Annotated in this window: 91 protein-coding genes, 1 tRNA gene, 1 rRNA gene and 1 riboswitch (1 of these 94 running past the window's edge); of the genes, 27 read left to right on the top strand and 66 right to left on the bottom strand. The window is 72.6% G+C overall.

All coding sequences use genetic code 11. The annotated features are described in order from the left end of the window. On the bottom strand, positions 1-253 hold the 5' portion of the coding sequence (locus IE182_RS15800) for a sulfurtransferase (protein WP_190110445.1). Its footprint begins 584 nt before the window's first position; 253 of the gene's 837 nt are visible here — the first part of the coding sequence; it begins with the start codon at positions 251-253; the stop codon falls past the left edge of the window. A 265-nt stretch (positions 254-518) separates the two neighbouring features. On the opposite strand from IE182_RS15800, the gene IE182_RS15795 reads away from it, so the two are divergent. After that, the gene (locus IE182_RS15795; protein WP_190110444.1) at positions 519-1316 is read left to right on the top strand and encodes a VOC family protein; all 798 of its coding nucleotides are present in this window, start codon (positions 519-521) and stop codon (positions 1314-1316) included. Positions 1317-1341: 25 nt separating this feature from the next. Here IE182_RS15795 and IE182_RS15790 read toward each other — a convergent pair whose 3' ends face one another. The 4 genes from IE182_RS15790 to IE182_RS15775 form a co-directional block, all read right to left on the bottom strand. Next, a complete protein-coding gene (locus IE182_RS15790; protein ID WP_190110443.1) occupies positions 1342-2001 on the bottom strand; it encodes a thymidine kinase in 660 nt (219 codons plus the stop codon). Positions 2002-2081: 80 nt separating this feature from the next. Next, a complete protein-coding gene (locus IE182_RS15785; protein WP_190110442.1) occupies positions 2082-3290 on the bottom strand; it encodes an alkaline phosphatase family protein in 1209 nt (402 codons plus the stop codon). Continuing rightward, entirely contained in the window at positions 3290-3877 is a 588-nt protein-coding gene (locus tag IE182_RS15780; protein WP_190110441.1) for a DUF5998 family protein, read from the bottom strand. The genes IE182_RS15785 and IE182_RS15780 overlap by 1 nt, the downstream gene beginning before the upstream one ends. Before the next feature lie 56 nt (positions 3878-3933). After that, on the bottom strand, positions 3934-6711 hold the full coding sequence (locus IE182_RS15775) for a bifunctional acetate--CoA ligase family protein/GNAT family N-acetyltransferase (RefSeq protein ID WP_190110440.1): 2778 nt from the start codon (positions 6709-6711) through the stop codon (positions 3934-3936). A gap of 151 nt (positions 6712-6862) precedes the next feature. On the opposite strand from IE182_RS15775, the gene IE182_RS15770 reads away from it, so the two are divergent. After that, a complete protein-coding gene (locus tag IE182_RS15770) occupies positions 6863-7144 on the top strand; it encodes an HPr family phosphocarrier protein (RefSeq protein WP_190110439.1) in 282 nt (93 codons plus the stop codon). Positions 7145-7319: 175 nt separating this feature from the next. Here IE182_RS15770 and IE182_RS15765 read toward each other — a convergent pair whose 3' ends face one another. From IE182_RS15765 to IE182_RS15750, 4 genes are all read right to left on the bottom strand, one after another. Beyond that, a complete protein-coding gene (locus IE182_RS15765) occupies positions 7320-8039 on the bottom strand; it encodes a GntR family transcriptional regulator (RefSeq protein ID WP_190110438.1) in 720 nt (239 codons plus the stop codon). Positions 8040-8266: 227 nt separating this feature from the next. After that, complete coding sequence (locus IE182_RS15760) at positions 8267-9052, bottom strand: M23 family metallopeptidase (protein WP_190110437.1); 786 nt, start codon at positions 9050-9052, stop codon at positions 8267-8269. 11 nt (positions 9053-9063) lie between these two features. Continuing rightward, a riboswitch (cyclic di-AMP (ydaO/yuaA leader) is annotated at positions 9064-9218 on the bottom strand. Positions 9219-9491: 273 nt separating this feature from the next. Beyond that, positions 9492-10868, bottom strand: a complete 1377-nt coding sequence (locus tag IE182_RS15755) for a M16 family metallopeptidase (RefSeq protein WP_190110563.1) — start codon at positions 10866-10868, stop codon at positions 9492-9494. Between the two features lie 29 nt (positions 10869-10897). Beyond that, the gene (locus IE182_RS15750; RefSeq protein WP_190110562.1) at positions 10898-12247 is read right to left on the bottom strand and encodes a M16 family metallopeptidase; all 1350 of its coding nucleotides are present in this window, start codon (positions 12245-12247) and stop codon (positions 10898-10900) included. Between the two features lie 222 nt (positions 12248-12469). Here IE182_RS15750 and IE182_RS15745 point away from each other — a divergent pair, with 222 nt between their 5' ends. Next, positions 12470-14929: a DNA gyrase/topoisomerase IV subunit A gene (locus tag IE182_RS15745; protein ID WP_190110436.1), complete on the top strand. Its 2460-nt coding sequence runs from the start codon at positions 12470-12472 to the stop codon at positions 14927-14929. Positions 14930-14986: 57 nt separating this feature from the next. On the opposite strand, the gene IE182_RS15740 is transcribed toward IE182_RS15745, so the two are convergent. Then, complete coding sequence (locus IE182_RS15740) at positions 14987-16036, bottom strand: CobW family GTP-binding protein (RefSeq protein ID WP_190110435.1); 1050 nt, start codon at positions 16034-16036, stop codon at positions 14987-14989. 147 nt (positions 16037-16183) lie between these two features. On the opposite strand from IE182_RS15740, the gene IE182_RS15735 reads away from it, so the two are divergent. Next, positions 16184-17089, top strand: a complete 906-nt coding sequence (locus IE182_RS15735) for a ferredoxin family protein (protein WP_190110434.1) — start codon at positions 16184-16186, stop codon at positions 17087-17089. A gap of 23 nt (positions 17090-17112) precedes the next feature. On the opposite strand, the gene IE182_RS15730 is transcribed toward IE182_RS15735, so the two are convergent. The 3 genes from IE182_RS15730 to IE182_RS15720 form a co-directional block, all read right to left on the bottom strand. Continuing rightward, the gene (locus IE182_RS15730) at positions 17113-18165 is read right to left on the bottom strand and encodes an ABC transporter substrate-binding protein (RefSeq protein WP_190110433.1); all 1053 of its coding nucleotides are present in this window, start codon (positions 18163-18165) and stop codon (positions 17113-17115) included. A gap of 67 nt (positions 18166-18232) precedes the next feature. Beyond that, a complete protein-coding gene (locus tag IE182_RS15725; RefSeq protein ID WP_190110432.1) occupies positions 18233-19102 on the bottom strand; it encodes an ABC transporter permease in 870 nt (289 codons plus the stop codon). Next, positions 19092-19946 (bottom strand): ABC transporter ATP-binding protein, encoded by an 855-nt coding sequence (locus IE182_RS15720; protein WP_190110431.1) that lies wholly within the window; start codon positions 19944-19946, stop codon positions 19092-19094. Before IE182_RS15720 ends, IE182_RS15725 begins: the two co-directional genes overlap by 11 nt. 334 nt (positions 19947-20280) lie before the next feature. On the opposite strand from IE182_RS15720, the gene IE182_RS15715 reads away from it, so the two are divergent. Together IE182_RS15715 and IE182_RS15710 are read left to right on the top strand one after the other, a co-directional pair. Then, entirely contained in the window at positions 20281-21915 is a 1635-nt protein-coding gene (locus IE182_RS15715) for a sensor histidine kinase (RefSeq protein WP_190110430.1), read from the top strand. Next, positions 21912-22589, top strand: coding sequence for a response regulator (locus IE182_RS15710; protein ID WP_190110429.1), 678 nt, complete (start codon positions 21912-21914; stop codon positions 22587-22589). Before IE182_RS15715 ends, IE182_RS15710 begins: the two co-directional genes overlap by 4 nt. 19 nt (positions 22590-22608) lie before the next feature. Here IE182_RS15710 and IE182_RS15705 read toward each other — a convergent pair whose 3' ends face one another. From IE182_RS15705 to IE182_RS15680, 6 genes are all read right to left on the bottom strand, one after another. After that, complete coding sequence (locus tag IE182_RS15705) at positions 22609-22881, bottom strand: Kazal-type serine protease inhibitor family protein (protein WP_190110428.1); 273 nt, start codon at positions 22879-22881, stop codon at positions 22609-22611. A gap of 113 nt (positions 22882-22994) precedes the next feature. Beyond that, complete coding sequence (locus IE182_RS15700; RefSeq protein ID WP_190110427.1) at positions 22995-24599, bottom strand: monocarboxylic acid transporter; 1605 nt, start codon at positions 24597-24599, stop codon at positions 22995-22997. Next, on the bottom strand, positions 24596-25063 hold the full coding sequence (locus IE182_RS15695) for a DUF485 domain-containing protein (RefSeq protein WP_229844848.1): 468 nt from the start codon (positions 25061-25063) through the stop codon (positions 24596-24598). The genes IE182_RS15700 and IE182_RS15695 overlap by 4 nt, the downstream gene beginning before the upstream one ends. 95 nt (positions 25064-25158) lie before the next feature. Further along, positions 25159-25881 carry a response regulator gene (locus IE182_RS15690; protein WP_190110426.1) on the bottom strand — a complete coding sequence of 241 codons (723 nt, stop codon included), beginning with the start codon at positions 25879-25881 and terminating at the stop codon, positions 25159-25161. After that, positions 25878-27041 carry a sensor histidine kinase gene (locus tag IE182_RS15685; RefSeq protein WP_229844847.1) on the bottom strand — a complete coding sequence of 388 codons (1164 nt, stop codon included), beginning with the start codon at positions 27039-27041 and terminating at the stop codon, positions 25878-25880. The genes IE182_RS15690 and IE182_RS15685 overlap by 4 nt, the downstream gene beginning before the upstream one ends. A gap of 411 nt (positions 27042-27452) precedes the next feature. Next, on the bottom strand, positions 27453-29573 hold the full coding sequence (locus IE182_RS15680; RefSeq protein WP_190110425.1) for a DNA gyrase/topoisomerase IV subunit B: 2121 nt from the start codon (positions 29571-29573) through the stop codon (positions 27453-27455). Positions 29574-30006: 433 nt separating this feature from the next. Here IE182_RS15680 and IE182_RS15675 point away from each other — a divergent pair, with 433 nt between their 5' ends. Beyond that, positions 30007-30237: a DUF7455 domain-containing protein gene (locus IE182_RS15675; RefSeq protein ID WP_086567216.1), complete on the top strand. Its 231-nt coding sequence runs from the start codon at positions 30007-30009 to the stop codon at positions 30235-30237. A 148-nt stretch (positions 30238-30385) separates the two neighbouring features. Here IE182_RS15675 and IE182_RS15670 read toward each other — a convergent pair whose 3' ends face one another. The 7 genes from IE182_RS15670 to IE182_RS15640 form a co-directional block, all read right to left on the bottom strand. After that, positions 30386-31297 (bottom strand): S1 family peptidase, encoded by a 912-nt coding sequence (locus IE182_RS15670; RefSeq protein WP_190110424.1) that lies wholly within the window; start codon positions 31295-31297, stop codon positions 30386-30388. A gap of 145 nt (positions 31298-31442) precedes the next feature. Beyond that, on the bottom strand, positions 31443-33005 hold the full coding sequence (locus tag IE182_RS15665; RefSeq protein WP_190110423.1) for an RNA polymerase sigma factor: 1563 nt from the start codon (positions 33003-33005) through the stop codon (positions 31443-31445). Positions 33006-33383: 378 nt separating this feature from the next. After that, positions 33384-34322 (bottom strand): FadR/GntR family transcriptional regulator, encoded by a 939-nt coding sequence (locus IE182_RS15660; protein ID WP_308432112.1) that lies wholly within the window; start codon positions 34320-34322, stop codon positions 33384-33386. 175 nt (positions 34323-34497) lie between these two features. After that, positions 34498-36285: an ATP-binding cassette domain-containing protein gene (locus IE182_RS15655; RefSeq protein ID WP_190110421.1), complete on the bottom strand. Its 1788-nt coding sequence runs from the start codon at positions 36283-36285 to the stop codon at positions 34498-34500. A 160-nt stretch (positions 36286-36445) separates the two neighbouring features. After that, positions 36446-37207 (bottom strand): NUDIX hydrolase, encoded by a 762-nt coding sequence (locus IE182_RS15650; RefSeq protein ID WP_190110420.1) that lies wholly within the window; start codon positions 37205-37207, stop codon positions 36446-36448. A gap of 110 nt (positions 37208-37317) precedes the next feature. Beyond that, positions 37318-39270: a glycogen debranching N-terminal domain-containing protein gene (locus tag IE182_RS15645; protein WP_229844846.1), complete on the bottom strand. Its 1953-nt coding sequence runs from the start codon at positions 39268-39270 to the stop codon at positions 37318-37320. A 203-nt stretch (positions 39271-39473) separates the two neighbouring features. After that, positions 39474-40913, bottom strand: coding sequence for a DUF4192 domain-containing protein (locus IE182_RS15640; protein ID WP_229844844.1), 1440 nt, complete (start codon positions 40911-40913; stop codon positions 39474-39476). 156 nt (positions 40914-41069) lie between these two features. On the opposite strand from IE182_RS15640, the gene IE182_RS15635 reads away from it, so the two are divergent. Both IE182_RS15635 and IE182_RS15630 read left to right on the top strand, forming a co-directional pair. Continuing rightward, positions 41070-43235: a RecQ family ATP-dependent DNA helicase gene (locus IE182_RS15635; RefSeq protein WP_190110419.1), complete on the top strand. Its 2166-nt coding sequence runs from the start codon at positions 41070-41072 to the stop codon at positions 43233-43235. A gap of 220 nt (positions 43236-43455) precedes the next feature. Next, a complete protein-coding gene (locus IE182_RS15630) occupies positions 43456-44043 on the top strand; it encodes a hypothetical protein (protein WP_190110418.1) in 588 nt (195 codons plus the stop codon). A 61-nt stretch (positions 44044-44104) separates the two neighbouring features. Here IE182_RS15630 and IE182_RS15625 read toward each other — a convergent pair whose 3' ends face one another. The 5 genes from IE182_RS15625 to abc-f all read right to left on the bottom strand — a co-directional run bounded on the left by IE182_RS15625 (position 44105) and on the right by abc-f (position 48743). Next, positions 44105-44695 (bottom strand): hypothetical protein, encoded by a 591-nt coding sequence (locus IE182_RS15625; RefSeq protein ID WP_190110417.1) that lies wholly within the window; start codon positions 44693-44695, stop codon positions 44105-44107. Between the two features lie 59 nt (positions 44696-44754). After that, positions 44755-45456 (bottom strand): ribonuclease HII, encoded by a 702-nt coding sequence (rnhB, locus tag IE182_RS15620; protein WP_190110416.1) that lies wholly within the window; start codon positions 45454-45456, stop codon positions 44755-44757. A 66-nt stretch (positions 45457-45522) separates the two neighbouring features. Beyond that, complete coding sequence (locus IE182_RS15615) at positions 45523-46416, bottom strand: ADP-ribosylglycohydrolase family protein (RefSeq protein WP_190110415.1); 894 nt, start codon at positions 46414-46416, stop codon at positions 45523-45525. An 11-nt stretch (positions 46417-46427) separates the two neighbouring features. After that, positions 46428-47087, bottom strand: a complete 660-nt coding sequence (locus IE182_RS15610; protein WP_190110414.1) for a histidine phosphatase family protein — start codon at positions 47085-47087, stop codon at positions 46428-46430. A 9-nt stretch (positions 47088-47096) separates the two neighbouring features. Then, on the bottom strand, positions 47097-48743 hold the full coding sequence (gene abc-f / locus IE182_RS15605) for a ribosomal protection-like ABC-F family protein (protein ID WP_190110413.1): 1647 nt from the start codon (positions 48741-48743) through the stop codon (positions 47097-47099). A 101-nt stretch (positions 48744-48844) separates the two neighbouring features. Between abc-f and IE182_RS15600 the strand changes: the two genes are divergently transcribed. Then, the gene (locus IE182_RS15600) at positions 48845-49489 is read left to right on the top strand and encodes a TetR-like C-terminal domain-containing protein (protein WP_190110412.1); all 645 of its coding nucleotides are present in this window, start codon (positions 48845-48847) and stop codon (positions 49487-49489) included. Positions 49490-49545: 56 nt separating this feature from the next. On the opposite strand, the gene IE182_RS15595 is transcribed toward IE182_RS15600, so the two are convergent. The 4 genes from IE182_RS15595 to nrdR form a co-directional block, all read right to left on the bottom strand. Beyond that, a complete protein-coding gene (locus tag IE182_RS15595; protein WP_190110411.1) occupies positions 49546-50151 on the bottom strand; it encodes a YdbC family protein in 606 nt (201 codons plus the stop codon). 33 nt (positions 50152-50184) lie between these two features. Further along, positions 50185-51015 (bottom strand): arylamine N-acetyltransferase family protein, encoded by an 831-nt coding sequence (locus tag IE182_RS15590; RefSeq protein ID WP_190110410.1) that lies wholly within the window; start codon positions 51013-51015, stop codon positions 50185-50187. Positions 51016-51237: 222 nt separating this feature from the next. Then, positions 51238-54117, bottom strand: a complete 2880-nt coding sequence (locus IE182_RS15585) for a vitamin B12-dependent ribonucleotide reductase (RefSeq protein WP_190110409.1) — start codon at positions 54115-54117, stop codon at positions 51238-51240. 111 nt (positions 54118-54228) lie between these two features. Next, entirely contained in the window at positions 54229-54765 is a 537-nt protein-coding gene (gene nrdR / locus IE182_RS15580) for a transcriptional regulator NrdR (RefSeq protein ID WP_229844843.1), read from the bottom strand. 635 nt (positions 54766-55400) lie between these two features. Here nrdR and lexA point away from each other — a divergent pair. Continuing rightward, the gene (lexA, locus tag IE182_RS15575) at positions 55401-56186 is read left to right on the top strand and encodes a transcriptional repressor LexA (protein WP_099202316.1); all 786 of its coding nucleotides are present in this window, start codon (positions 55401-55403) and stop codon (positions 56184-56186) included. Between the two features lie 100 nt (positions 56187-56286). Here the strand turns inward: lexA and IE182_RS15570 are convergent, their stop codons facing one another. The 4 genes from IE182_RS15570 to IE182_RS15555 form a co-directional block, all read right to left on the bottom strand. Then, positions 56287-58266 (bottom strand): ATP-dependent DNA helicase, encoded by a 1980-nt coding sequence (locus IE182_RS15570; RefSeq protein WP_190110408.1) that lies wholly within the window; start codon positions 58264-58266, stop codon positions 56287-56289. A 235-nt stretch (positions 58267-58501) separates the two neighbouring features. Next, positions 58502-59347 (bottom strand): GNAT family N-acetyltransferase, encoded by an 846-nt coding sequence (locus tag IE182_RS15565; RefSeq protein ID WP_190110407.1) that lies wholly within the window; start codon positions 59345-59347, stop codon positions 58502-58504. A gap of 5 nt (positions 59348-59352) precedes the next feature. Next, positions 59353-61275 (bottom strand): IucA/IucC family protein, encoded by a 1923-nt coding sequence (locus IE182_RS15560; RefSeq protein ID WP_229844842.1) that lies wholly within the window; start codon positions 61273-61275, stop codon positions 59353-59355. After that, a complete protein-coding gene (locus tag IE182_RS15555) occupies positions 61272-62918 on the bottom strand; it encodes an aminotransferase class III-fold pyridoxal phosphate-dependent enzyme (protein ID WP_190110405.1) in 1647 nt (548 codons plus the stop codon). Before IE182_RS15555 ends, IE182_RS15560 begins: the two co-directional genes overlap by 4 nt. A 261-nt stretch (positions 62919-63179) precedes the next feature. Here IE182_RS15555 and IE182_RS15550 point away from each other — a divergent pair, with 261 nt between their 5' ends. Continuing rightward, positions 63180-64382 (top strand): trypsin-like serine peptidase, encoded by a 1203-nt coding sequence (locus tag IE182_RS15550; RefSeq protein ID WP_190110404.1) that lies wholly within the window; start codon positions 63180-63182, stop codon positions 64380-64382. Positions 64383-64496: 114 nt separating this feature from the next. Here the strand turns inward: IE182_RS15550 and hflX are convergent, their stop codons facing one another. The 6 genes from hflX to miaA form a co-directional block, all read right to left on the bottom strand. Next, the gene (hflX, locus tag IE182_RS15545) at positions 64497-65999 is read right to left on the bottom strand and encodes a GTPase HflX (RefSeq protein ID WP_190110403.1); all 1503 of its coding nucleotides are present in this window, start codon (positions 65997-65999) and stop codon (positions 64497-64499) included. Between the two features lie 137 nt (positions 66000-66136). Beyond that, complete coding sequence (locus tag IE182_RS15540; RefSeq protein ID WP_190110402.1) at positions 66137-67606, bottom strand: M1 family metallopeptidase; 1470 nt, start codon at positions 67604-67606, stop codon at positions 66137-66139. 156 nt (positions 67607-67762) lie between these two features. After that, positions 67763-69913 (bottom strand): RelA/SpoT family protein, encoded by a 2151-nt coding sequence (locus IE182_RS15535; protein WP_190110401.1) that lies wholly within the window; start codon positions 69911-69913, stop codon positions 67763-67765. Positions 69914-70081: 168 nt separating this feature from the next. After that, a complete protein-coding gene (dapF, locus tag IE182_RS15530; protein WP_190110400.1) occupies positions 70082-70972 on the bottom strand; it encodes a diaminopimelate epimerase in 891 nt (296 codons plus the stop codon). Between the two features lie 64 nt (positions 70973-71036). After that, positions 71037-71522, bottom strand: coding sequence for a hypothetical protein (locus IE182_RS15525; protein WP_190110557.1), 486 nt, complete (start codon positions 71520-71522; stop codon positions 71037-71039). A gap of 106 nt (positions 71523-71628) precedes the next feature. Then, positions 71629-72567 (bottom strand): tRNA (adenosine(37)-N6)-dimethylallyltransferase MiaA, encoded by a 939-nt coding sequence (miaA, locus tag IE182_RS15520; RefSeq protein ID WP_190110399.1) that lies wholly within the window; start codon positions 72565-72567, stop codon positions 71629-71631. A 183-nt stretch (positions 72568-72750) separates the two neighbouring features. Here miaA and IE182_RS15515 point away from each other — a divergent pair, with 183 nt between their 5' ends. Further along, positions 72751-73005, top strand: a complete 255-nt coding sequence (locus tag IE182_RS15515; protein WP_190110398.1) for a hypothetical protein — start codon at positions 72751-72753, stop codon at positions 73003-73005. 31 nt (positions 73006-73036) lie between these two features. Further along, positions 73037-73282: an antitoxin gene (locus IE182_RS15510; protein WP_190110397.1), complete on the top strand. Its 246-nt coding sequence runs from the start codon at positions 73037-73039 to the stop codon at positions 73280-73282. Between the two features lie 117 nt (positions 73283-73399). Here the strand turns inward: IE182_RS15510 and IE182_RS15505 are convergent, their stop codons facing one another. Next, complete coding sequence (locus tag IE182_RS15505; protein WP_190110396.1) at positions 73400-74122, bottom strand: class III extradiol dioxygenase subunit B-like domain-containing protein; 723 nt, start codon at positions 74120-74122, stop codon at positions 73400-73402. A 92-nt stretch (positions 74123-74214) separates the two neighbouring features. Further along, positions 74215-75711: a tRNA (N6-isopentenyl adenosine(37)-C2)-methylthiotransferase MiaB gene (miaB, locus tag IE182_RS15500; RefSeq protein ID WP_190110395.1), complete on the bottom strand. Its 1497-nt coding sequence runs from the start codon at positions 75709-75711 to the stop codon at positions 74215-74217. Between the two features lie 141 nt (positions 75712-75852). On the opposite strand from miaB, the gene IE182_RS15495 reads away from it, so the two are divergent. After that, positions 75853-76851, top strand: coding sequence for a TAXI family TRAP transporter solute-binding subunit (locus IE182_RS15495; protein ID WP_190110394.1), 999 nt, complete (start codon positions 75853-75855; stop codon positions 76849-76851). Positions 76852-76900: 49 nt separating this feature from the next. On the opposite strand, the gene IE182_RS15490 is transcribed toward IE182_RS15495, so the two are convergent. Then, a complete protein-coding gene (locus IE182_RS15490) occupies positions 76901-78319 on the bottom strand; it encodes a HAMP domain-containing sensor histidine kinase (protein ID WP_190110393.1) in 1419 nt (472 codons plus the stop codon). A 15-nt stretch (positions 78320-78334) separates the two neighbouring features. Continuing rightward, complete coding sequence (locus IE182_RS15485; protein ID WP_190110392.1) at positions 78335-79039, bottom strand: response regulator transcription factor; 705 nt, start codon at positions 79037-79039, stop codon at positions 78335-78337. A gap of 255 nt (positions 79040-79294) precedes the next feature. Between IE182_RS15485 and IE182_RS15480 the strand changes: the two genes are divergently transcribed. The 8 genes from IE182_RS15480 (at position 79295) to IE182_RS15450 (ending at position 86033) form a co-directional block, all read left to right on the top strand. Continuing rightward, positions 79295-80071 (top strand): amino acid ABC transporter ATP-binding protein, encoded by a 777-nt coding sequence (locus IE182_RS15480; RefSeq protein WP_190110391.1) that lies wholly within the window; start codon positions 79295-79297, stop codon positions 80069-80071. Between the two features lie 211 nt (positions 80072-80282). After that, complete coding sequence (locus tag IE182_RS15475) at positions 80283-81206, top strand: glutamate ABC transporter substrate-binding protein (RefSeq protein ID WP_190110390.1); 924 nt, start codon at positions 80283-80285, stop codon at positions 81204-81206. Positions 81207-81254: 48 nt separating this feature from the next. Continuing rightward, a complete protein-coding gene (locus tag IE182_RS15470) occupies positions 81255-81905 on the top strand; it encodes an amino acid ABC transporter permease (RefSeq protein ID WP_190110389.1) in 651 nt (216 codons plus the stop codon). Further along, positions 81902-82822, top strand: a complete 921-nt coding sequence (locus IE182_RS15465) for an amino acid ABC transporter permease (protein WP_190110388.1) — start codon at positions 81902-81904, stop codon at positions 82820-82822. The genes IE182_RS15470 and IE182_RS15465 overlap by 4 nt, the downstream gene beginning before the upstream one ends. A 227-nt stretch (positions 82823-83049) precedes the next feature. Then, complete coding sequence (locus IE182_RS15460; protein ID WP_190110387.1) at positions 83050-84897, top strand: FAD-dependent monooxygenase; 1848 nt, start codon at positions 83050-83052, stop codon at positions 84895-84897. Between the two features lie 32 nt (positions 84898-84929). Next, complete coding sequence (locus IE182_RS32780; RefSeq protein ID WP_373303570.1) at positions 84930-85016, top strand: putative leader peptide; 87 nt, start codon at positions 84930-84932, stop codon at positions 85014-85016. Between the two features lie 79 nt (positions 85017-85095). After that, a complete protein-coding gene (locus IE182_RS15455) occupies positions 85096-85641 on the top strand; it encodes a cupin domain-containing protein (RefSeq protein ID WP_190110386.1) in 546 nt (181 codons plus the stop codon). Then, positions 85638-86033, top strand: coding sequence for a rhodanese-like domain-containing protein (locus tag IE182_RS15450; protein ID WP_190110385.1), 396 nt, complete (start codon positions 85638-85640; stop codon positions 86031-86033). Before IE182_RS15455 ends, IE182_RS15450 begins: the two co-directional genes overlap by 4 nt. A gap of 140 nt (positions 86034-86173) precedes the next feature. Here the strand turns inward: IE182_RS15450 and recX are convergent, their stop codons facing one another. The 4 genes from recX to IE182_RS15430 all read right to left on the bottom strand — a co-directional run bounded on the left by recX (position 86174) and on the right by IE182_RS15430 (position 89571). Further along, on the bottom strand, positions 86174-86788 hold the full coding sequence (gene recX, locus IE182_RS15445) for a recombination regulator RecX (protein WP_190110384.1): 615 nt from the start codon (positions 86786-86788) through the stop codon (positions 86174-86176). A gap of 3 nt (positions 86789-86791) precedes the next feature. Further along, on the bottom strand, positions 86792-87889 hold the full coding sequence (gene recA, locus IE182_RS15440) for a recombinase RecA (protein WP_190110383.1): 1098 nt from the start codon (positions 87887-87889) through the stop codon (positions 86792-86794). Between the two features lie 231 nt (positions 87890-88120). Then, entirely contained in the window at positions 88121-89311 is a 1191-nt protein-coding gene (locus tag IE182_RS15435; RefSeq protein ID WP_373303563.1) for an AI-2E family transporter, read from the bottom strand. 65 nt (positions 89312-89376) lie between these two features. After that, a complete protein-coding gene (locus IE182_RS15430) occupies positions 89377-89571 on the bottom strand; it encodes a DUF3046 domain-containing protein (protein ID WP_190110382.1) in 195 nt (64 codons plus the stop codon). An 80-nt stretch (positions 89572-89651) separates the two neighbouring features. Between IE182_RS15430 and IE182_RS15425 the strand changes: the two genes are divergently transcribed. Genes IE182_RS15425 through IE182_RS15415 form a run of 3 tightly spaced genes read left to right on the top strand, consistent with a single transcriptional unit; the run spans position 89652 to position 96281 of the window. Beyond that, a complete protein-coding gene (locus tag IE182_RS15425; protein WP_190110381.1) occupies positions 89652-90590 on the top strand; it encodes a hypothetical protein in 939 nt (312 codons plus the stop codon). Between the two features lie 59 nt (positions 90591-90649). Beyond that, complete coding sequence (locus IE182_RS15420) at positions 90650-95401, top strand: ATP-dependent helicase (protein WP_229844841.1); 4752 nt, start codon at positions 90650-90652, stop codon at positions 95399-95401. Between the two features lie 43 nt (positions 95402-95444). After that, a complete protein-coding gene (locus IE182_RS15415; protein WP_190110380.1) occupies positions 95445-96281 on the top strand; it encodes a DNA-formamidopyrimidine glycosylase family protein in 837 nt (278 codons plus the stop codon). A gap of 580 nt (positions 96282-96861) precedes the next feature. Here IE182_RS15415 and IE182_RS15410 read toward each other — a convergent pair. The 10 genes from IE182_RS15410 to IE182_RS15365 all read right to left on the bottom strand — a co-directional run bounded on the left by IE182_RS15410 (position 96862) and on the right by IE182_RS15365 (position 111409). After that, positions 96862-97074, bottom strand: a complete 213-nt coding sequence (locus tag IE182_RS15410) for a hypothetical protein (protein WP_190110379.1) — start codon at positions 97072-97074, stop codon at positions 96862-96864. Between the two features lie 67 nt (positions 97075-97141). After that, positions 97142-97612: a Dps family protein gene (locus IE182_RS15405; RefSeq protein WP_190110378.1), complete on the bottom strand. Its 471-nt coding sequence runs from the start codon at positions 97610-97612 to the stop codon at positions 97142-97144. A gap of 190 nt (positions 97613-97802) precedes the next feature. Then, positions 97803-98186 carry a helix-turn-helix domain-containing protein gene (locus IE182_RS15400; protein WP_086566431.1) on the bottom strand — a complete coding sequence of 128 codons (384 nt, stop codon included), beginning with the start codon at positions 98184-98186 and terminating at the stop codon, positions 97803-97805. A gap of 94 nt (positions 98187-98280) precedes the next feature. Next, positions 98281-98820: a CinA family protein gene (locus IE182_RS15395; protein WP_190110377.1), complete on the bottom strand. Its 540-nt coding sequence runs from the start codon at positions 98818-98820 to the stop codon at positions 98281-98283. Beyond that, entirely contained in the window at positions 98817-99443 is a 627-nt protein-coding gene (pgsA, locus tag IE182_RS15390) for a CDP-diacylglycerol--glycerol-3-phosphate 3-phosphatidyltransferase (RefSeq protein WP_190110376.1), read from the bottom strand. Before pgsA ends, IE182_RS15395 begins: the two co-directional genes overlap by 4 nt. Further along, positions 99440-100942, bottom strand: coding sequence for a 30S ribosomal protein S12 methylthiotransferase RimO (gene rimO, locus IE182_RS15385; RefSeq protein WP_190110375.1), 1503 nt, complete (start codon positions 100940-100942; stop codon positions 99440-99442). Before rimO ends, pgsA begins: the two co-directional genes overlap by 4 nt. A 126-nt stretch (positions 100943-101068) precedes the next feature. Then, a complete protein-coding gene (locus IE182_RS15380; RefSeq protein WP_190110374.1) occupies positions 101069-101884 on the bottom strand; it encodes a helix-turn-helix domain-containing protein in 816 nt (271 codons plus the stop codon). A gap of 216 nt (positions 101885-102100) precedes the next feature. Continuing rightward, complete coding sequence (locus tag IE182_RS15375) at positions 102101-104857, bottom strand: DNA translocase FtsK (protein ID WP_190110373.1); 2757 nt, start codon at positions 104855-104857, stop codon at positions 102101-102103. A 122-nt stretch (positions 104858-104979) separates the two neighbouring features. Then, positions 104980-105666 (bottom strand): response regulator, encoded by a 687-nt coding sequence (locus tag IE182_RS15370; RefSeq protein WP_190110372.1) that lies wholly within the window; start codon positions 105664-105666, stop codon positions 104980-104982. A gap of 244 nt (positions 105667-105910) precedes the next feature. Continuing rightward, entirely contained in the window at positions 105911-111409 is a 5499-nt protein-coding gene (locus IE182_RS15365; RefSeq protein ID WP_190110371.1) for a HAMP domain-containing protein, read from the bottom strand. A gap of 212 nt (positions 111410-111621) precedes the next feature. On the opposite strand from IE182_RS15365, the gene IE182_RS15360 reads away from it, so the two are divergent. Further along, a complete protein-coding gene (locus IE182_RS15360; RefSeq protein ID WP_229844839.1) occupies positions 111622-114276 on the top strand; it encodes a SpoIIE family protein phosphatase in 2655 nt (884 codons plus the stop codon). A gap of 58 nt (positions 114277-114334) precedes the next feature. Here the strand turns inward: IE182_RS15360 and IE182_RS15355 are convergent. The 3 genes from IE182_RS15355 to rrf form a co-directional block, all read right to left on the bottom strand. Next, a tRNA-Thr gene (locus IE182_RS15355) sits at positions 114335-114410 on the bottom strand. A gap of 47 nt (positions 114411-114457) precedes the next feature. Then, positions 114458-115150 (bottom strand): DegT/DnrJ/EryC1/StrS family aminotransferase, encoded by a 693-nt coding sequence (locus IE182_RS15350; RefSeq protein WP_190110370.1) that lies wholly within the window; start codon positions 115148-115150, stop codon positions 114458-114460. Positions 115151-115268: 118 nt separating this feature from the next. After that, positions 115269-115343 (bottom strand): 5S ribosomal RNA (rrf, locus tag IE182_RS15345); the annotation flags it as partial.

Raw genomic sequence — 115343 nt, 5'->3', positions numbered from 1 at the left:
CCGCACGGACGCCGGCCCGCCGCATCGCCGCCCCGAACTCCCCGACGTCCGGCAGCGGGTGACGCCCCCTCTTCCCCGGCGCGGAGGCCAGCTCCGCATCCATGTCGACGTAGACGGCTCCGGGGAGGTGGCCCGCCGCGTACTCCGGCCGGCCGGGCGGCCCGCCGGGCCGGTAGCGGATGTCCAGGAGCGTCGGCGGCTGCTCGCCCGCCGCCTCGCTCTCCCATTGCGTCGCGGTGATGATGGCAGTCATACCCCCATCCTGGCGTACCGGCATTGCGCCGAACGGCCCCCTGGCCAGACGCCACGATGCTGATCGATACTGGACGCCGACTCGCGGGCGGTGAAGCGGAACGCGAATGCGGGCATTCTCCCGCGGGAACCGGTGAAGTCCGGCGCGGCCGGAGGCGTCCCACGACCGGTGGTGCAAACATCTGGTCGGGCACCGCCCTGTACCACCCCGCGCGCGCCGGAGCGGGACGCGCGGCCACCACGAGGGTCCGAGGAGACGACTGACGATGACCGAGGTATGGGGATCCTCCGGGACCGGCGAGGAGGAGGGCCCGCGGCAGGCATCCGGCACGCCGTGCTGGACCGGTCTCCTGGTGCACGACCTGGAAGCGACCAAGGAGTTCTACGGCGCGCTGTTCGGCTGGTCGTACTACGACCCGGGCCCGCGCCACCTGGGACCGTACGTCCGGGCGACGCTCGACGGCCGCAACGTCGCCGGAATCGGCGAACTGCCGCACGACCGTCAACTCGCGGGCTCCTGGACCACCTATCTGGCGAGCGACGACGCGGACGTGTGCGCGGAGTGGATCCACTGCGCCGGCGGCACAGTCGGCGTGGGCCCGTTGGCGGCGGAGCGGGCGGGGCGGCTGGTGCTGGCGGCCGACCCGGCAGGGGCCTCCTTCGGCGTCTGGCAGGGGCAGCGGCTGCTCGGCTCCCGGCCCGAGCGCACGCCGGGCACCCCGGTCTGGCACGAACTGGTGACCCATGACGCGTCGGTGGTACTGAAGTTCTACCGCGCGCTCTTCGGCTACGAGGCCAAGGCGGCCGGCGACATGGACGGCGAGACGGTCACGCTGCACGTGGACGGGCGGCCGGTGGCCTCGATCCGCAGCGCCGGCCCCGCGCTGCGCCAGCCGCACTGGATGCCGTACTTCGAGGCGGCGGACGTGGACGCGGCCGCCGGGCGGGTCACGGAGCTGGGCGGCCGGGTGGTGAGCGCTCCGCAGGAGACGCCGGCCGGCCGGGTGGCGACGGTGACGGACCCGGAGGGCTCGGCGTTCACCCTGCTGCGGACGGCCCGCTAGCCGGAGCGCGCCTGCTCGCCGCGGGTCACTCGGAGGCGACGGGGTCCACCGGCAGCACGTCGGGCGACAGGGCGGCGGCGTGCGCGGCGGCGGCCGTCAGCCGGCGGCGGTGGTGCCGGCGGCACAGCACCTCGTAACCGACCACGGTCTCGGGCTGGTTGACGTCACCGACGACAATCTGCTCGCCCTCGACGACCATGTGGCCGCCGATCGTACGGGCGTTGTGCGTGGCCCGGGCCCCGCACCAGCACAGCGCTTCGACCTGCAGGACCTCGATGCGGTCCGCGAGCTCGACCAGGCGCTGGGAGCCGGGGAAGAGCTTGGTGCGGAAGTCGGTGGTGATGCCGAAGGCGAAGACGTCCAGGTCGAGGTCGTCGACGATCCTGGCCAGCTGGTCGATCTGGTCCGGGGTGAGGAACTGCGCCTCGTCCGCGATGACGTAGTCGGCACGGCCGCCCGCCGAGAGGTGCCCGACGAGGTGCGCGTAGAAGTCGAAGCCCTCCCCCGCCTCGACGGAGTCGGTGACCAGGCCCAGCCGGGAGGACAGCTTGCCCTCGCCCGCGCGGTCGTTGCGGGTGAAGATCATGCCTTGCAGGCCACGGGTGGAACGGTTGTGCTCGATCTGCAGAGCGAGGGTGCTCTTTCCACAGTCCATGGTTCCGGAGAAGAACACCAGCTCGGGCATGGGAAAGCCAATGCCTTTCGTTTTGTCGGCTCGTTTTGTCGGCGGGGAGGGTGGGATGCGTGGGGCGGGCGGCGCGCCCGTCAGGAGCGCACTTCGAGGAGCGGCACGAGCTGCTCGACGGGCGTCATGGAACCGTGCAGGCCGACCATCGTCGATTCGTTCGGCTCGGTCTCGGTCGCCACGATCGCGATGTCGTCGCGCGCGGCGGCGACGACGTCCCCGATCCGTGCGTGCACCCGGTCGTCGACGCCCTGGCCGGGCGGCCCGAACCAGCCCGCCTCGATCGCCTCGTCCCGTCCGGCGACCCACATCTGCTCGCCGAGCACCTCGCGCCACACGGCCAGCACGTCGGCGGCCGCGCCGGGCACCGCGTAGACGTGCCGGGCCCGGGCCTCGCCGCCCAGGAGCGCCACGCCGGCGCGCAGCTCCCAGTCCTCGTCGAAGTCGATGCGGGACTCCGGGTCGAACGGGATGTCGATCATGCCGTGGTCGGCGGTGACGTACAGCACGGAGCGCGGGGGCAGCTGCTCGGCCAGGCGCTGGGCGAGCAGGTCCACGTACATCAGCTGGCCGCGCCACTCGTCGGAGTCGACGCCGAAGCGGTGGCCCTTGCCGTCCACCTCGCTGTAGTAGGTGTAGACGAGCGAGCGGTCCGCCGCGCCCAGCCGGTCGGCGGCCAGGTCCATCCGCTCCTCGCCGGAGAGGCGGCCGTGGAAGGTGCCGCCGCTCAGCGCGACCTTCGTCAGCGGGGTGTGCTGGAAGTCGGGGGACGACACCTGGCAGGTGGCGACGCCGGCGGCGTCGGCGAGCTGGAAGACGGTGGGGTACGGCTGCCAGGCGTGCGGGTCGGTCCACGGGCGCCAGCGCAGCTGGTTCATCAGCCGGCCGGTGGCCGGGTCGGCGACGGTGTAGCCGGGCAGGCCGTGGGCGCCGGGCGGCAGGCCCGTGCCGACCGAGGCCAGGGACGTGGCGGTGGTCGACGGGAAGCCGGCCGTCATGGGCGCGCCGGTGCCGTTCATCGAGCTCGGCAGCAGCGAGTGCAGGAACGGCGCCTCGTCGGGGTGGGCGCGCAGCAGCTCCCAGCCCAGGCCGTCGATGAGGAAGACGCAGACCCGGTCGGCGGGGGCCAGCTCCATGCCCGTGCCGAGGCCGGGCACGCCCATGCCCGCGGCGACCGTCGGCAGCAGGTCGGCGAGCGAGCCGGTGCCGTAGCGGGGCAGCGGGGCGGTGCGGGGGTCGAGCGGGGCCGGCTCGTGCCAGGCGGAGCCGGCGAAGGCGGGACGTGACATCAGCGGGCGGTCGCCGCGGTGGCCTCGGAGAGCGCCTGGGCGAAGGCGAGGGCCTGGCGGACGGTGTCCGGGCCGTCACCCGCCTCGCTGACCCGCAGGCTCAGGTCGTCGGCGGTGGAGGAGCCGGTGTAGCCGTGATCGGCGTCGCAGTTGGGGTCGCCGCAGGCGGCGGGCTCCAGGTCGATGCGGGAGACGGCGCCCCAGCCGATGGTCAGGACGACCTCGCGGGGCAGGGTGCCCGGGGTGTACGCCTCCGGGTTGGCGACGACGCGGCTGAGCACGACCGAGGAGATGCGGTCGAGCTTGACCGACTCGGTGGACGTGGTGGCGTACGGCGACGGGGAGGTGTTGTCGGCGGCCTGCTCGTCGGTGTGGCTGACGATGAATCGGGTGCCGGTCAGGACGAGGACCGTGACGTGCCGGCGGACCTCGTTGGAATCGAAGGTCGTCTCCTGGTGGACCAGGTACGACACGACCGGCTCCCCGCCCACGGCGGCCTCCACCGCCTCGGCCACGAGAGCCGGGTAGTAGCCGCTGCGCTCGATGGCCGCGCGCAGCCCCTGGGTCGTCGTACCGGTCTTCGCCATATGCCCATCCTACGGGGCGTACGGGGCCTCTCTGCCGCCGATCCCGGGCAGGGCGCTCAGTACGGCGGCAGACTGCGCGGGCCGAGGTCGGTGCGGGCCGGTGGCGGGGCGATGCGCAGGGAGGCGCCGAGGACGTGCACGCCGTGCTGGGCGACGATCACCGGCTCCAGGTCGGCGCCCACGACCTCGGGGTGGTCGTCGACCAGGCGGGACACGCGCAGCAGCAGCTCCTCCAGCGCCGGGGTGTCGACGGGGGTGGAGCCGCGCCAGCCGAAGAGCAGGGGCGCGGTGCGGACGGAGCGGATCAGCTCGGCGGCGTCCCGGTCGGTGGCGGGCACGAGGCGGTGGGCCGTGTCGCCGAGCAGCAGGGAGGGGGCGCCGGCCAGCCCGAAGGAGAGGACGGCTCCGGCGGCGGGGTCGATGGTGGCCCGGACGACGGTGTCGACGCCGCGCGGGGCCATGGACTGCACGACGAGGCGGATCTCCTCCGGGCTGCCGAGGAGCTCGGTCAATTCGGTGTAGGAGCGGCGCAGTTCGGCCTCGCCGCCGAGGTCGAGCCGGACGCCGCCGAGGTCGGCGCGGTGGCGCAGGTGCGGGGCGGTGGGCTTGAGGGCGACGGGGTAGCCCAGGCGCTCCGCGGCGCGGACGGCGCTGTCCGGGTCGGGTGCGGGGAGGGCGGGCAGGACGGCGATGCCGTAGCGGGCGAGCAGCCGCTGGGTGTCGGCGGCGGAGAGCGTCACGGCGCGGGTCGCGCGGTGGGCCGTGAGGAGGACGTCGATGTCGGCGGCGGCGCCGGCCTCGTCGATGTCGTCGTACTCGGGCACGCGCCCGGGGTCCGCCGCCTGCTTGCGCCACTGGGCGTAGCGCACGGCCTCGGCGAGCGCCCGGACGGCGCGCTCGGCGGCGGGGTAGGCGGGTATGCGGACCGCCGGCGGCACGGCGGGCGGGCCGTCGCCGGGCGCCGGCGCCGGCGGGCGGGCCGGTGGGGCGGCGAGGGCCTCGGCGAGGCCGGGGATCTCCAGGTGGACGACGGCCACGGGCTTGCCGGCCGGGGCGGTGGCGACGGCGTCGCGCAGGGCCTCGGCGAGGTCGGCGGCCGAGGTGTCGCCGACCCAGGGGATGGCGGTGACGACGACGGCGTCGCAGGCCCGGTCGGCGAGGGCCTCGGTCAGGGCCGTACGGAAGTCCGCCGGGGCGGCGGCGGTGGTCAGGTCGCGCGGCATCAGGGGGCGCAGCCCGTCGGTGAGGCAGGCGTCGTAGGTGAGCAGGGCGAGGGATTCGGAGTTGCCGAGGATGGCGACGCGGGGGCCGGCGGGCAGGGGCTGGGAGGCGAGGAGCAGGCCCGCGTCGGCGAGCTCGGTGACGGTGTCGACGCGGATGACGCCGGCCTGGCGCAGCAGGCCGGAGACGGTGGCGTCGGGGATGCGGGTGGTGGGGACGGTGTGCCCGGCGGGCGCCGCGGAGCCGTGGCGGGCGCCCTTGACGACGACGAGCGGCTTGCGGGCCGCGGTCCGCCTGGCCAGGCGCGCGAACTTGCGCGGGTTGCCGATGGACTCCAGGTACATCAGGGCGACGTCGGTGTCGGGGTCGTCGTGCCAGTACTGCAGGAAGTCGTTGCCGGAGACGTCGGCGCGGTTGCCGGCGGAGACGAAGGTGGAGATGCCGACCAGGCCGGCCGCGCGCCGGTGCAGGCCGCTGAGCAGGGCGATGCCGATCGCGCCGGACTGGCTGAAGAGGCCGACGCGGCCGGCGGCCGGCAGCTCGGGCGAGAGGGAGGCGTTGAGCCGGACGCCCTCGGCGGTGTTGATCAGGCCGAGGGCGTTGGGGCCGATGACGCGCATGCCGTAGGTGCGGGCCTGCCGGACGAGCTCGCGCTGGCGCTCGCGGCCCTCGGCCCCGCTCTCGGCGTAGCCGGCGGAGAGGACGACCAGGCCCTGGACGCCGTGCTCGCCGCAGTCGGCGACGACGGCGGGGACGTGCTCGGCGGGCACGGCGACGACGGCGAGGTCGACGGGGTCCTCGATGGTGAGGAGGGAGCGGTGGGCGGGGACGCCCTCGGGCTCCAGGACGGAAGGCTCCGCGGGGAAGGCGATGTTGACGGCGTAGGTGCGTCCGGTGAAGCCGCCGGCCAGGACGTTGCGCAGCACCGTGCGGCCGAGGCCGCCCGCCTCGCGGCCGGTGCCGACGACGGCGAGCGAGCGGGGGGCGAGGAGCCGCTGGACCGAGCGGGCCTCCGCGAGCCGTTCACGGGCGCGCTGGACGGCGAGCGAGGCGTCGGTCGGTTCGAGGTCGAACTCCAGGCGGACGATGCCGTCCTCGAAGCTGCGCTTCTGGGTGTATCCGGCGTCGGTGAAGACCTTGATCATCTTCGTGTTGGCGGGCAGCACCTCGGCGGCGAAGCGCCGGATGGAGCGCTCGCGGGCGACGGCCGCGATGTGCTCCAGCAGGGCGGACGCCACGCCCCGGCCCTGGTGGGCGTCCTGCACGAGGAAGGCGACCTCCGCCTCGTCGGCGATGCCGGAGGCCGGCATGCCGTTGCCGTCGATGCGGTCGTAGCGGACGGTGGCGATGAACTCGCCTCCGACGGTCGCGGCGAGGCCCACCCGGTCGACGTAGTCGTGGTGGGTGAAGCGGTGCACGTCCCGGTCGGAGAGACGGGGGTAGGGAGCGAAGAAGCGGTAGTACTTGGACTCGTCCGAGACCTGCTCGTAGAAGCTGACCAGGCGCTCCGCGTCGTCGGGCGTGATGGGGCGGATCCGCGCGGTGCCCCCGTCGCGCAGCACGACATCGGCTTCCCAGTGAGCCGGGTACACATGCTCGGGCGGCGTCTGCATGGGGCCAGCGTAAGGCCGGGCACCGACAAGCGGTGGTGGCGTCCGGCCCCTGGCCACGGGGCCGGACGGCCCCGGGCGGGGGCGCGCGGGGCACCGTGCGCCCCGTGCGACAATGGTCTAGACAACCAATATCGACTTGAAGGGCAACACCATGGTTGAGCGCCGCGTAAACGTCGGCTGGGCCGAGGGCCTGCACGCCCGGCCCGCGTCGATCTTCGTCCGTGCGGCGACCGCCGCCGGCGTCCCCGTGACGATCGCCAAGGCGGACGGCAACCCCGTCAACGCCGCCTCCATGCTCGCCGTGCTGGGCCTGGGCGCCCAGGGTGGCGAGGAGATCGTCCTGGCCACCGAGGCCGAGGGTGCCGAGGTCGCGCTCGACCGTCTGGCCAAGCTCGTCGCCGAGGGTCTTGAGGAGCTCCCGGAGACCGTCTGACGCTCCGGGCGCCCGGACGTCTTTCCTCTGTTTTCCCTTTTCCGCCCGCTCCACGGGAGCGGGCGCGCGGCGGGGCCGCGGCGGCCGGGAAGGCCGCCGCGGCCCCGCTGTTCACATCCGGCCGGGAACCGCCACGAATTCCCCGCCGCTATTCCCCATGAATAGCGGCCGGTTGTTAAGAACGGGCGCTCGCCGTGTTGACGGATTGTTTCGGCGCCGGCGCCGTTTCCGTGCCCGCCGGCCGGCTCAGCCGGAATTGCCCGGGGGAACGGCCGGCCCGGGCGACCGCCAGGGCCCGCGCGCGGTCGGCATCCCCGCGGGCCACGGCGTCCACCAGCGCCGCGCACGCCTCCCAGCTCTCCAGCGCCCGCACCGGCGGCTCCGCCGCGTACACCCAGGCGATCTTGCGGCGCAGCTGGGTGAGGAGCGCCGCGAGGCTGGCGCTGCCCGACGCCTGGGCGAGGGTCTCGTCGAACCAGTCGGCCAGCGGGCGCAGCTCCGCGGTCCGGCCCGCACGGGCCCGCTCCTGGCCGAGCCGGACCAGGCCGCGCAGCACCTTCAGATGGGCCTCCGTGCGCCGCTGGGCGGCCCGGGCGGCGCCCAGCGGCTCCAGCAGGGCGCGGACGTCGAGCAGGTCGGCGGCCTCCCGCTCGGTGGGTTCGGCGACGCAGGCGCCCGCGTGCCGCCGGGTGGTCACGAAGCCCTCGGAGGCCAGGGTGCGCAGCGCTTCGCGCACCGGGACCCGGGAGACGCCGTAACGGCGGGCCAGGAGTTCCTCGATGAGCCGGCTGCCCGGCGGGAAAACGCCGGAGACGATGTCGTCGCGGATCGCCGTGCACACCGCGTGCGCGGAAATGCGTCCGCCGGCGCGGACCGTCTCGCCATTGCCGTTCACGTACGGCCCCGCATGGGTGTACCTCCGACCAATGACTCAACCCCCGTGCAGCACGGCCGATTGACGCCCGTTCAGCGACTCTATGGCAATCGCAGGGGATTTCCGACGGGTCCGCCGTTTCATGGATATTTTTTGGCCAACCGGGAACGGGCCCAACGCGAAGGCCCCGGCCGTGGGGGCCGGGGCCTTTCGTGAGGCTGTCGCCGCTCGCGCGGACGCGGGCGCTGCTACAGGCTGACGCCGTGCGCGCTCATGTAGGCGATCGGGTCGATGTCGGAGCCGTAGGTGGCGCCGGTACGGGCCTCGAAGTGCAGGTGCGGGCCGGTGACGTTGCCGGTGGCGCCGGACAGGCCGATCTGCTGGCCCGGGGTGACCGTCTGGCCGACGGAGACGTCGAGCGAGGAGAGGTGGGCGTACTGGGTGTAGGTGCCGTCGTTGTGCTTGATGACGACGTTGTTGCCGTACGCGCCGCCCCAGCCGGCCTCGACGATGGTGCCGGCGGCGACCGCGTGCACCGAGGTGCCGGTCGCGGCGTGGATGTCGATGCCGGTGTGGCTGCCGGAGGACCACAGGCCGCTGGACGCCTTGTAGGAGGTGGAGACGTAGGAGCCGTCGATCGGGCTCACGTACGTGCCGAGGCGCTTGCGCTCCTCGTCGCGGGCGGCGCGCTCCTTGGCGGCGCGCTCCTCCTCGATCTTGCGCTTGGCCTCTTCGGCGCGCTGCTTGGCCTCGGCGGCCTTCTGCTTGGCGGTGGCCTCGGCCTGGAGGCGGACGGCGGCCTCGTCGGCGGCGCTGCGCTGCGTCTCCGCCTGGGCGTCGACGTTGCCGGCCATGACGTCCCCGATGACGACGGCCTGCGTCAGACCGGTGTCCTCGGGGCGCTGGGTCTCGTCAGATGCGGCGAAGGCCGGGGCGGCGACACCGGCGACCACGCCCGCGGCGGTGAGGGTGGCTATGCCCGCGACGTTGGCGCTGACACGCACGGCTCGGCTCGGACGACGGTGCTTACCCATGGCTGGGCGATCCTTTCCTTCCTTCTCGCCTACCGGGTTAGCTGACGGGTTCGGAGCAGGAAGGTCTCCTACGGCTCCCTCGTGAGAGGGACCCGATTCACCCCAGGGACGTTTGGGTCCCCGGCTCCCCTCGACTGGTGTCTCGGGGACTCGGCGATGGCTGCCCGGGGCCGCGGTTGCGGCTCCGATCTGACGGACTGCCGCCCTGACGCTAATCGGCGTCAGATTCGAACGGCAAACAGAACGGGGGTTTTATGACGTACGCCACACGACCAACATGCAACCACTGCATGAAAGTGGACATAAAGGAGGCGCATGAGCCCCTGAGGGCTCACACGCCTCCTTTGTCCTGCCATGTCCGGCACGGCGGCCGGGAATACGGCGCGCTGAACCTCCGTCAGGCGTGCCCGGCAGGACGCCGGGCACGCCGGGGACGGCGTCAGGCCGGGATGACCGTCACCGGGCCGATGCCCAGCGCCTTGACCGGCTCGGTGATCTCGGCCGCGTCACCGACGAGCACCGTGACCATGCGGTCGACCGGGAACGCGTTCACGGCGGCCGCGGTGGCCTCCACCGTGCCCGTCTCCGCGAGGCGTTCGTACATCCGCGCCTGGAAGTCGTCCGGCAGGAACTGCTCGACCTGGTCGGCGAGGGTGCCGGCGACGGCGGCCGCGGTCTCGTACTTCAGCGGGGCGACGCCGACGAGGTTCTGCACGGCGACGTCGCGCTCGGCCTCGGTCAGGCCCTCGGCCGCCAGGGTGCGCAGCACCGTCCAGAGGTCCTCCAGTGCCGGGCCGGTGTTGGGGGTGTCCACGGAGCCGCTGATGGCGAGCATGCCCGTGCCGGCGCCGGTGGAGGACGGCGGTGCCGAGCGCAGCACCTGGCCGAAGGCGCGGACGCCGTAGGTGTAGCCCTTCTCCTCGCGCAGGACGCGGTCCAGGCGGGAGGTGAGGGTGCCGCCGAGGCAGTACGTGCCGAGCACCTGGGCGGGCCAGACGCGCTCGTGCCGGTCGGGGCCGACACGGCCGATGAGCAGCTGCGTCTGGACGGCGCCGGGGCGGTCCACGATCACGACGCGGCCGGTGTCGTCGGTGCTGACCGCCGGGACGGGGCGGGTCTCGGCGCTCGCGCCCGTCCAGGCGCCGAGGGACGTGCCGAGGACCTCGTCGAGGTCGATGCCGGTGAAGTCGCCGACGACCACGACGGTCGCCGTGGCGGGGCGCACGTGGGCCTCGTAGAAGGCGCGCACGGCGGCGGCGTCGATGCGCGCCACCGTCTCCTCGGTGCCCTGGCGGGGGCGGGAGAGCCGGGAGTCGGCCGGGAAGATCTCGGCGGCCAGCGCCATGGCCGCCCGGCGGGCGGGGTTGGCCAGCTCGTGCGGGATCTCGTCCAGCCGGTTGTTCACGAGGCGCTCGACCTCGTTGTCCGGGAAGGCGGGGGCGCGCAGGGCGTCGGCGAGCAGGCCCAGGGCCTTGTCCAGCCGGGACGCCGGGACCTCCAGGGAGACCCGCACGGCGGGGTGGTCGGCGTGCGCGTCGAGGGTGGCGCCGCAGCGCTCCAGCTCGGCGGTGAAGTCCTCGGCGCTGAGCTTGTCGGTGCCCTCGGAGAAGGCGCGCGCCATGATCGTGGCGACGCCGTCCAGGCCCGTGGGCTCGGCCTCCAGTGGGGCGTCCAGGCTGACCTCGACCGCGATGACCTGCTGGCCGGGGCGGTGGCAGCGCAGGACGGTGAGGCCGTTGTCCAGCCGGCTGCGCTCGGGGGCGGGGAAGGCCCAGGGCGTCGCCCGGCCGGGGCCGGGCTGGGGGTGGAACTCCATCTGCGGGGTGCTCGCGGCCACGGCGTCGCTCACTTGGCCGTCTCCTCTTCCTCGTTCTGGTCGGCGGCGGCGCTGTCCTGCGGGGCGGTCGGCTCGTACACCAGCACGGCGCGGTTGCCGGGGTGCAGGCGGGCCTTGGCGACGGCCTGGACCTCCTCGGGGGTGACCTCCAGGATGCGCTGCACGGCGGTCAGGGCCAGCTGGGGGTCGCCGAACAGTACGGCGAAGCGGCACAGTTCGTCGGCCCGGCCGCTGACGGTGGCGAGCCGGTCGAGCCACTCGCGCTCCAGCTGGGCCTGGGCGCGCTCCATCTCCTGCGGGGTCGGCCCCTCGACGGCGAAGCGGGCCAGCTCCTCGTCGACGGCGGCCTCGATGGCGGGCACCTCGACGCCGCCGGACGCCTTGACGTCCAGCCAGCCCAGCGAGGGGGCGCCGGCCAGGCGCAGCAGGCCGAAGCCGGCGGCGACGGCCGTGCGGTCGTGCCGGACCAGGCGGTTGTGCAGGCGGGAGGACTCGCCGCCGCCGAGGATGGTCAGGGCGAGGTCGGCGGCGTCGGACTCGCGGGTGCCGTCGTGCGGGAGGCGGTAGGCGGCCATCAGGGCGCGGGAGGGCACCTCCTCGCGGACGACCTCGCGCAGCTCCGCGCCGATGGTGTCGGGCAGAGTGCCGTCGCGCGGGGGCTGCTTGCCGTCGTGGGCGGGGATGGAGCCGAAGTACTTCTCGATCCAGGCGAGCGTCTGCTCGGGGTCGATGTCGCCGACGACCGCGAGGACGGCGTTGCCCGGCGCGTAGTACGTGCGGAAGAAGGCGCGCGCGTCCTCCAGGGAGGCGGCGTCCAGGTCGGCCATGGAGCCGATGGGCGTGTGGTGGTACGGGTGGCCCTCGGGATAGGCCATGGCCGTCAGCTTCTCGAAGGCCGTGCCGTAGGGCACGTTGTCGTAGCGCTGGCGACGCTCGTTCTTGACGACGTCGCGCTGGTTCTCCATGGACTCGTCGTCGAGCGCGGTGAGCAGCGAGCCCATGCGGTCGGCTTCCAGCCACAGCGCCAGCTCCACCTGGTGGGCGGGCATGGTCTCGAAGTAGTTGGTGCGCTCGAAGCTGGTGGTGCCGTTGAGGGAACCGCCGGCGCCCTGCACCAGCTCGAAGTGGCCGTTGCCCTTGACCTGCGCCGAGCCCTGGAACATCAGGTGCTCGAAGAGGTGGGCGAGGCCGGTGCGGCCCTTGACCTCGTGGCGCGAGCCGACGTCGTACCAGAGGCAGACGGCCGCGACCGGGGTCAGATGGTCCTCGGAGAGCACGACCCGCAGGCCATTGGCCAGGCGGTGCTCTGTCGCTGTCAGGCCGCCGGAACCGGCCTGTTGCGTGGCCGTGTGACCCATGGGCATGTACGTCCCTTCGATCTCTTGAGATCTCGCGGTGCCTCGCGACGACTCGCGTGATGAACAGTGCTGTCACTGTATGCAAGCGCGCTGACATCTGGCGAAGTTCCCGACCCGCCGTACACGCCCGGGACGGGTCGCGGTCGGGGTTGTCAGTGGGGCGGTCCACAATGGTCGGCGTCAGTACCCGCCTCGGCATCGATCGAAGGAGCAGCAGCCGCGATGGCCCGCCGCAGCACGAAGACCCCGCCGCCGGAAGAGTTCGAGGAGCGGATCCTCGACATCGACGTCGTCGACGAGATGCAGGGCTCCTTCCTCGAGTACGCCTACTCGGTCATCTACTCCCGCGCCCTGCCGGACGCCCGGGACGGCCTCAAGCCGGTCCAGCGCCGCATCCTCTTCCAGATGAACGAGATGGGCCTGCGGCCGGACCGGGGCCACGTGAAGTGCGCCCGCGTCGTCGGCGAGGTGATGGGTAAGCTCCACCCGCACGGCGACGCCTCGATCTACGACGCCCTGGTGCGCATGGCGCAGCCCTTCTCCATGCGGCTTCCCCTGGTCGACGGGCACGGGAACTTCGGCTCCCTCGGCAACGACGACCCGCCCGCGGCCATGCGCTACACCGAGGCCCGGATGGCGTCGCCGACGTCCCTGATGACGGAGTCGATCGACGAGGACACCGTCGATTTCGCGCCGAACTACGACGGCAGTGAGCGGGAGCCGGTGGCCCTGCCGGCCGCCTACCCGAACCTGCTGGTCAACGGCTCGTCCGGGATCGCGGTGGGCATGGCGACGAACATGCCGCCGCACAACCTGGGCGAGGTGATCGCCGCCGCCCGGCACCTGATCCGGCACCCGGGCGCCGACCTCGACACGCTCATGAAGTACATCCCCGGCCCCGACCTGCCCACGGGCGGCCGCGTCGTGGGTCTGAGCGGGATCCGGGACGCCTACGAGACGGGCCGCGGCACCTTCAAGATCCGTGCCACCGTCGCCGTGGAGACCGTGAGCGCCCGCCGCAAGGGCCTGGTGGTCACGGAGCTGCCGTTCACGGTGGGCCCGGAGAAGGTCGTCTCCAAGATCAAGGACCTGGTCGGCTCGAAGAAGCTGCAGGGCATCGCCGACGTCAAGGACCTCACCGACCGCGCCCACGGCCTGCGCCTGGTCATCGAGATCAAGAACGGCTTCAACCCCGAGGCCGTGCTGGAGCAGCTCTACAAGCTGACGCCGATGGAGGAGTCCTTCGGCATCAACAACGTCGCCCTGGTCGACGGCCAGCCCCTGACGCTGGGCCTGAAGGAGCTGCTGGAGGTCTACGTCGACCACCGCTTCGAGGTGGTCCGCCGGCGCAGCGAGTTCCGGCGCGGCAAGCGGCAGGACCGGCTGCACCTGGTCGAGGGTCTGCTGGTGGCGCTCGTCGACATCGACGAGGTCATCCGAATCATTCGATCGAGTGAGAACGCCGCGGAGGCGAAGGCGTCACTCGTGGAGCGCTTCTCGCTCTCGGAGATCCAGACCCAGTACATCCTGGACACCCCGCTCCGCCGCCTGACGAAGTTCGACCGGATCGAGCTGGAGTCGGAGCGCGACCGGCTCACGTCCGAGATCGAGGAGCTCACCCGCATCCTGGAGTCCGACACCGAGCTCCGCAAGCTCGTCTCCTCCGAACTGGCCGACGTGGCCAAGAAGTTCGGCACCGACCGGCGCACGGTCCTGCTGGAGTCGGCGGGCGCCCCGGCGTCGGCGGTGCCGCTGCAGGTGGCGGACGACCCGTGCCGGGTGCTGCTCTCCTCCACCGGCCTGCTGGCCCGTACGGCCGGCGGCGAGCCGTTCCCGCCGGGCACGGGCGAGACCAAGCGCGTGAAGCACGACGTGATCGTCTCGGCCGTCCCGGCCACGGCCCTCGGCGAGGTGGGCGCGGTGACCTCGGCCGGGCGGCTGCTGCGGCTGAGGGTGATCGACCTGCCGCAGCTCCCGGAGACGGCGTCCGCCCCGAACCTGGCCGGCGGCGCTCCGGTGTCGGAGTTCCTGTCCCTGGCGGACGGCGAGCGCCTGGTCTGCCTGACCACGCTGGACGAGTCCTCGCCGGGTCTGGCGATCGGCACCGAGCAGGGCGTCGTCAAGCGCGTGGTCCCCGACTACCCGGCCAACAAGGACGAGCTGGAGGTCATCTCCCTCAAGGACGGTGACAGCATCGTCGGCGCGGTCGAGCTGCGGACGGGTGAGGAGGACCTGGTCTTCATCACGGACGACGCCCAGCTGCTGCGGTACCAGGCCGCGCAGGTCCGGCCGCAGGGGCGGGCCGCGGGCGGCATGGCCGGCATCAAGCTGTCGGCGGGTGCCAAGGTCATCTCGTTCACGGCCGCCGACCCCGCCGAGGACGCGGTGGTCCTCACGGTGGCCGGCGTCCGGGGCGGCCTGCCGGGGACGGTCTCGGAGGCGACGGCCAAGCTGACGCCGTTCGACCAGTACCCGCGCAAGGGCCGGGCGACGGGCGGCGTGCGTTGCCAGCGCTTCCTGAAGGGCGAGGACTGCCTGGTGCTGGCCTGGGCGGGAGCCGCCCCGGCACGCGCCGCGGCCGCGAACGGCACGCCCGTTCCGCTGCCGGAGCCCGACCCGCGCCGCGACGGCTCCGGCACACCCCTGGCGAAGCCGGTGGCCGTGGTCGCCGGGCCGGTGTAGCAGGCCGGCAGGCCGGCCCAGGACCGCGCGGTCCTGGGCCGGCCCGTCACGGCCGGTTCAGGACTGCGCGTACCGCAGGACACCCCACATGCTGTGCTCGTCGGTGTCCTGCGGTGCGGTGTCGCGGCAGGCTTCGAGCCCGGCCCGCAGTGCTGCGGCATCGATCCCGCTGCCGATCATGACGAGCTGGGTGGCACGCCGCTCCGAGCGCGTCCACGCCGAACGGTAGAACCGCAGGAAGTCGCCGACGGCGTGGACGGTGAACTTGTTGCGGTGCCCGGCGACGCCGAAGTGGACGAAGCCCTTGATGCGGTAGAGGCCCTCGGGCCGGCGGTCGAGGAAGTCCATCAGACGGCGCGGGTGCATCGGCTCGTCGGATATGAATTCCACGCTCTCGTAGGCCGCGTGCAGGTGCCCGCCGTGGCCGTGCCCGTCGTGGCCGTCCTCCTCGTCCGCCGCGCACAGGTCCTCGAAGGACAACTGCAGGATCGCCTCGTTGCGCTCCTCGCGGGGCTTGCGGTCGAAGAGCAGCTCCGGGTCGATGCGCCCGTACGACGCCGGGACGACGGGCGTGCCCGGCGCGAGCTCCGCAAGGGTGGCGAGCAGGCCCTCGCGCGCCGCGTCCCCGATCCGGTCGGCCTTGTTGAGGACCACGAGGTCGGCGATGCCCACGTGCCGGTCGAGCTCCGGGTGCCGGGCGCGCGTGCCGGAGAACTCGGCCGCGTCGATCACCTCGACGAGCCCGCCGTAGACGATGTTCTTGTTGTCGCTGGCCAGGATCATCCGGATGAGTTCCTGGGGCTCGGCCAGGCCGCTGGCCTCGATGACGATGACGTCGATGCGGGCCGCGGGCCGCGCCAGCCGGTCCAGGAAGCCGTCGAGCTCGCTGGTGTCCACGGCACAGCACAGACAGCCGTTGCCCAGCGAGACCATGGAGTCGACCTGGCCGGCCACGCTCATCGCATCGATCTCGATGCTGCCGAAGTCGTTGACGACGGCCCCGATCCGGCTGCCGCCGCTGCGGGAGAGCAGGTGGTTGAGCAGGGTCGTCTTGCCGGACCCGAGGAAGCCGGCGAGGACGATGACCGGGATCTGTCGCTTGGCCAAGGGGGCGTCTCCATCATGAGTCGGGCGGGTTCGCTCACCCGCCCCAGGATAGGAGGGGACCGCACGTGCCGGCCGGGGCCAGCGGGGCCACCGGGGCCACCGGGCTCCCTGTGCCGCCCCGGACAGGCTCAGGTTAGGCTTGCCTATGTGAGCACGTGCGCGACCGCCTCCCGCCAGTTGACCGAGCCCCTGGCCGGCACCGCCGCGACCGCGCGGACGTGGCTGCTGATCGAGCAGCCCGGCCCGTGGGGTGCCGACGCGCTCACCGCCAGCCACCTGGACCCCGCCGCCGGCCGTGCCCTGGACGCGGCGGCCGCGGGCACCGGCGTCCGGATCGCACTGATCCGCCGCCCCGGGCGGCACGCCGACTGCCACGAGCCCACGACCCAGCAGGTCTTCGTCGCGCACACCGCGCCGGGCCGCTCCTGGATCCGTACGACCCTGCTCACCGACCCCGCGGAGCTGCTGGAGCTGGACCTGGCGGCGCTGGGGGCCGGCGAGCACGCCGGGCTGTGGGAGGCGTACGACGGTGACCCGCTGGCCCTCGTCTGCACCAACGGCAAGCGCGACCGCTGCTGCGCGCTGCTGGGCCGCCCCCTCGCCGCCGAGCTGACCGCCGCGGGCGGCACCGAGATCTGGGAGGTCACCCACATAGGTGGTCACCGCTTCGCGCCGACGCTGGTCGTCCTGCCCTACGGCTACGCCTACGGGCGGGCCACCGCGCACGCCGTCAAGGAGGCGCTCGAAGCCGCGCGCCACGGCCGCGTCGTGACCCGCAACTGCCGCGGCCGCTCGGCCTGGGACCGCCCCGGCCAGGCCGCCGAGCTGGCGGTGCGGGCGCTGACCGGCGAGGAGGACGCCGACGCCCTGGACGTCACCGCGACCGAGGGCGCGGCGCCCCGCTGGACCGTGACCGTCGCGCACGCCGACGGGCGCGCCTGGACGGTCCTGGTCGAGCAGGGAGCGGCCGAGCCGCCCCGGCCGGAGAGCTGCGGCAAGGCGCTCGGCACGCCGGCCCGCATGGACGTCGTCGCCATCGCCGTGGCGGCCTGAGCACGGCCGCCGGGCGAGCCGCGTCAGCCGACCTTCTCCACGAACTCGGTGGTGTAGGTCTTCTTGAGGTCCACGGAGGCGTTCTTCAGGGTGGGGTTGAAGGACTTGAGGACCTCCAGGACCGTCTTCGGCCCGTCGGCGGGCATCACGCCGTCCTTGGTGAACATGGGCAGGGTGCTCTCGATCGCCTTGGCGTACTGCTCCTTGCCGCCCTTGGCGTAGTCGGCCGGCATCTGGGCGGCGATCTCCTCGGGCGTGTGCTCCGACATCCACTTCAGGGTCTTGACCATGGCGTTGGCGAGCTTCTGCACGGTCTCCTTGTGGGTGTCGACCCAATCGGTGTTCATGTACAGGCTCGACGCGGGGTAGAGCCCGCCGAGCGCCGCCCGGGAGCCCTCCGGGGTGCGCATGTCGACGATCACCTTGCCGAGGTCCTTGGCGAGGACCTGGGCGACGGTCGGGTCGGTGGTCATGCCGCCGTCGATGGCTCCCTTCTCCAGGGCGGAGATGAACGTCTGCCCGGCGCCGACGGCCACCGGGGTGAAGTCGCTGACCTGCACGCCGTTCTTGACCGCCAGGTACTTGGTGAGGAAGTCGGTGGACGAGCCGAGGCCCGTGACGCCGAGCTTCTTGCCCTTGAAGTCCTTCGGGGAGGCCAGGCCGGAGGCGGCCTGCTTGGAGACGATCTCCACCTCCCCGGGCGTCTGGGCGAGCTGGACGACGGACTCGACCTGCTTGCCCTTGGCCTGCAGGTCGAGCGTGTGGTCGTAGAAGCCGACGACGCCCTGGACGTCGCCGGAGACCAGCGAGGTGGTGGCCTGCACACCGGCCGGCTCGCTCAGGAGCTTGACCGCCACGCCCTCCTCCCGGAAGTAGCCCAGGCGCTGGGTGAGCACCGCCGGCAGGTAGATGACCTTGTCCAGGCCGCCGACCATGATCTTGACGGTGTCGCCCTTGAGCGATTCGCTGTCCTGCTTGTTCGCCGAGGAGTCGTCGGCACAACCGGTCAGGGACAGGCACATCACTCCCGCGACGGCCATCGCGGAGACCTTGGCGCTCTTGCCGAACGTACGCATGATCCGTTCCTTACGGTGAAGTCGGGGGGTGGAGAGGGGTGGAGGAAGGTGGGGATCGCCGGGCGGGTCAGCGCTCGCTGCCGGGCCCGCCGGGCTTCCAGCGGAAGAGCCGCTTCTCGGCGAAGGTCAGCAGTCCTTCGGCGAGGAGGGCGACGACGGCGAGGATGACCATCGCCGCGTAGACGCCGGCGGAGTTGAAGGTGCCCTGCGACTGGGAGACGAGCAGACCGATGCCCTTCGCCGCGCCGAGGTACTCGCCGACGATCGCGCCGATGAGGGCGAAGCCGAAGCTGACGTGCAGGCTGGTGAAGATCCACGAGGTGGCGGCGGGGATGACGACCTGCAGCGTCACCCGGCGGTGGCTCGCGCCCAGGATGCGCGCGTTGGCGACGAGGTTGCGGTCGACCTCGCGGGCGCCCTGGAAAGCGTTGAAGAAGACGGGGAAGAAGACCAGCACCACGGCCGAGGCGACCTTGGAGGCGGGCCCGAGGCCGAACCAGATCAGGAAGATCGGCGCGAGGACGATCCGCGGCAGCGCGTTGAGGACCTTGATGTACGGACCGAAGACGTCGGCGAGGAAGGGCACGCGGCCGAGCACGATGCCCAGGACCACGCCGGCCGCCACGCCGATGACCCAGCCGAGCAGAGCCTCGTAGAGCGTGGCCCAGATCTGTTCCCCGAGCGGCCCCTGCGGGGTGCCGTGCAGCGTCCACTGGACGATCTGGTCCCAGATCTCCGACGGCATCGAGAAGTTGAAGGTGTCGATGACCTCGGTGCGCGCCATGACTTCCCAGGCGGTGACCAGGGCGACGAACACCAGGACACGGGCGCCGAGGACCACGAGCCGGCGGTTGCGCGCCGCGCGGGCGCGTGCTTCCGTGCGCCCCGGGGCGCGCTTTTCGGCCACGACGGTGGCGGTGAGGGATTCAGGCGACATGGGAGGCACCCCTCTCGCGGGTGATGCGGACTTCCTCGCCGAGGGAGGACCAGATCTCCCGGTAGATCTCGATGAACTCCGGCTCCAGCCGGACGGATTCGACCTTGCGCGGCCGGGGCAGGTCGATGGGGAAGACCTGCTTGACGGTGGCCGGCCCGGCCGTCATCACCACGACCTTGTCGGCCAGCGCGATGGCCTCTTCCAGGTCATGGGTGACGAAGACGACGGACGCCTTCCTGCCGTCGGCCCGCGAGGCGCTCCACAGCTCCAGCAGCTCGTCCGACATCAGCGCCCGGGTCTGCACGTCGAGCGCCGAGAAGGGCTCGTCCATCAGCAGGATCGCCGGGTCGTTGACGAAGGTCTGCGCGAGCGCCACCCGCTTGCGCTGCCCTCCGGAGAGCTGGTGCGGGTAGCGGTCCTCGAAGGCCGCGAGGCCCACCCGGCCGAGCCAGTCGCGGGCCCGCTCGCGCGCCTCGGCCTTCGCCACCCCGCGGAAGCGCGGCCCGGCCATCACGTTGGACAGCACCGTCCGCCAGGGGAAGACCGCGTCCTGCTGGAAGACGAACCCGACCTCGGGCCGGATGCCGGTCACCGCCTCGCCGCCGACCAATACGTCGCCTTCCGTGGGCTCCTCCAGGCCGCTGACCAGCGTGAGCGTGGTGGACTTGCCGCATCCGGTCGGGCCGACGACGGCGGCGAACTCGCCCTGGGCGACGGTCAGGTCGAGATCGCGGACGGCCGTGTGCGCCGCGCCCGAGGGGGTGCGGAACGTCTTGCCCGCGCCGCGCAGTTCGATCGCCGGGGCGCCGTCGGGCGGGGTGCCGGGTGGGGTGTCGTGGTTCATGCGTCCGCCTCCGCTGCCGGGATGTTCAGGGGCCGGCCTGCCCAGCCGTCCCGTGCGGGGCGGCCGGTGCTGGAGGTTAGGAGTGGCGTGCGCCACATGGGCAGTCTTGTGTGCGCTGTGCGACTTGAGTGCGCGAAGCCTGTTCTGCTCGTTTTGCTCGCGATAGAACAACAAAAGTGACACGGGGGCGACACAAGAGGCCATCGTCCGGCTACGTTCGGTATGCATCGATGACATGCATGTCCACGGCAGTGATCTCGGTCGCGCCGATCACCAGGACATGCCCGCCGGACCGGACGACCGGACGACGGACCGCAGGACGAAAGGGACACGCATGCGCCTCCGGTGGCCCCGCCGCGTCTTCGCGCAGGTCCTCTCGGTCCAGCTCCTGATCACCACGGGCGTCACCGCGCTCACCGCCGGCCTGTTCCTGAGGCCCCTCGGCGCCCAGCTCGACGAGCAGGCCGAGCACCGGGCGCTGGCCATCGCCCAGGCCACCGCCGCGCAACCCGGCATCGCCCACGCCGTGCTCGCCGGCCGCCCCGACCCCGACGGCCCGGTCCAGGCCGCCGCCGAACGCATCCGCCTGGCCACGGAGGCCAGTTACGTCGTGGTGGTCGACACCCGCGGCATCCGCTACTCCCACACCACCCCCGGCCAGATCGGCCGGCACGTCAGCACCGATCCGGGCCCGGCCCTGACCGGACACGAGTGGACGGGCATCGAGAACGGCACCCTCGGCCGCTCGGCCCGCGGCAAGGTGCCGCTGCGCGACACCGAGGGCGCCATCGTCGGCGCCGTCTCCGTCGGCATCGCCTACGACGACGTGCGCGACGTCCTGCTGCACGCCCTGCCCGGCCTCCTGACGTACGCCGGTGCCGCGCTCGGTGCCGGCGCCCTGGCCGCGTTCGCCCTCTCCTGGCGGCTGCGCAAGCGCACCCACGGCATCGAACTCTCCGAGATCTCCGCCCTGCTCGACGAGCGGGAGGCGATCCTGCACGGCATCCGCGAGGGCGTCGTCGCGCTCGACCGGCGCGGCCGGGTGCGCCTGGTCAACGACGAGGCGCAGCGGCTGCTCGGCCTCGGGCCGGACGCCATCGGCCGGCCGCTGGACGCCGTGCTGCCGCCCGGCCGGACCGCCGACGTCCTGACGGGGCGCGTGAGCGGTACGGACCTGCTCACCGTCCGGGACGGGCGGGTGCTCGTCGCCAACCGGATGGGCACCGCCGACGGCGGTGCGGTGGCCACGCTGCGCGACCGTACGGAGCTGGAACAGCTCGGCCGGGAGCTGGACGGCACCCGCGGGCTGACCGAGGCGCTGCGGGCCCAGGACCACGAGCACGCCAACCGGCTGCACACCATCGTCGGACTGCTGGAGCTCGGGCTGTACGAGGAGGCCGTGGACTTCGTGGCCGAGGTGACGGGCGCGCACCGGGCCACCGCCGAGCAGGTGACCGAGCGGGTGCACGAGCCACTGGTCAGCGCCCTGCTGGTGGGCAAGAGCGCGGTCGCGGCGGAGCGCGGGGTGGCGCTGCGCGTGAGCGGCGGGACGCGTCTCCCGGGGCGGGTGGTGGACCCCCGGGACCTGGTCACGGTGCTCGGCAACCTCGTCGACAACGCGCTGGACGCGGCCGGCGGGCACCGGGCGGAGGCGTTCGTGGAGGTCGACGTGCGGGTGACCGGCGCGACGGTCGTGATGAGCGTCGCGGACAACGGGCCGGGCGTGCCCGCCGCGGCCCGCGAGCTGGTCTTCGCCGACGGCTGGTCCACCAAGGAGGCGGCCCCGAACCGGCCCCGGGGCCTGGGCCTCTCGCTCGTGAGGCGGCTCGCCGAACGGTACGGCGGCTCGGCCCGGGTCGGTGAACGCGACGGCGGGGGCGCAGTGTTCACCGTGGAGCTGCCGGAGGCGCTGCATCCGCAGGCCGGGCCGCCGGGTGCGGTGCGATCCCTCGAAGGAGTGAACCGATGATCGAGGTCCTGGTCGTGGACGACGACTTCCGTGTCGCCGAGATCAACGCCGCGTACGTGGCGAAGGTGCCGGGCTTCCGCGTCCGGGCGACGGCCCACAACGCGGCGCAGGCACTGGCCCTGCTGGAGCGCGGCGGCATCGACCTCGTGCTGCTCGACCACTACCTGCCGGACGAGACGGGGCTGTCGCTGGTGCGCCGCATCCGGCAGCTGGGCCACCACACGGACGTCATCATGGTCACCGCTGCCCGGGACATCGCCACGGTCCGCACGGCGATGCGTTACGGCGCCCTGCAGTACCTGGTCAAGCCGTTCTCCTTCGCCGGAATGCGGGCGAAGCTCGACGCCTACGCGCGGCTGCGCCGCACGTTCGAGGGGGCCGAGGAGGCGGAGCAGGACCAGGTGGACCGGATCTTCGGCGCGCTGCGCACCGCCTCGGCCACCGCGCCCCTGCCCAAGGGGCACTCGGCCCCGACCGCGGACCTGATACGGCGGGTCCTCTCGGACGCCGCACGGCCGCTGTCGGCGCACGAGGTGGCGGAGCGCTCGGGGCTGAGCCGCTCGACGGCCCAGCGGTACCTCAAACGCCTGGAGGAGTCGGGAAGGCTCAGCCTGACGCTGCGGTACGGCGAGACGGGCCGCCCCGAGCACCGTTACGCGTGGGCGGGACGGTAGGGCCTGTGCGTCAGCCGCCTCAGGCCGTGCCGGGGACCCGGTGGCAGGACAGGATGGTCAGACCCCGCTGGCAGGCGTGCACGACGGCGAAGCACTGGTTGGTGAATCTTCCGGTGGATCCGTCGGAGAATCTGCAGAAGACGGGGTCGTAGTTGGCGGGACAGAACCTCCCGCACTCCTGGGTGACCGGGACCTGCCCGGCCGCCTGTGCCGCTCCGGCGGGCGCGCTGAACGTGAGTCCTGCGGCTCCTGCCAGCAGGACGGAGGCGAACGGTACGACGAGCTTGCGCATGGAGAGCTCCTTCGCTCGCGGGTCCCCCACGTCTACCACCGGCCCTGCACGGGCAGTAAGGCGGTGGGCGGTCTTCCGCCCCGCCGAACCGGCCAACTGCCGTGCCGTGCCCCTCAGGCCGCGCCGGCGCCGGTGAGGGAGCGCACCTCGGCCTCGGCGTGGCCGGCGGCGTCCGCGGGCTCCGGTGAGGTGACGGTGCCGAGCCAGCCGGCGAGGAAGCCGAGCGGCACGGAGACCAGTCCGGGGTTCTCCAGGGGGAAGAGCCGGAAGTCGAGCCCGGGGAAGAGGGCGTCCGGGGAACCGGAGACGACCGGGGAGAGGACCACGAGCGCGAGGGCCGGGAGCAGCCCGCCGACGACGGACCAGACCGCGCCGCGCGTGGTGAACCGGCCCCAGAAGAGGGAGTAGAGCAGGACGGGGAGGTTGGCCGAGGCGGCGACCGCGAAGGCGAGGCCGACCAGGAAGGCGACGTTGAGGTTCTGGGCGAGCAGCCCGAGGCCGATGGCGACCGCGCCGGTGCCGGCCGCCGCGGCGCGGGCGACGGCGACCTCGCCGCGGGGCCCGCGGCGCGCACGGCCCGTACGCCGGCCGAGCGTCGCGCAGAGGTCGTGGGCGACCGAGGCGGAGGAGGCCAGGGTGACGCCCGCGACGACGGCGAGGATGGTGGCGAAGGCGACGGCCGCGACGACGGCGAAGAGGATCGTTCCTCCCGTGGAGCCGGCGCCGCCGCCCAGGTCGAGGGCGAGGAGGGGCACGGCCGTGTTCCCGGCCGGGCTGGAGGCGCGCACGGCGTCGCTGCCGAGCACCGCCGCGGCGCCGAAGCCGAGCACGATGGTCATCAGGTAGAAGCCGCCGATGAGGGCGATGGCCCAGATGACGGACCGGCGTGCGGCGCGGGCGGTGGGCACGGTGGAGAAGCGGGCGAGGATGTGCGGCAGCCCGGCGGTGCCGAGGACGAGGGCGAGGCCGAGGCTGATGAAGTCCAGCCGGGAGGTGAGGTCGTGGCCGTACCTCAGGCCGGGGGCGAGGAAGGCCCGGCCCTGCCCGCTGCGGTCCGCGGCCGTGGTGAGCAGGGCGGAGACGTCGCCGTGGAAGCGGACGAGCACGAGGACGGTCAGCACGACCGTGCCGCCCATGAGCAGCACGGCCTTGACGATCTGGATCCAGGTGGTGGCCCGCATCCCGCCCAGCGTGACGTAGACGACCATCAGCGCCCCGACGACGACCACCGTCCAGCCACGGGCCCGGTCGCCGGTGCCGCCGAGCAGCAGGGCCACCAGGCTGCCCGCGCCGACCATCTGGGCGACGAGGTAGAGGACGGAGACGGTGAGGGAGGAGAAGCCGGCGGCGATGCGGACCGGACGCTCGCGCAGCCGGGCCGCCAGGACGTCGGCGAGGGTGAACCGGCCGCAGTTGCGGACCAGTTCGGCGACGAGGAACAGCACGACGAGCCAGGCGACGAGGAAGCCTACGGAGTAGAGCATTCCGTCGTAGCCGTAGAGGGCGATGAGGCCGGAGATGCCGAGGAAGGAGGCGGCGGACAGGTAGTCGCCGGCGATGGCGAAACCGTTCTCCAGGGGGGAGAACAGGCGGCCGCCCGCGTAGAACTCCTCGGTGGAGCCACGGCGTTGGCGCCCGGCCCAGGCGGCGATGGCGAGGGCGGTCAGGACGAAGGCGGTGAAGAGGGCCGGCGCCAGGCCCTGGTGGGCCCCGGTCAACGGAGCTCACCCGGCCCCCGCACCGCCCGGGCGTCACGCGCCGGCCCGGCCGTGATCGCGCGCCGCTGCGACCGCGCGTCGCCCTGCAGCGTCTTCACGGCGACCGCCCAGCGCAGCTCCCGGGCGGCGGGGTCGCGGTGCAGCCGGGCGTGGCGGGCATAGGCCCAGGTGAGCAGGAAGGCGGTGGCGAACTGCGCGAGCCCGGCGACCATGGCGACGTTGAGCGCTCCCGCCACGGGACGGGCCATCGTCTCCGGCGCCGCGATCGCCGCCAGCACGTACGCCAGGTACCAGCCGAGGAACGCGACCGTGACGGGGAAGGCGAACCGGCGGTAGCGGCGGCGCACTTCCCGGAAGGCGGGGCTGCGCTGGACCTCGCGGTAGATCCCTGCCGCATCGCGTGCGGGCTCGCCCCCGGCCGTCCGCTGAACCGTTACGGCAACGCGCCCGTCGCTGTCTCTCACAGAACTCTCCTTGGTCGCCGACCCCGTTGGCCGCGTGCCCAAGAATGGACAGACCGGAAAGATCCAGCCCGTCGCACCAGCGGACGTTCACCCCATCAGGTGATGGGCGCCCCGGGAGGCCGGGCGATGCCGTACCGGAAGGCGTACCGCACGGCCTGCGCCCGGTCACGGACCCCCGTCTTGGCGAACAGGTTGTTGATGTGCGTCTTCACCGTCGCCGTGCTCACGTGCAGGCGGCGGGCGATCTCGGCGTTCGTCATGCCCTCGGCCACGAGCGCGAGCACCTCCGCCTCCCGGGCCGTGAGCCCGTCCGGCAGCTCGCCGGGGGCCACGGGCCCGGCGGCCGGGCGCGGATCGCCTTCGGCGGAGAGCCGCTCCAGAAGCCGCAGTTGCACCTTCGGCGACAGCCCGGCCTGCCCGGACATCACATGCTCCACCGCCCGGACGATCTCCTCCCCACCGGCGTCCTTGGTGAGGTAGCCCCGCGCACCGGCCTGCAGGGCGGGGAAGAGGGAGTCGTCGTCGCCGAAGGTGGTGAGCACCACCACCTGGGTGGCCGGATGCTCGGCCCGGATCCGCCGCGTCGCCTCCACCCCGTCGCACCGCGGCATCCGCAGGTCCATCAGCACCACGTCCGGGGCCTTCTCGGCGACCAGGCGCACCGCCTCCAGACCGTCGGCTGCCGCCCCCACGACCTCAATGCCCGGCAACAGCCCCAGCAGCATCACGATGCCCTCGCGCACCACGGTCTGGTCGTCGGCGACGACCACGCGCGCCGCCCTCCGGCCCGCTCCCCCGCCGTCCGTACCGCCCGTCACGCAGGCACCCGCAGACGCACCACGAAACCCTCCTCATCGGGCCCGGCCGGCCCGGCCTCCAGCGTGCCGCCCAGCAGCTCGGCGCGCTCGCGCATCCCCAGCAGACCGTACCCGGCGCCGGAGACCGCCAGCCCTCCGACGGTCCCGTGTGCGCCGCTGTCCCGCACCCACAACTCCACCTCCCCCACCAGATAGGCGAATCCCATCTCCACCCGTGCGCCCGGAGCGTGCTTGCGCACGTTGGTCAGCGCCTCCTGTGCGACCCTCCGCACGGCGAGTCCGGCCTCGGCGGACAGCCGGCGCGGCTCCCCCGTCACCTCCAGCCGCGCCCCCTGCGAGGCCGCCGCTTCCCGCAGGAAGTCCTCCGCGTGCGTCAGCTCCCCGCGCAGCGCGGAGAGCGCCTGCCGGGTCTCGGCCAGGCCCTCGCGGGCCATCCCCCGGGCCGCCGCCACCCGCTCCAGGACCTGCTGCCGCTCCGCACCGCTCTCGATCAGCAGCCGCGCGGCCTCCAGGTGCACCAGCTGGGCGGAGAGGCTGTGCGCGAGCACGTCGTGGATCTCCCGGGCGATGCGCGCCCGCTCGGCGAGCGCCGCCGACTCCGCCTCCGCCTGCCGGGCCGCCCGCTCCTGGGCCAGCAGCCGGAACCCGGCCCCCCGCGCCTCCTCGTCCAGCCTCAGCGCGTACCCGATGAGCAGGACGCCGCCCACCGTCCCGGCCGTCGTCACCGAGCGGTCCACGCCCGCCAGGACGTACGCCCCCATGCAGACAGCGGCGACGGCCAGCCCCGGTCCGAGCGGAAGCCGCTCCACCGCCAGCGCACCCGCCACGCACCACAGCCCCGCGGCCGCCGCATGCACGCCGGCGAGCTCGGCAACGGCCCCCACCGCCGCCAGGACCCCCAGCAGCCCCACCGAGAGCCACAGCCGCTGGTCGAGCGTCGAGGAGTACCAGCGCCGGACCGCGGCCGCACAGAGCAGGAACCCCGCCCCCAGGGCGGCGTACCCCCACCCGTCGAAGGCGCCCTCCCGGAGCACGTTCCACAGGAAGAGCCCGACCAGGACGGTCCGCACCACCCAGGACATCGCCTGCCGGCGCCGGGGCACCCCCACGTTGACGAGCGCTTCGCGGGCAGGCCACTCGGTCCAGGTCTCGAACGGCACGAGCGGTCCTTCCCCCGGCACGTCGGGCTCAGGCACCGGCAGGGACACGGTACGCCGGGCGGATCCCCCGGGCCCGGTGGACCACCACCCCGGCCCGGGCCCACACCGCCCCTGAGGCGTCGGTCCGTATTCGCGTGGTCCATATGCGAGTGGTCCGCGTCATTCGAGTGGTCCACGCCACGGGGGCGCAGACGGCGACGACGACCGCGGCGTCGAGCGGACCGGACAGCAGACCGGAAGGACCGGACATGGGAGTGCCTCCGTAAGAGCGCGGGCGGACCGCGGATGCGCGGGGATGACCAACGCATACGACGCTACGGAGTCGGCTCCCGGCGCGGATCGGAGCACGGGTGGATCCGGGGTGGAGCCCGGGTGGAGATCGTCTCTCCACCCGGGGGTGGACGCCCGCGGTCAGGCGTCGATGCGCGAGCGGTCGAGCGTCGCCGCGGAGTTGGTGATGAACTCCTTGCGCGGCGCGACCTCGTTGCCCATCAGGAGGTCGAAGGCGCGCTCCGCCGCCTCCAGGTCGCTGATGTTGATCCGGCGCAGGGTGCGGTGGCGCGGGTCCATCGTGGTCTCCGCGAGCTGGTCGGCGTCCATCTCACCGAGACCCTTGTAGCGCTGGATGCCCTCCTTGTAGCGGACACCCTTGCGGTCCAGCTCCATCAGCGTCTGACGCAGCTCGCTGTCGGAGTAGGTGTAGATGTACTTGTCCTGCCCCTTCTTGGGGTGGGTCAGCTCCACCCGGTGCAGCGGGGGCACCGCCGAGAAGACCCGGCCCTCCTCCACCATCGGCCGCATGTAGCGCTGGAAGAGCGTCAGCAGCAGGCAGCGGATGTGGGCGCCGTCGACATCGGCGTCGGCGAGGAAGATGACCTTCCCGTAGCGCGCCGCGTCGATGTCGAAGGTCCGGCCGGACCCGGCTCCTATCACCTGGATGATCGCGCCGCACTCGGCGTTCTTGAGCATGTCCGAGACGGACGACTTCTGGACGTTCAGGATCTTGCCGCGGATCGGCAGCAGCGCCTGGAACTCGGAGTTCCGCGCCAGCTTCGCCGTGCCGAGCGCCGAGTCGCCCTCGACGATGAAGAGCTCGCTGCGCTCGACGTCGTCGCTGCGGCAGTCGGCGAGCTTGGCCGGCAGCGAGGAGGACTCCAGCGCCGTCTTCCGCCGCTGCGCCTCCTTGTGCTGGCGGGCCGCGATGCGCGTGCGGGCGGCGGCCACGACCTTCTCCAGCACGGCCCGGGCCTGCTGCTTGGCGTCGCGCTTGGTGGAGGTCAGGAACGCCTTGAGCTCCTTGGCCACCACGTTGGCCACGATCCGGGAGGCGGCCGAGGTGCCCAGCACCTCCTTGGTCTGCCCCTCGAACTGCGGCTCCGCCAGCCGGACGGTCACGACCGCGGTGAGGCCCTCCATGGCGTCGTCCTTGACGACGTCGTCCTCGGCGACGCGCAGCAGCTTGGCCGAGCGCAGGGCCTCGTTGACCGTCTTGGTGATCGAGCGCTCGAATCCGGTCACGTGCGTGCCGCCCTTGGGGGTGGCGATGATGTTGACGAAGGACTTCACCGTGCTGTCGTAGCCGGTGCCCCAGCGCAGCGCGATGTCCACGCCGAGCTCGCGGGTGACCTCGGTCGGGGTCATGTGGCCGCGGTCGTCGAGGACCGGCACGGTCTCCTTGAACGTGCCCTGCCCGCTCAGCCGCAGCACGTCGCAGACGGCCTTGTCCTGCGCGAGGTACTCGCAGAACTCGCTGATGCCGCCGTCGTAGTGGAAGGTCTCCTCGGTGCTCTCCTGGCCGTCCAGGCCGCGCTCGTCGCGGACGACGATCGTCAGGCCCGGCACCAGGAAGGCCGTCTGGCGGGCGCGCCCGTAGAGCGTCTCCAGGGAGAGCTTGGCGTCCTTGAGGAAGATCTGGCGGTCCGCCCAGTAGCGGACGCGGGTGCCGGTGCGGGCCTTGGGAACCTTCTTGCCCTTGAGGAGGCCGTTGGCCGGGTCGAACGGGGCCTCGGGCCCGGACTCGGTGAAGATGCCGGGCACGCCACGGCGGAAGCTGATCGAGTGGGTCCGGCTGTTCCGGTCGACCTCGACGTCCAGTCGCGCGGAGAGCGCGTTGACGACGGAGGCGCCGACGCCGTGGAGACCGCCGGAGGCGGCGTACGAGCCGCCGCCGAACTTGCCGCCCGCGTGCAGCTTGGTCATGACGACCTCGACGCCGGACAGCCCGGTCTTGGGCTCGACGTCCACGGGGATGCCACGGCCGTTGTCGCGCACCTCCACCGAGCCGTCGTCGTGGAGGATCACCTCGATGCGGTCGCAGTACCCGCCCAGGGCCTCGTCGACGGAGTTGTCGATGATCTCCCACAGGCAGTGCATCAGGCCACGGCTGTCGGTGGAGCCGATGTACATGCCGGGCCGCTTGCGGACGGCTTCGAGACCTTCGAGGACGAGCAGGTGCCGCGCGGTGTAGTTGGATCCGTCCCGGTCTGCCCCGGTCAGCAATGCGGTGGACGGCACGGACGTATCGGCGGTCACGCGGTTCGCTCCTCGCTGAATTTCTGTCTGCCCAGAGTTCGGGCACATGAGTGGCTCAGTTGCCGTTCAGAGGGTACCGAGGCCAGGTAGAGCCTTTGTGCCGCCACCCTTGAGAACAACCATCCTAATCGAGAATCGATCAGGCGTTCGATACCCCGTTGGGGTGACGTGCACATCACGTTCCCTTCGAGGCATGAACCATTTAGGCTCCGGGCACGTCCTCAAGAACAACCCGGCAAGCCGGCCGGGGAGGACGACAGCCCCCAGCGATGTGAAACCGTAAGCCCACGCAATACGGCTCATTCGCCGCCAAACGTCAAGATCCGGCTCACTCGGAAGGAAGTTTCGAGGAAAAGCCACGAGCGGGAACGTTTTCGGCCTGGTTGGATGTTGACCCTGGTACGACAGCTCGTCGAGCTAGAGAAGAGGCGACGTGACTACTGTTCTGACCCCCGCGAGCCCGCTGACGGCCGCTGACCGCTGCGACCGGTGCGGCGCTCAGGCATACCTGCGCGTCGTTCTCATGAGCGGCGGTGAACTGCTCTTCTGCGCCCACCACGGTCGTAAGTTCGAGCCAGAACTCAAGAAGATCGCCGCGGAGATACAGGACGAGACGGAGCGGCTGACGGCCGTCCCGGCGTCCGCGTCCGACGAGGACCACTGAGTCCCCACGGAACGCTGACACATCGCACCCCACGACGAGCGAGGTCCCGCCACCCAGGGCTGGACAGCCGCGGGCGGCTCCCCCAGAGCGGGGGACGCCGCCCGCTCTCGTACCCTCGTGCGCCCGCACCCCGCGCCGACCGGCCGGTTCACCGCGGACCCCAGTGCGCCGGACCCTCGGGCTGCGGCCTGGCCAGCGGCGCCGAGGCACCGGGCAGCGCCGCCGCAGGAGCCGCTCCCGACAGACTCTCGGTGCTGTGGGCCCGCACCAGCGCGGCCACCGACGAGATCCGCGTGTACACCCCCGGCCGCCCCGCCTGGGCGCAGCCACTCCCCCACGACACCAGCCCCACCAGCCGCCCCCGCGCCACCAGCGGCCCCCCGCTGTCCCCCTGGCAGGCATCCCGCCCGCCCAGCGGCAGCCCGCCGCAGAGCATCGTCGCCGGGTCGTACGTGCCCTCGGGGCCGCCCGGGTAGGCGTGCCGGCACAGCGTGTCGTCGAGCACGAGCACCCGGGCGCCGCGCAGTCTCACCGAGTACGCACCGGTGCCGTTCACATCGCCCCAGCCGTAGACCCCGGCCGCCGTACCCGGCTCGTACGCCGCGTCCCCGGCCTGCGCCATCCCGATCGAACGGCCGGTCGGTGCGGGCTGCGCGAGCGTGAGCACGGCCACATCGCCGGCATTGGTCTCCGTGTCGAAGTCCGGGTTGACCCAGATGCTCCGCAGCGGCACCTCGGCGCCCGCGGTGCCGCGCAGATCGTCACGGCCGACGATCACCCGCAGGTCCTTGGCGTCGAGGACGTCGACACCGAGGACCTCCTGGCTCAGGCAGTGCGCGGCCGTCACGACCGTCGTGCGCCCCACCAGGGCCCCGCCGCAGAAGTGCCCGGACCGTACACCGCCGAACCGCTCCCGGCTCGCCAGAGCCACCATCCAGGGCGCGTCGGCCACCTTCACGATCTGACCCCCGACGACCCCGCGGTCCTCCGCCCGCACCGGGCAGGGGACCGCCAGCAGCAGCGCGACGGCCACGGCCAGTGGGTACCTCAGGGCTCGCATAGGACTCTCCTGACGGAATGGAGTCTTCAACTTACCCAGAGTCACCCCTGGTGCGCATCCCCGCACCCCGGAACGGCCGCAGGGCCCGGTCCCTTTCGAGGAGGTACCGGGCCCTGCGGCGTGGATGAGTGACGAACCGTCCGGACTAGTCGAGGTAGTCCCGCAGCACCTGCGAACGCGACGGGTGACGCAGCTTCGACATCGTCTTGGACTCGATCTGACGGATCCGCTCGCGGGTGACGCCGTAGACCTTGCCGATCTCGTCGAGGGTCTTCGGCTGACCGTCGGTGAGACCGAAGCGCATGGAGACCACGCCCGCCTCGCGCTCGCTGAGCGTGTCGAGGACGGAGTGCAGCTGCTCCTGCAGGAGCGTGAAGCTGACCGCATCGGCCGGAACGACCGCCTCGGAGTCCTCGATGAGGTCACCGAACTCGCTGTCGCCGTCCTCGCCCAGGGGGGTGTGGAGGGAGATCGGCTCACGGCCGTACTTCTGGACCTCGATGACCTTCTCGGGGGTCATGTCGAGTTCCTTGGCCAGCTCCTCCGGAGTGGGCTCGCGGCCCAGGTCCTGGAGCATCTGACGCTGGACGCGCGCGAGCTTGTTGATGACCTCGACCATGTGCACCGGGATACGGATGGTGCGGGCCTGGTCGGCCATCGCGCGCGTGATCGCCTGACGGATCCACCAGGTCGCGTACGTGGAGAACTTGTAGCCCTTGGTGTAGTCGAACTTCTCCACGGCGCGGATCAGACCGAGGTTGCCCTCCTGGATCAGGTCCAGGAAGAGCATGCCGCGGCCGGTGTAGCGCTTGGCCAGGGAGACCACCAGACGGAGGTTGGCCTCCAGCAGGTGGTTCTTGGCGCGCCGGCCGTCCTCGGCGATGATCTCCAGCTCGCGCTTGAGCTTCGGGGCCAGCTTGTCGGAGTTCGCCAGCTTGTCCTCGGCGAACAGACCGGCCTCGATGCGCTTGGCGAGCTCGACCTCCTGCTCGGCGTTGAGCAGGGGGACCTTGCCGATCTGCTTCAGGTAGTCCTTGACCGGGTCGGCCGTGGCACCGGCGACCGCGACCTGCTGCGCAGGGGCGTCGTCCTCGTCCTCGTCGGACAGGACGAAGCCCTTGGTCTCGCCGCTCTCGTCCTCTTCCTCACCCTTGCCCGGGGTGGGGGTCTCTTCGAGGAGCTCGTCCTCGAGGAGCTCGTCGGCGTCCTTCTTCGCGGCGGTCTTCTTGGCCGTCGTCTTCTTGGCGGTGGCCTTCTTGGCCACCGTCTTCTTGGCGACCGCCTTCTTCGCGGCGGTCTTCTTGGCGGGCGCCACGGCCTCGTCGGCCTCGGCGTCGTACGCGCCCTGGGCGGATGCCGAGGACGCGGCGGACGTCGAAGCGGACGCCTGCCGGGCCGTGACCGTCTTGGAGGAAACGGCCTTGGTGGCGGTGCGCTTCGCCGGGCTCTTCGCTGCGACGCTCTTGCGGGTGCGCTTGGGCGCCTCTGCGGCACTGACCATCAGCGTCACACCCTCCTCGTCGAGGACCTGGTTGAGGCTGCGCAGAACGTTCTTCCACTGGGTTGGCGGAATCTGGTCAGCCTCGAAGGCCCGACGCACGTCGTCGCCGGCGATCTGCCCCTCGGCCTTTCCCTGCTCGATGAGCGCCATCAGAGACTCGGATTCGGCGATCTCCGGCGGGAGCGTACGGGATGTGCTGGCCGACACGAACAACCTCTCGGAACGATGGAAACGGCTTCCGGCACCGGCCCGCCCTGGACGGGCGACCGGTTCCGACGACCGTCGGCAAGGATGAACCGACGGCGCGGGCGATGATGCAGAGCAACACAGCGCCTCGGACGAGACCTGTATTCCCTCCGCGACCACCACCTCTTTAGTCATCGCGCTGCCTCAAGGAGCGTTACGCCCGTTCCTCGTGGCCCGAGTCACACCGCATAACGGGGTGAACAGCCACTGAAGTGGACAGATCGACGACTCGGTCGCCGTCCGCGGCGTGCAGAACGCTCGTCCGGCCCGCGCGCACGGCCGTACGCGCGCGCTGGACGAGCGGTCCCGTACGTACCGCGCTCCGGTGCCCTTCCGCGCTCAGTGCTCGCGCGGCGCGGGCACCACGCGCTCGACCTCCGGGTGCGTGACGAGCAGTTGGCGCATCGCCGCCTCGGCCCCCGCGGCGTCGCCCGCGGCCACGGCGTCGACGATCCGCAGGTGCTGCCCGACGCCCGCCTCGGTGGGGCGGTCGCAACCGCCGGCCGAGGCGCCGGAGACGTGCAGGGCGGCCGAGACGATGCCCGAGAGGTGCTCCAGCATCCGGTTGCCCGCGACCTGCAGCAGCAGTGAATGGAACTCGGCGTCGGCGCGGGCGAAGGTGAGGGAGTCACCCTGGGCGAGGGCGTGGCCCATGATCTCGGCCATGTCGGCGAGCCGCTGCTGGACGTCCTCCCGGCCGTGGCCGGCGGCGAGCCGGGCGGCCAGCGGCTCGATGGTCCAGCGCAGCTCGCAGAGCTCCCGGCGCTGGTCCTCGCGCTGGGGCCCGAAGGCCCGCCACTCGATGATGTCGGGGTCGAGCAGGTTCCAGTCGCTGACGGGGCGGACCCGGGTGCCGACGTTGGGCCGGGCGCTGACCAGGCCCTTGGCCTCCAGGACGCGCAGGGATTCACGGACGACGGTGCGGGAGACCTCGAAGCGCTGGCCGATCTCCTCCGGGACCAGCGGGCGGTCGGCGCCCAGGTCACCGGAGACGATCATCTGGCCCAGCTGCTGTACGAGCTGGCCGTGCAGCCCCCGGCCACGGCTGCCGGCGGCGCGGCGGCCGGCCCGGCTCAGCTCCGCGTCCCCGTCCCAGGCGGACGGGGCGACGCGGTCGACCCCGGGGGCCTCCGCGTAGGAGTAGCGGTCAAGCTCGCCCGGGCCGGCGAGGCCGGAGTCGGCGGGGCGAGCCGCGGTCATCATGGTGTGCGCAAGGGTACTCACGCTTCCTTTGTCGGCGACACCTCTCAGCCCCTTGAGGTCTTTGGTGAAAAGCACACGAAAGGGTGATCGCCCATTACCTCGCAATTGACGTCCAAATGGACAGAATCGGGCACCTTGCACGAGGGGGCGAATGCGGAGCGTAAGGAGGATGGGTCGATTCCTCCGGCCTCTTCCGACCGATTGTCACTCTGCGTTCGCTGCTGCCCAACCCGGCGCAATAGCACAGCCCTCACCTCGGTCGCCCCCTGAAGACCGTGAGGACATAGGCGCCGAGCAGCCCGGCCAGCGCCAGGGCGAGGGCCCAGCCGGTGGGTTGCGACATCAGCCGCAGGGCCGCGGAGACGCCTTGGTCGAGGCCCGCCGGCCACTGCACGACGGCGGCCGAGCGCAGCCGCTCCGGAAGTCCGATCAGCGAACGGGCCGCGGGGCGGGAGAGCAGTCCGCCCAGGACGGGCACCACCACGGTCGGCACCGCCAGCACGGCCACCAGCCCCAGGGCGGTGGACCGGAACAGCCCCGCCGCGAGCAACCCCGCCCAGGCACACCCCAGGACGAGGCCGGCCCAGCCCACGAGGGGCACGCCCCAGCCGTCCGCGAGGAGGACGGCGGACCGGCCGAAGAGCAGGCGCAGGACGGCGGCGTCCAGTCCGGCCGAGGCGACGGCCAGCAGCAGGGCCGCCCCGGCCGTGACGACGAGCTTCGCGCCGAGCAGGCCCAGGCGGCGCGGGACCGTTCCCTGATCCGGGGCGAGCGCCGGGTAGCGGAACTCCTGGCCGAAGGCGAGCGCTCCGAGCAGCCCCGCGGCGAACGCGGCCGGCGGCAGGGGCAGCCAGACCGGCCAGCCCGTGAGCAGCCGCAGCGACGGGGAGGCGTCGGTGCGCGCCAGCAGGACGGAGGCGACCAGCGAGGCGGCGAGCGCGGCCGCGGCCACGTTCCAGCCGGTCCGTACGCCCGTGGCCCGGCGCAGTTCGTACCGCAGGGGCCAGACGGGCCCGGGCGCGGTCAGGCGGCCGCCGGGGCCCTCACCGGCGTCGGCCGCGGGCCGCGGGACCGCCTTCTCCGGTGCGGCGGCCTCGTCCGCCGGGGTGTCGGCGGGGCGGCCGTCGGCGCGCTGCAGAGGGGTCACCGGTCCGGTGTCGCCGACCTCCTCGGCCAGGCGGTGCACGAGGATGCCGTGGCGGAAGGCGGCCTCCCCCACGGCGGCGCAGGTGCTGCCGTAGACCGAGATGCGGCTGCCGCCCTCGTGCACCACTTCGACGGAAGGACCGCCCGTCACCTCGTCGGCCGTGTCGGCCTCGGCGGCGAGGACGTGGGCGAGGCGGTTGGCCAGGGGCGACTGGACGGTCACGCGGGGGCGCAGCCGGCAGCCCGCGAAGGCGGCGGTGTCCTGGTCGGCGATGAGACGGCCCTGGTCGATGGTGACCACCTGGTCCCCGATGCGGCCCGCTTCCTGGGCGTCGCGCGAGGTGACGAGGACGGCGCCGCCCTGGGCGGCGTAGCCGCGCAGGAGCCCGTGGAGCCAGGCGGTCTCGCGGGGGGAGAGCCCGTGGGCGGGGTCGTCGAGGACGAGGGTGTGGGGGTCGCCGAGGAGGGCGGAGGCGAGGCCGAGGCGCCGGTCCATGCCGAGCGAGAAGTCGCCGAGGCGCTGGTCGGCGAGGCCGCTGAGGCCGACGACCTCAAGGACGTCGTCGGCGCGCTCCACGGGGACGCCGGCGGCCGCGCTGAGCATGCGCAGGTGACTGCGGGCGGTGCGGGAGGGGTGGCCCGGGACATCGCCGAGCATCACGCCGATCTCGCGGGTGGGGTGGGGGATGCGGTCCAGGGTGCGACCCCGGAAGAGGGTGACGCCGCGGCCCGGGTCGAGCCGCAGCAGGAGGCGCAGGGCGGCGGTCTTGCCGGCTCCGGGCTCACCGAGCAGGACGGTGACGCGGCCCGGACGGGCTTCGAAGGTGAGGTCGTCGACGACGGGTGGCTGGTGACGGCGGGGGACGCTGGTCAGCCCAATGGCCTGGATCATGGCTTCACTCGCGGGACGGCGGCAGCACGTACCGGAGCACCGTAACCCGATATGTCCTATTTGCGACGCACCGCGAGCATCTTCCAGCACGTGTGTCACACCCGGCGCCGCCGAACCCCCGCTTCCGTCCCCCGGTCGGGCCGGTGCCGGCCCGGCCCGATCAGGCCTCGGGCCGGAGCATCGGCGGGTTGAGGAGCGTGGCCCCGCCCGCCCGGAAGAGTTGCGCCGGTCGGCCGCCCTGGCGCGTCGTCGTGCCGCCCGTGGGGACGAGGAAGCCGGGCGTACCGGTGACCTTGCGGTGGAAGTTGCGCGGGTCCAGGGCGACGCCCCACACCGCCTCGTAGACGCGGCGGAGCTCGCCCACGGTGAACTCCTGCGGGCAGAACGCCGTCGCCAGCGAGGAGTACTCGATCTTGGAGCGGGCGCGCTCGACGCCGTCGGCGAGGATGCGGGCGTGGTCGAAGGCGAGCGGGGCGGCCTGCTCGTCCTCGCGGCCGTAGCCCACCTCCTGGTCCAGCAGGTCCTCCACCGGCGCCCAGCGCACGCTGCGCGCGTCCCCGCCCGGGCGCGGGGCGGGCAGATCGGGCGCGAGGGCGAGGTGCGCGACGCTCACCACTCGCATGCGCGGGTCGCGCTTCGGGTCGCCGTACGTGGCGAGCTGTTCGAGGTGCGCGGCGTTGGCGACCGCGGGCGCCGCCGGGTCGTGGGCGAGCAGCCCCGTCTCCTCGGCGAGCTCGCGAGCGGCCGCGGTCGCCAGGTCCTCATCACCCCGGACGAAGCCGCCGGGCAGCGCCCAGCGTCCTTGGAACGGGGGCTCGCCGCGGCGCACGGCCAGCGCGCACAGCGCGTGCTGTCGCACCGTGAGCACGACCAGGTCCACGGTGACGGCGAAGGGCGGGAAGGCCGACGGGTCGTAGGGCATGACGTGATCATAGTCGTCTGCCTGACGATAAACAGGCTCTTGGTCACGGTGGACAGGCTCTCGACCGCGGTCCGTGAGGAGCCCTTCGGACAACCCCGTACCCATGCCCCTCACGCCCCCAGCTGCAGCCCTTCGGCTGCCTCCTCGACCATGCCCAGCCCGAGTCTGCTGATCCGGACGGCGAACGGCTGCTCGGCCACGCGGAGCCCGGTGAACCGCAGCTCGCCCAGGGGCGCGGTGCGCGGAGGGCGGAGGGCCACCGTGCCGGCCGGCACGTCGGGCCGCACCCCGGCGAGCGTGGCCAGCAAGTGGACCGCGCCCGCCGCCGCGACGGCCGCGGGCCGGCACGCCGCCGGATGCGGCAGCGGCGCGCTGCCGGCGGTGCGCTGCTCCCCCGCGTACATCTCCGGCAGCCGGTACCCGAAGACCTCGGCGGCGTCCAGCGCCCCGCGCAGGAGGCCGCTCGCCTCCTTCTCGTAGCCCGCCGCCACGAGCCCGGCCACGGCCACGGCCGTCTCATGGACCCGCACGGCCCCGCTGCGGTGCCCGAAGGGATTGTGGCCGGGCTCCTTGGAGCCGAGGCTGCGCAGCCCCCAGCCGGAGTCGAGGGCGGGGCTGCCGAGCAGCCGGGCCAGCTGCTCGGTCTGCACCCGGTCCAGCAGCCCCGGGGCATACTCCCCGCCGCCCAGCAGCCCCGTGTCGAGCAGATGCGCGGCGGCGCTCCCCAGGTGAGGTATCCGCCGGCCGTCGGGCGTCCGGGCCGCCACGGGACGCCCGCCGCCCGGGTCGTCGGTCCAGAAGCCCTCACGGAAGCGGCGGCGCAGCTCGGCCGCCCACTCCCGCAGCTCAGCGGCCCCGGGGCGGTCGTACGACTCCAGCAGGTCCGCGCCGAGCAGGGCGGCCCGGTGCGCGTGCGCCTGCACCTCGCAGCGGTACGGGCCGCCCGGGACCGGGTCCGCGAGATAGGCGCCGTCCCCGGCCGCGGTCCGCAGCCAGTCCAGGCAGCGCTCGGCGGCGGGGAGCAGCGCCTGCGTCTCCTGGGCGGGCAGACCCCAGCGCCTGGCCTCCGCGAGCACGACGGGGAACAGGAGCGTGGCCTCGACGCCCGTGCAGCCGGGCGGCAGATGCGCCCCTGTGTGCCGCAGGGCACCGGGCATGCGGCCGCGGTCAGGGCCCGGCCCGGTCTGCTGCGTACGGGCCAGGGTGCGCAGCGTGCCGGCGGCGAGCCGCACGCCCAGGGGCAAGGTCATCCGGGCGGCCCACAGGGCCTCGGCGGGCGCGAGGTGACCGCACCGCCAGGGGATGCCCGCGGCGAGGTGGGCATCGGCCGGGTGTCCCGGATCGCGCACCAGCAGGGCCCGCAGGTCGTCGAGGCCGGCTGCCAGCAGCGCCGCGGCTCGGGCATCGTCCCCGTCGGCCTCGGCGTCGCCCCAGGGCGGCGCCGCTCCGCCGCGGCCGTGGACGGCCGGCTCGGGCGTGCGGGGCCTGCCGGGGAATTCCGGGCGGACCCGCAGCTCGACGGTGCGGCTGCCGCCGGGTGGCAGCTGTATCTCCCAGCAGAGCAGGCCGGCCGAGGCCAGCGCGTCCCCGGGCGGGGGGTCGGCCGTGACGACGGCGTGCAGCCCTGGGGTGGACCAGCGCAGGCCGGAACCGTGCACCGCGGCCGGCACCTCGGGCCCGGCCCGTCCCGCGGCGATCGCGCCCAGCTCGGCCAGGTCGGTGCCCAGGGACACCTCGACGACCAGCCGGAGCTCGTGGACGGCCGCGCTGCGCACGGTGATCCGCTCGATGCCCTCGGCGTCCCGGACCCGTTCCACGGTGACGGCCGGGTCGGGCCCCGCGTCGGCGGGGGTGCGCACCGTACCGACGAAGCGGGCCCGCTCCGCGCCGAGCATGCGCCCCTGGACGGGCACCGGCTCGGCGCCGGCGACCTTGACCCGGCACCGGGCCAGCAGCCGTCGCCCGCTGCGGTAGAAGCCGTCGAGGCCGTGACCGGTGAGCTGCCCATGCTGGGAGGAGATCGCGAGCGCGGGCAGTGCGACGCAGATCAGCGCCTCGTGCACGGGCTGCGGTCCCTGGGGTCGGCCGGCGGGGGCCCGTCTCTGTTCGGGTGGGCGGCGGATCGAGGGACCGTTCGGGGCAATGCCTTGCACGTGTCTGCGCTCCCTGTGGGCATCACGGGCCTGGACGACCGACGACGACTGCGGGCCACTCAGGTGAACGGCGAGGGGCCCGTGGAGGTCACGGGGATGCGCAGTGGCCCCGGTCACTGTCGTCCACGCACCCCTCGCGGCCCCGTACGCCGCGGCCGGGCCTTCCCGGCGGGCCCGCTCGCCCCTGCCGGGCCCGCGGGGCGGCGTGCCCCGCCCGGGCCGGCAGGGCCGCCGGGCCCGCCCGGGCCGGTGGTCCTGCGGCTTCGTCCCTCGGGTGCCGGGGTGTCCGGGGCCGACGGGGCCGTGGCCGCTTCCGTGGGTAGGACCGGGGCGGCGCCCGCGTCCGGCGTCGGGGGGTGCACGGCCCGGCCGGCGCGCTCACGGCGCAGACAGCGGCGCAGGAGCTCGGGGTCCATGCTGTCGTTGCAGGCGCGGTGCAGGAGCTGGGCGAAGAGGTAGTCGGGGTCGGCGCTCAGGGCGCTGCTGAGGGCGACCCGGGCCTCGGGCTGGTCGCCGGTGGACCAGGCGACCCATCCGGCGAGGGTGAGCGGGGCGGCCGCGTGCTCGGTGTAGGGCGGCACGCAGCGCCGGGCGAGGGCGCGCCACACGCGCAGCGCGGCCGGGGCCTGCGGCCCCTCCATCCATTCGGCGGCCCGGTCCCGCGTGGTGCGGTCCTGGAGGCCGAGGACAATGGCCGCCGCCTCGTCGGCGGCCACCAAGGCGTCGTCGCGTTCGTCGGCCGCCGCCCGGCCGGCCACGGGCGGGGCTTCGTGGAAGCGCCCGATGAGCAGACCGGCGAGGGCGAGCGTCTCCTGACGGACGGTCTCGCCGTCCGTACCCCACAGGATGCGCGGAACGAGATCCGCGGCGGCCGCGTCCAGTGCCGTCTCCTGTTCCCCGGCCCGGGGGCCGGTCAGCGGCGCGTAGCGCGCCTCCATCTCGCGGAGCGTTCCGCGGACCTGGATGCCGGCGTAGGCGGCCGCCGCGGCCATCACCGAGGTGCCCGGCAGGGCCAGGGGCACGCCTTCCGACGGGCAGCAGCGCTCGCCGGGGCAGCAGTAGGACCAGAACCGGCCGTCGGAGATGCACAGGGCTTCGTACACGGGGACGTCGAGCCCGCCGCAGGCGAGGCGCAGGCTCTGGGCGAGCGGGTGGAGCCGTTCCCTCACCTGCCGGCCCGTCTCGCCCTCCGCAGGGTCCTGGCACAGGAACAGCACGATGCCGTCGGGGCGGGAGCCGCGCTTGTCGCAGCCGGTGACGAGGGTCTCGGCGAGCTGGTCGCTGACGTCGGGCCATTCGGCCTCATTGCCCGGGATGCCGAGCCTGAGCCGGCCGCCGAAGCGGCCGCGCTCGCCGTGCAGCGCGAGGAGGACGATCGAGTCGGTCGGGTGAAAGCCCATCAGGTACGGCAGCGCGTCCGCGAGTTCGGCAGGGCTGCGCAGGGTGATCTGCGTCTCCGGTCCGCTTCCCCCGGCAGGTGAAGGAACCGCGGACGAGGGGGTCGAGGGGGCGGGCGAGGACGACATGGGAGCTGATTCATCGGGCTGCGTCATGGCCCGAGAGTCCCGCGGGGCCGAGCGGACCCGCCACCCCTGTGGATAACTCCGGAATATTGTCGTACTAACGCTGTGGACAACCTGCCGCCGGGGTTTTCCACAGGCCACGCGGCCCATTCGCGCTTTGTCAGTGCCCTCGTGTTGCATGGGGGCATGACCAACGAAGCCCTCCGCACCTCGGCGGACACCGTCCTCGCCCGTCTCGTCGGAGACACCACGGGCACGGCGAGACTGCGCGAGGACCAGTGGCGCGCGATCGAGGCGCTCGTCGCCCACCGCCGCCGCGCGCTGGTCGTGCAGCGCACGGGGTGGGGCAAGTCGGCGGTGTACTTCGTCGCGACCGCGCTGCTGCGCGAGCGCGGCAGCGGCCCGACGGTGATCGTCTCCCCGCTGCTCGCCCTCATGCGCAACCAGGTGGACGCCGCCGCCCGGGCGGGGATCCACGCCCGCACGATCAACTCCTCCAACACCGAGGAGTGGGAGACCGTGCAGGCCGAGGTCGCCGCGGGCGAGGTCGACGTCCTGCTCGTGAGCCCCGAGCGGCTCAACAACCCCGACTTCCGTGACCAGGTGCTGCCCAAGCTCGCGGCCGCCACCGGTCTGCTGGTCGTCGACGAGGCCCACTGCATCTCCGACTGGGGGCACGACTTCCGGCCGGACTACCGGCGGCTGCGCACGATGCTGGCCGACCTGCCGCCCGGTGTCCCGGTGCTGGCGACCACCGCCACGGCCAACGCCCGCGTGACCGCCGACGTCGCCGAGCAGCTCGGCACGGGCGAGGGCGCGGAGGAGGCGCTGGTCCTGCGCGGCCCGCTGGACCGCGAGAGCCTGAGCCTGAGTGTGCTGACCCTGCCCGACGCCGCGCACCGCCTGGCCTGGCTCGCCGACCACCTGGAGGAGCTGCCGGGCTCCGGCATCATCTACACCCTCACCGTCGCCGCCGCCGAGGAGGTCACGGCTTTCCTGCGGCGCCGCGGGCACGTGGTGGCCTCGTACACGGGCAAGACGGAGAACGCGGACCGCCAGCAGGCGGAGGAGGACCTGCTCGCCAACCGCGTCAAGGCGCTCGTCGCCACGTCCGCCCTCGGCATGGGCTTCGACAAGCCCGACCTCGGCTTCGTCGTCCACCTGGGCTCGCCGTCCTCCCCCATCGCCTACTACCAGCAGGTGGGACGCGCCGGACGCGGCGTGGAGCACGCCGAAGTGCTGCTGCTGCCGGGCCGCGAGGACGAGGCGATCTGGAAGTACTTCGCCTCGCTCGCCTTCCCCCCGGAGGAGCAGGTCCGCCGCACGCTGGCGGTGCTGGCCGCCTCCGAGCGCCCCGTGTCGCTGCCCGCCCTGGAGCCCCAGGTCGAGCTGCGCCGCTCGCGGCTGGAGACCATGCTCAAGGTCCTCGACGTGGACGGGGCGGTCCACCGGGTGCGCGGCGGATGGACGGCGACGGGCGAGCCCTGGGTGTACGACGCGGAGCGCTACGCCTGGGTGGCGCGCCAGCGCGAGGCGGAGCAGCAGGCGATGCGCGACTACGCCACGACGACGCAGTGCCGGATGGAGTTCCTGCGGCGCCAGCTGGACGACGAGGAGGCTGCCCCCTGCGGGCGGTGCGACAACTGCGCGGCTCCCCGGTTCGGCGCCGACGTGTCCGCCGGCTCCCTGGACGCCTCCCGGGGCGAACTGGGCCGCCCGGGGGTGGAGGTGGAACCTCGGCGGATGTGGCCCACGGGCATGCCGGCGGTCGGCGTGGACCTCAAGGGCCGTATCCCGGCGGGCGAGCAGGCCGCCACAGGCCGGGCGCTGGGGCGACTCTCCGACATCGGCTGGGGCAACCGGCTGCGGCCGCTCCTCGCCCCCCACGTCCCGGACGCTGACATTCCGGATGACGTGGCGGACGCGGTGGTCACGGTACTGGCCGACTGGGCGAGGGGAAGCGGTGGTTGGGCGTCCGGGGCGCCGGACGCTCCCGCGCGGCCCGTGGGGGTCGTCACCGTCGCCTCCCGCACCCGGCCGCGGCTGATCCGCTCGCTGGGCGAGCACATCGCGCGGGTCGGCCGCATGCCGCTCCTGGGCACGGTCGAGTACGGACACGCCGAAGCGGACACCCGGGTTCCGCGGACCAACAGCGCGCAGCGCCTGCGGGCCCTGGACGGAGCGCTGACCGTTCCCCCCGCGCTCGCCGAGGCACTGTCGGCGGCCGACGGGCCGGTCCTGCTCGTGGACGACCTGGCCGACACGGGCTGGACCCTTGCCGTCGCGGCTCGGTTGCTGCGACGGTCCGGGGCGGCGGAAGTGTTCCCCCTGGTCCTGGCCGTCCAGGGGTGAACCGGGACGGGCGGGCAAGGCGAAGCGGAATTTAGTCGGCGGATCGTCAGATACCGGTCACTGGCGTCAATTGATCGTTGCCGCACGGCTGATGGGGCCGCGAGAATTGAACCTGCTCCCCACCCCCGCCCGCTCGCGGTCTGCCAAGGCTGCCGTCGCGGCGGGCCGCCCTGCCTGCCCCTCCGCCCGGCTCCGCGGGCGTGCAGACGAAGGGAGAACCGTGGCCTTCGGCTTCGCTCCTGCACCGTCCGCCGACTCCGCTCCCCATCTGGGCAGGCTGCTTGAGCCGGCCGAGTGGGTGGCTTCCGGCATCCCCCTGCTGCGCAATCCGCGCGAGGTCGTCACCGGTCTGTACGCCCGCCACCTGCCGACACCGTCCACGGCCGTCATCGCGGTGTTCGATCCCGACGAACGGCTCGCGGCCAGTGCGTCCTTCGCACGACACACCGGACGGGCGGGCGTCGCCGACGGCTGGGAGCTGCGCAATGCGCTCCTGAGCCGACTGCGCCAGATCATCCCGCACGACCTGCGCAGACGGGTGCCCATACGGACGGCCGTACTCCTCTACTGCCGTGAGGGCGAGGCCCATTGGACCGAGGAGGACGGTGCGTGGATGTGGGGGCTGCGCGACGCATGCAGCCTGCACGGGCTGCGCTGCGGCGCGTACATCACCCTCACCCGAAGCGGCTGGCAGATCCTCGGCGAGGGCCGCAGCGGACGCTGCCCCCGCTCTTCGCCCTACCCGGCCGCACGGATCGGCTTCGGCGGCGGAGCGCCCGAAGCGCACCGCCGCACCGCCGCCCGGTGACCCGGGACGGCACGGTGGCCGACACGCCCCTCACGGGCGGGCCGGCCACCGGACCCGGACGTCAGACGCCTGCGGAGAGAAGGGCGTTGACGCGCTTCGGGTCACCACAGACGATCAGCAGCGCACCGGCGCGGGCCATGGCCGCGGGGAGCGCACGGGCCACCTCGGCGTCCGAACCACCGTTGACGGCGACGACCACGACCGGGCGGGACGCGGCACGCTCGGCATCGGCGGCCGCGTAGAAGACGTCGTCCCCGGCGTCGTGCTGCGCCCAGTAGGACGCCTCGCCGAAGGACAGCTCGTGGGCCGCCCACGGGTGGGGGTCGCCGGTGGTGAGGACCAGGACCTCGCCGGGCGCCCGGCCGGCGTCGAGCAGCAGGTCGACGGCCTCGTCCGCGGCGCCCAGGGCACCCTCCGCGGGGGCGGGGATCAGCTGGACCTGCGCGGTGGCCGCCGGGGCGCCCGCCGCGGGACGCGGAGGACGTGGGCCCGGGACGGGGCCGCTGCGCGGGCCGGGATCGCCGGACCGCGCGGGGGCCGGGCGGGGACCAGGGACAGGGCGGGGGGTCATCGCGGGACGGCCGGCGGCCGGAACTGCGCGGGGACCCGGGACACTCTCGTGAATCTGAGGCTCCTCGGGGATGAGAGGCATGGGGTGATGTCTATCAAACGCCGGTGCGAGTCGCGTCGGCGGGTGGCGTTTCGGGCCACTCAGAAGTCGAAGCCGAGCTGGCCTCCGGCCTCCAATGCCACGTTGTCGGGGCTGATGCGGGCCCGCTTGAGGTGCTGCCACCGGGGCAGCGCGTCCAGATACGACCACGACAGCCGGTGGTGCGGGGTCGGCCCCAGCTCCTCCAGGGCGGCGCGGTGCACCGGCGACGGATATCCGGCGTTGTCGCCGAACCCGAAGTCGGCGTGGACGGCGCCCAGTTCGGCCATCAGCGTGTCGCGCCGCACCTTGGCGATCACGGAAGCCGCGGCGACGGCCACACAGGACTGATCGCCCTTGATGACCGTACGGACCTTCCACGGCTCACCGAGGTAGTCGTGCTTGCCGTCGAGGATCACCGCCTCGGGTCGCACGGGCAGGCCGTCCAGGGCGCGGGTCGCGGCCAGCCGCAGCGCCGCCGTCATGCCCAGCTCGTCGATCTCCTGCGGCGAGGCGTGCCCCAGTGCGTAGGCCGTGACCCACGTCTCCAGGGCCGCGGCGAGCGCCGTGCGCCGCTTGAGGGTCAGCAGCTTGGAGTCCGTCAGCCCTTCGGGCGGACGGCGCAGGCCGGTGACGGCCGCGCACACGGTGACGGGTCCGGCCCAGGCGCCCCGGCCGACCTCGTCCACACCGGCGACGATCTTTGCTCCCGTCGTCGCTCGGAGCGAGCGCTCGACGCTGTGGGTAGGCGGTTGGTAGGGCATGGCGCCTGTAAGGTTACGCCCCCGACGCCGAGCTGTCCCGCCCCGCCCCCACTCCACACCGTCCGGTCAGCGCACGGCCTTAGGGAGCCAGTCGGGCAGGGGTTCGGTGTGCTGCAGCCAGTCCGCCGGCGGAGCGCCTCCTTCCGCTGCGGCGACCACGCCGCCGGCGATGGCGGACGTGGTGTCCACGTCGCCGCCGGCCTGCGCCGTCGTCCAGAACGCCGCCTCGAACGAGTCGAGATGACGGGCAGCGGCCCACAGGGCGAAGGGCACGGTGTCGTGCGCGCTCGTCCGGCGGCCGCAGCCCAGGACGGCGGCGACGGTGGTCGCGTCGCTGTAGTCGAGCATGTCGCGGGCGCGGCGCAGTCCCTGCTGGACGGCGCTGCGCGGCACGAGGGCGACCACGCCGTCGAGCAGGCTCTCGGGGGTGAGGGTGCCGGCCGGGCCGGCCGCCAGGGCCGCGGCGGCGGCCACGGCCATGGCTCCGGCCACAGCCTCGCGGTGCTGGTGGGTGGTGTAGGCCGAGATCTCCGCCTGGTGCGTCGCCTGCTCGGGGTCGTCGGCGTACCAGGCGCCCAGGGGGGCGATGCGCATGGCCGCGCCGTTCCCCCAGGACCCCTGTCCCTTGAAGAGGGCCGCGGCCAGCTCGCGCCAGTCGCCGCCCTCCCTGACCAGGCGCAGCATGCGGTTGACCGCCGGGCCGTAGCCGCGGTCGGCGTCGTGGCGCTCGGCGAAGGAGCGCGCGAGGGCGTCCTGGTCGATGCGGCCGTGCTCGGCGAGGACGGCGAGCACGGAGCAGGCCATCTCGGTGTCGTCGGTCCACCGCCAGGGCGCGGGCGGCAGCTCGCGGCGCTTGAGCGACGGATAGTGGGCGGGGACGAAGAACTGGGAGCCGAGGGCGTCACCCACGGCCAGCCCTCGCAGGCTCGCCAGGGCTCGGTGGAATCGGTCAGTTGTCATCGCAGCGAACTCTAACCGGTGAAGCCATACGATTCGGGGGTGCACCAGCGCTCGAACGGCCGGTCAAGGTGATACCTGCCGTCGGTCCCGAGCAGCAGCATGCGCGTCTCGCCGTTGCCCGGGTTGGACAGGCACTCGAACTCGGCGACGGTCCAGTGCAGCCATCGCATGCAGAACAGCCGCATGGTCAGGCCGTGCGTGACGAGCAGGACGTTCGGCGGGTGCCCGGGGTCGTCGAAGCTGCGCCACAGGCTTTCCAGGAAGGAACCGACCCGGTCGTACACGTCCGCACCCGACTCGCCCTGCGCGAAGCGGTAGAAGAAGTGGCCGTAGGCGTCGCGGTACGCCTTCTGGCGGCGCACGTCCTCCCTCTCCTGCCAGTTCCCCCAGTCCTGCTCGCGCAGGCGCGGCTCCTCCCGGACGCGGACCCGGGCGGGATCGAGGCCGAGGGCCTGGAAGGTCTGGTGGGTGCGGCGGTAGGGCGAGACGTAGGCGGAGACGCGTTCGTCCCCGAAGAGCTCGCGCAGGAGGACGCCGGCCTGCTCGGCCTGCTTGCGGCCGGTCGCCGTCAGCGCCAGGGCGTGGTCGGGCTCCCGTTCGTAGACCGTGTCGTCGACGTTGCCTTCGGATTCTCCGTGCCGGATGAGGACGATGCGCCGGGGCCGTGCCATGCCGCCACCCTAGTTCGCGCAGGCGGCGACTGCCTCGCGCTCTTCCGTGATCTCCGCGCGGCCTGCGCGTATCGCGCACCGGCGGCCCGTGAAGCGCCGGTGGAGCGCCCGGTCGTGGGAGACGATCACCAAGGCGCCCGGCCATGCGGCCAGTGCCTGCTCCAGCTGCTCGATCAGCCCCAGAGCGAGGTGGTTGGCGGGTTCGTCGAGCAGGAGGAGGTCCGCCGGCCGGGCCAGCAGCCGGGCCAGGGCGAGGCGTCGGCGCTGCCCGGCCGAGAGCGATCCGACGGGCACGTGCAGGTCGCGTTCACGGAAGAGGCCGTACGCCAGGAGCTGCGCCCGCTGCTCCTCGTCCGTGCCCGGCAGTCCTCGCCCGTAGGCGTCCAGCAGCCGCTCCGCGGGCCGGTTCACGGGGATCTCCTGGGCGAGGTAGCCGATGCGGCCGTTCCTGCGCACGGTGCCGGCATCGGGCCGGGCGACGCCGGCCATCAGCCGCAGCAGTGTCGACTTCCCGGCGCCGTTGGAGCCGTGCACCAGCATCCGCTCGCCCGCCCGTACGGTGAGGGCGTCGACCGCGAGCCGGTCGCCGACCCGTACGCCGTCGAGCGTGACGAGGGCTCCGCCGGCGGTGCCGAGCGCGGGTCCGGCCGCGAAGCGCAGGGGCTCCGGCGGGCGCGGGACGGGGCTCTCCTGCAGCCTGCGCAGCCGTTCCCGGGCGTTGCGGACGCGGGTGGAGACGGAGGACTGGACGCGGCCCTTGTCACGGTCGTAGGCCATTTTGTTGCCGTCCTTGATGGCGCGCCCCGGCGCCACGCTCCGGGCGGTGGTCGCGGCGGTCTCGGCCAGGGCGGCCGTCTCCGTGCACCACTGGTCGTATTCCTGTTCCCAGCGGCGGCGGGCCGCGGCCCGTTCCGCGACGAAGCCGGCGTAGCCGCCGCCGTAGCGGACGAGCGTCCGCCGGTCGGCGTCGACCTCGATGACGGCGGTGGCGACGCGGTCGAGGAAGACCCGGTCGTGGGAGACGGCGACGACCGTGCCGCGGTGGGCGCGCAGGGTGTCCTCCAGCCAGGTCAGGGCGGCGTCGTCGAGATGGTTGGTGGGTTCGTCCAGCAGCATGACCTCGGGGGCCGCCGCGATGAGGCAGGCCAGGCCGAGCCGGGCCTGTTCACCACCGGAGAGGCTGCCCAGGCGGCGGTCGCGCGCCAGGTGGCCGATACCCAGGCCGTGCAGGGCCTTGTCGACCCGTGCGTCGGCCTCGTAACCGCCCCTGGTCTCGAAGGCGGTGAGGAGCGCACCGTACTCGTCGAGTGCCTGAGGGCCCGCCGCGCCGAGCTCCGCTTCCAGCTCGCGCAGGCGGCTCTCCATGGCGCGCAGGTCGGCGAGGGCTGCGTCGATCGCCTGCGCGACCGTTCTGTCCGGCGGAAGGCCGGGAGTCTGCCGTAGGTATCCGATGCCCCCGTCGGCCGAGGTGACGGCGGTGCCGTCGTCGGGCCGGGCGACGCCGGCCAGGATCTTCAGCAGGGTGGACTTGCCGGCGCCGTTCTCCCCGACGATGCCGACTCGTTCGCCGGCCCGCACGGAGAGGGACACGCCGTCGAGCAGCAGCCTCTCACCCCGGGAGACGGAGACGTTGTGCAGAGAGAGCTGGGTGGGCATGGGCGGACCTCCGGGGGCGAGCAGAGCGCGCGAGCACCGACAGAGACGACAAACGCAACCGCAGTTGCGTTACTCTCAGCATGACAGAGTCCACCCCCTTAATGCAACGGGAGTTGCAGTTGCCTTCGGAAGCCCCCTCCTCCAGCGCCCCCGGTACGGTGCGCCCCGGCGGGCGCACCGCCCGCACGCGCGCCGCCGTACGCGACGCCGTTCTCGCCGGGCTCGTCGAGCACGGCTATCCCGGCCTCACGGTCGGATACGTCGCCGAGCACTCCGGCGTCCACAAGACGACGCTCTACCGCCGCTGGGGAGGCGTCGAAGGGATGGTGGCGGACGCGCTCGACCTGGCGGGCGAGGACAGCTGGAGCCCGCCCGACACGGGCACGCTCCGCGGTGACCTGCTCGCGCTCGCCCACGAGGTCGTCGACACCTTCACCGACCCCGCGGGCGCGGCCGCCCCGACCGCCTTCATCACCGCGGCGTTCCAGTCCGAGCGCGCCGCCCGGGCGCTGGGCGGCTTCTACGCCGAGCGCTTCGGGCGCTGCGCGCCCCTGATCGCCCGGGCCGTCGAGCGCGGCGAGGCGCCACCCGGCACCGATGCGGGGGCCGTCGCGCGGGCGGTGTCCGCCCCGCTGTTCTTCCGGCTGTTCATCACCCGCGAAGACGTCGACGCAGCCGCCGCGGAGCAGGCGACCGACGCCGTGCTCGCGGCGGTCCGCGCCGGGGTCTACGCCCCGCCGGCCTGACCACAGGCCCCCGCGCCGGGCCCCGGGCGGTCAAGCCACCCAGGACCCCCGGACGGTCACACCGTCCACGCCTGCTCTATCTCCACCACGTCGCCGGTGATGGCCGCGACGTCGGCCTCGGTCTGCGCCCGCAGGCCGAGCCGCTCCACCCTCTCCGCGCGGTACTTCCCGTGCTCGGCCTCGGAGTTCCACATCGACAGCACCAGGAACTCCTGGCCGGGCGCCTCGCCGAAGACGCCGCGCAGCATTCCGGGGGAGCCGGCCATCGCCGGGTTCCACACCTTCTCCTGCATGAGGGTGAAGTGCTCGACCCTGTCCTCGCGGACCCTGCAATGGGCGAACCGGACCACGTCCGCATCGGTGAACTGCGGCCGGAAGCCGACCTTCACGTCGAAGCGGTGCTCGAAGAGCCGCACCTGGGGGTTGCGGTACGTGCCGACCTGCGACGCCGCGAGCCGGTCGTGCGAGCGCGCCATGAAGGAGTCGTAGAACGGCCTGCTCTCCCAGAAGCCGAAGAGGTGGACCACGTCGGGGCGCGCCCGGCTCCACCCTCCGCCCTGCCCCCGGAAGCCGGGCTCACCGAGTAATCCCGCCCACTTCCGCTGCCCCCGCTCGAAGCCCCGGCGGTCCACCACGGTGCAGCGAATCCACTTGACCAGCACCGGGCCATCGTACGGGGCGGACAGTGGCGCGGGTCACGTACGCGAGGAGTACACGCGGGCGAGCGTGGCGACTTCCTCCTCGTCCAGCTCGATGCCGAACTCGCTCCGCAGCACCTCGCCCAACTCCCCTGCACCGATTCCCCGTTGCTCCACCGAACCGTCGGCACGCGTGTTCACGAACATCGAACCCACGAGCGTGCGCCGTACGGCGGAGTCCGTCTGCTGGACGATGACCCGGGAGACGAACGGCGAACGGGGATGCGTCGAGGTGTAGTGGTTCATGACGACGTAGTCGACCGGGAACCGGTCCTCCGGACCGAACGCGTACAGGTCGCCCCAGCCCTCCGCCCGGAGCGTCCGCAGGACGTGCACGCCCTTCTCCTCACGCACGAGCCCGAAGATCCACTCCCCCTGCCGGGCCTCGGCCCCCTCCCGGAAGGGCAGCGGCTCCAGCAGCCCCTCGCCGCCGAAGCCCACATCGCACAGCCACTCCTCGCCGTCCGCCCCCACCTTGAGCGTCATGTGCGTGACCGGGCGCATGCCGTCACTGCCCACCCGCACGCGCGCGCCCAGACCGGTGACGGAGAAGCCGATGCGCTCCAGGGCCGCGGCGAACAGCGAGTTCTGTTCGTAGCAGTAGCCGCCGCGCCTGCGCGTCACCATCTTGTCCTGCAGGGCCTTGATGTCCAGCAGGACCGGGCGGCCGAGCTGCACTTCGAGGTTCTCGAAGGGAATCGCCGCCACATGACTCCGGTGCATCGCCCGCAGCGTCTCCAGGTTCGGCTCCAGGGGGCCCTGCAGTCCGATGCGGTCCAGGTAGGCGTCGAGGTCCAGCTCGTCACCGCTCCATTGGGAATTGCTCATTCCGGGTACCCCCGCCTTCGTTTCATCAACTGACCGCTCATCACAACATACGACGTGGCCGGAATATGCCGGTGGGGAGCGGGAAAAGCCCGCTCCCCACCGAACACACGAACGCACGGCCAGCATGCCGAAGGGGACCGGCCGCATGGCCGGTCCCCTTCATGAGCTGCGGGTCAACTACCCGCGATCCCGCTCGCTATCAGCTCTCGCTATCAGCCCTCGTCAGCTGCAGCCGCTGGTCGAGCCGCAGCCCTCGCAGAGGTAGCAGCTGCCGGCGCGGCGCATCTTGGTGCCGCAGGAGAAGCACAGCGGTGCGTCCGCGTTCAGGCCGAGCTGCATCTCCACCAGCTCGGTGGAGTTGTGGGCCTGCTTCGGGGCCGGGGCCACCGCGGCGGGCTGGGCCGGCACCTCGGGCTTCGGCGTCTCGATCTGGCGCGGAGCGGACTGTGCGAGGCCCTCCACGTCGACCTCCTCGTCGGCCGGCTCGTAGGAACCGGTGTCGAGGTGACGCTGGCGTTCCTCGGCGGAGTGGATGCCCAGCGCCGAGCGGGTCTCGAACGGCAGGAAGTCCAGCGCCAGGCGGCGGAAGATGTAGTCGACGATCGACTGCGCCATCCGCACGTCCGGGTCGTCCGTCATGCCGGCCGGCTCGAAGCGCATGTTGGTGAACTTCGAGACGTACGTCTCCAGCGGCACGCCGTACTGCAGGCCGACCGAGACGGCGATCGAGAAGGCGTCCATCATGCCCGCGAGGGTCGAGCCCTGCTTGGACATCTTCAGGAAGACCTCGCCCAGACCGTCGTCGGGGTAGGAGTTGGCGGTCATGTAACCCTCGGCGCCACCCACCGTGAAGGAGGTGGTGATGCCCGGACGGCCCTTGGGCAGGCGCTTGCGGACCGGACGGTACTCGACGACCTTCTCCGCGGCGGCGGGGGCGGGCTCGACGGCCTTGACCTCCTCCTTCTCCTTCTTCTTGGCGGAGAGCGGCTGACCGACCTTGCAGTTGTCGCGGTAGATCGCGAGGGCCTTCAGGCCCATCTTCCAGCCCTCGAAGTAGACCTCCTCGACCTCCTCGACGGTGGCCGACTCGGGCAGGTTCACCGTCTTGGAGATCGCGCCGGAGAGGAACGGCTGCGCGGCCGCCATCATGCGGACGTGGCCCATGGCGGAGATCGCGCGCTCGCCCATGGCGCAGTCGAAGACCTCGTAGTGCTCGGTCTTCAGGCCCGGGGCGTCGATCACGTTGCCGTGCTCGGCGATGTGGGCGACGACCGCCTCGATCTGCTCCGGCTGGTAGCCGAGGCGCTTGAGCGCCTTGGGAACCGTGTTGTTCACGATCTGCATCGAGCCGCCGCCGACGAGCTTCTTGAACTTGACCAGGGCCAGGTCCGGCTCGACGCCCGTGGTGTCGCAGTCCATCATCAGGCCGATGGTGCCGGTAGGCGCCAGCACGGACGCCTGGGCGTTGCGGAAGCCGTTCTTCTCGCCGAGGCGGATGACGTCCTGCCACGCCTCGGTCGCCGCGGCCCAGACCGGGGTGTCCAGGTCGTCCATGCGCAGGGCGGCGCCGTTGGCGTCGGCGTGCTGCTTCATGACGCGCTGGTGGGCGTCGGCGTTGCGGGCGTAGCCGTCGTACGGGCCGACGGCCGCCGCCAGCTCGGCGGAGCGGCGGTAGGAGGTGCCGGTCATCAGCGAGGTGATGGCACCGGCGAGGGCACGGCCGCCGTCGCTGTCGTAGGCGTGGCCGGTGGCCATCAGCAGGGCGCCGAGGTTGGCGTAGCCGATGCCCAGCTGGCGGAAGGCGCGGGTGGTCTCGCCGATCTTCTCGGTCGGGAAGTCGGCGAAGCAGATGGAGATGTCCATCGCCGTGATGACGAGCTCGACGACCTTGGCGAAGCGCTCGGCGTCGAACGACTGGTTGCCCTTGTCGTCGTCGCGGAGGAACTTCATGAGGTTGAGGGAGGCGAGGTTGCACGAGGAGTTGTCCAGGTGCATGTACTCGCTGCACGGGTTGGACGCGGTGATCCGGCCCGTCTCCGGCGAGGTGTGCCAGTGGTTGATCGTGTCGTCGTACTGGATGCCGGGGTCGGCGCAGGCCCAGGCGGCCTCGGCCATCTTGCGGAAGAGGCCCTTGGCGTCGATCTCCTCGATGACCTCGCCGGTCATCCGGGCGCGCAGACCGAACTTCGAGCCGCTCTCGACGGCCTTCATGAACTCGTCGTTGACGCGGACGGAGTTGTTGGCGTTCTGGTACTGGACGGAGGTGATGTCGTCGCCACCCAGGTCCATGTCGAAGCCGGCGTCGCGCAGGGCGCGGACCTTCTCCTCCTCCTTCACCTTGGTCTCGATGAAGGCTTCGACGTCGGGGTGGTCGACGTCGAGGACGACCATCTTGGCGGCACGGCGCGTGGCGCCGCCCGACTTGATCGTTCCGGCGGAGGCGTCGGCGCCGCGCATGAAGGAGACGGGACCGGAGGCGTTGCCGCCGGAGGAGAGGAGCTCCTTGGAGGAGCGGATGCGGGAGAGGTTCAGGCCGGCGCCGGAACCACCCTTGAAGATCATCCCCTCTTCCTTGTACCAGTCGAGGATCGACTCCATGGAGTCGTCGACGGAGAGGATGAAGCAGGCGGAGACCTGCTGCGGCTGCTTGGTGCCGACGTTGAACCAGACCGGCGAGTTGAAGCTGAAGACCTGGTGCAGCAGGGCGTGGGTCAGCTCGTGCTCGAAGATCTCGGCGTCCGCGGGGGAGGCGAAGTAGCCGTGCTCCTCACCGGCCGCGCGGTAGGTCTTCACGACGCGGTCGATGAGCTGGCGGAGGCTGGACTCGCGCTCGGGGGAACCGGTGGCGCCACGGAAGTACTTGCTCGTGACGATGTTGACCGCGTTCACCGACCAGAAGTCGGGGAACTCCACGCCGCGCTGCTCGAAGTTGATCGAGCCGTCGCGCCAGTTGGTCATGACGACGTCACGACGCTCCCAGACCACCTCGTCGTACGGGTGCACGCCGGGAGTGGTGTGGATGCGTTCGATGCGCAGGCCCTTGCCGCCCTTGTTCCCCTTGGAGCGGGAACCTCGTGCCGGGCCGCTCGTCGTCTCGGTCATGCCGCCTCCCTCTACGGGCAAAACGCCCTAATGCGCCCAATTCTTCCGGGGCGCGATGTGTTCTGTCGCCCGGCCGCACACGGCGGCCGGGCAGGTCTGAAGTACGACCGCTCAGTCGACGGCCACGGCGGGCGCCGGGACTTCGGCACCTGCGGCACAGTCGGCCGGGTCTGCCGCCGAGGCGTCCTGGGCCTCGGCGCGGCGGACGCCCTCGCGGAGTTCCGCGACGGCGGCCTCGAAGTCCTCAAGCGAGTCGAACGCCTGGTACACGGACGCGAAGCGCAGGTACGCGACCAGGTCGAGGTCCTTGAGCGGACCGAGTATGGCGAGCCCGACGTCGTGCGTGGAGAGCTCGGCGCTGCCCGTGGCGCGCACCGCCTCCTCGACCCGCTGGCCGAGCTGGGCCAGGGCGTCCTCGGTGACGGGGCGACCCTGGCACGCCTTGCGCACGCCGGAGATCACCTTGTTGCGGCTGAAGGGCTCGGTGACGCCGCTCCGCTTGATCACCATGAGTGACGCGGTCTCGACGGTCGTGAACCGGCGGGAGCAGTCGGGGCACTGACGGCGTCTGCGGATCGAGCAGCCGTCATCGGTGGTCCGGCTGTCGACGACCCGGCTGTCGGGGTGCCTGCAGAAGGGGCAGTGCATGGCTCTCCACCCTCCTTCACCCTCGGGAACCCCAAGAAAAACTGTGCACGATCATCGCCGCGGCGGACCCCGAAGGGCTCACGCCGAGCAGCCCCCAGCATAGGCGATGACGGCGACCCCGATTGACCGGGGAGGGCCGTCGACCACAACTTGTGGGTAGCCTCCGCCATCAAACCACTAGATCTGGTGCCGGACGGCGAACCGAGCCCACCGCGTGTCGGGGCGGCGCCGGCGGACACGGCCCCACGCGGGAGCCCCCGAGGGCGGCCCCGCAGGGGCACGGATGCCACACTGACCCCGCGACGCGGCACCGCCGGACGGATGCCGGCCGGAGCCCCTGCGGCCCGCTACGGTGCGGGACGGACGGGCCGCCGGCACCGGCGGTCACCACGACCCGGAGGCCGGATTCCGACGCACCCCGGATGCGGCTCCGTCCGGCTGCGGCGGGACGGTGACCGGGCTTCGGTCCAGCACCGAAGAGTACCGTAATGGGGCGAATTGATCTCGACCCGTACACCCTGGAACCTGATCACGTCAGCCGATCCCGGATATTTCACTCGAACGTGTGTTTGGCGCAACCTTTCGAAAGCAACTACCGTTGTCCAGCTAGGGAGAACATTTCGAGAGGGGCCGACGTGACCACCACCGCAGACAGCGCCACCATCACCGCCCAGGACCGCTCCCAGAACCGACTCGACCAGGCACACCCGATGAACGACGCAGCCATGAACGCCGAGGGGCAGAAGCCTGCCCGCTCGCTCCCCGGACGGCCGCCGGGCATCCGGGCCGACAGCTCCGGTCTCACCGACCGGCAGCGCCGCGTGATCGAGGTGATCCGGGACTCCGTCCAGCGCCGTGGATACCCACCATCCATGCGCGAGATCGGCCAGGCGGTGGGACTGTCCAGCACGTCGTCCGTGGCCCATCAGCTCATGGCGCTGGAGCGGAAGGGCTTCCTGCGCAGGGACCCGCACCGGCCCCGCGCCTACGAGGTGCGCGGCTCCGACCAGCCCAGCACCCAGCCGACCGACACGACCGGCAAGCCCGCCGCCTCGTACGTGCCCCTCGTGGGCCGGATCGCCGCCGGTGGTCCGATCCTCGCCGAGGAGTCCGTGGAGGACGTCTTCCCCCTCCCCCGCCAGCTGGTGGGTGACGGTGAGCTGTTCGTCCTCAAGGTCGTCGGCGACTCCATGATCGAGGCCGCCATCTGTGACGGCGACTGGGTGACGGTCCGCCGCCAGCCCGTCGCGGAGAACGGCGACATCGTGGCCGCCATGCTGGACGGCGAGGCGACCGTCAAGCGCTTCAAGCGCGAGGACGGCCACGTCTGGCTGCTTCCGCACAACGCCGCCTACCAGCCGATCCCCGGCGACGAGGCCACCATCCTGGGCAAGGTCGTGGCGGTGCTGCGACGCGTGTGACACCCGCACGGAGAGGCCGGGCCCCGGAACCACTGCGCCGGTTCCGGGGCTCTTTCTCTGCCCTCGGCTCGTCCTGAGCCCTCGGTCCTCCTTGCGGGCCCTACTTGCCCTCGGCCCTGGCCGCCGCGTCGATGGCCGCCAGCGAGCGCCGCGCCTGGTTACGGTCCGTGGTGTACCAGAAGTCCGGCAGCGAAGCGCGCAGGAACGACCCGTAGCGGGCCGTGGCCAGCCTCGGGTCGAGCACGGCGACCACACCCCGGTCCCCCGACGCCCGCACGAGCCGGCCCGCACCCTGCGCCATCAGCAGCGCCGCATGCGTCGCCGCCACCGCCATGAAGCCGTTGCCGCCCGCGTCCTCCACCGCCCGCTGCCGGGCGCTCATCAGCGGGTCGTCCGGCCTCGGGAACGGCACCCGGTCCATGATCACCAGCTGGCAGCTGGGCCCGGGCACGTCCACGCCCTGCCACAGCGACAGCGTGCCGAAGAGGCAGGTGCGGGTGTCCCCGGCGAAGGTGCGGATGAGCTCGCCCAGCGTCTCCTCGCCCTGCAGGAGGATCGGCATGTCGAGCCGGCCCCGCAGCGCCTCGGCGGCCGCCTGCGCCGCCCGCATCGAGGAGAACAGACCGAGGGTGCGACCGCCGGCCGCCTCGATGAGCTCCGCCAGCTCGTCCAGCATGTCCGTCCGACTGCCCTCCCGGCCCGGCTGGGCCAGGTGCTTGGCGACGTAGAGGATCCCCTGCTTCGGATAGTCGAACGGCGAGCCGACGTCCACGCCCTTCCACTCCGGGCAGTCCTCCCCCTCGACGCCCTCGGGCGCGAGGCCCAGGGAGGCGCCGACGCCGTTGAAGTCGCCGCCGAGCTTGAGGGTGGCCGAGGTGAGCACCACGGACCGCTCGTTGAAGAGCTTCTCCCGCAGCAGCCCGGACACCGACAGCGGGGCGACCCGCAGCGAGGCCCCGAAGCGGTCGTGGCGCTCGTACCAGACGACGTCGTACTCGGAGCCCTCCACGATGCGCTCGGCCACAGCGTGGATGTTCTCCACGGAGGCCAGCGCCTGCTTGCGGACGGCGTCCTCGTCCTGGACGGACTTGTCGCGGGTGTTGCCCAGGGACGTGACCACCGTGCGCGCCGCGTCGCGCAGCGCCATCAGGCAGTAGCCGAGGTCCTCGGGGATCTCTTCCAGCCGGCCGGGCAGGGCCAGCTCCATCAGGCGCTCGAAGCTCTCGGCCGCCGTCTGCAGGGCATCGGCCGCCTTCTCGTCGACGAGCTTGGCCGCCCGGCGCACAGCCCGGTTGACCTGGCCGGGGGTGAGCTCGCCGGTGGCCACGCCGGTGACGCGCGAGACCAGCTCGTGGGCCTCGTCGACGATCAGCACCTCGTGGCTGGGCAGCACGGGGGCGCCCTCGATGGCGTCGATGGCGAGCAGCGCGTGGTTGGTCACCACGACGTCGGCGAGCTTGGCCCGCTCCCGCGCCGCCTCGGCGAAGCACTCGGCGCCGTAGGCGCACTTGGAGGCTCCCAGACACTCCCGGGAGGTGACGGACACCTGCGACCAGGCCCGGTCGGAGACGCCCGGGGTGAGGTCGTCGCGGTCGCCGGTCTCGGTCTCGTCCGACCAGTCGCGCAGCCGCAGCAGGTCCTTGCCCAGCTTGCTGGTGGGCGTCGCCGCCTCGAAGGGGTCGAAGAGCCCCTCCTCCTCGTCCTGCGGCACACCCTCGTGGAGCCGGTGCAGGCAGAGGTAGTTGGACCTGCCCTTGAGCATGGCGAACTCCGGGCGGCGGCGCAGCTGCGGGTGCAGGGCGTCGACCGTGCGCGGCAGGTCGCGCTCGACGAGCTGGCGCTGGAGCGCGAGCGTGGCCGTCGCGACGACCACCCGCTCGCCGTGGGCGAGGGCCGGCACGAGGTAGCCGAGCGACTTGCCGGTGCCGGTGCCCGCCTGGACGAGCAGGTGGGAGCCGCCGTCGATGGCCGCGGCGACGGCTTCGGCCATGGCGACCTGGCCGGGCCGCTCGGTGCCCCCGACGGCGGTGACGGCGGCGTGCAGCAGGTCGGTGAGGGAAGGCGAGGAGGTGGCAGTCATAGCGTTGCCAGCCTACGGGGCCGCACTGACATCGCGGGCCGGGACGGCCCTCCCGGTACCCGCCGGCGGACGTCTGCGGGGACCGCCGGACACCGCCGGACGTCGGCAGGCACTGGCGGACACGGGCAGGTACCGGCCGGCACCGCCGGACACCGCCGGACACCGGCAGGCACCGGCGGACACTGGCGCGCACCGGCGGATACCGGCGGGCACTGCCGCGCCACCCCGGGCGCAGCTACAGCAGGCCCCTCAGGACGCGGTCGCGGATCATCAGGGCGGCGCGCTTGTCCGGCAGCTCGATCTCGGCGGTCAGCCGGAAGCCCGCCCCGAGGAAGGCCGCGGCGGACGGAGTGTTGCGCAGGTCCGGTTCCCCGACGACCCGGCAGCAGGCGGGCCTGCGGTCCAGGACGAGATCCGCGACGGTGCGCAACAGCAAGGTGCCCAGGCCCCGCCCTCGGTCCGCGACCCTGCCCACGAGGAAATGGATCCCGGTGTCGTGCGGCCGGGCCGGGTAGTGCCGTGCGAGCGGGTCGAGGTCGGCGCGGTACACCTCCCAGTAGCTCATCGGGACGCCGCCGAGCACCCCCAGGCAGGGAACGCTGCGCCCGTCGCCGTCAAGTTGGGCGCGGAGATGGCCGGCGGTGGCGGTGTCGGGCCCGGACAGGCCCCAGAAGGCCGCGACTGCCGGATCGTTCATCCACTGGGTGATCAGCCGGAGGTCGCGCTCGATACGGACCGGTACGAGCTGGAACGGCCCCACGTCCGTGGCCACGGGTCCCCAGTCGGCGAGGCCGTCCAGCAAGTCCGCTCCGAAGGCCGGGCCGGGCTGGGCGGGGCTCGGTGGTTCGCAGGCGAGGAACTCGATGAACTCCTCGGTCAGCCGCAGGTCGATCGTGTCGACGCAGTCGTCGCGCTCGGGAGACCGCTCGGGAGACCGCTCGGGAGACCGCTCGTGGGCCCGCTCGGGGCCGGGGGCCTCACCGGGAAAGGCGCCGGGGGCTTCACCGGGAAAGGCGGGGAGCGGGCCCGTCAGCGGGTCGTACGGCGGTGCGCCGCCCGGGTCGTTCCACTCCGTGCTCATGCCGCTCACCCCGCCGCCGGGGCAAGAGGGTTGGCGACGGTGACGTACACGGACTGGGTGTCGACGGGGCCGACGAGTTCGTCGAGCCCTCGCAGCCTGGTCAGCATGTTGGCCTTGCAGCGCAGGGTGGGCGCGTGGAGGAGGTGTTCCGGCAGCGAGGAGCGGGTCGGGGACGGGCCGGTGGCGGCCTCCTTGAGGAAGCGGCGCAGTCCGGCGAGCAGGATCTGTTCGTCGGCCAGCCGCTGCGAGCCGAACGCGCCGATCAGTCCGAGGACGTTGTTGATGCCGAGGTAGTAGCAGAACCTCTCGTCGGCGACCTCGTCGGGGACGAAGGTGTCGCTCTCCTGCCCGATGCCGGGGAGCCGTTGGTCGAGGGCGGCGCGGTGGGACTCGCGGAAGTAGTAGCCCTGGTTGTCGCGGAAGCGGCCGCCGACGGGCCAGCCGTCGGCGTCCAGCAGGACGAGGGTGTTCTGCTGGTGGGCCTCCAGGGCGATGCCGGCTTCGCCGTCGAGCCAGAGCACGGGGCGCACGACGGCGTCGAGGTAGCGCAGGAACCACTCCGCGGCGACGGCGCCGGCGGGCCGGCCCGTGCGGTGGGCGAGTCGGCCGATGGTGTCCGCGAGGCGGGAGGACACGGCGGGCCGGCCGGCCGGCCCCTGGCTGCCGGGCCATGGCCGGGGTGAGGTGAGGCCGGCGACGCACACGGCGTCGTCGCCGGGACCGAACGGGTTGTGCCGGATGACGGCGTCGACGCCGGGCAGCGGGGTGCCGTCGGGCGCGTCGACGGCCAGCCAGGCGGGGTCGCGGACGATGTCGAAGCCGAGGCCGCCGGGGCAGGCCGCGCGCCAGCGCTCGGCGAGGCCGCCGCGCAGCAGGCGGTGCACTTCGACGCCGCGGCACAGTTCCTTGCGGAGGTTCTCCCGGCGCGAATTGGTGATGCGCAGGCCGAGGGAGAGCTTGAGCATCGCGGGTGCGCCGGGGCGGTGCACCGTGCGCAGGGAGGATGTCGGGTACCAGGGTTCGCCGCGGGCACCGAGGTCGTGCAGCAGCCCGGCCTCGAAGAGGGGGGCGACGGCCGGGCGGTGGTGGATGTCGCGGGCCTGCCAGGGGTGCATCGGCAGGGCGACGGTGCCGGGCGGGAGGTCCAGTTCGAGACCGGGGCCGGCGAGGCGGGCGGCCAGCGTAGGGGCGTCGACGGAGCGGCCGCGTTCGGTCCAGGCGGAGTCGGTGGCCAGTACGGAGCGGTGGACGGCCAGCCAGTGCAGGGGGAAGCGGCCGCGCAACTCCGGTGAGCAGGCGGGGGCCTCGGCGTCGGTGAGGCCGTCGCGGCTCTTCGGCGCGGGGTGCAGGGGATGGCCGAGGAGCAGGGACTGTTCGCCGTAGAGGAAGAGGTCTCCGGCGTCCGGGTCGGCGGGCCGTCGGCGCCGGGCCGTGAGGAAGACGGTGGTGCGGCGTACCGAGTCGGCGACGCGTGCGGCCAGTTCGGCGCCCTGCTCGGCCGGGGCCCGGCCCGCTTGCGCCGCGCGGTGCGCGGCCTCCCGGCCGAGCAGGGCGGCCAGGGTGACGGCGTCGAAGGCGGGGGCGTCGTCCGAGCCGCCGGTGAGGGTGACGTGGCCGAAGCGGTGCCAGCCGGTGGCGGACCAGTAGCGCACGGGGACGGTCAGCGGGATGCCGCTCGCGTTGAGCGGGAGGTAGAGGATGTCGCCGTGGGGGCGGGGGATGGCGTTCTCCCGGACCCAGCAGCGGAGCAGGTTCTCCACGGCGGCGGCGTCCGCGGCGGCGGCCGGGTCGGGGTGGTCCAGCGGGTCGGTGGCGCCGGAGGGGGCGAGGGCCGGGGCCTCGGTGCGGTGGCCGGCCGGGCGGGGCACCACCGGGGTGCGGTCCGGGCCGTCGCCGGGGGACGCATCGGTGCGGAGGGGTGCGTTCATGCGGTGTGCGGCGGGCATGTCACGGCGTTGCCGGCCGGGGATGCGGCGCCTTCCTCCTTCGGCGTTCGCGGGATGGGGATCCGGTGGCCCGTGCGGGAGACCGTGGCGATGGCGTCGGACAGTCGCTCCAGAACGGCTTCGGCCTGCTCGTCGGTGAGGGTGAGGGGCGGCAGCAGGCACACGACGCTGGAGTGCGGGCCGCTCAGCCCCACGATCAGCCCGCGTCGAAGGCACGCGCGCTGCACGGCGGCGGCCACGTCGGGAGCGGCGGGCAGCGGACCGGCACCGTCACGGTCAGCACCGTCACGACCGGGGCCCGTACGGCCGGCACCGTCACGACCGGGGCCCGTACGGCCGGCACCGTCACGACCGGGGCCGGTACGGCCGGCACCGTCATGGTCAGCACCGTCACGACCGGCAGCATCACGACCAGCACCGTCACGACCTGCAGCATCACCACCGACAGCATCGCAACCGGCAGCCTCGCAACCGGCACCGCCACACCCAGCCCCGGTGTCCCCCTCCGGGTCGACGAATTCAATGCCGATCATCAGCCCGCGGCCACGCACGTCCCCCACGCACGCGTGCTCCCGCGCCGTCTGCCGCAGCCGTTCCAGCATGCGGGCGCCGAGCAGGGCGGCGCGCTCTGCCAGTCCGTTCTCCCGGACGTACCGCAGGGTCGCGGTGCCCGCGGCCATGGCGAGCTGGTTGCCGCGGAACGTTCCGGCACGCTCGCCGGGACCGCCCGGGTCGAGGTCCTCGTGGTGCACGACGACGGCAAGCGGGAGGCTGCCGCCGATGGCCTTGGAGAGGACCATCACGTCCGGGGCGATCCCGCTGTGCTCGACGGCCCAGAAGGCTCCCGTCCGGCCGACGCCCGTGCCGCTCTCGTCGGCGACGAGCGGAACGGCGTGGGCCGCGGTGATCGCACGCATCCGGCGCAGCCACGCGTCCGGCGCCGGGAGCATCCCGCCGTCGGCCTGCACGGGCTCGACGACCAGGCCGGCCGGAGCCGACCCGTCGCCACCCGGGTCGTCGAGCAGGGTGGCGGCCCAGCGTGCCGACAACCGCTCCCCGTGTTCGCCGCCGACACCGAACGGGCAGCGGTAGTCCTGCGGGAACGGCAGCCGGGTCACCGCGCCCGGCACTGCCCCGGCGGCTTCCGGGGACCCGGCTCCGGAGAACGCCAGCAGCCCCTCGCGGCCGGTCGCGGCCCGTACGAGCGCGAGCGCGGCCTCCATGGCGTCGCCGCCGGCCGGTCCGCAGAACCGGATGCGGGCCGCGGCCGCCAGGCCGCGCGGGAGGGTGGCCAGCAGCTCGTCGGCGAAGGCGTCCTGTACGGGGGTGGCCAGGTCCAGGGCCTGGAGCGGGGCGCCGGAGTCGAGCACGGAACGGATGGCCGCGAGGACCACGGGGTGGTTGTGGCCGAGTGCCAGGGTGCCCGCGCCGGAGAGGCAGTCGAGGTAGCGCCGGCCGTCGGCGCCCTCGATCGTCAGTCCCCGGGCGCGCACGGGCACGATCGGCAGCGACCGGGCGTACGTACGGGCTGCGGATTCCCGCGGGGACTGGCGTCGCGCGGGGCCCTCGGGGCCCGTGGGCGGGGGCGCGGACGGCGACGGGAGGGGTGGTCGGGTCGGGGCCATGGCGCGGGTACCTCCTCCTGCCGCTGAACGATGGTCGGGCGTCCCCCGTACGTACCAACGACGCCGGGAGCTGTGGATCACGGCCCCAGTTCAAGATCCTTCCATCCGGAACCGAGGACCCGCCCGTTCCCGTCTCCCTCGGCACCGGCATAGTGGGGCCGCTCGCCCCGCGCCGGGGCGGTGCATGACAAGTTCACAACATTCGCGCTCAGAGCGGACATGCGCCCGGAGCGCGTGCACATCACAGGGGGAGCCCACTCCATGCCATCCAATCGCCGGCCGGCCCTGGCGGCCGCCGCCCTCGTCGCTGCGCTGGCGCTGACCGCCACCGCGTGCGGCCCGTCCGACGACAAGGCCACGGGCGAGGCCAAGCCCAGCGCGTCCGCCGGCCAGAAGGGCGACGACCTCCCGAGCCTTCCCAAGGGGATCCCCACCAAGGACCTGGAGAAGTGGAAGAAGAAGTGGAAGGACGGGGCCTGGAAGAACTGGGACAAGGACCAGTGGATGCGTGAGGCCCGCGACTTCATCAACCCCATCATCGAGGGCCACTGGAAGCCCGACACGATGAAGGACGCGCGCTCCAGCGACAAGACGCTCGCCACCCAGGGCGCTCCCGGCACGGTGCCGGGCGGCGGCGCCAGCGACCAGGGCGTCACCGACCCCGAGCCGCGTCCGGTACAGGCCAAGGCCGTCGGTCTGCCGTACCACAACAACGCCGCCCCGGTCGGCAAGGTCTTCTTCGACAGCCCCGAGGGCCACATGGTCTGCTCGGCCACGGTCGTCAAGGACCCGGCACACCCCGGCAAGTCCAACATGGTGTGGACCGCGGGCCACTGCGTGCACGCCGGCAAGAAGGGCGGCTGGTACCGCAACATCGCCTTCGTGCCGTCGTACAACGACAAGGGCCTGCCGGGCGCGCAGGTCAACAGTGCGCCGGTGACGGACGTCGCCCCGTACGGCGTGTGGTGGGCGGACTGGGCGCAGACGTCCTCCCAGTGGATCACTCAGGGTGCGGAGACCGGTGGCGCCGGCGCCCCCTACGACTTCTCCGTGCTGCACGTGAAGTCGGAGAACGGCAACGGCAAGTCGCTTGAGGAGACGGTCGGCAACGCCCTGACCGTCGACTTCAGCACCCCGCAGGTGAAGTCCATCCAGAGCATGGGTGCCTGGGGCTACCCGGCCGCGCCGCCCTTCGACGGCCAGAAGATGTACGACTGCGTCGACAAGCCGGGCCGCCTCACCATCGAGCCGTCGCAGCCGACGATGTACCGCATCGGCTGCACGATGACCGGTGGTTCGTCCGGTGGCGGCTGGTTCGCCAAGGGCGCCGACGGCAAGGTGGTGCTGGTCTCGAACACCTCGATCGGCCCGTCCAACAGCACCTGGCTGGCGGGTCCGCGCCTGGGCCCGGAGGCGAAGGGCGTCTACGACGCGCTCAGCCAGAAGTTCGCGAACAAGCAGTAGAACGAGCGGTAGAACGAGCAGCAGCAGATAGCCGGCAGCCGTACGGTCGGACCGGCAGCACGACGACGAAGGCCCGCCCCGGGGGATCCGGGGCGGGCCTTCGTGTGCGTACGGTCAGGCGCGCGCGGCGGGTACGTACCGCTGGAGCTCCGCGGCGAGCTCCTCGTGCACCCGGGCCTTGATGAGGGTGCCCTCCGGGGTGTGCTCCTCGGAGATCACCTCGCCGTCGGCGTGAGCCCGCGCGACCAGCGCACCGTGCGTGTACGGAACGAGCGCCTCGATCTCCACCGCGGGCCGGGGCAGCTCGGCGTCGATCAGGGCCAGCAGCTCCTCGATGCCCGCGCCGGTCCGCGCGGACACCGCGATCGAGTGCTTCTCTATGCGCAGCAGGCGCTGCAGCACGAGCGGGTCGGCCGCGTCGGCCTTGTTGATCACCACGATCTCGGGGACGTCGAGCGCGCCCACGTCGCGGATGACCTCGCGCACGGCAGCCAGCTGCTCCTCCGGCGCCGGGTGCGAGCCGTCCACCACGTGCAGGATCAGGTCGGAGTCGCCGACCTCCTCCATGGTGGAGCGGAACGCCTCGACGAGGTGGTGCGGCAGGTGCCGGACGAAGCCGACGGTGTCGGCCAGGGTGTAGAGCCGCCCGGAGGGCGTCTCGGCCCGGCGCACGGTCGGGTCGAGGGTGGCGAACAGGGCGTTCTCCACCAGCACGCCCGCGCCGGTGAGCCGGTTGAGCAGCGAGGACTTGCCGGCGTTGGTGTAGCCCGCGATGGCCACCGACGGGACCTTGTTGCGCCGGCGTTCCTGGCGCTTGATGTCGCGGCCGGTCTTCATCTCCGCGATCTCCCGGCGCATCTTCGCCATCTTCTCGCGGATCCGGCGCCGGTCCGTCTCGATCTTGGTCTCACCGGGGCCACGGGTGGCCATTCCGCCGCCGGACGAGCCGGAGCCACCACCACCCATCTGCCGGGACAGCGACTGACCCCAGCCGCGCAGCCGGGGCAGCATGTACTGCATCTGGGCCAGGGAGACCTGGGCCTTGCCCTCGCGGGACTTCGCGTGCTGGGCGAAGATGTCGAGGATCAGGGCGGTGCGGTCGACCACCTTGACCTTGACGACGTCCTCAAGGTGGATGAGCTGGCCGGGGCTGAGCTCACCGTCGCACACGACGGTGTCGGCGCCGCTCTCCAGGACGATGTCCCGCAGCTCCTGCGCCTTGCCCGAGCCGATGTACGTCGCCGGGTCCGGCTTGTCGCGGCGCTGGACGACGCCGTCGAGCACCATCGCGCCCGCGGTCTCGGCGAGCGCCGCCAGCTCCGCGAGGGAGTTCTCGGCGTCCTGCACCGTGCCGGACGTCCAGACGCCGACCAGCACCACGCGCTCCAGGCGCAGCTGCCGGTACTCGACCTCGGTGACGTCCTCCAGCTCGGTGGAGAGTCCCGCTACACGCCGCAGGGCCGCGCGCTCGGAACGGTCGTACTGATCGCCGTCGCGCTCCCCGTCGATCTCGTGGCTCCAGGCGACGTCCTCTTCCATCAGGGCGTCGGCCCGAAGGCTCTCCGGGAGGCTCTGCCGGTCCTGCCGGTCCTGGGGAAGGGAAGAAGAGGAGGTCATTTGATCCTTACGTCGTGGGTACGTGCCTGGCCCCGCGGCGGGGGCCTTCAGGGTCGACAACGTCCGGCGGTCCCCGGAGATTCCCGGGGCCGGCCGCCTCGCCGACCCGTCGATCGTCCCACGCCGCCGCCGCATCGTCACGCGGGTTTCGCGGCGGCCTTCCAGTCGGGGTGGCCGGGCATGGGCGGGGTGTGCCGCCCGTACAGCCACGGGCGCAGGAAGGCGGACTGGTCCCGGCCGGAGACCTCGGTGGCCAGGGCGACGAAGTCGGCGGTGGTGGCGGTCGCGTCGCGGTGCCGCTGCACCCACGTGCGCTCCAGCCGGTCGAAGGCAGCGGCCCCGATCCGCTGGCGCAGGGCGTAGAGGACGAGCGCGGCACCGTCGTAGACGACCGGGCGGAAGATGCTGATCTTCTTGCCGCGCACGGGCGGCGTCGGCGCGGCGGGCGGACCGCCGTCGGCGCGCATGCGGTCGGACAGCTCGTAGGCGGCGCGCATGCGGTCGACCAGCTTCCGGCCGGACTTCTCCTCGGCGTACAGCGCCTCGTACCAGGTGGCGTGGCCCTCGTTGAGCCACAGGTCGGACCAGACCCGCGGGCTGACGCTGTCGCCGAACCACTGGTGCGAGAGCTCGTGCACCATGACGGACTCGATGTACCAGGCGGGGAAGCCGGGCTTGGAGAAGATGTCGCGTTCGAAGAGGGAGAGGGTCTGGGTCTCCAGCTCGAAGCCGGTCGAGGCGTCGGCGATGAGAACCCCGTAGGTCTCGAAGGGGTAGCGGCCGACCTTCTTCTCCATCCAGGCGATGTGCTCGGGCGTCTTCGCCGTCCACGTCTCCAGGGCCTTCTGGTCGCCGGCCGGCACGACGTCCCGCAGCTTGAGGCCACCCGGGCCGCTGCGCTCGGGGACGGCGGAGCGGCCGATGGCGACCTGCGCGAGCTCGGTGGCCATCGGATGCAGGGTCCGGTACGTCCACGTGGTGGTCGCGCCGTTGGTCTCGCGCCCGGCGGCGAGCCCGTTGGCGACGACGGTCAGCTCCTTGGGGGCGGTCACGCGGAAGGTGAACATCGCCTTGTCGGAGGGATGGTCGCTGCCGGGGAAGACGCGGTGGCCGGCGTCGGCCTGGTTGGCCATGACCAGCCCGTCCGTGGTGTGCACCCAGCCGCCCTCGCCATCGCCGCGGGGGTCGCTGGTGTGGTGGACGGTGACCGTGAACGCCCCTCCCGAGGGCACCGGATGCGCCGGGGTGACGACCACGTCCTCGTCGGCCGGGGTGAACCGGGCGGGCGCTCCGTCGACCTCGACCGACGAGATCGTCCCGTGGGTGAAGTCCAGGTTGAAACGTTCCAGCGGGTCGGTGGCCCGGGCGACGATCCTGGTGACGGCGGTGAGCGGCTCGTTGTTGGCCCGGTAGCCGAGGGTGATGTCGTAGGCGGCGATGTCGTAGCCGGGGTTGCCGAGGGTCGGGAAGAGCCGGTCGCCGACCCCCAGCGCGCCGGGCGCCGGCGGAGCGGCGGCACCGAGGACCAGGGCGGCTGCGACAGCGAGGAGTGCGGCGCGGCGCGCGGACCGCCGGCGCCGGGAGGAACGCTCCGGTGAGTGCGACATGCCTCCACCGCTATCAACACCCGGCCGCCGACCGGTGGCGGCGCGGCGCCGCCCCACCCGTACGAGCGTCTCGGATGGTGGTACGAGTGTCGTATCACCCGTCCGGGCGGGGTGCGGCACCGAGGGCGACGCGGCGGGTCCGCGCGGGGCGGGAGGTCACAGCGGCGCGGGTGCCACCGAGCGCCCCGCCCGCGCGACGTCGTAGACCCCCGGAACGCGGCGCATCGCCCGCATCAGCTCCGGGAGCCGGCCTGCGTCCGGCAGCTGGAGGGTGTAGGTGTGGCGGACGCGCTGCTCGTGCGGCGGCTCCACGGCGGCGGAGACGACGGCCGCACCCAGCGCCGCAATGACCTCGGTCAGGTCGGCGAGCAGGTGCGGCCTGCTGAACGACTCGGCGCGCAGGGTGACGCGGTAGTCGCCGGGGCCGGTGCCGTCCGGGCTGCGCCACTGCACCTCGACCGGCTGCCGCCCGGCGGTGACCATACGGTCGACCACCGGGCAGGGCGCGCGGTGCACGGTGACGGTGCCGCCGCGGACGGTGAAACCGGTGACCTCGTCGGGCGGGACGGGCGTGCAGCAGCCGGCCAGCCGTACGCCGGCCACCGTCCCGTCGGCGACGACGGCGACCGGGCCGTGTGCGGCCGGGGCGGCACCCCGGAGGGCGTTCCGCGGCGGGCCGGGGACGGGGGCCGGAACGGCGGGCAGGGCCGGCGGGGCCGGGTCGGGCAGGGGGTGTGCGGGGTCGGGCAGGGGGTGCGCGGCCAGCCAGCGGCCGATGGCGATCCGGGCCGCGGGGGTGCGGGCGTGCTCCAGCCAGTCGGGAGAGGGGCCGGAGACGGTGTCGGCGGACATCAGCAGGTGCAGGGTGTCGCCGTCGCGCAGGACCGTGCTCAACGTGGCCAGTCGGCCGTTGACCCGCGCGCCGATGCAGTGGTGGGCTCCCTCGCCGTACTGCGCGTACGCCGCGTCGACGCAGGTGGAGCCGGCCGGCAGGCCGATCGTGCCGCCGTCGGCGCGGAACACAGTCACTTCGCGGTCCTGGGCCAGCTCGTCGCGGAGGGAGGTCCAGAAGGTGTCGGGGTCGGGTGTGGCGCGCTGCCACTCCAGCAGCCGGGAGAGCCAGCCCGGCCGGGTGGGGTCGGCGCGCTCCCCGTCCGCGGCGTCGGGCGCCTCGGGGGCCGCGTAGGGGTTTCCGAGGGCGATGACCCCGGCTTCGGCGACGCGGTGCATCTGGTGGGTGCGGATGAGGACTTCGGCGGCGTGCCCGTCCTCGCCGGCGACGGCGGTGTGCAGGGACTGGTAGAGGTTGAACTTCGGTACGGCGATGAAGTCCTTGAACTCCGAGATGAACGGGGTGAAGCAGGTGTGCAGCTCGCCGAGGACGGCGTAGCAGTCGGCGTCCTCCCCCACCAGGACGAGGAGCCGGCCCAGGTCGGCGCCGGTCAGCTCGCCGCGCTTGAGGCGCACGCGGTGCACGGAGACGAAGTGCCGTCGGCGGACGATGACTTCGGCGGCGATGCCCGCCTCGCGCAGCACGGCCCGGACGTTCGCCGCCGTCGTCTCCAGGGGGTCGGGGCGGCCGGCATGGGCGTGGACGAGGTCGCGGGTGCGGGTGTACTCCTCGGGGTGGAGGATGGCGAAGACCAGGTCTTCGAGCTCGGTCTTGAGGGCCTGCACGCCGAGCCGTTCGGCGAGCGGGATCAGCACGTCGCGGGTGACCTTGGCGATCCGCGCCTGTTTCTCCGGGCGCATGACGCCGAGCGTGCGCATGTTGTGCAGCCGGTCGGCGAGCTTGATGGACATCACGCGGACGTCGTTGCCGGTGGCCACGAGCATCTTGCGGAACGTCTCGGGCTCGGCGGCGGTGCCGTAGTCGACCTTCTCCAGCTTGGTGACGCCGTCGACCAGGAAGCGCACCTCCGCGCCGAACTGCTCGCCGACCTGATCGAGCGTCACCTCGGTGTCCTCGACGGTGTCGTGCAGCAGGGAGGCCGTCAAGGTCGTGGTCTCGGCGCCCAGTTCGGCGAGGATGAGGGTGACGGCGAGGGGATGGGTGATGTACGGCTCGCCGCTCTTGCGCATCTGGCCGCGGTGGGAGGACTCGGCGAGGACGTAGGCCCGGCGCAGGATGTCGAGGTCCGCGCCGGGGTGGTGGCCCCGGTGGACCTTGGCGACGTGGTCGATGGCATCAGGGAGCCGGCCGCGGGCCCCGGAGCCGCTGAGGGCGGCGCGCCCGAGCCGTCTCAGGTCGATGCGGCGGCCGCGCCTGCGGCCGGGAGCACCAGCGTTCGTGGCCTCTGCGCTCATGGGCACCTCCGGCAGCCTCGACCGGCGGTCGGCTCACGCCTCCGGACCGGTGCTTGATGCTACCGAGCCCATCACGCACCGCTCCCCTGCTCTCGCCCAGAGTGAAACGGATCACCCATTCGAGCGAGGGTGTCCGGGGTGTCGGTGTGCTGCGGGTGCGGCCTGTGCTCAGGCGGTGACAGCGGCGAACCAGGAGGCGTCCAGGACGCCCTCCGCGACGATGACGGCGGCCCCGGTCATCTCGATCGTGCCGTCCGGCTTCTCGCCGATCACCAGCCGGCCGCCGGGGAGGTCGACGGTGTACGAGACGGGGTGGCCGAGGACGGCCGGGTCGGCACCGTCCCGGCGGGCGGCCGCGACCATGACGGCGCAGGCGCCCGTTCCGCAGGAACGGGTCTCGCCGGAGCCTCGCTCGTGGACGCGCATGGCCACGTGGCGAGGGCCCCGGTCGACGACGAACTCGACGTTGGTGCCGTCCGGGTAGGCGGCCGCGGGGCTGACGGCGGGGGCGGTGTACAGATTGCCGGCGTCGGCGAGATCGTCGACGAAGGAGACCGCATGGGGGTTGCCCATGTTGACGTTCCGTGCGGGCCAGCTGCGCTCGCCGACGGTGACGGTGACCTCGCCGTCGGGGAGCACGGCGCGGCCCATGTCCACGGTGATCCCGCCCGGCACGCCGTCGGGACCCGCCTTGGCGATACTGGCGCGGCGCACACCCGCGCGCGTGGCGATCGCGAGGTCGCCCTCGTCGGCGAGGCCGGCGTGCTGGAGGTAGCGCGCGAAGACGCGGACGCCGTTGCCGCACATCTCCGCGATGCTGCCGTCGCCGTTGCGGTAGTCCATGAACCACTCTGCCTCGTCGGCCATGGCCCGCGCCTCGGGGTGTGCGGCGGAGCGCACGACGCGCAGTACGCCGTCCGCACCGATGCCCGCGCGCCGGTCGCACAGCTGGGCGACCGCGGCCGGGGACAGGTCGATGAGGCCGTCGTAGTCAGGAATGATCACGAAGTCGTTCTCGGTGCCGTGACCCTTGAGGAAGGCGATCTGCGCGGTGCTCACGCTTCGATGGTACGGGGACCGGTCCGCAACGCTCCCGCCGGGACCGCCGGGCCCGCCGCGGGGCTCAGCGCAGGCGGGCCACGCGCCAGACGGCGAGGACGACCATCAGGGCGACGACGGCCGTGTAGGCGGCGACGTAGCGCCAGTCCGGGCGGCGCCCGGAGCCGCGCGGCGGCATGCCGGGCCAGGTGTAGCCGACGCGGCGGGCGGCCATCACGCCCCAGCCGGCGGCGCAGCAGCTGAGGAGCAGGCCGAGCATGGCGACGACGGGGCCGCCGTCACCGAACTCGAAGGCGAGCGGGAAGGCGAACATCAGGGAGCCGATCGCGGCGAGCACGACGATCGGCGCGAGCTGCCAGACGCGCAGCCTGCGCTGCGGCCGCAGCTCCCGGAACGACGCGGGCACCGTGGCGTCGACGGGGATGCCCCCGGCGTCGTCGGAGTCGTCGGGTCCGTCCGGACTCAAGTCGTCCGGTTCTTCCCCGGCCACCGCCGGGAGGTGTCCCCTGCGCGGCGGCTGCTGCGGTCTGTCACGAGGGCCGGCCTCCATCGCCACGCGCCCTCCCAACCGGACTTCACGGCTCGATCGAAGCTCGATGATGGCACGCCGATGGATGCCTGCACGGCACACGGAGCGTCCCGATGCCATCACGTGATCAGGCTGTAATCGCCCGTTCGACCAACGACAGCGCTCGGCGGGGGAGTTCCGCCCTGTCGTCGGCCGCCCCGCTCAGCCAGTGGACACGGGAATCCCGCCGGAACCACGAGTCCTGGCGGCGCGCGAACCGCTTGGTGGCCCTGACCGTCTCGGCACGCGCGTCGTCCTCGCTGCACTCCCCCGCGAGGAAGTCGAGCACCTGCTGGTAGCCGAGCGCCCGCGACGCGGTGCGCCCCTCGCGCAGTCCTTCGCGCTCCAGCGCGCGCACCTCGTCCACGAGCCCCGCTTCCCACATGCGGTCGACGCGGACGGTGATCCGCTCGTCCAGCTCCGGGCGCTCGACGTCCACGCCGATCTGCAGGGCGTCGTAGACGGGCTCCTCGCCCGGGAGGTTCGCGGTGAAGGGGCGGCCGGTGAGCTCGATGACCTCCAGGGCGCGCACGATGCGGCGGCCGTTGCCCGGCAGGATCGCGCGGGCGGCGGCCGGGTCGGCGGCGGCGAGCCGGGCGTGCAGCACGCCGGGCCCCTGCTCCTCCAGCTCGCCCTCCAGGCGGGCGCGTACGGCCGGGTCGGTGCCGGGGAAGTCCATGGCGTCGATCGTGCCCTTGATGTAGAGCCCGGAGCCGCCGACGAGCACCGGCGTGCGGCCCTCGGCGAGCAGCCGGTCGATCTCCGCACGGGCCAGCCGCTGGTACTCGGCGACGCTGGCGGCCACCGTGACGTCCCAGATGTCGAGCAGGCGGTGCGGCACCCCCTGGCGCTCCGCCATGGTGAGTTTGGCGGTGCCGATGTCCATGCCCCGGTAGAGCTGCATGGAGTCGGCGTTGATGACCTCGCCGCCCAGGTGCTGGGCGAGGGCGACGCCGAGATCGGACTTGCCGGCTGCGGTGGGGCCGACGACGGCGATGACCCGAGGTGCGGGAGCTGCGTTTCTCACCTGATCAGTGTCCCAAACCTCCGGCACGCCCCACGAACGAGCGACGTGACGCGACGCCGATGGGTTCGTTGCCTGTTGCGAGGTTCCGAGAGCCGGTTCGCGGACCGGTGCCCGCCGAAGGCGCCATGGGACGCCCCGGGCGACGCGGGATTTCGCTCACACCAGTAAGGTAATGGAGTAGATATGGGCGTGTTTGCAAGGCTTCTCGGCAGGTCGTCGTCGAAGTCCTCGGCGTCAACGGAAGAGGCCGCGACTGCCACTCGGACGGCGGAATCGACCGACGCCGCCGAGACGGCCGAGGCGAAGCCGGAGGAGACGACGGCCGAGGCCGAGGCCGAGGACGCCGCGGAGGAGGCTGCGGAGGGAGTCGAGATCCCCAAGCAGCAGTCCGCGGAGAAGGCGGCCGACAGCGAGGCCGGTGAGGGCGCCCGCAAGTAGTTTCGGCACAGTAGGACGAGGGGCGGTCACCATGGGCCTGATGGACAATCTCAAGGCCAAGCTCGGCCCGCTGAAGGGCAAGGTCGAGGACTTCGCCCAGCAGCACGAGGGCAGGATCGAACACGGGCTGGAGAAGGCCGCGCAGGTGGTCGACGCGAAGACCAAGGGGAAGTACAGCAGCCAGATCCGGACCGGCACGGGCAAGGCCAAGGACGCCCTCGGCCGCCTCGCCGAGAAGGACGGCAAGAGCGGCGGTACGGACTCCAGGACTCCGTGACGCCCGGCTGATCCGTCGTCCCGAGTCCTCCTGATCCCTCATCATCGGCGACCGGCCGTGGAGCGTGCTCCACGGCCGTCGCCGTTCCCGGGGCCCTGCCGGGCGCCGGGAAGCCGGCTAGGACCAGCCGGCGACGTAGTACCCCACGCCGTAGGGCGCCTCGTCGTACAGCAGCGCTCCGCTCAGCCCGGCGCCCTCACCCGCGCCCGCCAGCACCTGCCAGGGCGCGCGGCCGGCGGCCTTCAGCTCGTACGCCAGCTCCGCGTCCAGCGCCGCCAGCGCGGCGGTGTCCGCGGCGCCCAGCGCCCTCGCCGCCATCGCGTCGAAGGGTTCGGCCCGCTCGTCGAGGTAACCGGGGGCCTTCACCGTCCGGCAGGCGCTGCCGTCGCCCATCACCAGCAGCGCGAGCCGCTCCGCGGAGCCGGCCAGCTCCCGGCCGGCGGCCAGGCAGCGTTCGGGCTCCAGCTCCTCGCCGACGCCCAGGCCCTCGACGGGTGCGCCCGTCCATTGCGTGCGCTCCAGCAGCCAGGCCGCGACGGCCAGGGACTGCGGCAACGCGCGGCCATCGGCGGCGCTGACGTCCTGGGGGGCCTTGCCGAGTCGTACGTCCAGGTCGACGCCCAGGCCGCGGAAGGAGCCGGGGGCGCCCTGTGGATACGGCCCGCGGCCGGTCACGTCGGCGGAGCCCAGGACGACGAGCCGGTCCGGGCGGGCGGCCGCCAGCACGGCCACGGCGTCCAGGCAGGCGGCGCGCAGGCCGTCCAGTTCGGGTGCGGCGCCCGCGGCCACCTCGGGCACGAGGAGCGGCGGGCAGGGGCATACGGCGGCGGCGACGAGCATGGCGGGAACGATACGCCCCGCCGTGCGCCCGCTGCTTGAGCGGGCCCACGGCGGGGCGCAGGTTCAGCCAGTGCTGGCCGACGGGGGTGGTGTCACTCGCAGCCGCCGCAGCCGGGGGCCGCGGGGGCGGGCGTCGGCGCCGGGGCGCCGATCGTCGGGATGCCGAGCATGACACCGGCCGGCTTGGCGGCCGCGGCGGCGGTGCGCTTCTCCCACGCGTCGCCCGCGCGCGTGCGGCGCACGGCCTTGGCGGGACCCTCGGCGAGCAGGTGGTGCGGGGCGGCGTAGGTGATCTCGACGGTCACCACGTCGCCCGGGCGGACCGGCTCCTCGGGCTGGGTGAAGTGCACGAGGCGGTTGTCGGGGGCACGGCCCGACAGGCGGCGGGTGGCGCCGTCCTTGCGGCCCTCGCCCTCGGCGACCATGACGTCGAGCGTGCGGCCGACCTGCTTCTTGTTCTCGTCCCAGGAGATCTCCTCCTGGAGGGCCACCAGGCGCTCGTAGCGCGCCTGCACGACCTCCTTGGGGATCTGCCCCTCCATGGTCGCCGCCGGGGTGCCCGGGCGCTTGGAGTACTGGAACGTGAAGGCGTTGGCGAAGCGGGCCTCGCGCACCACGTGCATGGTCTGCTCGAAGTCCTCCTCGGTCTCGCCGGGGAAGCCCACGATGATGTCGGTGGAGATGGCGGCGTCCGGCATGGCGGCGCGCACCTTCTCGATGATGCCGAGGAAGCGCTCCTGGCGGTACGAGCGGCGCATCGCCTTGAGCACCGTGTCCGAGCCGGACTGCAGCGGCATGTGCAGCTGGTGCATCACGTTGGGCGTCTCGGCCATCGCGGCGATCACGTCGTCGGTGAAGTCGCGGGGGTGCGGGGAGGTGAAGCGGACCCGCTCCAGGCCCTCGATCTTCCCGCAGGCGCGCAGGAGCTTGGAGAACGCCTCGCGGTCGCCGATGTCGGAGCCGTAGGCGTTGACGTTCTGGCCGAGCAGGGTGATCTCGCTGACGCCCTCGGCGACGAGCGCCTCGATCTCGGCGAGGATGTCGCCCGTGCGGCGGTCCTTCTCCTTGCCGCGCAGCGCCGGGACGATGCAGAACGTGCAGGTGTTGTTGCAGCCGACGGAGATGGAGACCCAGGCCGCGTACGCGCTCTCGCGCCGCGTGGGCAGCGTCGAGGGGAACGCCTCCAGCGACTCGGCGATCTCGACCTGTGCTTCTTCCTGGATGCGGGCGCGCTCCAGCAGCACGGGCAGCTTGCCGATGTTGTGGGTACCGAAGACGACGTCGACCCAGGGGGCCCGCTTGACGATCGTGTCGCGGTCCTTCTGGGCGAGGCAGCCGCCGACGGCGATCTGCATGCCGGGCCGCTTCGTCTTCATCGGGGCCAGCCGGCCGAGGTTGCCGTACAGCTTGTTGTCGGCGTTCTCCCGCACCGCGCAGGTGTTGAAGACGACGACGTCGGCGTCGCCTTCGGCGGTGCCCTCGGGCGCGCGGACGTAGCCCGCGTCCTCCAGCAGGCCGGACAGCCGCTCGGAGTCATGGACGTTCATCTGGCACCCGTAGGTGCGCACCTCGTATGTCTTCGCACTCATCTCAATCGACCAGGGTACGTGGTCGCCCCGACAGACCGCTCCTCCGTTCTTGCCTCCCGGGCCCCGGCCCCGTTCCATACCGTCCGTCCGTCTCTCGCGCGAACCCTGGCCCGCGCGGGAGCGGGCTGGCAGGATCCGCCCATGGCCCCCCGACTTCCGCGCCCCGGCAGGCGCCGCACCGTGCGGACGGGTGCGGTGGCCGCCGCCGTGCTCGCGCTGCTCATGTGGTGGCTGCTGCCGCCGGACGCGGGGCCGTCGCCCAGCGGCCGGATCACGGTGGCGACGGGCGTGCCGACCGGGGTCTACGCCAAGTACGGCGCCCTTCTCAAGGAGGACCTGGGCCAGGACCTGCCGGCCCTGGAGGTGGAGCTGCGGCGCAGCCAGGGCTCGCTGGACAACCTGCGGCAGCTGACGAGCGGCAGTGTGGACTTCACCATCGCCACCGCGGACGCGGTGGCGACCTACCGGGAGAACCGGCAGCCGGGCGCGGAGCGACTGCGCGCGTGCGCGCGGCTGTACGACGACTACATGCAGCTGGTGGTGCGCAAGGACTCGCCCGTGGAGTCGACACGGGACCTCAAGGGGCTGCGGGTGGGCGTGGGGGCGAACGGCTCCGGCGTGCAGCTGATCACCAAGCGGCTGCTGAAGGCCGCGGGGCTGGACCTCACGACGGACATCACCCCCGTGCGGGTGGGCATCGACCGGATGCCGGGGCTGCTGGAGAAGGGCGAGATCGACGCCTTCTTCTGGTCCGGCGGGCTGCCGACGACCGCCGTGCAGTCCCTGGGGCGGCGGCTGCCGATCCGGCTGGTGCAGCTGGGCGACCTGATCGGCGACCTGCACGCCATGGGGGCGGAGACGCGCTTCTACCGGGCCGCGATGATGCCGGCGGACGCCTATCCGGAGCTGCGCGCCACCCAGGTGGTCAAGACGGTCGCGGTCGCCAACCTCCTCGTGACCCTCGACGACACCGACGCCGACCTCACGGAGAGCATCACCCGCACGGTGATACGCAGCCGTGACCGCATCGGCGTCAAGATCCATGCCGCGCAGAAGGTGGACCTGCGGACGGCCGTCTTCACCAACCCGCTCCCCCTGCACGACGGCGCCCGTCGCTATTACGTGTCGATCAAGCCGTAAACCTCCGCCCGGCGACGCGTCTTGGCCGTCGTGCCGCAGCCGTCGCGTCTCAGCCGTCGTGCGCGGCGGGCCCGCCGTCGCGGGGCACGACGATGGTGGCGCGCAGCCCGGTGGGGCGGTTGTGCTCGTACGAGAGCGTGGCGCCGGTCGCGGCGAGGAGGGCCCGCGAGATGGACAGGCCGAGCCCCGAGCCGGAGACGTTCTGGTGGCGGTTGCTGCGCCAGAAGCGGTCGCCGATGCGGGTGAGCTCCTCCTCGGTCAGGCCGGGGCCGCCGTCGGCGACGGCGATGTGCACACGGTCGCCGTCGACGCCGACGGTCACCTCCACGCGCGCGTGCTCGGGGGTGAACTTCAGGGCGTTGTCGACGACCGCGTCGAGGGCGCTGGAGAGGGCTATGGGATCGGCCCAGCCGGTCGCGGCGGCCGGGCCGCGGTAGGTGAGGGAGACCCGCTCCCGGTCGGCGACCGGCGACCAGGCGCCCACCCGGTCGGTGACGATCTCGGCTATGTCGGTGAGCTGGGGGTCGCCGGGGTCGTGCTCGGCCAGCGCCAGGTCGAGAAGGTCGTCCAGGACCCGTGCCAGCCGTTTGCCCTCGGCCTGGACGGAGGCGACCTCGCCGTGCCCCTCGGGGAGGTCGAGGGCCAGCAGGTCGATGCGCAGCAACAGGGCGGACAGGGGGTTGCGCAGCTGGTGCGAGGCGTCGGCGACGAAGGCGCGCTGCTGGTCCAGGACGTTCTCGACGTTGTCGGCCATCTCGTTGAACGAGCGGGCCAGGCGGCGCAGTTCGGGCGGTCCGCTGTCGGCCGCCACGCGGGAGTTCATCCGGCCGGTCGCTATGTCGTGGGCCGCGACGTCGAGGGTGCGTACGGGCTTGAGCACCCAGCCGGTGAGCCGGAAGGCCGCTCCCACCGCGACGAGCATGGCGGCGGTCTCGCCGGCGGCGAGCAGCAGCCACTGGTGGAGGATGCGGGAGCGCAGCTGTCCGGTGGGTGATTCGGTGACCACGACGGCGACGACGTCACCGTCACGGATGACGGGCGAGGCGACGGTGAGGCGGCTGTGCCGCCAGGGCCACACCTGGCCGGGGTCCCGACTGCGCCGCCCGGCGAGCGCCTCCTGGAAGGCCCGCCTGCCCTCCCCCTCGGGCGGCAGGGCCCAGTCGGCGGGGGCGGCGGCCATGGCCTTGCCGCTGCGGTAGAAGACACCGGCTCTTATGCCGTAGAGGTCCTCGTACCGGTCCAGCTCGGAGCGGAGCGTCAGGAACCGTCCGTCGGCCTGGTCGGCCGGTTCGAAGGGCTGGGCGGTGACGTACTGGGCGAGGGAGGCGAACCGGGCGGTGTCGTCGATGCGGTCGACGACCACCTGTTGCTGTTCCACGGCCGCCATGCCGGCGGCGAGGGGGAAGCCGAGGGCCAGTAAGACGCCCGCCATGAGGACGATGAGCAGGGGGAGGAGTCGGGTGCGCACGGGCTCGTACTGTCCTCACGCCGGGACGACGATTTTGTAGCCGACGCCGCGGACCGTCTCGATCAGCGCGGGCATCCGCAGCTTGGAGCGGAGCGAGGCGATGTGCACCTCCAGGGTGCGCCCGGTCCCCTCCCAACTGGTCTGCCACACCTCGCTGATGATCTGTTCGCGGCGGAAGACCACGCCGGGCCGCTGGGCGAGCAGCGCCAGCAGGTCGAACTCCTTGCGGGTGAGGGGGACGGCGGCGCCGTCCACGGACACCCGCCGGTTGGGGACCTCGATGGTCAGGGGGCCCAGGAGCAGGGCGTTCGGGCCGTCGGCCTCGGGCTGCTGGCCGGGCGCGCCCTCGGTGTGCGGGGTGCGCCGGGCGACGGCGTGGATGCGGGCGAGCAGCTCTCCCGTGTCGTAGGGCTTGACGACGTAGTCGTCGGCTCCGAGGTTCAGGCCGTGGATCTTCGAGCGGGTGTCGGAGCGGGCCGTGACCATGATGACGGGCGTGGCCGTGCGCTTGCGGATCTTGCCGCAGACCTCGAACCCGTCCTGGTCGGGCAGGCCGAGGTCGAGCAGGACGACGCCGAACGGGGCGCCGACGTCCGGCAGCAGGGCCTGCAGTGCCTCCTCGCCGCTCCGGGCGTGCGTGACGTGGAACCCGTGCCGGGCCAGCACGGCCGACAGGGCGGCGGCGACATGGTCGTCGTCCTCCACGAGCAGCAGTCTCATCGGCCCCCTCCGGGCGCAGGTGCGGCAACACCGCATCCACGCTGATGACCGCCGCCCGCGTCAAGGGGTTCCTGCCCGTGGAACGGGTTCCGTTATGCAGCCGGTACGCCCGTGGACCCCTCGCGCGCGTGTTGACGCAGAGTGTCCGCTTGAAGCCGGATCGTTATGCTCAATTTCAGCTCAGATGTAATGACGCTGGTCGTTGCGGCTCATTAAGGTCCACCCCAATCGAGGAGGACGGAGCGAGGAACGCCGATGAGCGAGGTATCGGTGACCAAGGACGTGGCGCCCGCCGCGGACGCACTGGTCGTCCTGAGCAAGGTCAACAAACACTTCGGCGCGCTGCATGTGCTCCAGGACATCGACCTGACGATCGCCCGCGGCGAGGTCGTGGTCGTCATCGGGCCTTCGGGGTCCGGCAAGTCGACGCTGTGCCGCACGATCAACCGGCTGGAGACGACGGATTCCGGTTCGATCACCATCGACGGGAAGCCGCTGCCCCAGGAGGGCAGGGAGCTGGCCCGGCTGCGTGCCGACGTCGGCATGGTCTTCCAGTCCTTCAACCTCTTCGCGCACAAGACCGTGCTGGAGAACGTGGTGCTGGGGCAGGTGAAGGTCCGCCGCAAGGACCGCAAGGAGGCGGAGGCCACGGCCCGGGCGCTGCTCGACCGGGTCGGGGTGGGCGCACAGGCGGACAAGTACCCCGCGCAGCTCTCCGGCGGCCAGCAGCAGCGCGTGGCCATCGCCCGTGCGCTGGCGATGGACCCGAAGGTGATGCTCTTCGACGAGCCGACGTCCGCGCTCGACCCGGAGATGATCAACGAGGTGCTGGAGGTCATGCAGCAGCTCGCACGGGACGGGATGACGATGGTCGTCGTCACCCACGAGATGGGCTTCGCGCGCTCCGCCGCCAACCGCGTGGTCTTCATGGCGGACGGCCGGATCGTCGAGGAGGCGCAGCCGGACCAGTTCTTCAACAACCCGCGCAGCGACCGGGCCAAGGACTTCCTGTCGAAGATCCTGCACCACTGAGCCCGCCCCGCTCTGCCCCACCCCGTCTCACCGCGCCGGCCGGATCGTCGATCCGGCCGGGCCGGGCCGGATGCGCCGACCGCTTCCCGCCCGCTTTCCCTTCACACCCTTTTCTATCGACTTTTTTCTCTTGATTTCTGTCGATTCCCATGGTTTTGCCGCCACACCGCCACCCGACGCCCCGCAGGCGCAGACGCAAAGGATGTTCTTCATGAAGCTCCGCAACACCGCCGCAGCGGCCGCCGTGGTGCTGGCGCTCGCCGCGACCGCGACCGCCTGCGGCAAGTCGGGCAGCCCCGACGACACCAAGGACGGCGACAAGGCGAGCGGCAGCGCGTCGGCGTCGGCGCTGCCGGCGTACAAGGTGAACACCGCCGCCGACGTCAAGGACTCCCCGGTCTTCGAGAAGATCAAGGGCAAGGAGATCACGATCGGCACCAAGGCCGATCAGCCCGGCCTCGGCTACGAGAACCCCGGCACCAAGAAGCGTTCGGGCTTCGACGTGGAGATCGCCCGCATGATCGCGGCGGACCTCGGCTTCGACGAGGCGCACATCAAGTTCAAGACCGTGCCCTCCGAGGCGCGCGAGACGCAGATCGCCAGCGGCGGCGTCGACCTCTACGTCGGCACGTACACGATCAACGACGAGCGCAAGAAGCAGGTCGGCTTCGCCGGCCCGTACTACGAGGCCGGCCAGGACCTGCTCGTCAAGGCGGACAGCAGCATCAAGGGCCCGGACGACCTCAAGGGCAAGAAGGTCTGCTCGGCGACCGGTTCCACCCCGCTCAAGCGGATCAAGGAGCCCCAGTACGGCGTCGCCGAGGCCAAGGCCCAGCAGGGCTACCAGCTCTGCGTGCAGGACCTGGTCAACGGCTCGGTCGACGCGGTCACCACGGACGACTCGATCCTCAAGGGCTACGCGGCCGAGAACAAGGGCGCCCTGAAGGTCGTCGGCAACCCCTTCTCCAAGGAGCCCTACGGCATCGGCCTGAAGAAGGAGGACGCGGCGCTGCGCGAGGCGGTCAACAAGGCCCTCGAAGCGCACGTGCAGAACGGCGACTGGAAGAAGGCGTACGACGCCACGCTGGGCCTGTCCGGGTCGTCCGCGACGCCGCCCGCGATCCAGCGCTACTGACCGGCAATCGGTGCCGTATGACCGCCACGCGATTCCCGGAGAAGTGACTTGAACGTTCTGTCGGACAACTTCGCGATGTTCCGCGAAGGTTTCGTCGGCACCGTCGAACTGACGGCGCTCAGCGCGCTGCTCGCCCTGGTGCTGGGCACCCTGGTCGCGGCGTTCCGCGTCTCTCCGGTGCCCGCGCTGCGCGTCTTCGGCACCGTATGGGTGACGCTGCTGCGCAACACCCCGCTGGTGCTGCTGTTCCTGGCCGTCACCCTGGGGCTGCCCGCGCTCGGCCTGAAGGGGTGGGACTCCTTCTGGCTCGCCGTGATGGCCCTGGGGTGCTACACCTCGGCCTTCATATGCGAGGCCATCCGCTCCGGCATCAACACCGTGCCGGTGGGCCAGGCGGAGGCGGCCCGTTCCCTCGGGATGACCTTCAACCAGACCCTGGGGCAGATCGTCCTGCCGCAGGCGGCCCGGACGGCGATCCCGCCCATCGGGAGCCTGATGATCGCCCTGGCGAAGAACACGGCGATCGCCTCGGGCTTCAACGTCACCGAGCTCGGCTCCGTGCAGAAGACGCTCAACGCCGCCTCGGGCTACGACATCTATGTGATCTTCGCCTGGATCGCGCTCTGCTACATCATCATCACGTTCACCATCAGCGGCCTCTTCCGGCTGCTGGAAAACCGACTGGCGGTGGCCCGATGAGCGGCAGCGTCCTCTACGACGTGCCCGGCCCCCGGGCACGGGCCCGCAACCGGGTCTACGGCGTCGTCTCCACCGTGGCCATCGTCGGCCTGCTCGCCTTCGTCGTCTACCGACTGGACGACACCGGCCAGTTCCAGGCGGGGCTGTGGGACGACTACGAGTACGCCGACACCCAGCAGCGCATCGTCGACGGCCTGTTGACGACGCTGAAGACCTTCGCCATCGCGGCGGTGCTCTCCCTGCTGCTGGGCACGGTGCTGGCCACGGCACGGCTCTCCGACCACAAGCCCGTCCGCTGGGCGGCGACGGTGGCCGTGGAGTTCTTCCGGGCCATGCCGCTGCTCATCATGATCTTCCTGCTGTACGCGGCGGTGTTCACCTCGGACCCCATGTGGGCCCTGGTGATCGGGCTGACGCTCTACAACGGCTCCGTGCAGGCGGAGATCTTCCGGTCCGGCATCAACGCCGTGCCCAAGGGGCAGAGCGAGGCGGCGTACGCGATCGGGCTGCGCAAGACGCAGGTCATGACGAACGTCCTCGTGCCGCAGGCCGTCCGGTCGATGCTTCCGTCGATCATCAGCCAGCTGGTGGTGACCCTCAAGGACACCTCACTGGGATTCATCATCCTGTACGAGGAGCTGCTGTTCGTCGGAAAGGCGTTCGCCCAGCAGACCCCGCCCGTGAACGGCGTCTACGCCTTCATCCCGATGGTGATCGTCTTCGGCTCGATCTACATCCTGCTGTGTCTGGCGCTGTCCTCCGTCGCCACCTGGGTCGAACGGCGCACGAAGCGCTCGCGCAAGGGCAGTCCGCCGCCGATGCCGGCCACCAGCGCAACCGTCATGACCGATGCCGCACACGGCGCCGCCGGGGTGGACCCGGGCGCCTCCGGCGCGGGAACGCCCGACAACCAGTGAGTTCCGTGGGTATGACGCCCCGTCGGCCGCTTACGGCCGGCGGGGCGCACGCTCATGGCGCGCCGTGGCAGGACCTCTGATCACTTGACGCACGCTGCGGCAATGGGTTGCATACGTTCTGTGATCGCGCACCGTTTTCCCCCTGCCAGTCCCCGTACGTCCCGTACGCACCACGCGCGCCGCGCGGCCTCCGTCGTCGTCCGCCGCGGGGGCCGGGGAGTCGTGCCGTGGACCCGGTGATCGTCGTCGGGGCCGGGCCGGTCGGGCTCACACTGGCACTCGCGCTGGCCCGGTACGAGGTGCCCGTCACCGTCCTGGACGAGGCGCCGCCCGGCAGTGCGGGGCAGGACGACCGCCGCCTCGCCCGCACCGCCGTCCTGCGACCGGAGACGGCCGCCCTGCTGGAGCGCCTGGGGTGCGCCACGACGGAGGGCACGCGCTGGACGGGCTGGCGCACGCTGCGGCGCCGGGCCGAGGTGGCACGGGTGGCCTTCGCGGCACCGGCCGGCAGCGTGAAGGCGGACGAGCGCGAGCACGACGAGCTCCTGGAGCGCGGGGAGTCCGGCGACTTCAGTGATGTCAGGGGACTCGGTGGCTTCGGGGGGGCTGGTGAATCCGGTGACTTCGGCGCGTCCGGTGACTTCGGTGACGCCGCGGGCTCCGGGGACGCAAGGGACCTGGGAGCAGAACCGTCTCCCCTGCACCTTCCCCAGCACGCCCTGACGCGCGAGTTGCGGGCCGCGCTCGACGGTGAGGCGGACGTGCGGATCGTCCAGGACAGCCGGCTGACCCTCCTCAAGCAGGACTCCTCGGGCGTCACCGTGCACACCAGGGGCGACAACGGCACGGTCTGGCGCGCCAGTTATCTGATCGGCTGCGACGGCGCCCGGTCCGTCGTGCGCAAACTGCTGGGCGCGCGCTTCCCCGGCCGTACGGCCGTCGAGCGGTACGCGGTCGCCGCACTCCGCGCCGAACTGCCGTGGCCGGGCGAGGCCGTGCTGCACCGTGCGCCCCCGCGCGGTGACGAGGTGACGGCCCGCCCGTTGCCGGACGGGGTGTGGCGGCTCGACTGGCTCCTGCCGTCCGACGGGCGGCTGGTGACCCCCGACGCACTGCTCGCCCGGGTGCGCGACGCGCTGTCCCTGTGGTGCGGGGAGGTGCCGGCGTACGACCTGCTGGACACCGGCGTGCACGCCGTGCACCACCGCCTCGCGCGCCGCTGGCGCAGCGGCCGCGCCTTCCTCGCCGGGGACGCCGCCCATCTGCTCGGGGCGCTGGGCACGCAGGGGCTCGACGAAGGGCTGAGGGACGCGGAGAACCTCGCCTGGAAGCTGGCCCTCGCCTGGCACCACGGCGCCTCGGACACCCTGCTCGACAGCTACCAGGCGGAACGGCGCGAGGCGGTCGCGGCACGGCTGCGTGCCGCCGACCGGACCCTGCCGACGGTGCGCGGGGAGGGCGGCTGGCACACGGTACGGCGCACGGTGGTGCCGCGCGCGGCGCGCGCCCACGATGTGTTGCTGACCGACGGCCATCTGGGGCGTGGGCTACTGGGTGCGCCCCAGGCCCACACCCATACGCCCCTGGCGCCGGCCGCACCGCCCGCAGGCTCGGTCCTGGTCGGGACGCCCGTGGGAGCACCGGTCACGGACGTGCCGGTGACCGCACCGGACGGCTCCGAGACGCAGCTGCACGACCGGCTGGGCGGCAAGCTGCTGGTGGTGCTCGTCGCGCCGGGTACGGGTGTGTGGGAGCGGCGGCACTGGCTGGGGGCCGGGCTGATGCCCCGGCTGGCAGCGGCCGTCTCGGCCCTGCCCCTGCAGGCGGAACTCCTGGTGACCGAGGGCTATCCCGGGGCGGACGCCCACACCGTGCTGGTCGTGCGGCCGGACGGCTTCCTGGTGGCCGCGCTGGCGGGGGTGCGGCCCGCGGAGCTGTACGCGTGCGCGGATGCGGCACGGGGCGGCGGGACGGAGCCGGCGTCGGCATCGGCGAAGGCACCAGCGGGCGAGCGGGCACCGGAGGCGGCCGAGGCCGCAGAGACAGCCGGCAGTGAGGCTACGGCCAACCGTTGACCGGCCCGTACCGTCATGGTTGACTCCGGAGCGTGACTGACACCGGGCTGCGTTTTTGGCGGAGGGTCCATCTGGACCTCCTCCGCTACGCGGGCTGTGTCTGTCGTCCGTCCCGTTGATCCGCTTCCTTCCGCCGCGCGGCCGTGAGCCGGCCGCCCGTCCGCGGACCCTCTTCGCGATCACTCAGGACGGTGCTCCATGCCCTCTTTCGTCCGCTCCTCGACACCTCCTTCCGCCGCCCACGGGGCCGGTGGGCCGTCGGAGGCCGATCTCCTCGGCTTCGTGCGCCGCACGGCGGCCGACGCCACGCTCGTCTCTTCGCTGCCCCTCGATCCCGAGGGGCGCACCTGGATCCGGCTCGACGGGCCGGGCGGCAGCGAGGCGTGGCTGATCTCCTGGCCGCCGGGCGCGGGCACCGGCTGGCACGACCACGGCGGCTCGCACGGCGCCTTCGCCACGGCGGCCGGATCGCTGACCGAGCAGTCGCTGGCCGCGCAACTCCCCACGGAAGGTTGGACGTTGCTGGAGCTGGCGGACGGCGTCGACCGTGAGAGGCAGCTGACGGAGGGCAGCGGCCGGGCGTTCGGCCCCCACCACGTGCACCAGGTGTTCAACGCGTCGTCGCAGCAGCACGCCATTTCCGTGCACGCCTACTACCCGCCGCTGCCCATGATGCGGCGCTACAGCCGGAGCGGTCCGGTGCTGCGGCTGGAACAGGTCGAGTTGCCGGAGGAATGGGCATGAGGGTCGAGGAGCTGCTGGCCGCGGCGCGGGCCGGGCTGCAACGCCTCGGGCCGGCCGAGGCGGCCGAGGCGCAGGCGGCGGGCGGGCTGCTGGTCGACATCCGTTACGCGGCACTGCGCGAACGCGACGGGACGATACCGGGCGCACTCGTCGTCGAACGCAACGAGCTGGAGTGGCGCCTGGACCCGCTGTGCGACCACCGCGCCCCGGAGGCCACCGGGCACGACCTGCGGGTGGTCGTGATCTGCAACGAGGGATACGCGTCGTCGCTGGCCGCGGTCTCGCTCCGGCAGCTGGGACTGCACAGGGCCACCGACCTGGTGGGCGGCTTCCAAGCCTGGCGATCGGCGGGCCTGCCGGTCCTCACCCCGGTCCGGCCGGTGCCGCTCTAGGCGGCACCGCTGAAGCCGCCCGGTCCGGCTGCCGCCCGCAGCCGGGTTCGGCCGCAGCCAGGCTCGGCAGGTTCGGCCGCAGCCCCGCATGCGGCTTCGCCGCCCGGCGGTGCCCCGGGGGAGGGGCGGCGCCGCCGGTCCTACGTCTCCGGAAGGTAGTGGTCCAGCAGTTCCGGGTCGTCGCCCTCTTCCTCCAGGGCGCGCCGCACCACGCGCAGGGCGAGGCCCTCGGAGTAGCCCTTGCGGGCCAGCATTCCGGCGAGGCGCCGGAGCCGCTTCTCGCGGTCCAGGCCCCGGGTCGAGCGCAGCTTGCGCTCGACCAGCTCGCGGGCCGTGCGCTCTTCCTGCTCCGGGTCGAGCTGGCCCACCGCCTCGTCGATCAGGGCGGAGTCCACGCCCTTGGTGCGCAGCTCGCGCGCCAGGGCGCGCCGGGCCAGGCCCCTGCCCCGGTGCCGGGACTCGACCCACGCCTCGGCGAACGCCGCGTCGTCGATGAGCCCGACGTTCTCGAAGCGGGACAGCACCTCCGCCGCCACCTCGTCCGCTATGCCGCGCTTGGCCAGTGCGTCGGCGAGCTGCTTGCGGGTGCGGGGCGATCCGGTGAGCAGGCGCAGGCAGATCGCCCGCGCCTGCTCCTCCGGTGGCGGTGGCGCTCCGCCCCCGGCCCTCGACGGGGAGGGGGCGCCACCGCCCGTACGGTCGCGGTCACCCGCGTGTGGCTCGCGCGGCTCGGGCCACTCGCTTCGCCGGGTCACCGGCTAGCTCTTGGCCGCGGCCTTGGCGGCCTTGCCCGCGGACTTGGCCGCCGGGGCGGGCACCGACTTGGCGGGCTCGTCGGCAGCGGCCCCGGCCGCGTCCGCACCGGGCTCGCCGGCCGGGGACTCGGGCTTGACGCCCACGCCCAGCTTCTCCTTGATCTTCTTCTCGATCTCGTTGGCGAGGTCGGGGTTGTCCTTCAGGAAGTTGCGGGCGTTCTCCTTGCCCTGGCCGAGCTGGTCGCCCTCGTACGTGTACCAGGCGCCGGCCTTGCGGATGAAGCCGTGCTCGACGCCCATGTCGATCAGGCCGCCCTCGCGGCTGATGCCCTGGCCGTAGAGGATGTCGAACTCGGCCTGCTTGAAGGGCGGCGAGACCTTGTTCTTGACGACCTTGACGCGGGTGCGGTTGCCGACCGCCTCGGTGCCGTCCTTGAGGGTCTCGATGCGGCGGATGTCCAGACGCACCGAGGCGTAGAACTTCAGGGCCCGGCCACCGGTCGTGGTCTCCGGGGAGCCGAACATGACGCCGATCTTCTCGCGGAGCTGGTTGATGAAGATCGCGGTGGTCTTGGACTGGTTGAGCGCGCTGGTGATCTTGCGCAGCGCCTGGCTCATCAGACGGGCCTGGAGACCGACGTGGGAGTCGCCCATCTCACCCTCGATCTCCGCGCGCGGCACCAGGGCGGCGACGGAGTCGATGACGATCAGGTCGAGCGCACCGGAGCGGACCAGCATGTCCACGATCTCCAGCAGGATGAGGTTGTCCGTGTCGACACCCAGCGCCCGGGCGTACTCGGGGTCGAGGGCGTGCTCGGCGTCGACGAAGGCGACGGTGCCGCCCGCCTTCTGCGCGTTGGCCACGGCGTGCAGGGTCAGGGTGGTCTTACCGGAGGACTCCGGCCCGTAGATCTCCACCACGCGGCCGCGGGGCAGCCCGCCGACGCCGAGGGCGACGTCGAGCGCGGTCGACCCGGTGGGGATGACCTCGATCGGCTCGTTCGCCCGGTCGCCCAGGCGCATCACGGCGCCCTTGCCGAATTGCCGTTCAATCTGTGCGAGCGCGGCGTCCAGCGCCTTCTCGCGGTCGGTGCCTGCCATGGGTTCCACCCGGTTTGCTTGAGTCGATCGCTTCACGTCCACGACGCTAACGCCTGCCACTGACAATGCGCCCGGGCGTCGCCCCGGCCTGTGGATAACTCGGCTCCGCCGGCCCGGGACACCCATAAGAATGGATGTTCGAATTTACTGTCAAGCGCGCCACTCCGCGCGCCGGACGGCCCTTGATCGACACCTGCGCGGCCCTGGAGCAGCGCCTGCACAAGCCCTTGATCAACGCCTGCGCAAGGCCCTGACCATGCGCGCGAAGAGCGAGGGGCGGCCGCGGCGGCCGTCGCCGCGGCCCCCGTCCCCGCCCGTGGCGCCGGTCGTCCCGGCCACCTCGTAGCGCTTCACGTACACCCCCAGGAACGCCTGCAGCGTCGCCGTGGCCGGGATGGCGATCAGCGCGCCCACCGCCCCGAGCAGCGCGGTGCCGGCGACCACCGAGCCGAAGGCGACGGCCGGGTGGATGTCCACGGTCCGGGCTGTGATGCGCGGCTGCAGCACGTAGTTCTCGAACTGCTGGTAGACCACGACGAAGCAGAACACCCACACCGCGTACCAGGGGTTCACCGTGAAGGCGATCAGGATCGGCAGCGCACCGGCGAGGTAGGTGCCGATCGTCGGGATGAACTGCGACACCAGACCCACCCAGACGGCGAGCGCCGGGGCGTAGGGCACGCCGAGGATCTCCAGCAGGACGTAGTGCGCGATGCCCGAGATCAGCGCCATCAGGGCGCGCGAGTAGATGTAGCCGCCGGTCTTGGTGACGGCGATCTCCCAGGCGCGCAGCACCTCGGCCTGCCGGTGCGGGGGCAGCACCGAGCACAGGGCGCGGCGCAGCCGGGGGCCGTCGGCCGCGAAGTAGAACGAGAACAGCAGGATGGTCAGCAGCTGGAACAGGCCGCCGAGGACGGTGGCCGAGACGTCCAGCACTCCGCTGGCACTGTTGCGCACGTACTTCTGCAGCCAGTCCGAGTGCAGCACGCTCTCCTGGATCGCGACCCGGGAGAGGTGGGTGCTGAACGTCCGGTTGCTCCAGCTGATCACCGAGTCCAGGTAGGAGGGGAAGTTCTCCACCATGGTCTGGATCTGCCCGGCGAGCATCGACCCCAGCAGCGTGAAGAAGCCCAGGAAGGCGACGGTCACGGCCAGGAACATCACACCGGTGGCGAGGCCGCGGCGCATGCCGCGCGAGGACAGCCGGTCGACCGCCGGTTCGACGGCCAGCGCGAGGAAGAACGCGATCACGATGTTGACCAAGAGGCCGATGAGCTGATGGAACGCCCAGACGGCCAGCTGGAAGCAGGCGAACAGGGCGAGCGTCACCACCACGGCCCGGGGCAGCCAGCGCGGCATGCGGGCACCGTCGTCGGGCCGAGGCGGTCGGGGGTCGTCCGGGGTGTCCTCTGTGGCTGCCACGAAAGCAAGTGTGGCCTATCGGACGAAATGAGTAACGGACTGCCCGGTCGTCGTCCGCGGTGCCGTCAGCGCCGGTCCTCGGGGATCTCCATCGCCCTGCAGACCCCGCGCCAGACGTCCTTGGCGTTCCAGCCGGCGTCCAGCGCCTGGTGCACGGTCCTCCCGCCGAGCTCGGACATCACATGATCGCGCGCGAAGGAGTCGGCGTACGCCGCGCCGAAATAATCCGCCATCCGCTGCCAGAAGACCGTCAACCGCATGGTCCAAGTATCCCGCCCCTGAGAGTGCAGCCGTGCACGAGGCGGTGACCGGCGGCGCTTCGCGCCCTACGGTCTTGTGCATGGCCCCACCCGGATCATCCGCTGTCGACCGTGCCGAACGGTTCGTCTGGCTCACCGCCCGTGTCCTGGAGCAGCGCAGGTTCGCCTACCACTTCCTCGGCGGCAGCCCCGAAGCCGTCGAGGCGGCACTGGCCGCGTACGAGGGCGACGACGGGGGATTCGGGCACGCCCTGGAACCGGACCTGCGCGGCCCGGTGAGTCAGCCGCTGCACACGGCGCACGCGCTGCGCGTGCTGGACGAGATCGGCCGCTGCCGGGACCGCCGGGTGGAACGCGTGTGCCGCTACCTCACGGCGATCTCGACCCCGGACGGCGCACTGCCCGCGCTCCACCCCTCGCTGCGCGGCTATCCGGCCGCCCCGTGGATCCCGGTGGTGGACGACCCGCCCAGCGATCTGCTCGCCACCGGCCCCGTGGTGGGGCTGCTGCACCGCAACCAGGTGTGGCACGCGTGGCTGTTCCGGGCCACCGACTTCTGCTGGGCGGCGGTCGACGCCCTCGGCAGGGGGGCGCGGACGCATCCGTACGAGGTCGAGGCCGCCGTCGCGTTCCTGGACGGAGCGCCCGACCGGCGGCGCGCCGAGGCGGCCGCCGAGCGCCTGGGACGGACCGTGCGCGCGCAGCGGCTGGCCGTCCTGGACCCCGGGCGGGCGGACGAGTACCCGCTGCCCGAGGGGTACGCGCCGGGCGAGTACCACTTCCCCCACGACTTCGCGCGCGCCCCCGGCTCGCTGGCCCGGCCGTGGTTCACCGATGCCGAGCTGGGCAGGTCGCTGGAGTTCCTCGCCGCCGCCCAGGAGGAGGACGGGGGCTGGCCGATCCGCTGGCGGGCGTGGGCACCGGGCACGCCGCTGGAGTGCCGGCCGATGGTGACCCTCGACGCGCTGCTGACGCTGCGGGCGTACGGCCACCCCGTCCAGGCCCCCGCCCCCGCCTGAAACCACCGCTGACCTGCTCGTCCGGGGCATTGTCAGTGGTGCGGTGCACGATGGGGTGCATGGCGGACGACATGGCAGCTCCGGCGGCGGAGGACCCGGCATCGGCCCTCGCCGCGTTCTCCCCCGCGACCCGCGCCTGGTTCACGGGGGCGTTCACCGCGCCCACGGCGGCCCAGGCCGGTGCCTGGCGGGCGATCGACGAGGGTTCGGACGTGCTGGTCGTCGCCCCGACGGGTTCCGGCAAGACGCTGGCCGCCTTCCTCGCCTCCCTGGACCGGCTGGCGAGCACACCGCCGCCTGCCGAACGCGGCAAGCGCTGCCGGGTGCTGTATGTCTCCCCGCTCAAGGCCCTCGCGGTGGACGTCGAGCGCAATCTGCGCAGCCCGCTGACCGGCATCCGCCAGGAGTCGGTGCGCCTGGGGCTGCCCGAGCCGGAGATCCGCGTCGGCATCCGCTCCGGCGACACCCCCGCCACCGAGCGGCGCGCGCTGGTCACACGGCCGCCGGACATCCTGATCACCACGCCCGAGTCGCTGTTCCTCATGCTGACCTCCGCGGCGCGGGAGGCGCTCACGGGCGTGGAGACGGTGATCCTCGACGAGGTCCACGCCGTCGCCGGGACCAAGCGCGGCGCGCACCTGGCCCTGTCGCTGGAGCGCCTCGACACCCTGCTGCCCCGCCCGGCCCGCCGCATCGGGCTCTCCGCGACGGTGCGCCCGGTGGACGAGGTGGCGCGCTATCTCTCGCCCCAGCGCAAGGTGGAGATCGTCCAGCCGCCGTCCGGCAAGGAGTTCGACCTCTCGGTCGTCGTGCCGGTCGAGGACCTGGGCGAGCTCGGCGGCTCCCCGGTGCAGGAGGGCGGCGACGGCAAGGAGAAGCCGTCGATCTGGCCCCATGTCGAGGAGCGCATCGCCGACCTGGTCCAGGCGCACCGCTCCACCATCGTCTTCGCCAACTCACGGCGCCTCGCCGAGCGGCTGTGCAACCGTCTCAACGAGATCGCCCACGAGCGGGCCACCGGCGAGCCCCTGCCGGAGCACCACTCCCCCGCCCAGCTGATGGGCGGGTCCGGCCCGGCCAAGGGCGCGCCCCCCGTCATCGCCCGCGCCCACCACGGTTCGGTCTCCAAGGAGCAGCGGGCCCTGGTCGAGGAGGACCTGAAGGCGGGCCGGCTGCCGGCCGTCGTGGCCACGTCCAGCCTGGAGCTGGGCATCGACATGGGCGCGGTGGACCTGGTCGTCCAGGTCGAGTCGCCCCCGTCGGTCGCCTCCGGTCTGCAACGGGTCGGCCGCGCCGGCCACCAGGTGGGCGCGGTCTCCACCGGTGTCGTCTTCCCCAAGTACCGGGGCGACCTGGTGCAGGCGGCCGTGGTGACCGAGCGGATGCGCCAGGGCGCCATCGAGTCGCTGCGGGTGCCGGCCAATCCGCTGGACGTGCTCGCCCAGCAGATCGTCGCCATGGCGTCCATGGACGCCTGGGACGTGGACGAACTGCTGGCCGTGGTCCGGCGCGCGGCGCCCTTCGCCGCCCTGCCGGAGTCCGCCTACACCGGCGTCCTCGACATGCTCGCCGGGCGCTATCCCTCCGACGCCTTCGCCGAGTTGCGGCCCCGCCTGGTCTGGGACCGCACGGCCGGCACCGTCTCGGGACGCCCGGGGGCGCAGCGGCTCGCCGTCACCTCCGGCGGCACCATCCCCGACCGCGGCCTCTTCGGCGTCTTCCTGGCCGGCGCGGACCCCAAGAAGGGCGGCGGCCGGGTCGGCGAGCTGGACGAGGAGATGGTCTACGAGTCGCGGATCGGCGACGTGTTCACCCTCGGCACGACGTCCTGGCGGATCGAGGACATCACCCGCGACCGCGTCCTGGTCACCCCCGCCCCCGGCATTCCCGGGCGGCTGCCGTTCTGGAAGGGCGACCAGCTCGGCCGCCCCCTCGAACTGGGACGCGCCCTCGGCACGTTCCTCCGCGAGATCGGCGGCATGGCGCCCGGGGCGGCCCGCGAGCGGCTCACCGCCGCCGGCCTCGACCGCTGGGCCGCCGACAACGTCCTCGGCTACCTGGACGAGCAGCGCCGGGCCTGCGGCCATGTGCCCGACGACCGGACCATCGTCGTCGAGCGCTTCCGCGACGAGCTGGGCGACTGGCGCGTCGTGATCCACTCGCCCTTCGGCGCCCAGGTGCACGCACCCTGGGCCCTGGCGCTCGGCGCCCGGCTCGCCGAGCGGTACGGCATGGACGCCCAGGTGATGCACGCCGACGACGGCATCGTGCTGCGGCTGCCCGACGCCGACGTCATGGGCCTGGATCTGCTCGACGCCGACCCGGCGCGGCAGGGCGCGGAATACGACAGCGAGCAGTCCCCCGTCGGGGCGGCCGACGTCACGTTCGACAAGGGAGAGGTCGACGGGATCGTCACCGACCAGGTCGGCTCCTCGGCCCTGTTCGCCTCCCGCTTCCGGGAGTGCGCCGCCCGGGCCCTGCTGCTGCCGCGGCGCAACCCCGGCAAGCGCACCCCGCTGTGGCAGCAGCGCCAGCGCGCATCCCAGCTGCTGCAGGTCGCCGGTGAGTTCGGTTCGTTCCCGATCGTCCTGGAGGCCGTGCGCGAATGCCTTCAGGACGTCTTCGACGTCCCCGGCCTGACCGAGCTGATGGGCGACGTCGAGGCCCGCCGGGTCCGGCTGGTCGAGGTGACCACGCCCGAGCCGTCCCCGTTCGCCCGCTCGCTGCTCTTCGGCTACGTCGCCCAGTTCCTCTACGAGGGCGACTCCCCGCTCGCCGAGCGCCGCGCGGCGGCGCTCTCCCTCGACTCGCGGCTGCTGGCCGAGCTGCTGGGCCAGGCCGAGCTGCGCGAGCTCCTCGACCCGGAGGTGCTCACCGAGCTGGAGCGCGAGCTGCAGTGGCTGACGGAGGACCGCAAGGTCAAGGACGCCGAAGGCGTCGCCGACCTGCTGCGCCTGCTGGGTCCCCTCACCAATGCCGGGCTCGCCGAGCGCGGCGCCGGGCCGCAGTGGGCCGAGGAGCTCGCCGACGCCCGCCGCGCCATCCGGGTCCGCATCGCCGGCCAGGACCACTGGGCGGCCGTCGAGGACGCCGGACGGCTGCGCGACGCGCTGGGCACGGCACTGCCCGTGGGAGTCCCGGAAGCCTTCACCGAGCCCGTCAAGGACCCCCTCGGCGATCTCCTGGCCCGTTTCGCCCGCACCCACGGCCCGTTCACCTCCGCGCAGGCCGCCGCCCGCCTGGGCCTGGGTCCGGCGGTCACCGACGGCGCGCTGCACCGCCTCGCGGCCGGCGGCCGCATCGTCCAGGGCGAATTCCATCCCTCCGGCATCGGGCAGGAGTGGTGCGACGCGGCCGTTCTGCGCAGACTGCGCCGCCGCTCGCTGGCCGCGCTGCGGCACGAGCTGGAGCCCGTGCCGCCCGCCACCCTCGCCGCGTTCCTGCCCGCCTGGCAGCACGTCGGCTCGCACAGCCTGCGCGGCATCGACGGACTGCTGCGCGCCGTGGAGCAGTTGCAGGGCGCACCGGTGCCCGCGTCCGCGCTGGAGAAGCTCGTCCTGCCCGCCCGGGTGCGGGACTACTCCCCCGCGATGCTCGACGAGCTCACCGCCTCGGGCGAGGTCGTGTGGGCCGGGGCCGGGGCCCTGCCCGGCAAGGACGGCTGGGTCTCCCTGCTGCTCGCCGACGCGGCCCCCCTGTTGCTGCCCGCGCCGCATCCGCTGGAGCTCTCCCCGCTCCACCAGGCCGTCCTCGACGCCCTCTCGGGCGGCTACGGCCTGTTCTTCCGTCAGATCGCCGACCGCGTCCGCGCGGCGGATCCGGAAGCCGGGGACGCGGCGGGCACGGACGCCCGGATCGCCGAGGTCCTCTGGGAGCTCGCCTGGTCCGGGCGGCTCACCAACGACACGCTCGCCCCGCTGCGTTCGTTGCTCGGTTCGGGCCGTACGGCCGGCTCCACCGCACACCGCGCCAAGCGGGCCGTGCCGCGGGGCCGTTACGGCGCCTTCACGGGCCGGCCGGGCCTGTCCGGCCTGACGGCACGCGCCACCGCCTCCCGCAGTGGGCCGCCGACGGTGGCGGGCCGCTGGTCGCTGCTGCCGCAGCGCGAGCCCGACGCCACCCTGCGGGCCCACGCCCTGGCCCGCACGCTCCTCGACCGGCACGGCGTGGTGACCCGGGGTGCCGTGGCCGCCGAGGGGGTGGAAGGCGGCTTCTCCGCGGCCTACCGCGTGCTCTCCGTCTTCGAGGAGAGCGGCCAGGCCCGCCGGGGCTATGTGGTCGAGGGCCTGGGTGCCGCGCAGTTCGCCATGGACGGCGCCGTCGACCGGCTGCGCGCCGCGGGCACGGCCCGGGAGCGGTCCGGCGGCGCGCCCGCCGCCCCCTGGGACCCGCAGCCCGCCCAGCCCGCCCGCCGGCGGGCGGTCGTCCTGGCCGCCGCGGATCCGGCCAACGCCTACGGGGCGGCCCTCACCTGGCCCGAGCCGCCCGCCGGCGCGGCGCACAAGCCGGGCCGCAAGGCCGGTTCCCTGGTCGTCCTCCTCGACGGTGCCCTGGCGCTCTACATGGAGCGCGGCGGCAAGACCCTGCTCGCCTGGCCCCAGCAGGAGGGCGCCGAAACGGCCGCCAGCGACGACCCGGGGCTGCAGGAGGCAGCCGCGGCCCTGGCCGAAGCGGCCCGGGCAGGCGCCCTGGGCACCGTCACCGTCGAACGGATCAACGGCGCCCCTGCCCTGTCCGCTCCCCTCGGCCCGCTCCTGGAGTCCGTGGGGTTCCACGCCACACCACGGGGGCTGCGCCTGCGCGCACCCTGATACAAGGCCACATCATGGGCCGTAGGCACGAAGGAGGCGCCCCATGCCCGAAGGGGACACCGTCTGGCGCACCGCGCAGGAGCTGCACCGCGCCCTGACGGGCGAGCAGCTGACCCGCTCGGACCTGCGCGTGCCCAAGCTCGCCACCGTCGACCTGACCGGCCGGGCGGTCCTGGAGACCGTCCCGCGCGGCAAACACCTGCTCACCCGAGTGGAGGGCGGTCTCACCCTCCACTCCCACCTCGGCATGGACGGCTCCTGGCGCATCCAGGCCGTCGGCGGCCGCCGCCGGGGTGGTGGCCCGGACCACCAGATCCGTGCCGTGCTCGCCACCGCCGGCCACACCGCCGTCGGCTACCGCCTGCCCGTCCTGGACCTGCTGCGCACCACCGCGGAGTCCACCGTCGTCGGCCATCTCGGCCCTGATCTGCTCGGACCCGACTGGGATGCCGACGAGGCGGTCCGCCGCCTGCTCGCCGACCCCGGCCGCACCATCGGCGAGGCCGTCCTGGACCAGCGCAATCTCGCGGGCATCGGCAACGTCTACAAGTCGGAGCTGTGCTTCATGCTGCGGATCTCGCCCTGGCTCCCGGTCGCCTCGGTGCACGGGCCCGAGCGCCTGGTGGCCCTCGCCCAAAAGCTCCTGGAGGCCAACAAGACCCGCACTGCCCGGATCACCACCGCCGACGCCCGCCCCGACCGCCACCTGTGGGTCTACGGCCGTGCCGACAAGCCCTGCCGCCGGTGCGGGACGCCCGTCCTCACCGCCGGGCAGGGCCCGGCGGGCCAGGAGCGCACGACGTTCTGGTGCCCGCACTGCCAGACCGGCCCCGCCCCGCCCACGGGCCGACAGCCGGCCCCCACTGAGCCGAACGGATGACGCCACGGCCCCAGCCGAACCCCGGGCCGTCCCCTTCACCCGCCCCCTGGTCCACCGTCACCCGACCCGCCAGCCGGCCCACCAACCGGCCCGCAGCCCGGCCCACCCACCATCGGCTCATAGCCCGGCCCCTCCACGATCGGTCCACCGCCAGGCCCACCACCGATCGGCCCACCGCCCGGCCCACCACCGATCGGGCCGCCGCCCCCGCCCGGCCCCCCGGACCGCCGCCACCAGCGGCGTGAGCCAGGCTCGCCCCTCCCCTCACCCGCAGCGTCCTTCTCGCCCTTCCCGCCGGCCTTGCGGTCCCGCGGCACGCAGTGCACCGGCAGCAGGCTCAGCCCCCACCCCCCGGTGGCCACCACGCCCTCCAGGAACCCCGTCCGTCCCGGCTGCGCGAGCAGGCGGAAGACGGCCCAGCACCACACCCCGCCCAGCACCGCCGCGAGCAGCCACCCGGCCGGCCCCAGGCGCCGTCGGCGCTCCGGCGCCTCGCTACGGTCCATGGCTGCCTCCTTGGGGGCCGACACCTGAGCACGCCCCCCAAGGTCCCCGCATCCACCCCTGAGCAGACCGGACCTCAGCCGGCGCCCTCGCCCCGCGCCCGCGCGAGCTCCCGCTCCAGGTCGGCGATCTCCCGGTCGCGCCGGTGCAGCTCAGTGATCAACCGCTGCTCCCCCTCGTGCACGCCCTCCTGGTAGACCGTGCGGACGAAGGCTCCGGCGGTGGCCTGGTCGAGGTCCGAGACCACCATGAGCTCTGTCGTGAAGCGGATCACCGGATGCTCGCTCATGGCCCCAGGAGACCCTGCTCCGGCCGCCCCCGCCACCCGTACCGATCCCGGGTACCGGTGCCGACGGTCAGGCGTTCTCCGCCTGGAACATCCAGTGGTGCTTTTCGAGGTCGCCCGTCAGGCCGATGAGGATGTCCTGGGTGACCGGGTCCGGCTCGGCCGTCGCAAGGATGCGCTCCCGCATCCTTGCAATCACGGCGCCGAGCCCCGCCACCAGCGTGCGTACCGCCTCGGTGTCCTTGGTCCAGCCGCCGCCGACCGGGTCGATGCCGCTGGTCTTGGCGACCGTCTCGGCCCGCCCGTCGGGGGCGATGCCGAGCGCGGCGGCCCGTTCGGCCACCGTGTCCGCGTGCCCGCGGGCGGTCGCCACGACCTCGTCGAGCTGCAGGTGGACCGAGCGGAACCGGGGGCCCACCACGTTCCAGTGGACCTGCTTGGCGACGAGCGAGAGGTCGACGAGGTCGACGAGCGCGCCCTGGAGCGCATCGCCGACGATCTTGCGGTCCTGTTCGGACAGGGGGCTCTTGACGACAGACATCCGATTCCTCCTGTTCACAGCTTCACAGCATGTTCACGGCATACGTCCGTTAGCTCCGCTTTTCCCGCCCCGGCACCCACCATGACACAGGGGTGCCGCACGGGCCGGAAAACGCAGAGATCCCGGTCAGTAACTCCTGACCGGGATCCCGAACGTAAAACACATGCCTTCGAGGCTGTCTCAGCCCGCCTCAGGCCGCGACCACATCCACGGCCTCCGCAGGGGCCTTGATGGTCACGCGCTCCCCCGGAACGCCCGTCACGGACGTCACGGACACCGAATTGAACATCGGCCGCATCGGCGCGGGTACCGGCTCGCTCGCCGCCGCCGACTGCGCCAGCTCGGCGAGCGACAGCTCGTCACTCACCTCGCGCATGACCTCGGACATCCGTACGTCCAGAGCGTCGCAGATTGCGGAGAGAAGCTCGGAGGACGCCTCTTTCTGACCGCGCTCGACCTCGGAGAGATATCCGAGCGAGACCCGGGCGGACGAGGAGACCTCGCGCAGAGTGCGGCCCTGGCGTTGGCGCTGCCGACGCAGCACGTCACCCAGCAGGCGACGGAGCAGAATCATCGGTGGCTCCCTCCTTGGACCGCGAATCCGGTTCCTTCACGCCCCACCGTACCGCCTCGGGGTGCGGCCGTGCGGGGAGCTATGTCGTGTTCACTCAGGGCTGCAAACATCCATTCCCCCCGTTGTGTTCCGTATCCTTTGCCCCCGCGTTCCCCGTGAGTTCGCGAAGGAGCAGCGCGAGGACCGCCCGGACGCTCCCGGTCCGGATGGCCGTCCTGTCTCCGTCGAGCGACAGCTCGCGCACTGCGCCCGCGCCGTGCGGCCCGGCGACGGCGACGAAGACCGTGCCGACGGCCCGGCCGTCCTGCTCATCGGGCCCTGCCACACCGGTGGTGGCGATCCCCCAGTCGGCGGCCAGCACGGTGCGTACGCCCCGTGCCATCTGCCGGGCCACCTCGGCGTCGACGGCGCCCCGCGCGTCGAGCAGCGACCCGTTCACGCCGAGCACGTCCCGCTTGACCTCGGTGGCGTAGGCGACGACCGCGCCGCGGACCGTGCGGGACGCCCCCGGCGCCTCGGTCAGCCAGGCCGCGACCTTGCCACCGGTGAGCGACTCGGCGGCGGCCACGGTCTGCCCGCGGCCCAGCAGGGCCGCCAGCACCTCCGCGGCGGCGTCGGGGCCCGGAGCGGTCATCGCGCCGGCTCCCGGGAGCGCCCGGCCCGCCGCAGCACGATGGCCTGCCGGACGTAGTCGAGCCCGGTCGCGACGGTCAACACGACGGCGACCGCCATCACCCAGAAGCGCAGGGTCGCCAGCGGGCCGGTGAGGGCGAGGATGTACATGCCCACCCCCACGCCCTGCGCGAGCGTCTTCATCTTGCCGCCCCGGCTGGCCGGGATGACGGCTTGCCGGATGACCCAGAACCGCATCAGCGTGATGCCGATCTCGCGGAAGAGGATCACGCCCGTCACCCACCACGGCAGGTCGTCCAGGATCGACAGGCAGATCAGCGCCGCACCCATGATCGCTTTGTCCGCGATCGGGTCGGCGATCTTGCCGAAGTCGGTGACCAGGTTGTACGTCCGCGCCAGATGGCCGTCGAAGAGGTCGGTGATCATGGCAACGGCGAACGCCGCCCAGGCGAAGGAGCGCCAGGCCGGGTCGTAGCCGCCGTCGTGCATCATCAGCAGGACGAACCCGGGCACCAGCAGCAGCCGCACCATGGTGAGGATGTTGGCGATGTTCCACAATCCGGCCGGACGCACGCCCGTCGCCGGAGCCGGACCTCCTGCGGCGGAGGCCGGGAGTCCGCTCATCTGCCCGCCTCCTCGGTACACCCGCCCTCGATTCCGAGGGGTTCGGCGACGAGGTCGACACCCTCGCTCGCCACCACCTTCGCCACGACCATACGGCCGGGTGCGGGCGCTGCCACGTCGTCGGACCAGGTGAGCCGCACCTGGCCGTCGGTCTCGGGCGCCTGGTGCGCGGCCCGGCCGATGACGCCGTCCTCGTCGTCCACGCGGTCGACGAGTACTTCGATCGTCTCACCGATCCGCTCCTCCGCGCGCTGCGCGGTGAGCTCCTCGGCCAGCATCGACACGCGCGCCAGCCGCTCGGCGACGACCTCGGGGTCGAGCTTGTTCTCGTAGGTGGCCGCCTCGGTGCCGTCCTCGTCGGAGTAGCCGAAGACGCCGATGGCGTCCAGCCGGGCCCCGGTCAGGAAGCGCTCCAGCTCGGCGACGTCCTCCTCGGTCTCGCCGGGGAAGCCGACGATGAAGTTGGAGCGCGCTCCGGCCTGCGGCGCCTTGGCCCGGATCGTGTCGAGCAGCTCCAGGAAGCGGTCGGTGTCGCCGAAGCGGCGCATGGCGCGCAGCACGCCGGGCGCCGAGTGCTGGAAGGACAGGTCGAAGTAGGGCACGACCTTGTCCGTCGAGGTCAGCACGTCGATCAGGCCGGGGCGCATCTCGGCGGGCTGGAGGTAGCTGACGCGGATCCGCTCCAGGCCGGGGACGGCCGCGAGCTCCGGCAGCAGCGTCTCCAGCAGGCGGATGTCGCCCAGGTCCTTGCCGTAGGAGGTGTTGTTCTCGGAGACGAGCATGACCTCCTTGACGCCCTGCTCGGCCAGCCAGCGCGTCTCGCCCAGCACGTCGGAGGGGCGGCGGGAGATGAACGATCCCCGGAAGGAGGGAATGGCGCAGAAGGAGCACCGCCGGTCGCAGCCGGAGGCGAGCTTCACGGAGGCGACGGGGCTGTCCCCGAGCCGGCGGCGCAGCGGGGCGCGGGGGCCGGACGCCGGAGCCACACCCTCGGGCAGGTCCGCCGGAGGGGTGTCCTCCTGGGCGTGCCCGGGCAGGGCGATCTTTCCGGAGCCGCTGGCGTCCTGGCGCTCGGCGGGGCTGATCGGCAGCAGCTTGCGCCGGTCGCGCGGGGTGTGGGAGGCGTGGACGCCGCCGGAGAGGATGGTCTGGAGGCGGTCGGAGATGTCGGCGTAGTCGTCGAAACCAAGCACGCCGTCGGCCTCGGGCAGCGCCTCGGCCAGCTCCTTGCCGTATCTCTCGGCCATGCAGCCGACGGCCACCACGGCCTGGGTGCGCCCGTGGTCCTTGAGGTCGTTGGCCTCAAGGAGGGCGTCTACGGAATCCTTCTTGGCGGCCTCGACGAAACCACAGGTGTTGACGACGGCCACATCGGCGTCGGCGGCGTCCTCGACGAGGTCCCAGCCATCCGCCGCCAAGCGGCCTGCAAGCTCCTCCGAGTCCACCTCGTTACGGGCGCAGCCAAGTGTGACAAGAGCGACGGTACGGCGTTCGGGCATAGGGCTCAGCCTACTTTGTCCCGGCACCTCATCCGTTGCCGAGTGGCAGGCGGGCGCGGAGAGCCTGGTCACCCACAAGCTCTCCGCGCCCGTCCGTGCGGCTGCCGTCCCCGGCTCCCGCCCAGGTCAGCCTGCCGCGGGGTCGCCCCTGGTGTAGCTCAGGCGCTGGACCCGGCCGTCGTCGGCCAGATTCTTGACCTCTTTGCCGTTCACGAACAATTGCACTGCTCCGGCGTTGCCCAGCACCAGGTCGATGCGCTTGCTGTCGGTGAAGGTCTTGGAAGCGCCCTGCTTGAGGACGCCCTCCTCCAGCAGCTTGCCGTTGTGGTCCTTGGCCGAGATCCAGGTCTGGCCGTTCTCGGCGGTGAGCTTGACGGTGACCTTGTTGGCGGGAACGCCGGCGATGGCGCTGGCGGACGCCTCGGCCTTGGGGTCGGACGACGCCTTCCCCGCCCGGGCCTTGCTCGGTGCCGCGGACGGCTTGCTGGTGGCCGGGTCGGCCGAGACCGGTCCGCTCTTGGAACCGCCGCTGAAGAGCGTGAAGCCGACGAAGCCGACGACCGCGACGATCGCGGCGACCATGGCGGCCGTCCAGTTGGGGCGCCGCGGCTCGGGCCGGATGCGCTCGGCGTCGAAGAGCGGGGCCGCCGGGGTGGGCGCGGGACGCCCGCCGTGCTCGGCGTCGTACTGCGCGACGAGCGGGAGGGGGTCGAGGCCGACCGCGCGGGCGAGCGTGCGGATGTGTCCCCGGGCGTAGACGCGTCCGCCGCAGCGGGTGAAATCGTCCTGTTCGATCGTGTGGATGATCGGGATGCGTACGCGGGTGGTCGAACTGACATCTTCCACGGTCAGTCCGGCGCTGATGCGGGCCTGCTGAAGGGATCGTCCGACGGAGGGCCGGTCACCCTCTGACTCTGACTCTGAGGAGTTGCCGATGGACACGTGGGCGCCTTTCGAGCGTGCAGCCACCTGCTGGAGATTCAGTCTAGGGGGGATGCGAAACGGTCGGGCAAGCGGGAAGCCGGACTTTGTAGGCCATCAGAATGCTCTGCGGTAACAGCAGTGGCACATCGCCCCTCCCCTCTCGCTCAACTGCCCTCGGGCCCGAGAGAAACGGTTGGCCAGGGATCTTTTCCAGCTGCTACGGCCGGTCCTCTGCTACGGCCGGTCCTCCCCGCGGATGACCGCGAGGACCCCGTCCAGCTCGTCGGGCTTCACCAGCACGTCGCGGGCCTTGGAACCCTCGCTGGGCCCCACGACGCCCCGCGACTCCATCAGGTCCATGAGCCTGCCCGCCTTGGCGAATCCCACACGCAATTTCCGCTGCAGCATCGAAGTCGACCCGAACTGCGTGGAGACGACGAGTTCGGCCGCCTGGCACAGCAGATCGAGGTCGTCGCCGATCTCCTCGTCGATCTCCTTCTTCTTCGACGTGCCGACGGTGACGTCGTCGCGGAAGACCGGCGCCATCTGGTCCTTGCAGTGCTGGACGATGGCCGCGACCTCGGCCTCGGTGACGAAGGCGCCCTGCATGCGGATCGGCTTGTTGGCCCCCATGGGCAGGAAGAGGCCGTCGCCCTTGCCGATGAGCTTCTCGGCGCCCGGCTGGTCGAGGATGACGCGGCTGTCGGCGAGCGAGGAGGTGGCGAAGGCGAGGCGGGAGGGCACGTTGGCCTTGATGAGGCCGGTGACGACGTCGACGGACGGCCGCTGGGTGGCCAGCACCAGGTGGATGCCGGCGGCGCGGGCCAGCTGGGTGATGCGGACGATGGAGTCCTCCACGTCGCGCGGGGCCACCATCATCAGGTCCGCGAGCTCGTCCACGATGACCAGCAGGTACGGGTAGGGCGAGAGCTCGCGCCCGCTGCCCTCCGGCGGCTTGACCTTGCCGGCGCGCACGGCCGCGTTGAAGTCATCGATGTGCCGGAAGCCGAAGGCGGCCAGGTCGTCGTAGCGCAGGTCCATCTCGCGCACCACCCACTGGAGCGCCTCGGCGGCCCGCTTGGGGTTGGTGATGATGGGCGTGATGAGGTGCGGGATGCCCTCGTAGGCGGTGAGCTCGACGCGCTTGGGGTCGACGAGCACCATCCGGACGTCCTCCGGGGTGGCCCGCACCATGATCGACGTGATCAGGCAGTTGATGCAGGACGACTTACCGGAACCGGTGGCTCCGGCGACCAGGATGTGCGGCATCTTCGCGAGGTTGGCCATCTCGTAGCCGCCCTCGACGTTCTTGCCCAGCGCGACGAGCATCGGGTGGTCGTCGCCGGCGGCGTCCGCCAGCCGCAGCACGTCGCCGAGGTTGACCATCTCGCGGTCGCTGTTGGGGATCTCGATGCCGACCGCGGACTTGCCGGGGATCGGGCTGATGATCCGTACGTCCGGGCTGGCGACGGCGTAGGCGATGTTCTTGGTGAGCGCGGTGATCCGCTCGACCTTGACGGCCGGGCCCAGCTCGACCTCGTAGCGGGTGACCGTCGGGCCGCGGGTGAAGCCGGTGACGGCGGCGTCGACCTTGAACTCCGCGAAGACGTTCGTCAGCGAGGCCACTATGGCGTCGTTGGCGGCGCTGCGGGTCTTGCCCGGGCCGCCGCGCTCCAGCAGGCCGAGGGAGGGCAGCGCGTAGGTGATGTCCCCGGCGAGCTGCAGCTGCTCGGCACGGGCCGGCAGCCCGCCGGCCGGTTCGGGCGCGGGCTTGGTGAGGTCCGGCACCGTCCCCGGCGCTTCGGCGGCCGGCGCCTTCTTCTTCCCGCGCGCGGCGGGGGCGGCCCTGCCGTCGCGAAGGCCGCCGTCGCGGCCGCCGTCCGGGGTCACACCGCTGCTGAGGTCGGCGACGAGCGGGGTGGGCGGGATGCCGTGCAGGACGGCGCCGTCGAGCGAGGCGGCGGCCGCCGCGGCGAGGTCCACCGCGTCCGGCTCCCGGCCCGCCGGGGGCTCCACGGGCCCGCGGCGTGCGGAGCGGCGCTTGTCCAGCGCCTCCGCCTCGGCCCGGGCCGGGTCGGCGGCCGCGGCGGCGGCGCCGCGCCGGGGGCGGCGGGCGGGCGGGGCCTCGCGCCACTCCTCGGCGTACTCGGCGTATCCGCCGGCGTCCTCCGGCCCGTACTCGTCCGGGTGCGGCTCGACGACCCCCAGCCGGATGCCCAGCTCCCGCAGCCGGCGCGGGATGGCGTTGACCGGGGTGGCGGTGACCACCAGCACGCCGAAGACGGTGAGCAGGAAGAGCAGCGGTACGGCGAGCATCTCGCCGACCGTGAAGAGCAGCGGCTTGGAGGCGGCCCAGCCGATCATTCCGCCGGCGTCCTGCAGGGCCTGCGAGCCGTCACCGCGGCCGGGTGAGCCACAGGCCACGTGCACCTGCCCGAGCACGCCGATGACCAGCGCGGACAGGCCGATGACGATCCGTCCGTTGGCCTCGGGGCGCTCGGGGTGACGGAAGAGCCGGAGCGCGATGACGGCGAGGAGTATCGGTACGACGAGGTCGAGGCGGCCGAACGCGCCGGTGATCAGCAGGCGGATCAGGTCGCCCACGGGACCGTCGAGGCTGGACCAGGTACCGACGGCGACGACGAGGGCCGCGGCGAGCAGCAGCAGGGCGAGCCCGTCCTTGCGGTGCGCCGGGTCCAGGCCCTTCGCGCCGCGCCCGACGCCCCGGAAGACACTGCCGGCGCCGTGGGCCAGGCCGCGGCCGACGCGGCGGGCGGCGCCCGGCCTGGGTGCCGCCTTGGCCGCGGGCTTGCGGGCGGTCGCCTTGCGCGCGGGTGCCCGGCCCGCGGGCTTGGACGGCGCCTTCTTCGCGGGCGCCTTCGCAGACGCCTTCGCGGGCGCCTTCTTCGCGGCGCCCCCGGGACGTCCGGCGCGCTGCTGGGAGTTGCCCGCCGTGCTCTGGGAACCCTTGCCGGACGTACGTGAGGCCATGGTGCCGAGATTACCGTTGTCCGACGTGCGGTACACGTGCGGCCAGGCGTTCACCCATTCGTGTCGTGATGCCGCGGTGAAGCCGGTGACGGGGCGTCAAAGGTGGTGCGGCCCGGGTGCGGTCAGCTTGGCGAGGGAAGCGGGCCGGCGCTGCCCGTGCCCGGCTCCAGGGCGTCCAGCGCCCGCCGCAGGCCGGTGAGCTTGCGCTCCAGGTGGGCCGCGGTGGCCACTGCGGCGGCATCGGCGGACTCGTCGAGCTGCTTGGAGAGCGCCTCGGCCTGCTCCTCGACGGCGGCGAGCCGCGCGGAGAGCTCGGCGAGCAGGCCGGCGGGCTCCTGCGACTCGATGACGCCGGTCCGGCCGGAGCCGCCGCCGCTCTCCAGCTGCAGCCGCAACAGGGACGCCTGCTCGCGCAGCTGGCAGTTCTTCATGTACAGCTCGACGAAGACGGAGACCTTGGCGCGCAGCACCCACGGGTCGAACGGCTTGGAGATGTAGTCGACCGCACCGGCCGCGTAGCCGCGGAAGGTGTGGTGCGGGCCGTGGTTGATGGCGGTGAGGAAGATGATCGGGATGTCCCGGGTCCGCTCCCGCCGCTTGATGTGCGCGGCGGTCTCGAAGCCGTCCATGCCGGGCATCTGAACGTCCAGCAGGATCACCGCGAAGTCGTCCGTCAGCAGCGCCTTGAGCGCTTCCTCCCCTGACGATGCCCGCACCAGTGTCTGATCGAGCGCCGAGAGGATGGCCTCCAGCGCCAGCAGATTTTCCGGCCGGTCATCGACCAGGAGGATCTTGGCCTTCTGCACCATGGCCCGTCCTCCTCGCCCCGGCAGTGCACCGGGCGCCGCCCCAGGGGACGACTCCCTTGCGCCGCCCGTCCTTGTGCCGGTCATGGTAGCCGCACCCCGCCTGTCGCCACACCCTGTCACCGCGATGTCACTGTGCACGTAGCAGAAACGCGGTGGGGGACCAGAAGGTTCCCCGGATACCGCGTTCCCACACGTCATTGGCCACACTCAGTCAGCACACAGTCAAATAGTCAACGAAATTCCGTCACTCTGCGCGCATCCACTGCTCCATCACCGTCAGCAAATGATCCGTGTCGACTGGTTTGGTGACATAGTCGGACGCTCCGGCCTCGATGCTCTTCTCCCGGTCGCCCTTCATCGCCTTCGCCGTCAGCGCGATGATGGGCAGCCCCGCGAACTGCGGCATCCGCCGGATCGCCGCCGTCGTGGCGTAGCCGTCCATCTCCGGCATCATGATGTCCATCAGGACCACCACGACGTCGTCGTGCTGCTCCAGCACCTCGATCCCCTCGCGGCCGTTCTCCGCGTAGAGCACCGACAGCCCGTGCTGCTCCAGGACGCTGGTGAGGGCGAAGACATTGCGGATGTCGTCGTCGACGATCAGCACCTTCTCGCCCTGGAAGCCGCCGCGGAAGCCGCCGTGGTCCACGGCCGCGTGCCCGTGGTGCCCGCTCAGCCACGGCTCCGGCGGGATGACGACGTCGGCCGCCCGGCCCAGCCGCGCCCCGGGCACCGCACCCTCGCCGTGCCCTGCTCCGGACAGGGCCGACCGCTGCCCGGCCGCCTGGGCGGCGGCCCGGCGGCGGCGCAGGAACAGACCCGCCGCCTGACGGGCGGGCGAGACGTCCTCGGCCGGGCCCGTACCGCCGCCGACCGCGCCCTGCGGATCGCCGACGACCTGGCCGTCCTCCAGCTGCGGATAGCCCTGGGGCGGCAGCTCGCCGGGGTTGAGCGGCAGGTAGAGGGTGAAGGTCGAGCCCCGGCCGGGCTCGCTGGCCGCGTCGATCTCGCCGCCCAGCAGCCGGGCGATCTCCCGGCTGATGGACAGCCCGAGGCCGGTGCCGCCGTACTTGCGGCTCGTCGTGCCGTCCGCCTGCTTGAACGCCTCGAAGATGACCCGCATCTTGCTCTGCGCGATACCGATGCCGGTGTCGGTGACCGAAAAGGCGATCATGTCGGCGTCCGCGTCCCGCAGCGACCCGGCCTCCAGCAGCTGCTCACGGATGCTGTCGGGCACGTCCGCGCCGGCCGGGCGGATGACGAGCTCGACGGCGCCGGTGTCGGTGAACTTCACCGCGTTCGACAGCAGGTTGCGCAGCACCTGCAGCAGCCGCTGCTCGTCGGTGTGCAGGGTGGCGGGCAGCTCCGGCGACACCCGCACCGAGAAGTCCAGGCCCTTCTCCGCCGTCAGCGGCCGGAAGGTGGCCTCCACGTAGTCCACGAGCTGGACCAGCGCGATCCTGCTCGGGCTGACGTCCATCTTGCCCGCCTCGACCTTCGACAGGTCCAGGATGTCGTTGATCAGCTGCAGCAGGTCCGAGCCGGCGCCGTGGATCGTGTCGGCGAACTCGACCTGCTTCGGGGAGAGGTTGCCCTCGGCGTTGTCGGCGAGCAACTTGGCCAGGATCAGCAGCGAGTTGAGCGGGGTGCGCAGCTCGTGCGACATGTTGGCCAGGAACTCCGACTTGTAGCGCATGGAGACCGCGAGCTGCTCGGCCCGCTCCTCCAGCACCTGCCGGGCCTCCTCGATCTCGGTGTTCTTCACCTCGATGTCGCGGTTCTGCCGGGCCAGCCGGTCGGACTTCTCCTCCAGCTCGGCGTTGGAGATCTCCAGTGCCTTCTGCCGGTTCTCCAGCTCCGCGGAGCGCTCGCGCAGCTGCTCGGTCAGCTCCTGCGACTGCTTGAGCAGCACCTCGGTCTTGGTGTTGACGCTGATGGTGTTCACGCTGGTGCCGATCATCTCGGCGATCTGACTGAGGAAGTCCTTCTGGATCTGCGTGAACGGATAGAAGGACGCCAGCTCGATCACGCCGAGGATCTGCCCCTCGAACAGCACCGGCAGCACGATGACGTGGGCCGGCGGCGCCTCGCCCAGCCCGGAGGCGATCTTCAGGTAGCCCGGCGGGACGTTCTCCACCAGGATGGTGCGCTTCTCCTTCGCCGCCGTGCCGATGAGCGACTCGCCCGGCCGGAAGGACGTGGGCATCGAGCCCATGGAGTAGCCGTACGAGCCGAGCATGCGCAGCTCGTACGCGTCCGCGCCGTTCTCCCCCTCGTGCGGGCCCGTCGGCAGCGCGAGGAAGAACGCGCCGTGCTGGGCGGAGACCACCGGCGTCAGCTCGCTCATGATGAGGCCGGCGACGTCCTCCAGGTCGCGGCGGCCCTGCATCAGACCGGAGATGCGGGCGAGGTTGCCCTTGAGCCAGTCCTGCTCCTTGTTGGCCAGGGTGGTCTCGCGGAGGTTGGCGATCATTGTGTTGATGTTGTCCTGGAGCTCCAGGATCTCGCCCGCCGCATCCACGTCGATCTTGAGATTGAGGTCGCCGCGGGTCACCGCCGTGGCGACCTCCGCGATGGCCCGTACCTGCCGGGTCAGATTGCCCGCCATCTCGTTCACCGACTCTGTGAGGTCGCGCCACGTGCCGTCCACGTCGCGTACCCGAGCCTGACCCCCCAGTTGGCCCTCGGTACCCACCTCGCGGGCCACCCGGGTCACCTGGTCGGCGAAGGACGACAGCTGGTCGACCATCGTGTTGATGGTCGTCTTCAGCTGCAGGATCTCGCCGCGGGCATCGATGTCGATCTTCTTGGTGAGGTCGCCCTGGGCGATGGCGGTGGTCACCATCGCGATGTTGCGGACCTGCCCGGTCAGGTTGGACGCCATCGAGTTCACCGACTCGGTGAGGTCCTTCCAGGTGCCGCTCACGCCGGGCACGCGCGCCTGGCCGCCCAGGATGCCGTCGGTGCCGACCTCACGGGCCACGCGCGTGACCTCGTCCGCGAAGGACGACAGCGTGGTCACCATGGTGTTGACGGTGTCGGCCAGCTGCGCCACCTCGCCGCGCGCCTCGACGGTGATCTTCTTGGTCAGGTCGCCGTTGGCGACCGCTCCCGCGACCTGCGAGATGTTGCGGACCTGACTGGTCAGGTTGTTGGCCATCAGGTTGACGTTGTCGGTGAGGTCCTTCCAGATGCCGGTGACGTCCCGCACCCGCGCCTGACCGCCCAGCTGACCCTCGGTGCCCACCTCACGGGCCACCCGCGTCACCTGCTCGGCGAAGTCGGACAGCTGGTCGACCATCGTGTTCACGGTGGTGACGAGCTCCAGGATCTCGCCCTTGGCATCGACGGTGATCTTCTTCGACAGATCGCCCTTGGCGACCGCCGTCGTCACCTCGGCGATGTTGCGGACCTGCGACGTCAGGTTGTTGGCCATGAAATTGACCGACTGCGTGAGGTCCTTCCAGGTGCCCGAGACGCCCTGCACCTCCGCCTGGCCGCCCAGGATGCCCTCGGTGCCCACCTCGCGGGCCACGCGCGTGACCTGCTCGGCGAACGAGGAGAGCTGGTCCACCATCGTGTTGAGGGTGTTCTTCAGCTCCAGGATCTCGCCCCGCGCGTCGACGTCGATCTTCTGCGACAGGTCACCGCGCGCCACGGCCGTGGCGACCTGCGCGATGTTGCGGACCTGGGTGGTCAAGTTGCCGGCCATGCCGTTGACGGAGTCGGTGAGGTCACGCCACACGCCGGCCACGCCCGGCACCTGCGCCTGTCCGCCGAGCCGGCCGTCCGTACCGACCTCCCGGGCGACGCGGGTCACCTGCTCGGCGAAGGCCGAGAGCTGGTCGACCATCGTGTTGATGGTGTTCTTCAGCTCCAGGATCTCGCCCCGGGCATCCACGTCGATCTTCTGCGACAGGTCGCCCCGCGCCACGGCCGTGGTCACCTGGGCGATCTGCCGCACCTGCGAGGTGAGGTTGCCCGCCATGAAGTTGACCGAGTCGGTCAGCTCCTTCCAGGTGCCGCTGACGCCGTCCACCCGGGCCTGACCGCCCAGGCGTCCCTCCGTGCCCACGTCCCGGGCCATCCGCGTGACCTGGTCGGCGAAGGACGACAGCTGGTCCACCATCGTGTTGACGGTGTTCTTCAGCTGCAGCATCTCCCCGGAGACGTCGACGGTGACCTTCTGCGAGAGGTCGCCGTTGGCGACGGCCGTGGTCACCTGGGCGATGTTGCGGACCTGGCCGGTGAGGTTGCGGAAGGCCGTGTTCACCGAGTCGGTGAGGTCCTTCCACGTACCCGCCGCACCCGGCACCTGCGCCTGACCGCCCAGCTCGCCCTCGACACCGATCTCACGTGCCACACGCGTCACTTCGGCGCCGAAGAACTGCAGCTGGTCCACCATCCCGTTGACGGTGTTCTTCAGCTCCAGCATCTCCCCGGCCGCGTCGACGGTCACCTTCAGGCCCAGGTCGCCGTTGGCGACGGCCGTCGTCACCAGCGCGATGTCCCGCACCTGGCCGGTGAGGTTGCGGAAGGCCGTGTTCACCGAGTCGGTGAGGTCCTTCCACGTACCCGCCGCACCCGGCACCTGCGCCTGACCGCTCAGCCGGCCCTCGGCGCCCACCTCGCTGGCCACGCGCGTGACCTCGTCGGCGAACGTCCGCAGCGTCTCCGTCATCTGATTGACCGTCTCGGCCAGCTGCGCCACTTCGCCCCGCGCGCTCACCGTGACCTTCTGCGAGAGGTCGCCGTTGGCCACGGCCGTGGTCACCTGCGCGATCCCGCGCACCTGCGCCGTGAGGTTGCCGGCCATGAGGTTGACCGAGTCGGTGAGGTCCTTCCAGACCCCCGCCACTCCCGGCACCTGCGCCTGACCGCCCAGCTCGCCCTCGGTACCCACCTCCCGGGCCACGCGCGTGACCTCGGAAGCGAAGGAAGAGAGCTGGTCCACCATCGTATTGACGGTGTTCTTCAGCTCCAGCATCTCGCCGTCCACATGGACGGTGACCTTCCGGGAGAGGTCGCCCTTGGCCACCGCCGTGGTCACCAGCGCGATGTCACGCACTTGAGCGGTGAGCCGGGACGCCATCGTGTTGACGGAGTCCGTCAGGTCCTTCCACGAACCCGACATCCCGCGCACCCGGGCCTGGCCGCCCAGCTTGCCCTCGGTGCCCACCTCGCTCGCCACCCGCGTCACCTCGTCGGTGAACGCCGAGAGCTGGTCCACGAGCCCGTTGACCGTGCGCCCCACCTTGAGGAACTCGCCGCGCAGCGGGTGCGCCGCCCCGTCGGCTCCCTGGGAGCGCAGGTCCATCCGCTGTTCCAGGTCGCCCTCGGCCACCGCCGACAGCACCCGGCCCACCTCGGACACCGGCCGCACCAGGTCGTCGACCAGGGCGTTGGACGCGTCGATCGCCGCCGCCCAGGCGCCCTCGCAGGCCCCGACCTCCAGCCGCTCCGCGAGCTTGCCCTCACGGCCCACGACCCGGCGCACCCGCGCCAGCTCGCCCGTCAACTGCAGATTGCGGTCCGCCACCTCGTTGAACACCGCGGCGATCTCGGCCATCGCCCCGTCGCCGGAGACCGTCAGCCGCTTGCGGAGGTTTCCGTCCCGCATCGCCTCCAGAGCCGCCCGCAGCCGGTTCAGGGCCGCCGTGTCGACTTCCGTCGTCCCATTGGGCCGGGACCGTCCGCCCTTCGCGCGCGTGCTTGCGCCCCGCGCCGTTGCGCCAGACTCCACCGTGTCCCTCCCGCTGGGTCGATCATCCTCGTCGGGCTTTCGTTTCGAGCTTTCCCAGTGTTTCACCCCGGCCCAACCAGGCCATAACAGTCGGCAGCATCGCACACGGTCCACCGGCACCCCCAAGGTGGAATCCCGGTGCACCGGGAGCCGCCCACCGGGCGGAGGTAAGTAACCTGGCAACCGGCCAGGGCAATGGAGGGGCGCTGCACATGCGTGAGCAGATCGCCGAAACGTACACGAGGAGACCTGTGATCACCGCGCGGGCTGCCGCCACCTTCGAGCCGGTCGGACGCTCGGTCGCCGCCGCCCGGGCCTTCGTCCGGGACACTCTCCAGGGCTGGGGCTTCCCCGACGTCATCGACGACGCCGTCGTCCTCACCAGCGAGCTCGTCACCAACGCCGTCGTCCACGCCGGCACCGCCGCCGACGTCCTGTGCGTACGGATGGACTCCGGCGTGCGCATCGAGGTCGCCGACCGCTATCCCGAGCGCGAGCTCCCCGTGCAGAGCCCCGCACGTCAGTTCGGCAGCGTCGATCGCGAGGGCGGCCGCGGCCTGCTGCTGTGCGCCGCCCTGGCCTCGCGCTGGGGCGTCGAGTACAGCGCAACGCAGAAGACGGTCTGGTTCCGCCTCGACCTGCCCGACCGTCCCGCGGGCACCCGCTCCGCCGGCCCCGCCCTGCCCGCCGAGGCCCTGCCGGTCGCCGACGCCCGCGTCCGCGTCGCCGTCGTCCAGATCGACGCCGGCGGCGCCATCAGCGCCTGGAACGACGACGCCCACGAGCTCTTCGGTTTCGGCGCCGACCAGATCATCGGCAAGCCCCTCCCCGACCTCGCCGCCTGGCCGCACACCCCCGGCACCTCCACCGGCATCGCCGAGGCCCTGCGCCTGTCCCGCTGGGAGGGCTCGTACGGCATAAGGGGAGCCGACGGCCGCATCGTCCCCGTCTACGCCTCCCACCTGCGCGTCCGCGACAACGCCGGGGCCCCCTCGACCGTCTGCCTGCTGGTGCGGGACGAAGAGCGCGCCGTCCTGCAGAGCCCGCCCCGCTCCCCCGCAGGCGACCCCGCCACCGACCGCGGCACGACCGACCCCTTCGAGGTCTTCATCGGCTCCCCCGCCCCCGACGACCTCGACGGGCTCCTCCAGCGCACGGTCGAGCGCGCCCGTGACATGCTCGACGGGGACTCCGCCTACCTCCTGCTCGCCACCGACGACGAGACGGAGCTGGAGGTGCGCGCCTCCACAGGTCTGCCCTCCACCCGCCAGCGCTTCGCCCGCGTCCCCGTCGAGGCCGGCACCGGCCGCTACGGCTCGGCCCGCATGCCCGCCGTCCACGACGACCTCACCGCCGTGCCCGGCGCCGTGCCCCTCCTGACCGACACCGGCATGCGCTCGGTCGTCACCGTCCCGCTGAAGGTCGAGGGCCGCCTCACCGGCTCCCTCGGCGTCGCCGCCGAATCCCCGCGCCGCTACGGGAACGAAGAGGCCCTGCGCCTGCAGTTCGCCGCCGACCGCATCGCCCTGGCCGTCGAATCCGCCCGCCTGGGCGAGCTCGAACGCCTGCGCCGCGGATCGCTGTCCTTCCTCGTCGAGGCGTCCGACCTGCTCGCGGGCACCCTCGACCGCGACCAGACCCTCGCCCTCATGGCCCAGATGACCGTGCCGACCCTCGCCACCTGGTGCGCGGTCTACACCATCGCGGACCAGTCCTCGGAGCCCGAGCTCTCCTACGTCCTCCACGAGGACGAGGACCGCATCGACGGCCTCAAGGCCCTCCTGTCCAAGGTCGCCCCGCCCGACCCCGTGCCCACCCCCGGCGCCCGCGTCTGGACCGCCCCGTCCGAGGCCGCGCACTCCGCCGCACTGCGCACGTCGCTGCGCAGCCTCGGCCTCACCGACGCCAGCGGCCACGTCCCCGCCCCGGGCACCTCGCTCGCCACGGCGGCCGCCGTCGGCGGCGAGACGGTCGTCCTGCCGCTCGTGGCCCGCAACCGCGTCATCGGCATGCTCACCCTCGGCAAGCCCACCGACGACCACTTCCGCCAGGAGATCCTCGAACTCGCCGAGGACCTCTCCCGCCGCGCGGCCCTCGCCCTCGACAACGCCCGCCTCTACAGCGAGCGCACGGCGATCAGTCAGAGCCTCCAGCGCAGCCTCCTTCCGCCGGAGCTGCCGGACGTCCCCGGCGTGGAGGTCGAGGTCATCTACCGCGCCGCCGGCGAGGGCAACGAGGTGGGCGGCGACTTCTACGACCTCTTCCCCATCCGTGACGGCGCCTACGGTTTCGCCATCGGCGACGTCTGCGGTACGGGCCCGGAAGCGGCCGCCGTCACCGGCCTGGCCCGGCACGCACTGCGGCTGCTGGCCCGTGAGGGCTTCGGCGGCCCGGCCGTCCTCGAACGGCTCAACACCGCCATCCTGGACGAGGGCGCCCGCAGCCGCTTCCTCACCCTCCTCTACGGGGAGCTGTGGCCCCAGCCCGACGGCAGCGCGCTGCTGAAGGTCGTCTGCGCCGGTCACCCGCTGCCGCTGCGCCTGCGCCAGGACGGCACGGTCGAACCGGCGGCCGATCCGCAGCCGCTGCTGGGCGTCATGGAGGACCTGGAGCTGTTCGAGCAGACCGTCACCCTGGACCCGGGCGATGTCCTGCTGTGCGTCACGGACGGCGTCACCGAGCGCCGCGAGGGCACCCGCATGCTGGGCGACGACGGCCTCACGGACGTCCTGACCACGTGCACGGGCCTCACGGCGGGTGCGGTCGCCGCCCGCATCCTGCGCGCGGTCGAACGTTTCGCCGCGGAGCCCGCATCGGACGACATGGCCATCCTCGCCATGCGCGTGCCGGAGCGTCAGGAGCCCTGACCCGGCGGGCCCGGGAAACGAGAAAGGCCCCCGCCGAATGGCGGGGGCCTTTCTTTTGTGGAGCCCCAAAACGGAATCGAACCGTTGACCTTCTCCTTACCATGGAGACGCTCTGCCGACTGAGCTATTGGGGCCGGCAACGAGATAAAGCATACCCGATGTTCGGACGTCCTTTTGACCATCAGGCGGCCACTGCGGGCAACAGCCCGCCGAGCGCATTGCACGCCGCCACCAGCCGGTGCAGCTCGCGCCGCGACGTGCCCGCATCGACGGGCAGGGCGAGGCATTCCCCGGCCGCCCGCTCGGTCTCCGGCAGCCACAACTCCCGCCGGAACGACGGCAGTCGGTGAACGGGCGTCTGCACGGGCACCCGGCAGCGGACCCCACGGGCCCGGAGCGCACGGGCGAAGGCGTCCCGGTCGGGACGACCGTTGCCGGGGACGCGCACGACGTAGGAGTGGTACCGGTGCGGCACTCCGGGGGACATGACGGGCGTCACACCGGTCAGCCGGGCGTCGAGATGAGCGGCGTTGGCCCGCCGCCGGGCGATGTCCTCTTCCCTTTCCCCTTCTTCGTCCTCGCCGTCGGTGGGGTCGAGGACGGGAACCCCCTGTCCGACGGCGGCCTGAAGAGCAGCCAGGTCGGCGGGGTGGCCGAAGAGGGGTACGGCCACGACGGCGGCGGTCCGCGCGGTGACGGCGCGGGCCACGGAGGCGGGGTCGAGGCAGAGGCTCCGGGAGTCGATGTCCGCGAACACGGGCAGCGCCCCGGCGTCCCGCACTGCTTCGGCAGTGGCGGCGGTGGCGTACGAGGGCACGATGACCTCGTCGCCGGCGCCCACACGTGCCGTCCTGAGCAACTCCGCAGTCCTCATGCCCCGGATGCTGCCCGGGAGACCTTAACGCGCCATGACGCCGGGCAGCTGGTCGGGAAAACAAAAAAGCTCTGATGTATGAACCGGGGTTCATACATCAGAGCTTTTCTGAAAATTTGTTCGGCGGCGTCCTACTCTCCCACAGGGTCCCCCCTGCAGTACCATCGGCGCTGAAAGGCTTAGCTTCCGGGTT

The sequence above is a fragment of the Streptomyces cinnamoneus genome (assembly GCF_014650495.1).
Taxonomy (GTDB): Bacteria; Actinomycetota; Actinomycetes; order Streptomycetales; family Streptomycetaceae; genus Streptomyces; species Streptomyces cinnamoneus.
The sequence above is the reverse complement of the archived record's forward strand: the minus strand, read 5'-3'. Positions and strand labels throughout refer to the sequence as shown.

Bases quoted from the DNA above. Each gene is read 5' to 3' on its own strand.
- IE182_RS15475 (WP_190110390.1), top strand. From the start codon at position 80,283: ATGAAGCTCCGCAACACCGCCGCAGCGGCCGCCGTGGTGCTGGCGCTC.
- IE182_RS15425 (WP_190110381.1), top strand. From the start codon at position 89,652: ATGGCCCCACCCGGATCATCCGCTGTCGACCGTGCCGAACGGTTCGTC.
- IE182_RS15590 (WP_190110410.1), bottom strand. From the start codon at position 51,015: ATGAGCAATTCCCAATGGAGCGGTGACGAGCTGGACCTCGACGCCTAC.
- IE182_RS15370 (WP_190110372.1), bottom strand. From the start codon at position 105,666: ATGGTGCAGAAGGCCAAGATCCTCCTGGTCGATGACCGGCCGGAAAAT.
- IE182_RS15715 (WP_190110430.1), top strand. From the start codon at position 20,281: ATGCGCCTCCGGTGGCCCCGCCGCGTCTTCGCGCAGGTCCTCTCGGTC.
- IE182_RS15720 (WP_190110431.1), bottom strand. From the start codon at position 19,946: ATGAACCACGACACCCCACCCGGCACCCCGCCCGACGGCGCCCCGGCG.
- IE182_RS15430 (WP_190110382.1), bottom strand. From the start codon at position 89,571: ATGCGGTTGACGGTCTTCTGGCAGCGGATGGCGGATTATTTCGGCGCG.
- IE182_RS15400 (WP_086566431.1), bottom strand. From the start codon at position 98,186: ATGATTCTGCTCCGTCGCCTGCTGGGTGACGTGCTGCGTCGGCAGCGC.
- hflX (WP_190110403.1), bottom strand. From the start codon at position 65,999: ATGACCTCCTCTTCTTCCCTTCCCCAGGACCGGCAGGACCGGCAGAGC.
- IE182_RS15410 (WP_190110379.1), bottom strand. From the start codon at position 97,074: ATGAGCGAGCATCCGGTGATCCGCTTCACGACAGAGCTCATGGTGGTC.
- IE182_RS15670 (WP_190110424.1), bottom strand. From the start codon at position 31,297: ATGCGAGCCCTGAGGTACCCACTGGCCGTGGCCGTCGCGCTGCTGCTG.
- IE182_RS15790 (WP_190110443.1), bottom strand. From the start codon at position 2,001: ATGCCCGAGCTGGTGTTCTTCTCCGGAACCATGGACTGTGGAAAGAGC.
- IE182_RS15600 (WP_190110412.1), top strand. From the start codon at position 48,845: ATGCAACGGGAGTTGCAGTTGCCTTCGGAAGCCCCCTCCTCCAGCGCC.
- IE182_RS15785 (WP_190110442.1), bottom strand. From the start codon at position 3,290: ATGTCACGTCCCGCCTTCGCCGGCTCCGCCTGGCACGAGCCGGCCCCG.
- miaB (WP_190110395.1), bottom strand. From the start codon at position 75,711: ATGAGTGCGAAGACATACGAGGTGCGCACCTACGGGTGCCAGATGAAC.
- IE182_RS15710 (WP_190110429.1), top strand. From the start codon at position 21,912: ATGATCGAGGTCCTGGTCGTGGACGACGACTTCCGTGTCGCCGAGATC.
- IE182_RS15510 (WP_190110397.1), top strand. From the start codon at position 73,037: ATGGGCCTGATGGACAATCTCAAGGCCAAGCTCGGCCCGCTGAAGGGC.
- IE182_RS15375 (WP_190110373.1), bottom strand. From the start codon at position 104,857: ATGGCCTCACGTACGTCCGGCAAGGGTTCCCAGAGCACGGCGGGCAAC.
- IE182_RS15705 (WP_190110428.1), bottom strand. From the start codon at position 22,881: ATGCGCAAGCTCGTCGTACCGTTCGCCTCCGTCCTGCTGGCAGGAGCC.
- IE182_RS15540 (WP_190110402.1), bottom strand. From the start codon at position 67,606: ATGTCGCACTCACCGGAGCGTTCCTCCCGGCGCCGGCGGTCCGCGCGC.
- IE182_RS15535 (WP_190110401.1), bottom strand. From the start codon at position 69,913: ATGAGCGCAGAGGCCACGAACGCTGGTGCTCCCGGCCGCAGGCGCGGC.
- IE182_RS15780 (WP_190110441.1), bottom strand. From the start codon at position 3,877: ATGGCGAAGACCGGTACGACGACCCAGGGGCTGCGCGCGGCCATCGAG.
- IE182_RS15640 (WP_229844844.1), bottom strand. From the start codon at position 40,913: ATGACGCAGCCCGATGAATCAGCTCCCATGTCGTCCTCGCCCGCCCCC.
- IE182_RS15480 (WP_190110391.1), top strand. From the start codon at position 79,295: ATGAGCGAGGTATCGGTGACCAAGGACGTGGCGCCCGCCGCGGACGCA.
- IE182_RS15650 (WP_190110420.1), bottom strand. From the start codon at position 37,207: ATGCCCTACGACCCGTCGGCCTTCCCGCCCTTCGCCGTCACCGTGGAC.
- abc-f (WP_190110413.1), bottom strand. From the start codon at position 48,743: ATGCCCACCCAGCTCTCTCTGCACAACGTCTCCGTCTCCCGGGGTGAG.
- recA (WP_190110383.1), bottom strand. From the start codon at position 87,889: ATGGCAGGCACCGACCGCGAGAAGGCGCTGGACGCCGCGCTCGCACAG.
- IE182_RS15455 (WP_190110386.1), top strand. From the start codon at position 85,096: ATGCCCTCTTTCGTCCGCTCCTCGACACCTCCTTCCGCCGCCCACGGG.
- IE182_RS15610 (WP_190110414.1), bottom strand. From the start codon at position 47,087: ATGGCACGGCCCCGGCGCATCGTCCTCATCCGGCACGGAGAATCCGAA.
- IE182_RS15795 (WP_190110444.1), top strand. From the start codon at position 519: ATGACCGAGGTATGGGGATCCTCCGGGACCGGCGAGGAGGAGGGCCCG.
- IE182_RS15350 (WP_190110370.1), bottom strand. From the start codon at position 115,150: ATGAGGACTGCGGAGTTGCTCAGGACGGCACGTGTGGGCGCCGGCGAC.
- IE182_RS15360 (WP_229844839.1), top strand. From the start codon at position 111,622: ATGCGTGAGCAGATCGCCGAAACGTACACGAGGAGACCTGTGATCACC.
- IE182_RS15775 (WP_190110440.1), bottom strand. From the start codon at position 6,711: ATGCAGACGCCGCCCGAGCATGTGTACCCGGCTCACTGGGAAGCCGAT.
- IE182_RS15405 (WP_190110378.1), bottom strand. From the start codon at position 97,612: ATGTCTGTCGTCAAGAGCCCCCTGTCCGAACAGGACCGCAAGATCGTC.
- IE182_RS15420 (WP_229844841.1), top strand. From the start codon at position 90,650: ATGGCGGACGACATGGCAGCTCCGGCGGCGGAGGACCCGGCATCGGCC.
- IE182_RS15625 (WP_190110417.1), bottom strand. From the start codon at position 44,695: ATGCCTCTCATCCCCGAGGAGCCTCAGATTCACGAGAGTGTCCCGGGT.
- nrdR (WP_229844843.1), bottom strand. From the start codon at position 54,765: ATGCACTGCCCCTTCTGCAGGCACCCCGACAGCCGGGTCGTCGACAGC.
- IE182_RS15570 (WP_190110408.1), bottom strand. From the start codon at position 58,266: ATGACTGCCACCTCCTCGCCTTCCCTCACCGACCTGCTGCACGCCGCC.
- IE182_RS15550 (WP_190110404.1), top strand. From the start codon at position 63,180: ATGCCATCCAATCGCCGGCCGGCCCTGGCGGCCGCCGCCCTCGTCGCT.
- IE182_RS15515 (WP_190110398.1), top strand. From the start codon at position 72,751: ATGGGCGTGTTTGCAAGGCTTCTCGGCAGGTCGTCGTCGAAGTCCTCG.
- IE182_RS15615 (WP_190110415.1), bottom strand. From the start codon at position 46,416: ATGACAACTGACCGATTCCACCGAGCCCTGGCGAGCCTGCGAGGGCTG.
- pgsA (WP_190110376.1), bottom strand. From the start codon at position 99,443: ATGAGCGGACTCCCGGCCTCCGCCGCAGGAGGTCCGGCTCCGGCGACG.
- IE182_RS15730 (WP_190110433.1), bottom strand. From the start codon at position 18,165: ATGCGTACGTTCGGCAAGAGCGCCAAGGTCTCCGCGATGGCCGTCGCG.
- IE182_RS15415 (WP_190110380.1), top strand. From the start codon at position 95,445: ATGCCCGAAGGGGACACCGTCTGGCGCACCGCGCAGGAGCTGCACCGC.
- IE182_RS15585 (WP_190110409.1), bottom strand. From the start codon at position 54,117: ATGACCGAGACGACGAGCGGCCCGGCACGAGGTTCCCGCTCCAAGGGG.
- IE182_RS15560 (WP_229844842.1), bottom strand. From the start codon at position 61,275: ATGAACGCACCCCTCCGCACCGATGCGTCCCCCGGCGACGGCCCGGAC.
- IE182_RS15565 (WP_190110407.1), bottom strand. From the start codon at position 59,347: ATGAGCACGGAGTGGAACGACCCGGGCGGCGCACCGCCGTACGACCCG.
- rnhB (WP_190110416.1), bottom strand. From the start codon at position 45,456: ATGCCCTACCAACCGCCTACCCACAGCGTCGAGCGCTCGCTCCGAGCG.
- IE182_RS15655 (WP_190110421.1), bottom strand. From the start codon at position 36,285: ATGATCCAGGCCATTGGGCTGACCAGCGTCCCCCGCCGTCACCAGCCA.
- IE182_RS15725 (WP_190110432.1), bottom strand. From the start codon at position 19,102: ATGTCGCCTGAATCCCTCACCGCCACCGTCGTGGCCGAAAAGCGCGCC.
- IE182_RS15395 (WP_190110377.1), bottom strand. From the start codon at position 98,820: ATGACCGCTCCGGGCCCCGACGCCGCCGCGGAGGTGCTGGCGGCCCTG.
- IE182_RS15745 (WP_190110436.1), top strand. From the start codon at position 12,470: ATGGCCCGCCGCAGCACGAAGACCCCGCCGCCGGAAGAGTTCGAGGAG.
- IE182_RS15750 (WP_190110562.1), bottom strand. From the start codon at position 12,247: ATGGGTCACACGGCCACGCAACAGGCCGGTTCCGGCGGCCTGACAGCG.
- rimO (WP_190110375.1), bottom strand. From the start codon at position 100,942: ATGCCCGAACGCCGTACCGTCGCTCTTGTCACACTTGGCTGCGCCCGT.
- IE182_RS15770 (WP_190110439.1), top strand. From the start codon at position 6,863: ATGGTTGAGCGCCGCGTAAACGTCGGCTGGGCCGAGGGCCTGCACGCC.
- IE182_RS15450 (WP_190110385.1), top strand. From the start codon at position 85,638: ATGAGGGTCGAGGAGCTGCTGGCCGCGGCGCGGGCCGGGCTGCAACGC.
- IE182_RS15760 (WP_190110437.1), bottom strand. From the start codon at position 9,052: ATGGGTAAGCACCGTCGTCCGAGCCGAGCCGTGCGTGTCAGCGCCAAC.
- IE182_RS15485 (WP_190110392.1), bottom strand. From the start codon at position 79,039: ATGAGACTGCTGCTCGTGGAGGACGACGACCATGTCGCCGCCGCCCTG.
- IE182_RS15505 (WP_190110396.1), bottom strand. From the start codon at position 74,122: ATGCTCGTCGCCGCCGCCGTATGCCCCTGCCCGCCGCTCCTCGTGCCC.
- IE182_RS15635 (WP_190110419.1), top strand. From the start codon at position 41,070: ATGACCAACGAAGCCCTCCGCACCTCGGCGGACACCGTCCTCGCCCGT.
- IE182_RS15465 (WP_190110388.1), top strand. From the start codon at position 81,902: ATGAGCGGCAGCGTCCTCTACGACGTGCCCGGCCCCCGGGCACGGGCC.
- IE182_RS15555 (WP_190110405.1), bottom strand. From the start codon at position 62,918: ATGGCCCCGACCCGACCACCCCTCCCGTCGCCGTCCGCGCCCCCGCCC.
- IE182_RS15755 (WP_190110563.1), bottom strand. From the start codon at position 10,868: ATGGAGTTCCACCCCCAGCCCGGCCCCGGCCGGGCGACGCCCTGGGCC.
- IE182_RS15525 (WP_190110557.1), bottom strand. From the start codon at position 71,522: ATGGAGGCCGGCCCTCGTGACAGACCGCAGCAGCCGCCGCGCAGGGGA.
- IE182_RS15495 (WP_190110394.1), top strand. From the start codon at position 75,853: ATGGCCCCCCGACTTCCGCGCCCCGGCAGGCGCCGCACCGTGCGGACG.